Source organism: Pseudomonas sp. EL_65y_Pfl1_R83 (assembly GCF_963970695.1).
GTDB classification, from domain to species: Bacteria; Pseudomonadota; Gammaproteobacteria; order Pseudomonadales; family Pseudomonadaceae; genus Aquipseudomonas; species Aquipseudomonas tritici.
In genome coordinates this window covers 173,015-288,357 of record NZ_CAXAQI010000005.1, presented here as the reverse complement: position 1 = coordinate 288,357, position 115,343 = coordinate 173,015, and the positions used below count along the sequence as shown (strand labels likewise).

Annotated in this window: 98 protein-coding genes, 1 tRNA gene and 5 pseudogenes (1 of these 104 cut by a window edge); 41 read left to right on the top strand and 63 right to left on the bottom strand. The window is 60.3% G+C overall.

Going from position 1 to position 115,343, the window contains the following annotated elements; translation table 11 throughout:
* Positions 1-308, top strand: partial view of a retron system putative HNH endonuclease gene (locus AACY08_RS09700; RefSeq protein ID WP_339469220.1) — the 3' portion only. Its footprint begins 334 nt before the window's first position; only the last 308 of its 642 coding nucleotides appear in the window; its start codon lies beyond the left edge, outside the window; the stop codon is at positions 306-308.
* 47 nt (positions 309-355) lie between these two features.
* Here the strand turns inward: AACY08_RS09700 and hemE are convergent, their stop codons facing one another.
* From hemE to pilM, 10 genes and pseudogenes are all read right to left on the bottom strand, one after another.
* Positions 356-1,423, bottom strand: a complete 1,068-nt coding sequence (hemE, locus tag AACY08_RS09695; protein ID WP_339415560.1) for a uroporphyrinogen decarboxylase — start codon at positions 1,421-1,423, stop codon at positions 356-358.
* 143 nt (positions 1,424-1,566) lie between these two features.
* The gene (locus tag AACY08_RS09690) at positions 1,567-2,985 is read right to left on the bottom strand and encodes an FAD-dependent oxidoreductase (protein WP_339469219.1); all 1,419 of its coding nucleotides are present in this window, start codon (positions 2,983-2,985) and stop codon (positions 1,567-1,569) included.
* A gap of 124 nt (positions 2,986-3,109) precedes the next feature.
* Positions 3,110-7,555: a glutamate synthase large subunit gene (gene gltB, locus AACY08_RS09685; RefSeq protein WP_339469218.1), complete on the bottom strand. Its 4,446-nt coding sequence runs from the start codon at positions 7,553-7,555 to the stop codon at positions 3,110-3,112.
* A 348-nt stretch (positions 7,556-7,903) separates the two neighbouring features.
* Positions 7,904-9,445, bottom strand: coding sequence for an SPOR domain-containing protein (locus AACY08_RS09680; protein ID WP_339469216.1), 1,542 nt, complete (start codon positions 9,443-9,445; stop codon positions 7,904-7,906).
* Between the two features lie 10 nt (positions 9,446-9,455).
* Entirely contained in the window at positions 9,456-10,556 is a 1,101-nt protein-coding gene (gene aroB, locus AACY08_RS09675) for a 3-dehydroquinate synthase (protein ID WP_339469215.1), read from the bottom strand.
* Positions 10,557-10,681: 125 nt separating this feature from the next.
* Positions 10,682-11,200: a shikimate kinase AroK gene (gene aroK / locus AACY08_RS09670; protein ID WP_010213757.1), complete on the bottom strand. Its 519-nt coding sequence runs from the start codon at positions 11,198-11,200 to the stop codon at positions 10,682-10,684.
* A gap of 4 nt (positions 11,201-11,204) precedes the next feature.
* Positions 11,205-12,461 (bottom strand): annotated as a pseudogene (locus AACY08_RS09665) (type IV pilus secretin PilQ); the annotation flags it as partial.
* Positions 12,462-12,599: 138 nt separating this feature from the next.
* Positions 12,600-13,559, bottom strand: coding sequence for a pilus assembly protein PilP (locus AACY08_RS09660; RefSeq protein ID WP_339469214.1), 960 nt, complete (start codon positions 13,557-13,559; stop codon positions 12,600-12,602).
* Positions 13,556-14,110 carry a PilN domain-containing protein gene (locus tag AACY08_RS09655; protein WP_339469213.1) on the bottom strand — a complete coding sequence of 185 codons (555 nt, stop codon included), beginning with the start codon at positions 14,108-14,110 and terminating at the stop codon, positions 13,556-13,558. Before AACY08_RS09655 ends, AACY08_RS09660 begins: the two co-directional genes overlap by 4 nt.
* Positions 14,107-14,760 carry a type IV pilus biogenesis protein PilM gene (gene pilM, locus AACY08_RS09650; protein ID WP_339469211.1) on the bottom strand — a complete coding sequence of 218 codons (654 nt, stop codon included), beginning with the start codon at positions 14,758-14,760 and terminating at the stop codon, positions 14,107-14,109. The genes AACY08_RS09655 and pilM overlap by 4 nt, the downstream gene beginning before the upstream one ends.
* Before the next feature lie 221 nt (positions 14,761-14,981).
* On the opposite strand from pilM, the gene AACY08_RS09645 reads away from it, so the two are divergent.
* Positions 14,982-17,441, top strand: a complete 2,460-nt coding sequence (locus AACY08_RS09645; RefSeq protein ID WP_445261430.1) for a penicillin-binding protein 1A — start codon at positions 14,982-14,984, stop codon at positions 17,439-17,441.
* A 121-nt stretch (positions 17,442-17,562) separates the two neighbouring features.
* Here the strand turns inward: AACY08_RS09645 and AACY08_RS09640 are convergent, their stop codons facing one another.
* The 3 genes from AACY08_RS09640 to rpmE form a co-directional block, all read right to left on the bottom strand.
* Complete coding sequence (locus AACY08_RS09640) at positions 17,563-18,831, bottom strand: malic enzyme-like NAD(P)-binding protein (RefSeq protein ID WP_339415550.1); 1,269 nt, start codon at positions 18,829-18,831, stop codon at positions 17,563-17,565.
* A 181-nt stretch (positions 18,832-19,012) separates the two neighbouring features.
* A complete protein-coding gene (locus AACY08_RS09635; protein WP_339435789.1) occupies positions 19,013-19,819 on the bottom strand; it encodes a thermonuclease family protein in 807 nt (268 codons plus the stop codon).
* A 14-nt stretch (positions 19,820-19,833) separates the two neighbouring features.
* On the bottom strand, positions 19,834-20,064 hold the full coding sequence (gene rpmE / locus AACY08_RS09630; protein ID WP_049710411.1) for a 50S ribosomal protein L31: 231 nt from the start codon (positions 20,062-20,064) through the stop codon (positions 19,834-19,836).
* A 214-nt stretch (positions 20,065-20,278) separates the two neighbouring features.
* Between rpmE and AACY08_RS09625 the strand changes: the two genes are divergently transcribed.
* The 10 genes from AACY08_RS09625 to AACY08_RS09580 all read left to right on the top strand — a co-directional run bounded on the left by AACY08_RS09625 (position 20,279) and on the right by AACY08_RS09580 (position 33,048).
* A complete protein-coding gene (locus AACY08_RS09625; RefSeq protein ID WP_339469209.1) occupies positions 20,279-22,498 on the top strand; it encodes a primosomal protein N' in 2,220 nt (739 codons plus the stop codon).
* A 199-nt stretch (positions 22,499-22,697) separates the two neighbouring features.
* Complete coding sequence (gene argS, locus AACY08_RS09620; RefSeq protein WP_339469207.1) at positions 22,698-24,434, top strand: arginine--tRNA ligase; 1,737 nt, start codon at positions 22,698-22,700, stop codon at positions 24,432-24,434.
* A 1-nt stretch (position 24,435) separates the two neighbouring features.
* Positions 24,436-25,146, top strand: coding sequence for an SPOR domain-containing protein (locus tag AACY08_RS09615; RefSeq protein WP_339415545.1), 711 nt, complete (start codon positions 24,436-24,438; stop codon positions 25,144-25,146).
* Positions 25,147-25,401: 255 nt separating this feature from the next.
* Positions 25,402-25,932, top strand: a complete 531-nt coding sequence (gene hslV / locus AACY08_RS09610; RefSeq protein WP_049710414.1) for an ATP-dependent protease subunit HslV — start codon at positions 25,402-25,404, stop codon at positions 25,930-25,932.
* Positions 25,933-25,969: 37 nt separating this feature from the next.
* Positions 25,970-27,307 carry an ATP-dependent protease ATPase subunit HslU gene (gene hslU, locus AACY08_RS09605; protein ID WP_339415544.1) on the top strand — a complete coding sequence of 446 codons (1,338 nt, stop codon included), beginning with the start codon at positions 25,970-25,972 and terminating at the stop codon, positions 27,305-27,307.
* An 82-nt stretch (positions 27,308-27,389) separates the two neighbouring features.
* Positions 27,390-27,767 carry a DUF971 domain-containing protein gene (locus AACY08_RS09600; protein WP_314561598.1) on the top strand — a complete coding sequence of 126 codons (378 nt, stop codon included), beginning with the start codon at positions 27,390-27,392 and terminating at the stop codon, positions 27,765-27,767.
* A gap of 252 nt (positions 27,768-28,019) precedes the next feature.
* Positions 28,020-29,699, top strand: coding sequence for a class II poly(R)-hydroxyalkanoic acid synthase (gene phaC, locus AACY08_RS09595; protein WP_339469205.1), 1,680 nt, complete (start codon positions 28,020-28,022; stop codon positions 29,697-29,699).
* An 84-nt stretch (positions 29,700-29,783) separates the two neighbouring features.
* Positions 29,784-30,629 (top strand): poly(3-hydroxyalkanoate) depolymerase, encoded by an 846-nt coding sequence (gene phaZ / locus AACY08_RS09590; protein ID WP_339469204.1) that lies wholly within the window; start codon positions 29,784-29,786, stop codon positions 30,627-30,629.
* Positions 30,630-30,717: 88 nt separating this feature from the next.
* Complete coding sequence (gene phaC, locus AACY08_RS09585) at positions 30,718-32,400, top strand: class II poly(R)-hydroxyalkanoic acid synthase (protein ID WP_339469203.1); 1,683 nt, start codon at positions 30,718-30,720, stop codon at positions 32,398-32,400.
* 27 nt (positions 32,401-32,427) lie between these two features.
* Entirely contained in the window at positions 32,428-33,048 is a 621-nt protein-coding gene (locus AACY08_RS09580; protein ID WP_339469202.1) for a TetR/AcrR family transcriptional regulator, read from the top strand.
* A 147-nt stretch (positions 33,049-33,195) separates the two neighbouring features.
* Here the strand turns inward: AACY08_RS09580 and AACY08_RS09575 are convergent, their stop codons facing one another.
* The 3 genes from AACY08_RS09575 to AACY08_RS09565 all read right to left on the bottom strand — a co-directional run bounded on the left by AACY08_RS09575 (position 33,196) and on the right by AACY08_RS09565 (position 34,941).
* Positions 33,196-34,125 (bottom strand): phasin family protein, encoded by a 930-nt coding sequence (locus tag AACY08_RS09575; RefSeq protein WP_339469201.1) that lies wholly within the window; start codon positions 34,123-34,125, stop codon positions 33,196-33,198.
* A gap of 12 nt (positions 34,126-34,137) precedes the next feature.
* Positions 34,138-34,560, bottom strand: a complete 423-nt coding sequence (locus tag AACY08_RS09570; protein ID WP_065875741.1) for a phasin family protein — start codon at positions 34,558-34,560, stop codon at positions 34,138-34,140.
* A 105-nt stretch (positions 34,561-34,665) separates the two neighbouring features.
* Entirely contained in the window at positions 34,666-34,941 is a 276-nt protein-coding gene (locus tag AACY08_RS09565; RefSeq protein ID WP_339415538.1) for a polyhydroxyalkanoic acid system family protein, read from the bottom strand.
* A 145-nt stretch (positions 34,942-35,086) separates the two neighbouring features.
* Between AACY08_RS09565 and ubiE the strand changes: the two genes are divergently transcribed.
* From ubiE to AACY08_RS09510, 12 genes and pseudogenes are all read left to right on the top strand, one after another.
* Entirely contained in the window at positions 35,087-35,857 is a 771-nt protein-coding gene (gene ubiE, locus AACY08_RS09560) for a bifunctional demethylmenaquinone methyltransferase/2-methoxy-6-polyprenyl-1,4-benzoquinol methylase UbiE (protein WP_339415537.1), read from the top strand.
* Entirely contained in the window at positions 35,857-36,480 is a 624-nt protein-coding gene (locus AACY08_RS09555) for a ubiquinone biosynthesis accessory factor UbiJ (RefSeq protein WP_065875742.1), read from the top strand. Before ubiE ends, AACY08_RS09555 begins: the two co-directional genes overlap by 1 nt.
* Entirely contained in the window at positions 36,477-38,081 is a 1,605-nt protein-coding gene (ubiB, locus tag AACY08_RS09550) for a ubiquinone biosynthesis regulatory protein kinase UbiB (protein WP_339469200.1), read from the top strand. Before AACY08_RS09555 ends, ubiB begins: the two co-directional genes overlap by 4 nt.
* A 41-nt stretch (positions 38,082-38,122) precedes the next feature.
* A complete protein-coding gene (hisI, locus tag AACY08_RS09545; protein WP_032893977.1) occupies positions 38,123-38,515 on the top strand; it encodes a phosphoribosyl-AMP cyclohydrolase in 393 nt (130 codons plus the stop codon).
* A 2-nt stretch (positions 38,516-38,517) separates the two neighbouring features.
* A complete protein-coding gene (locus AACY08_RS09540; RefSeq protein ID WP_049710425.1) occupies positions 38,518-38,850 on the top strand; it encodes a phosphoribosyl-ATP diphosphatase in 333 nt (110 codons plus the stop codon).
* Positions 38,851-38,875: 25 nt separating this feature from the next.
* Positions 38,876-39,154: a twin-arginine translocase TatA/TatE family subunit gene (locus AACY08_RS09535; RefSeq protein ID WP_105695034.1), complete on the top strand. Its 279-nt coding sequence runs from the start codon at positions 38,876-38,878 to the stop codon at positions 39,152-39,154.
* Positions 39,155-39,164: 10 nt separating this feature from the next.
* The gene (tatB, locus tag AACY08_RS09530) at positions 39,165-39,569 is read left to right on the top strand and encodes a Sec-independent protein translocase protein TatB (RefSeq protein WP_339469199.1); all 405 of its coding nucleotides are present in this window, start codon (positions 39,165-39,167) and stop codon (positions 39,567-39,569) included.
* Positions 39,566-40,357 (top strand): twin-arginine translocase subunit TatC, encoded by a 792-nt coding sequence (gene tatC / locus AACY08_RS09525; RefSeq protein WP_339415533.1) that lies wholly within the window; start codon positions 39,566-39,568, stop codon positions 40,355-40,357. The genes tatB and tatC overlap by 4 nt, the downstream gene beginning before the upstream one ends.
* A complete protein-coding gene (locus AACY08_RS09520) occupies positions 40,354-41,061 on the top strand; it encodes a 16S rRNA (uracil(1498)-N(3))-methyltransferase (RefSeq protein ID WP_339469198.1) in 708 nt (235 codons plus the stop codon). The genes tatC and AACY08_RS09520 overlap by 4 nt, the downstream gene beginning before the upstream one ends.
* Positions 41,062-41,172: 111 nt before the next feature.
* Positions 41,173-42,231: pseudogene (locus tag AACY08_RS30430) on the top strand (methyl-accepting chemotaxis protein); the annotation flags it as partial.
* The gene (locus tag AACY08_RS30425; protein WP_406958484.1) at positions 42,217-43,089 is read left to right on the top strand and encodes a methyl-accepting chemotaxis protein; all 873 of its coding nucleotides are present in this window, start codon (positions 42,217-42,219) and stop codon (positions 43,087-43,089) included. The pseudogene AACY08_RS30430 and the gene AACY08_RS30425, both read left to right, overlap by 15 nt.
* A gap of 128 nt (positions 43,090-43,217) precedes the next feature.
* The gene (locus AACY08_RS09510) at positions 43,218-45,125 is read left to right on the top strand and encodes a methyl-accepting chemotaxis protein (RefSeq protein ID WP_339469196.1); all 1,908 of its coding nucleotides are present in this window, start codon (positions 43,218-43,220) and stop codon (positions 45,123-45,125) included.
* Between the two features lie 16 nt (positions 45,126-45,141).
* On the opposite strand, the gene AACY08_RS09505 is transcribed toward AACY08_RS09510, so the two are convergent.
* From AACY08_RS09505 to hutC, 22 genes and pseudogenes are all read right to left on the bottom strand, one after another.
* Positions 45,142-45,876 (bottom strand): amino acid ABC transporter ATP-binding protein, encoded by a 735-nt coding sequence (locus AACY08_RS09505; protein ID WP_339469195.1) that lies wholly within the window; start codon positions 45,874-45,876, stop codon positions 45,142-45,144.
* Positions 45,869-46,828 carry an amino acid ABC transporter permease gene (locus tag AACY08_RS09500; RefSeq protein WP_339415528.1) on the bottom strand — a complete coding sequence of 320 codons (960 nt, stop codon included), beginning with the start codon at positions 46,826-46,828 and terminating at the stop codon, positions 45,869-45,871. Before AACY08_RS09500 ends, AACY08_RS09505 begins: the two co-directional genes overlap by 8 nt.
* 145 nt (positions 46,829-46,973) lie before the next feature.
* Entirely contained in the window at positions 46,974-47,771 is a 798-nt protein-coding gene (locus tag AACY08_RS09495) for a transporter substrate-binding domain-containing protein (RefSeq protein ID WP_339415527.1), read from the bottom strand.
* A gap of 219 nt (positions 47,772-47,990) precedes the next feature.
* The gene (locus AACY08_RS09490) at positions 47,991-48,791 is read right to left on the bottom strand and encodes a transporter substrate-binding domain-containing protein (protein WP_339469194.1); all 801 of its coding nucleotides are present in this window, start codon (positions 48,789-48,791) and stop codon (positions 47,991-47,993) included.
* Between the two features lie 186 nt (positions 48,792-48,977).
* A complete protein-coding gene (gene mdoH, locus AACY08_RS09485) occupies positions 48,978-51,548 on the bottom strand; it encodes a glucans biosynthesis glucosyltransferase MdoH (RefSeq protein WP_339469193.1) in 2,571 nt (856 codons plus the stop codon).
* On the bottom strand, positions 51,541-53,277 hold the full coding sequence (locus tag AACY08_RS09480) for a glucan biosynthesis protein G (RefSeq protein WP_339469191.1): 1,737 nt from the start codon (positions 53,275-53,277) through the stop codon (positions 51,541-51,543). The genes mdoH and AACY08_RS09480 overlap by 8 nt, the downstream gene beginning before the upstream one ends.
* A 267-nt stretch (positions 53,278-53,544) precedes the next feature.
* Positions 53,545-53,982: a D-aminoacyl-tRNA deacylase gene (dtd, locus tag AACY08_RS09475; protein ID WP_339469190.1), complete on the bottom strand. Its 438-nt coding sequence runs from the start codon at positions 53,980-53,982 to the stop codon at positions 53,545-53,547.
* On the bottom strand, positions 53,979-54,950 hold the full coding sequence (gene pip / locus AACY08_RS09470) for a prolyl aminopeptidase (protein ID WP_339469189.1): 972 nt from the start codon (positions 54,948-54,950) through the stop codon (positions 53,979-53,981). Before pip ends, dtd begins: the two co-directional genes overlap by 4 nt.
* A 103-nt stretch (positions 54,951-55,053) precedes the next feature.
* Positions 55,054-55,983, bottom strand: coding sequence for an alpha/beta hydrolase (locus AACY08_RS09465; RefSeq protein ID WP_339438075.1), 930 nt, complete (start codon positions 55,981-55,983; stop codon positions 55,054-55,056).
* Between the two features lie 38 nt (positions 55,984-56,021).
* On the bottom strand, positions 56,022-56,957 hold the full coding sequence (choX, locus tag AACY08_RS09460) for a choline ABC transporter substrate-binding protein (RefSeq protein WP_339469188.1): 936 nt from the start codon (positions 56,955-56,957) through the stop codon (positions 56,022-56,024).
* Between the two features lie 209 nt (positions 56,958-57,166).
* Positions 57,167-57,967: an N-formylglutamate deformylase gene (gene hutG, locus AACY08_RS09455; RefSeq protein WP_339469187.1), complete on the bottom strand. Its 801-nt coding sequence runs from the start codon at positions 57,965-57,967 to the stop codon at positions 57,167-57,169.
* Between the two features lie 14 nt (positions 57,968-57,981).
* Entirely contained in the window at positions 57,982-59,187 is a 1,206-nt protein-coding gene (hutI, locus tag AACY08_RS09450; protein ID WP_339438077.1) for an imidazolonepropionase, read from the bottom strand.
* A gap of 15 nt (positions 59,188-59,202) precedes the next feature.
* Positions 59,203-59,357: pseudogene (locus AACY08_RS30420) on the bottom strand (hypothetical protein); the annotation flags it as partial.
* Between the two features lie 81 nt (positions 59,358-59,438).
* The gene (hutH, locus tag AACY08_RS09445) at positions 59,439-60,977 is read right to left on the bottom strand and encodes a histidine ammonia-lyase (protein ID WP_339469186.1); all 1,539 of its coding nucleotides are present in this window, start codon (positions 60,975-60,977) and stop codon (positions 59,439-59,441) included.
* A 33-nt stretch (positions 60,978-61,010) separates the two neighbouring features.
* Positions 61,011-62,519 (bottom strand): HAL/PAL/TAL family ammonia-lyase, encoded by a 1,509-nt coding sequence (locus AACY08_RS09440; protein ID WP_339469185.1) that lies wholly within the window; start codon positions 62,517-62,519, stop codon positions 61,011-61,013.
* Between the two features lie 136 nt (positions 62,520-62,655).
* Positions 62,656-63,480, bottom strand: coding sequence for a quaternary amine ABC transporter ATP-binding protein (locus AACY08_RS09435; RefSeq protein ID WP_339469183.1), 825 nt, complete (start codon positions 63,478-63,480; stop codon positions 62,656-62,658).
* Positions 63,477-64,328 (bottom strand): ABC transporter permease, encoded by an 852-nt coding sequence (locus tag AACY08_RS09430; protein ID WP_049710445.1) that lies wholly within the window; start codon positions 64,326-64,328, stop codon positions 63,477-63,479. The genes AACY08_RS09435 and AACY08_RS09430 overlap by 4 nt, the downstream gene beginning before the upstream one ends.
* Positions 64,329-64,400: 72 nt before the next feature.
* On the bottom strand, positions 64,401-65,366 hold the full coding sequence (locus AACY08_RS09425) for an ABC transporter substrate-binding protein (RefSeq protein ID WP_339469182.1): 966 nt from the start codon (positions 65,364-65,366) through the stop codon (positions 64,401-64,403).
* Between the two features lie 69 nt (positions 65,367-65,435).
* Positions 65,436-66,893 carry a purine-cytosine permease family protein gene (locus tag AACY08_RS09420; RefSeq protein WP_339469181.1) on the bottom strand — a complete coding sequence of 486 codons (1,458 nt, stop codon included), beginning with the start codon at positions 66,891-66,893 and terminating at the stop codon, positions 65,436-65,438.
* 85 nt (positions 66,894-66,978) lie between these two features.
* Positions 66,979-68,649: a urocanate hydratase gene (gene hutU / locus AACY08_RS09415; RefSeq protein ID WP_339427295.1), complete on the bottom strand. Its 1,671-nt coding sequence runs from the start codon at positions 68,647-68,649 to the stop codon at positions 66,979-66,981.
* A gap of 342 nt (positions 68,650-68,991) precedes the next feature.
* Complete coding sequence (locus AACY08_RS09410) at positions 68,992-69,552, bottom strand: HutD/Ves family protein (protein WP_339469179.1); 561 nt, start codon at positions 69,550-69,552, stop codon at positions 68,992-68,994.
* The gene (gene hutC, locus AACY08_RS09405) at positions 69,549-70,259 is read right to left on the bottom strand and encodes a histidine utilization repressor (RefSeq protein WP_173668614.1); all 711 of its coding nucleotides are present in this window, start codon (positions 70,257-70,259) and stop codon (positions 69,549-69,551) included. Before hutC ends, AACY08_RS09410 begins: the two co-directional genes overlap by 4 nt.
* Before the next feature lie 147 nt (positions 70,260-70,406).
* Between hutC and AACY08_RS09400 the strand changes: the two genes are divergently transcribed.
* Positions 70,407-71,771: a formimidoylglutamate deiminase gene (locus AACY08_RS09400; RefSeq protein WP_339469178.1), complete on the top strand. Its 1,365-nt coding sequence runs from the start codon at positions 70,407-70,409 to the stop codon at positions 71,769-71,771.
* A 126-nt stretch (positions 71,772-71,897) separates the two neighbouring features.
* Here AACY08_RS09400 and AACY08_RS09395 read toward each other — a convergent pair whose 3' ends face one another.
* The 6 genes from AACY08_RS09395 to AACY08_RS09370 form a co-directional block, all read right to left on the bottom strand.
* Positions 71,898-72,467 (bottom strand): lipocalin family protein, encoded by a 570-nt coding sequence (locus AACY08_RS09395; RefSeq protein ID WP_314561686.1) that lies wholly within the window; start codon positions 72,465-72,467, stop codon positions 71,898-71,900.
* Between the two features lie 30 nt (positions 72,468-72,497).
* A complete protein-coding gene (locus AACY08_RS09390) occupies positions 72,498-72,752 on the bottom strand; it encodes a lipoprotein (protein WP_049710452.1) in 255 nt (84 codons plus the stop codon).
* Between the two features lie 176 nt (positions 72,753-72,928).
* Positions 72,929-73,939, bottom strand: coding sequence for a class 1 fructose-bisphosphatase (locus tag AACY08_RS09385; RefSeq protein WP_057008551.1), 1,011 nt, complete (start codon positions 73,937-73,939; stop codon positions 72,929-72,931).
* Between the two features lie 109 nt (positions 73,940-74,048).
* Complete coding sequence (locus AACY08_RS09380) at positions 74,049-75,404, bottom strand: DUF3999 domain-containing protein (RefSeq protein WP_339469176.1); 1,356 nt, start codon at positions 75,402-75,404, stop codon at positions 74,049-74,051.
* Entirely contained in the window at positions 75,404-78,922 is a 3,519-nt protein-coding gene (locus tag AACY08_RS09375) for a DUF2339 domain-containing protein (RefSeq protein ID WP_339469175.1), read from the bottom strand. Before AACY08_RS09375 ends, AACY08_RS09380 begins: the two co-directional genes overlap by 1 nt.
* Before the next feature lie 169 nt (positions 78,923-79,091).
* Positions 79,092-81,542, bottom strand: a complete 2,451-nt coding sequence (locus AACY08_RS09370) for a glycogen/starch/alpha-glucan phosphorylase (protein WP_339457309.1) — start codon at positions 81,540-81,542, stop codon at positions 79,092-79,094.
* Between the two features lie 240 nt (positions 81,543-81,782).
* On the opposite strand from AACY08_RS09370, the gene AACY08_RS09365 reads away from it, so the two are divergent.
* On the top strand, positions 81,783-82,217 hold the full coding sequence (locus AACY08_RS09365; RefSeq protein WP_049710458.1) for a YkgJ family cysteine cluster protein: 435 nt from the start codon (positions 81,783-81,785) through the stop codon (positions 82,215-82,217).
* A 200-nt stretch (positions 82,218-82,417) separates the two neighbouring features.
* On the opposite strand, the gene typA is transcribed toward AACY08_RS09365, so the two are convergent.
* Together typA and thiI are read right to left on the bottom strand one after the other, a co-directional pair.
* A complete protein-coding gene (gene typA / locus AACY08_RS09360; protein ID WP_339469174.1) occupies positions 82,418-84,238 on the bottom strand; it encodes a translational GTPase TypA in 1,821 nt (606 codons plus the stop codon).
* Between the two features lie 139 nt (positions 84,239-84,377).
* Positions 84,378-85,832 carry a tRNA uracil 4-sulfurtransferase ThiI gene (thiI, locus tag AACY08_RS09355; RefSeq protein ID WP_339415503.1) on the bottom strand — a complete coding sequence of 485 codons (1,455 nt, stop codon included), beginning with the start codon at positions 85,830-85,832 and terminating at the stop codon, positions 84,378-84,380.
* Between the two features lie 332 nt (positions 85,833-86,164).
* Here thiI and glnA point away from each other — a divergent pair, with 332 nt between their 5' ends.
* The 4 genes from glnA (at position 86,165) to ntrC (ending at position 91,132) form a co-directional block, all read left to right on the top strand.
* A complete protein-coding gene (glnA, locus tag AACY08_RS09350; protein ID WP_339415502.1) occupies positions 86,165-87,571 on the top strand; it encodes a type I glutamate--ammonia ligase in 1,407 nt (468 codons plus the stop codon).
* A 180-nt stretch (positions 87,572-87,751) separates the two neighbouring features.
* Complete coding sequence (locus tag AACY08_RS09345) at positions 87,752-88,288, top strand: chorismate mutase (RefSeq protein ID WP_339415501.1); 537 nt, start codon at positions 87,752-87,754, stop codon at positions 88,286-88,288.
* 325 nt (positions 88,289-88,613) lie between these two features.
* The gene (gene glnL, locus AACY08_RS09340) at positions 88,614-89,699 is read left to right on the top strand and encodes a nitrogen regulation protein NR(II) (protein WP_339469173.1); all 1,086 of its coding nucleotides are present in this window, start codon (positions 88,614-88,616) and stop codon (positions 89,697-89,699) included.
* Positions 89,696-91,132 (top strand): nitrogen regulation protein NR(I), encoded by a 1,437-nt coding sequence (gene ntrC, locus AACY08_RS09335; protein ID WP_339415499.1) that lies wholly within the window; start codon positions 89,696-89,698, stop codon positions 91,130-91,132. The genes glnL and ntrC overlap by 4 nt, the downstream gene beginning before the upstream one ends.
* A 471-nt stretch (positions 91,133-91,603) precedes the next feature.
* Here the strand turns inward: ntrC and AACY08_RS09330 are convergent, their stop codons facing one another.
* The gene (locus AACY08_RS09330) at positions 91,604-92,044 is read right to left on the bottom strand and encodes a hypothetical protein (protein ID WP_339469172.1); all 441 of its coding nucleotides are present in this window, start codon (positions 92,042-92,044) and stop codon (positions 91,604-91,606) included.
* Here AACY08_RS09330 and AACY08_RS09325 point away from each other — a divergent pair.
* Complete coding sequence (locus AACY08_RS09325; RefSeq protein ID WP_065875774.1) at positions 92,043-92,498, top strand: tRNA (cytidine(34)-2'-O)-methyltransferase; 456 nt, start codon at positions 92,043-92,045, stop codon at positions 92,496-92,498. The two genes, AACY08_RS09330 and AACY08_RS09325, sit on opposite strands and share 2 nt — an antisense overlap.
* A gap of 124 nt (positions 92,499-92,622) precedes the next feature.
* Here AACY08_RS09325 and secB read toward each other — a convergent pair whose 3' ends face one another.
* Genes secB through AACY08_RS09310 form a run of 3 tightly spaced genes read right to left on the bottom strand, consistent with a single transcriptional unit; the run spans position 92,623 to position 93,814 of the window.
* Complete coding sequence (gene secB, locus AACY08_RS09320) at positions 92,623-93,102, bottom strand: protein-export chaperone SecB (protein ID WP_024072893.1); 480 nt, start codon at positions 93,100-93,102, stop codon at positions 92,623-92,625.
* 42 nt (positions 93,103-93,144) lie between these two features.
* The gene (gene grxC, locus AACY08_RS09315; protein WP_010213876.1) at positions 93,145-93,399 is read right to left on the bottom strand and encodes a glutaredoxin 3; all 255 of its coding nucleotides are present in this window, start codon (positions 93,397-93,399) and stop codon (positions 93,145-93,147) included.
* 1 nt (position 93,400) lies between these two features.
* The gene (locus AACY08_RS09310) at positions 93,401-93,814 is read right to left on the bottom strand and encodes a rhodanese-like domain-containing protein (protein ID WP_049710466.1); all 414 of its coding nucleotides are present in this window, start codon (positions 93,812-93,814) and stop codon (positions 93,401-93,403) included.
* A gap of 151 nt (positions 93,815-93,965) precedes the next feature.
* On the opposite strand from AACY08_RS09310, the gene gpmI reads away from it, so the two are divergent.
* Positions 93,966-95,492 carry a 2,3-bisphosphoglycerate-independent phosphoglycerate mutase gene (gpmI, locus tag AACY08_RS09305; protein WP_339469171.1) on the top strand — a complete coding sequence of 509 codons (1,527 nt, stop codon included), beginning with the start codon at positions 93,966-93,968 and terminating at the stop codon, positions 95,490-95,492.
* 8 nt (positions 95,493-95,500) lie between these two features.
* On the opposite strand, the gene AACY08_RS09300 is transcribed toward gpmI, so the two are convergent.
* Positions 95,501-95,653, bottom strand: coding sequence for a hypothetical protein (locus AACY08_RS09300; RefSeq protein ID WP_339438081.1), 153 nt, complete (start codon positions 95,651-95,653; stop codon positions 95,501-95,503).
* Between the two features lie 36 nt (positions 95,654-95,689).
* Here AACY08_RS09300 and AACY08_RS09295 point away from each other — a divergent pair, with 36 nt between their 5' ends.
* From AACY08_RS09295 to AACY08_RS09285, 3 genes are read left to right on the top strand one after another with little or no spacing between them, the layout of a single operon-like run.
* Positions 95,690-96,985: a murein hydrolase activator EnvC family protein gene (locus tag AACY08_RS09295; protein WP_339469169.1), complete on the top strand. Its 1,296-nt coding sequence runs from the start codon at positions 95,690-95,692 to the stop codon at positions 96,983-96,985.
* Positions 96,986-97,016: 31 nt separating this feature from the next.
* Positions 97,017-98,333, top strand: a complete 1,317-nt coding sequence (locus AACY08_RS09290; RefSeq protein WP_339469168.1) for a S41 family peptidase — start codon at positions 97,017-97,019, stop codon at positions 98,331-98,333.
* Position 98,334: 1 nt separating this feature from the next.
* Positions 98,335-99,108, top strand: coding sequence for a divergent polysaccharide deacetylase family protein (locus AACY08_RS09285; protein ID WP_339469167.1), 774 nt, complete (start codon positions 98,335-98,337; stop codon positions 99,106-99,108).
* A 176-nt stretch (positions 99,109-99,284) separates the two neighbouring features.
* Here AACY08_RS09285 and AACY08_RS09280 read toward each other — a convergent pair whose 3' ends face one another.
* The 7 genes from AACY08_RS09280 to AACY08_RS09250 all read right to left on the bottom strand — a co-directional run bounded on the left by AACY08_RS09280 (position 99,285) and on the right by AACY08_RS09250 (position 105,134).
* Positions 99,285-100,040, bottom strand: coding sequence for a substrate-binding periplasmic protein (locus tag AACY08_RS09280; RefSeq protein WP_339469166.1), 756 nt, complete (start codon positions 100,038-100,040; stop codon positions 99,285-99,287).
* 66 nt (positions 100,041-100,106) lie between these two features.
* Positions 100,107-100,877 carry an imidazole glycerol phosphate synthase subunit HisF gene (hisF, locus tag AACY08_RS09275; RefSeq protein ID WP_065950077.1) on the bottom strand — a complete coding sequence of 257 codons (771 nt, stop codon included), beginning with the start codon at positions 100,875-100,877 and terminating at the stop codon, positions 100,107-100,109.
* A gap of 79 nt (positions 100,878-100,956) precedes the next feature.
* A complete protein-coding gene (gene hisA / locus AACY08_RS09270) occupies positions 100,957-101,706 on the bottom strand; it encodes a 1-(5-phosphoribosyl)-5-[(5-phosphoribosylamino)methylideneamino]imidazole-4-carboxamide isomerase (protein ID WP_339469165.1) in 750 nt (249 codons plus the stop codon).
* Between the two features lie 90 nt (positions 101,707-101,796).
* Positions 101,797-102,057 carry a DUF2164 domain-containing protein gene (locus AACY08_RS09265; RefSeq protein WP_233893391.1) on the bottom strand — a complete coding sequence of 87 codons (261 nt, stop codon included), beginning with the start codon at positions 102,055-102,057 and terminating at the stop codon, positions 101,797-101,799.
* Positions 102,057-102,695 carry an imidazole glycerol phosphate synthase subunit HisH gene (gene hisH, locus AACY08_RS09260; protein WP_339469164.1) on the bottom strand — a complete coding sequence of 213 codons (639 nt, stop codon included), beginning with the start codon at positions 102,693-102,695 and terminating at the stop codon, positions 102,057-102,059. The genes AACY08_RS09265 and hisH overlap by 1 nt, the downstream gene beginning before the upstream one ends.
* Positions 102,695-103,288 (bottom strand): imidazoleglycerol-phosphate dehydratase HisB, encoded by a 594-nt coding sequence (hisB, locus tag AACY08_RS09255; RefSeq protein ID WP_003218037.1) that lies wholly within the window; start codon positions 103,286-103,288, stop codon positions 102,695-102,697. Before hisB ends, hisH begins: the two co-directional genes overlap by 1 nt.
* A gap of 184 nt (positions 103,289-103,472) precedes the next feature.
* A complete protein-coding gene (locus tag AACY08_RS09250) occupies positions 103,473-105,134 on the bottom strand; it encodes an OFA family MFS transporter (RefSeq protein ID WP_339469162.1) in 1,662 nt (553 codons plus the stop codon).
* 324 nt (positions 105,135-105,458) lie between these two features.
* On the opposite strand from AACY08_RS09250, the gene AACY08_RS09245 reads away from it, so the two are divergent.
* From AACY08_RS09245 to AACY08_RS09230, 4 genes are all read left to right on the top strand, one after another.
* Entirely contained in the window at positions 105,459-107,669 is a 2,211-nt protein-coding gene (locus AACY08_RS09245) for an AsmA family protein (protein WP_339469161.1), read from the top strand.
* Entirely contained in the window at positions 107,666-108,733 is a 1,068-nt protein-coding gene (gene mutY, locus AACY08_RS09240) for an A/G-specific adenine glycosylase (RefSeq protein ID WP_339469160.1), read from the top strand. Before AACY08_RS09245 ends, mutY begins: the two co-directional genes overlap by 4 nt.
* Positions 108,730-109,002 (top strand): oxidative damage protection protein, encoded by a 273-nt coding sequence (locus tag AACY08_RS09235; RefSeq protein WP_339415481.1) that lies wholly within the window; start codon positions 108,730-108,732, stop codon positions 109,000-109,002. Before mutY ends, AACY08_RS09235 begins: the two co-directional genes overlap by 4 nt.
* 103 nt (positions 109,003-109,105) lie before the next feature.
* Positions 109,106-109,181 (top strand) — tRNA-Phe (locus tag AACY08_RS09230).
* A 120-nt stretch (positions 109,182-109,301) separates the two neighbouring features.
* Here the strand turns inward: AACY08_RS09230 and AACY08_RS09225 are convergent.
* The 4 genes and pseudogenes from AACY08_RS09225 to relB form a co-directional block, all read right to left on the bottom strand.
* On the bottom strand, positions 109,302-110,894 hold the full coding sequence (locus AACY08_RS09225) for an ArnT family glycosyltransferase (RefSeq protein WP_339469159.1): 1,593 nt from the start codon (positions 110,892-110,894) through the stop codon (positions 109,302-109,304).
* Between the two features lie 87 nt (positions 110,895-110,981).
* Entirely contained in the window at positions 110,982-111,947 is a 966-nt protein-coding gene (locus tag AACY08_RS09220; protein WP_339469158.1) for an arsenic resistance protein, read from the bottom strand.
* An 80-nt stretch (positions 111,948-112,027) separates the two neighbouring features.
* Positions 112,028-112,297, bottom strand: a pseudogene (locus AACY08_RS09215) (type II toxin-antitoxin system RelE/ParE family toxin).
* Positions 112,287-112,478, bottom strand: coding sequence for a type II toxin-antitoxin system RelB family antitoxin (gene relB / locus AACY08_RS09210; protein ID WP_339415477.1), 192 nt, complete (start codon positions 112,476-112,478; stop codon positions 112,287-112,289). The pseudogene AACY08_RS09215 and the gene relB overlap by 11 nt, the downstream one beginning before the upstream one ends.
* Before the next feature lie 196 nt (positions 112,479-112,674).
* Between relB and AACY08_RS09205 the strand changes: the two are divergent.
* A pseudogene (locus tag AACY08_RS09205) lies at positions 112,675-113,125 on the top strand (hypothetical protein).
* Positions 113,126-113,129: 4 nt separating this feature from the next.
* Positions 113,130-113,543, top strand: a complete 414-nt coding sequence (locus AACY08_RS09200; protein WP_339469156.1) for a hypothetical protein — start codon at positions 113,130-113,132, stop codon at positions 113,541-113,543.
* 71 nt (positions 113,544-113,614) lie between these two features.
* Here AACY08_RS09200 and gabP read toward each other — a convergent pair whose 3' ends face one another.
* On the bottom strand, positions 113,615-115,006 hold the full coding sequence (gene gabP, locus AACY08_RS09195; protein ID WP_339469155.1) for a GABA permease: 1,392 nt from the start codon (positions 115,004-115,006) through the stop codon (positions 113,615-113,617).
* Positions 115,007-115,343 lie beyond the last annotated feature (337 nt).

Below are 115,343 nucleotides of genomic sequence, written 5' to 3'. Positions count from 1 at the left end.
CTCATATATCTCCGCTAGAGGATAACTGCGAAAGCCGTTTCAGATTTACATTACTGGGTGAAATCAAAGGCAGTAATGACGATTTTTCTGCCGAAGCTATGATCGAACTGCTCGCACTTGACATTGAGTTCTTGAATAGCCGCCGCAAGGAAAAGCTGGAAGGCGTTTTCGATAACGACTTTCTAGCTGATTTCACGATTGAGGAGCTGGAGAAAATCATCCAGCGATCTCGTCAGCCCCTCAGCGGTCAACATGAAGCTTTCGATCATGTCGTTGCCCGCTACGCGGAGCAGCTACTCGGACATTAACCAACAAAAACGCCCGGCATAAGCTGGGCGTTTTTATCGGGCAACAATCACTCGTGATACTGCGCCGACAACTCGTGCACCGCACGCAGGAAGGCACCGGCATGTTCCGGGTTCACTTCCGGCGTAATGCCATGACCGAGGTTGAATACATGCCCGGTGCCCTTGCCGTAGCTGGCGAGGATACGGCCGACTTCGGTGCGGATCGCTTCCGGCTTGGCGTACAGCACGGTCGGGTCCATGTTGCCTTGCAGCGCCACGCGGTTGCCCACGCGCTGGCGGGCTTCGCCAATGTCGCACGTCCAGTCCAGGCCGAGTGCGTCTGCACCTGCGTCAGCAATGCTTTCCAGCCATAGGCCACCCCCTTTGGTGAACAGGATGACCGGAACCTTGCGGCCTTCGTGTTCGCGGATCAGGCCGCTGACGATTTTGCGCATGTAGGCCAGGGAGAACTCCTGGTAGGCCGCCGCCGACAGGTTGCCGCCCCAGGTGTCGAAGATCTGCACCGCTTGCGCGCCGGCCATGATCTGGCCGTTGAGGTAGGAAGTAACCGACTGAGCGAGCTTGTCCAGCAGCAGGTGCATGGCTTGCGGGTTGTCGTAGAGCATGGCCTTGGTCTTGCGGAAGTCTTTCGACGAACCGCCTTCGACCATGTAGGTGGCCAGGGTCCATGGGCTGCCGGAGAAGCCGATCAGCGGCACGCGGCCGTTGAGTTCACGGCGAATGGTGCTAACGGCGTCCATCACGTAGCCCAGGTCCTTGTGCGGGTCCGGGATCGGCAGGGCTTCGATGTCGGCCAACGTGCTGACGACTTTCTTGAAACGCGGGCCTTCGCCGGTTTCGAAGTACAGGCCTTGGCCCATGGCGTCAGGGATGGTGAGGATGTCGGAGAAGAGGATGGCCGCGTCCAGTTGCGGATAGCGGTCCAGTGGCTGCATGGTGACTTCGCAGGCGAACTCCGGGTTCATGCACAGGCTCATGAAGTCGCCGGCGTGGGCGCGACTGGCGCGGTATTCCGGCAGGTAGCGACCGGCCTGGCGCATCATCCACACGGGGGTGACGTCCACGGGTTGCTTGAGCAGGGCACGAAGGAAACGGTCGTTCTTCAGGGCAGTCATGTCGGCATCCGCAAAAAAAGTGCGGGCATTTTCTCAGAGCCAGAAGGAGAAAGACAGTGACTAGCGACAAGCTACAAGCGGCAAGTTAAAAGCGCATTTGCTTTCACTTGCCGCTTGCAGCTTGAAACTGGCAGCTAACATCGCTAGACGTTCAGGTAATCCAGAATCCCTTCGGCAGCGTTACGGCCTTCGAAGATCGCGGTCACTACTAGGTCTGAACCGCGCACCATATCGCCACCGGCAAAAATCTTCGGGTTGCTGGTCTGGTGCTTGTACTGGCCTTGTTCCGGGGCTACAACGCGACCCTGGCTGTCGGTCTGAATCTCTAACTGCTCGAACCACGGCGCCGGGCTTGGGCGGAAGCCGAAAGCGATGACAACGGCGTCAGCCGGGATGATCTCTTCAGAACCTGGGATCGGCTCAGGGCTGCGGCGGCCACGGGCGTCCGGTTCGCCGAGACGGGTCTCGACCACCTTCACGCCTTCGACGCGGTCTTCACCGACGATAGCGATCGGCTGGCGGTTGTAGAGGAATTTCACGCCTTCTTCCTTGGCGTTCTTCACCTCTTTGCGCGAGCCGGGCATGTTGGCTTCGTCACGACGGTACGCACAGGTCACCGATTTGGCGCCCTGGCGGATCGACGTGCGGTTGCAGTCCATCGCGGTGTCACCACCGCCGAGCACCACAACCTTCTTGCCTTTCATGTCGACGAAATCTTCCGGCGACTTTTCAAAGCCCAGGTTGCGATTCACGTTGGCGATCAGGAAGTCCAAAGCGTCATGCACACCCGGCAGGTCCTCACCGGCAAAGCCGCCCTTCATGTAGGTGTAGGTGCCCATGCCCATGAACACGGCATCGTATTCGGCGAGCAATTGCTCGATGGTCACGTCTTTGCCGATCTCGGTGTTCAGGCGGAATTCAATGCCCATGCCGGTGAACACTTCGCGACGGTTGCTCAGTACGGTTTTTTCCAGCTTGAACTCGGGGATGCCGAAGGTCAGCAGGCCGCCGATTTCCGGGTTCTTGTCGAACACCACCGGGGTCACGCCACCCCGTACCAGCACGTCGGCGCAGCCCAGGCCAGCAGGCCCGGCACCGATGATCGCGACGCGCTTGCCGGTCGGCTTGACCTTGGACATGTCCGGGCGCCAGCCCATGGCGAACGCGGTGTCGGTGATGTACTTCTCGACCGAACCGATGGTTACCGCACCGAAGCCATCGTTGAGGGTGCACGCACCTTCACACAGACGGTCTTGCGGGCACACCCGGCCGCACACTTCCGGCAGGGTATTGGTCTGGTGCGACAGCTCGGCGGCGGCGAGGATGTTGCCCTCGGCCACCAACTTGAGCCAGTTGGGAATGAAGTTGTGCACCGGGCACTTCCATTCGCAATACGGGTTACCGCAACCCAGGCAGCGGTGGGCCTGGTCGGCCGAGTGCTGAGGTTTGAAGGGTTCGTAGATTTCCACGAACTCTTTCTTGCGTTGACGCAACAGTTTCTTCTTCGGATCTTTGCGCCCGACATCGAGGAATTGGAAGTCGTTGCTGAGACGTTCGGCCATCGTTAAAACCTCGTACACGACAGCTTTAAGCTACAAGCTTCAAGCTGCAAGAAATCAAATAAACCGGCACACCGCGCGCTGCTCTTAGCGTGCGGCTTGAAGCTCGATACTTGCCGCTGCGTCGTCATTGCGGACTCGCAAGTGTGCTGGAGAGCAGAGATTTCAAACTCGCTGCCTTCGGTTTGACTAGCCAGAAACGACGCAGGTAATCATCGAGATTTTCGGCGAGGTTACGACCCCATTCGCTGCCGGTCTCCTCAACGTACTCGTCCAGCACGTGCTGCAAGTGGTTCCGATAGGATTCCATGGCTTCGCCGCTGATCCGCTGGATCTCGACCAACTCGTGGTTGACCTTGTCGACGAAGGTGTTGTCCTGGTCGAGCACGTAGGCGAAACCGCCGGTCATGCCTGAACCGAAGTTGTAACCGGTCTTGCCCAATACGGCGACAAAGCCCCCGGTCATGTACTCGCAGCAGTGATCGCCAGTGCCTTCCACCACGGTGTGAGCACCGGAGTTACGCACGGCGAAACGCTCACCGGCGGTACCGGCGGCGAACAGCTTGCCACCGGTGGCGCCGTACAAGCAGGTGTTGCCGATGATGGCACTGTCCTGGCTCTTGTAGACGCTGCCTTTAGGCGCAACGATCACCAGCTTGCCGCCGGTCATGCCCTTGCCCACGTAATCGTTGGCATCGCCTTCCAGGTACATGTGCAGACCACCGGCGTTCCACACGCCAAAGCTCTGGCCCGCAGTGCCGTTGAAGCGGAAGGTGATTGGCGCCTTCGCCATGCCTTGGTTGCCGTGCTTGCGCGCGATTTCTCCGGAGACGCGTGCGCCGATGGAACGGTCGCAGTTGCAGATATCCAGGGCAAATTCGCCACCGCTGGCGTCGTTGATCGAGGCGCCGGCCATTTCGACCATCTTCTCGGCCAACAGGCCTTTGTCGAAGGGTGGGTTGCGGTCCACTTGGCAAAACTGTGGCTTGTCTGCCGGGATGTGGTCGCTGCCCAACAACGGCGTCAGGTCCAGGTGCTGTTGCTTGGCGGTCTGGCCTTCGAGGATGTCCAGCAGATCGGTGCGCCCGATCAACTCTTCCAACGAACGCACGCCCAGCTTGGCCAGCCACTCACGGGTTTCTTCGGCGACGTAGGTGAAGAAATTCACCACCATGTCGACGGTGCCGATGTAGTGATCCTTGCGCAGCTTCTCGTTCTGCGTCGCTACACCGGTGGCGCAGTTGTTCAGGTGGCAGATGCGCAGGTATTTGCAGCCCAGGGCAATCATTGGCGCAGTGCCGAAGCCGAAGCTTTCAGCGCCGAGGATTGCAGCCTTGATCACGTCGAGGCCGGTTTTCAGGCCGCCGTCGGTCTGCACACGGACTTTGCCGCGCAAGTCGTTGCCACGCAGGGTCTGGTGAGTTTCAGCCAGGCCCAGTTCCCATGGCGCGCCGGCGTACTTGATGGAGGTCAGCGGCGATGCGCCGGTGCCGCCGTCGTAGCCGGAGATGGTGATCAGGTCGGCATAGGCCTTCGCCACACCCGCGGCGATGGTGCCCACACCGGCTTCCGCGACCAGTTTCACCGAGACCAGGGCCTGCGGATTGACTTGTTTCAGGTCGAAGATCAGCTGCGACAAATCTTCAATCGAGTAGATGTCGTGGTGCGGTGGTGGCGAGATCAGCGTCACGCCCGGCACTGCGTAACGCAGCTTGGCGATCAAACCGTTGACCTTGCCGCCGGGCAGTTGGCCGCCTTCGCCAGGCTTGGCGCCTTGGGCGACTTTGATCTGCAGCACTTCGGCGTTGACCAGGTACTCCGGGGTTACACCGAAACGGCCAGTCGCCACCTGTTTGATTTTCGAGCTCTTTAGGGTGCCGTAGCGCGCCGGGTCTTCACCGCCTTCGCCGGAGTTGGAACGCGCACCCAGGCGGTTCATGGCTTCGGCCAGGGCTTCGTGGGCCTCAGGCGACAAAGCACCGAGGGAAATACCCGCGGAGTCGAAGCGCTTGAGGATCGATTCCAGCGGCTCGATTTCGCTGATGGCCAGCGGCGTGTCCAGGGTTTTCACTTTGAACAGGTCACGGATCATCGACACCGGGCGGTTATCCACCAACGCAGTGTATTGCTTGAACTTGGCGTAGTCGCCCTGCTGCACGGCGGCTTGCAGGGTGCTGACCACATCCGGGTTGTAGGCATGGTATTCGCCACCGTGCACGAACTTGAGCAGGCCGCCTTGTTGGATCGGCTTGCGCGCGCTCCAGGCTTCCGCGGCCAGGGCTTTCTGTTCGGCTTCGATGTCGACGAAACGCGCACCCTTGATGCGGCTTGGCACGCCACGGAAGCTCAAATCGCAGACTTCTTCGGACAGGCCGATGGCTTCGAACAACTGCGCGCCACGGTACGAAGTGACAGTGGAGATACCCATCTTCGACAGGATCTTCAACAGGCCCTTGGTGATGCCTTTACGGTAGTTCTTGAACACCTCGTAGAGGTCGCCCAGCACCTCACCGGTACGGATCAAATCACCGAGCACTTCGTACGCGAGGAACGGGTACACCGCCGAAGCGCCAAAGCCGATCAACACCGCAAAGTGGTGCGGGTCGCGGGCCGTGGCAGTTTCGACGAGGATGTTGGAGTCGCAACGCAGGCCTTTTTCGGTCAGGCGATGGTGTACCGCACCGGTCGCCAGGGAGGCGTGGATCGGCAGCTTGCCCGGCGCGATGTGACGGTCGGTCAGCACGATCTGGGTACGACCGGCGCGCACGGCTTCTTCGGCCTGGTCGGCGACGTTGCGCACAGCGGCTTCAAGGCCGAGGCTCTCGTCGTAGTTCAGGTCGATGATCTGGCGGTCGAAGCCTGGGCGTTCCAGGGTCATCAGCGAACGCCACTTGGCCGGGGACACGACCGGCGAGCTGAGGATCACGCGGGAGGCGTGCTCAGGCGATTCCTGGAAGATATTGCGCTCGGCACCGAGGCACACTTCCAGGGACATCACGATGGCTTCGCGCAGCGGGTCGATCGGCGGGTTGGTCACCTGGGCGAACTGCTGGCGGAAATAGTCGTACGGCGTACGCACACGCTGGGACAGCACGGCCATGGGCGTGTCATCGCCCATGGAGCCGACCGCCTCGTAGCCTTGCTCACCGAGCGGACGCAGCACCTGGTCGCGCTCTTCAAACGTGACCTGGTACATCTTCATGTACTGCTTGAGCTGGTCGACGTCGTAGAAAGCCGAACCGTGGTCGTTGTCTTCCATGGTCGCCTGGATGCGCAGGGCGTTCTTGCGCAGCCATTGCTTGTACGGGTGACGGGACTTCAAACGGTTGTCGATGGCGTCAGTGTCGAGGATCTGCCCTGTTTCGGTGTCCACGGCGAGGATCTGGCCAGGGCCTACGCGGCCTTTGGCGATGACGTCTTCCGGCTTGTAGTTCCACACGCCGATTTCCGACGCCAGGGTAATGAAACCGTTGGTGGTGGTGACCCAACGCGCCGGGCGAAGACCGTTACGGTCGAGCAGGCACACCGCGTAGCGGCCGTCGGTCATTACCACACCAGCCGGGCCATCCCACGGTTCCATGTGCATCGAGTTGTACTCATAGAACGCCCGCAGATCGGGGTCCATGGTCTCGACGTTCTGCCACGCAGGCGGAATGATCATGCGCACGCCACGGAACAGGTCGATGCCGCCGGTGACCATCAGCTCGAGCATGTTGTCCATGCTGGAGGAGTCGGAACCCACACGGTTGACCAGCGGGCCGAGCTCTTCCAGGTCCATCAGGTCGTTGGCGAACTTGGTGCGACGGGCCACGGCCCAGTTGCGGTTGCCGGTGATGGTGTTGATCTCGCCGTTGTGGGCGAGGAAGCGGAATGGCTGGGCCAGCGGCCATTTCGGCAGGGTGTTGGTGGAGAAGCGCTGGTGGAACACGCAGATTGCGGTTTGCAGGCGCTCATCGCTCAGGTCTGGATAGAAGGCGGTCAGGTCCGCCGGCATCATCAGGCCTTTATAAATGATGGTCTTGTGCGAAAAGCTGCAGATGTAGTGCTCGGTATCGGCGGCGTTGGACACGGACGAACGACGACGCGAGGTGAACAGCTTGATCGCCATGTCCTGGTCGCTCAGACCATCGCCAGCGATGAACACTTGTTCGATCTGCGGCAGGCGCTCAAGGGCCAGGCGGCCGAGCACGCTGGTGTCGATCGGCACTTTGCGCCAGCCAACGAGTTGCAGGCCCGCAGCGAGGATCTCGTGGTTCATGTTCTCGCGAGCGGCCTCGGCTTTAACCGGGTCCTGGTTGAAAAACACCATGCCCACGGCGTACTGCTTGGGCAGGTCGACCGCGAAATGCTGTTTGGCGATGGCACGCAAGAACTGGTCGGGCTTTTGAATGAGCAAGCCACAACCGTCACCGGTCTTGCCGTCGGCGTTGATCCCACCACGGTGGGTCATGCAGGTCAGGGCCTCAATGGCCGTTTGCAGAAGGGTATGACTGGGCTCGCCCTGCATATGGGCTATCAGGCCGAAACCACAGTTATCCTTGAATTCATCGGGTTGATACAGACCTGCTTTCATAGACACTTTCTCACCAGGCTGCCTCTTATACCGAGGCAAATTTCTTTTCAATTCAACCGGTTACCTTCCACGCCGAACGTACGCCGGCTTAGCGGGGGCAAAAGGGAGGTCATTGTACACACCGACACAGACGCTCACAAATTTAGCGACGAAATGTCGCAAATCTATGTCGCATTTATGAAAGGTTTAAAGCGATATGCTGTGCTAGTCAAAACTTTTTTAATTCTGACCGCTACGACTCAAAAGCTACGTGACGCAGACACCACAAAGCGCGCGGCCTTCAGGGCTGCACGCTGTTGTAGTTTTTTGAGGTGCCGGGAGGGCGGCCTGGGTAAAGCCGCCGGACCTTCAGCGAGTTGTTGCGAGTTCTTGTTGAACGCTGGCAACAGTGCGAGGCCAAGGTTTACCAGCCTGAACCTTCGCTGGCAAGGATTTGATCGCGGAATCTGCGGCAGCGCGGCTGGAAAAGTTGCCGTAGGTGATTACGTAGAGAGGCTTGCCGTTAAGCATTTTCTTGAAATAACGGTACTCGCCGCCCTGCTCTTTCACGAACGCCTGGGCATTGGCTTCGGAGCTGGTGCCAAGGATCTGCACCACGAAGTTGCTGGTTGGCTGGCTGGCGTACCAGCTGCTGCCAGCGGCGCCGGCTTTGGCGACAGTGGCGGCTGGTTTTTCAGCAGGCTTGGCGGCCGGAGCTGGCTTGGCGGCAGGTGCTGGCGCGACCGGCTTGGTCACTGGCGCAGGCTTGGCAGTGGCCACCGTAGGCGCAGGTGCCGGCTGGCCCGCTGGCACGCCCGCAGGTGGTGCGGTGGTGGTCACGGTCGGCGGCGTAGCGCTGGAACCTTCCACCGGTACACCGTCGTCACCTTCGGAAATGCCACCCGCTTCTTCAGCGAGCGGGCCGCGCATGACGGGCTGGCCGACCATCGGCAGGTTGGTCGGTTGGCCGGAGTTGGCAAATTCAACGTTTGGCGTGGGCTTACCCAGTGGCAACTGCGCCTGTTCGGTTGGCGCGCCGGCAGTGGTCGGTGCTTTGCTGCGACCCGGGATCAACCAGGCAGCCGCTACAGCGACCACGACAACGGCGGAAATCGCCAATACGTGCTTCTTAGGCATAGTGAACCCCATCTTTGGACGCTTGACCGCAGTGCGGCTGGCGATCATGGCTTCGATCATGGCATCGCGGGCAACCTGATTGATGTTGCCAGGCCAGCCGTCGGAGCTTTCGTGAATATCAGAGATCTGCGCAGCGGAGAAAAGTTCGATACCCGCCCCGGCGCCCTCCAGGCGTTGAGCCAGGTATTCGCGGGTTTCTTCCTCTTCGTACGGCTGCAGCTCGATGACGTGGAACAGCTCCTGATCACCGCTGATCTGCTCGAGGTCGGCGATCAACGACGACTCACCAAACAGGAACACGTGCGGGCGACCTTCCGGCGTGCCCGCCGCCAACGCCAACAGCGCCTCCAGAGCCGATTCGTCGAGCTGCTCGGCGTCATCCACCAGCAGGTAGACTTCCTGGCCGGTCAGACCGAGCTGCACAACCTGCTTGAGGATCGCGTTCGGCTCGGCTGTGGCCACGTCCAGCGCCTGGGCAACCTGGCGCAACACGCCCGCCGCATCACCGGCACCACGGGCTGACACCACCACACTCTGTACCGATTGCTTGTTGGTGCTTGCCACCAGGGCCTGGCGCAGCAGCGTTTTGCCGCTGCCCAACGGGCCGGTCACGACCAGCAGCAGTTGGCTGTAGCGCGCCAGGTGATGCAACTGACCAAGCACCGGTTTGCGCTGGGCCGGGAAAAATTTGAAACCAGGCACCCGTGGAGCAAAGGGGTCGTGGCTTAACTGGTAGTGGCCGAGGAACGCCTCGTCGGCATGCAAACTAGTCATCGGGATCTGATTAACCTTTCAGCTGAGCCAGGGCACGGTAATCCGCTCCCAGCGTGGCTTGTAAAATCTCTTTTGGATAATCGTCGGTCACTACCGCTTCGCCCATGTGGCGCAGCAGCACCAGTCGCAGTCGACCGTCGATCACTTTCTTGTCTATCGCCATATGCTCGAGGAAGTCCGCCTCAGTCATCTCCTCAGGCGGGATGACCGGCAAACCGGCGCGCTGGAACAGGTGGATACCGCGATCACGCTCCTGGGCGCTGATCCAGCCCAAGCGTTGCGACATCTCCAACGCCATCACCGTGCCAGCAGCCACGGCCTCGCCATGTAGCCACACACCATAGCCCATGTGCGTTTCGATCGCATGGCCGAAGGTGTGGCCCAGATTTAACGTGGCCCGCACACCGGACTCCCGTTCGTCGGCATTCACCACCAGCGCCTTGGCGGCGCAGGAACGGGAAATCGCTTCGGTCAGTGCCACCTGGCCGAGGTTGCGCAATGCGTCTACATGCTCTTCCAGCCAGGTCAGGAATGGCTCGTCGCAGATCAACCCATACTTGATGACTTCCGCCAGGCCAGCCGACAATTCGCGCGGTGGCAGGGTGTTGAGTGTCGCGGTGTCGATCAGCACGGCTTGAGGCTGATAGAACGCGCCCACCATGTTCTTGCCCAGCGGGTGGTTGATACCGGTCTTGCCGCCCACCGACGAATCGACTTGGGACAACAGAGTGGTCGGCACCTGGATAAAGTCCACGCCACGCTGGTAACAGGCGGCTGCGAAGCCGGCCATATCACCGATCACGCCGCCGCCCAAAGCAATCACCGTGGTGCGGCGGTCATGGCGTGCGGTCAGCAAGCCATCAAAGATCAGTTGCAGGGTTTCCCAGTTCTTGTGGGCTTCGCCGTCGGGCAAGATCACAGAAATAACCGAGTACGCCGACAGGCTGCGGCTCAAACGCTCAAGATACAGCGGCGCGACCGTTTCGTTGGAGATGATCGCCACTTGCCGCCCGGCAATGTGCGGTGCGAGCAACTCGGGCTGGTCCAGCAGACCTTCGCCAATATGGATCGGGTAGCTGCGCTCGCCTAGATCGACCTTAAGTGTCTGCATGTGTCCCCGCGTTAGAGATGTATTGACGACCGGCAACGTCAAGATCTGACATCACCTGATGGCTCTACGCCACACCCCGCAGGGTGATAGCGCGCCGCCGAGAATAGCGCATTTCGGGCCCAGCTTTAACGGGGTGGCAGCCGTTGCAGACGCTCGAGAATGTCGAGGACCACCATCCGAGGGGGCCGCTCATCGGTTTCCACCACCAGATCGGCGATCTCCCGGTACAGCGGATCGCGCAGCGTGAGCAGGTCCCGCAGGGTTTTTTCCGGGTTGGCCGTACGCAGCAATGGTCGATTGCGATCGCGGGCGGTGCGGCCCACCTGCTGCTCGACTGACGCATGCAGATAGACCACCCGACCACCGGCATGCAGCGCGCGGCGGTTTTCGTCGCGCATCACCGCGCCACCGCCAGTCGCCAATACCACGCCATCGCAGCCACACAGCTCGGCGATCATCGCCTGCTCGCGGTCACGAAAGCCCAGCTCGCCTTCCTTATCGAAGATCCATGGGATATTGGCACCCGTGCGCAATTCAATTTCCTTGTCGGAATCTTTGAATGGCAGGCGCAGCTCTTTGGCCAGCAAACGGCCGATGGTGCTTTTTCCAGCCCCCATCGGTCCTACAAGAATCAAATTTCGCACAGAATCAACGACTCACAGCAATCGCCTGGTTATTCATAATACGCGGAGTCAGGAATACCAGCAGCTCGGATTTTTTCTCCGCCAGCACATCGCGCCGGAAAAGGCGGCCAAGATACGGCACATCGCCCAAAAATGGCACTTTATCTACCACTTTGCTTTGGGTATTGGAGAAGACCCCGCCGATAACAATGGTCTCGCCATCCCTCACTAACACCTTGGCATTGACCTCGTTTTTCTTGATCGGCGGCACGTCGTTGAGTTTGTTCAAGTAATCGGGCTCATCCTTGGTGACCTTGACCTCCATGATTACGCGGTCGTCGGGGGTGATTTGCGGGGTGACCTCCAGCGACAGCGACGCCTCCTTGAACGACACTGAAGTGGCGCCACTGGAACTGGATTCCTGATAAGGAATCTCGGTGCCCTTGAGGATGCGCGCGGTTTCCTTGTCGGAGGTGACCACTTTGGGTTGCGAAACGATTTCTCCGTTGCCGGTTTTCTCCATGGCGGTGAGTTCCAGGTCCAGCAGCAGGTTATCGGTGATAAAGGCGATGCCCAGGCCCGAGGTGCCGGTCAGCGAACCCAAATCGACAAAGGGTGAGCTGGGTGGGTTCTCAGGTGGTTCCGCACCTTCAGACTGAGGCTTGGGGATACCTCCCGCGCCCCAGTTTCCGCGATTCAGCCGGCCACCCCAGCGCGCGCCCAGGCTTTTGTCGTAATCGACATTGGCCTCGACAATCCGCGCTTCAATCATTACCTGGCGCACCGGAATATCCAGCTGAGCCACGATCCGCCGCAGCTCCTCCAGCCGTTCCCCGGTCTGGTAGGCAATGATGTTGTTGGTGCGATCATCGACCGCCACCGAGCCACGCTCATCGGTGACGCCCTCAAGGCCCGTGACCGATTGGAACAGCTTGGCCAGGTCCGCCGCCTTGGCGTAGTTGACTTGCAACAGCTCACGGCGCAACGGCGCCAGTTCGGCCATTTGCTTGCGCGACTCAAGGGTCAGCAGCTCACGCGCGGCCAACTCCTCGGCAGGCGCCACCAGTAATACGCCGGACTTTACCCGCTTATCCAACCCCTTGGCTTGCAGCACCAGGTCCAGCGCCTGGTCCCAGGGCACATCCTTGAGGCGCAGGGTGATCGAGCCCTGCACATCGTCGCTCGCTACCAGGTTGAGGCCCGCCACATCGGCAATTTGCTGCAACGCGGTACGTAACTCGATGCTCTGGAAGTTAAGGTTCAGCTTGTCGCCTGTGTAGGCGCTTGACATGGCGCTGCCGGGAGGCGGCAACTGGATCAGATCCACGCGACTGGGCACAGCACTAGCCATCGGTGCCGTGAACGCTATCCATAGCGCCACACCGACGGACGAAAAAGTCCTTTTCATTGTTTGATTCCGTTATGAGTTGAGGTTTAACACCAGCGTTCGGGGGCGCTCAATCCAGGCGCCCTGACCATCAGGAAACAGCTCGACCAGTTCTATGTAACGTTCGTGGATGGCAGTGATACGCCCATGGTCCGGCCCCAAGTAGTCACCGACCGCCAGGCGGTGCACGTTGGATGCCGCACGCAGCAGGGCGAAAGCTCGCACCCCACGGGACAGCGTGCCGACCATTTCAAACTGTTCCATAGGGAGACTTTCCAGTACACCACGTGGCCGGGCGAGGTCTGGCGCGCGGGCTGGCCGACCAGACACGTGGTCTACCTGAATGGCAAGCAATTGAAAAGGATCGCGCAGCCCCAATGAGTCGTAGACAAACGGCTGCCCTTGCCCGCCTCGCCCACCGCCCTGGGCATGCCAGTAAGTCTTGGCCAGCAGGTCAAGGCGTAAAAGCTTGTCATCACGCCTAAAGGCCACATCGTGCACCGTGGCGATGCGCGACAGGCCACCCAGGCCACTCACGAACATCGCGAGGTCGTGATAAGCGCCCGCGACACCGATCTGCACAGGTTGTTCGTGATAGAACGGCCGAGACAACTCATCCAACGGGGTGACGCTCTCAACCAGCAAACCATTGGCCAGTGCCAGACGCGCAACGTCTTCCAGCAAGCCGGGCATTTCTGACTCGCTCGGCAATGCCTGCAAAAGCTCATCGACCTTCGCCTGCATCAACTGAAGCTGTTGCGTGCGCGCCTCAAGGCTGGCAGCCAGGACAGTTTTTTGTGCGACTTGCTGCTGCAGGGCCACTTCCCGCGCCTCGACTTGATGTAACCGCGCCCGCGAAGGACTCAGGTACGCAAGGTCGCCCACCACAAACACCAGACCCGTCAGCGCACAGCCCAACAGGGCCTTGCCGGGTAAGGGCCATTTTGCAGCGTTGTGAGTGAGTGCAGAAAGATTGAGCCTCAGCAGGCTCAAGGTTGAGCCTCGGTGGACTCTCCCTGACGGACCATCAGCTGGAACTCATTGTTGCCGCGCGCGCCATCCGTCCGCACATGTTGCAGTCGCGTCGAATGGGCGCCTTGCGCGGCCTCCAGGCGGCGCATCAACCGGGCGATGTCCTGGCTGGATTCAGCGCTGCCGCTGATACTCACCGTATCGCCCTTCGCCAGCACTTCATGCAGGTGCACACCGTCAGGCACCGCACGCGCCAACTGATCCAACAGCTGAGCACCATTGGAGCGTGCATCGTGCAGGTCTTGCACGACCTTCATGCGCTGCGCCAGTTGCTGGCTTTGCTCCTGCAGGTCATCGATGGTCTTGATGCGCGAATCCAGGCCGGTGATTTCCTTGCCCAGATGGTCATTGCGAGTCACCTGACGATCAATGGCTTGGTCGATCACCTGATCCGCCAGCCACACAGTCGCCAGCGCCGCACAAGCGAACACCAGCAAACACGCCAGCAAATTCTTGCGACGCCGCTCTGCCAGCGACTGGCGCCAAGGCAGTAGGTTGATTCGTGTCTTCAAGCGAAACTCCTCAGGGCCAACCCGCAAGCAATTCCCATCCCTTGGGCATCCACGGCCCATTGTGCACTATCCACTCGATCGCTCGGCGTGAAGCTTGCGAAATCCTGACTGCAAGCGCGCGCCAATGCAAACGCGTCGACATCGACCACCTTCGGCACCAGCCCCGCCAGGGCCAAAACTGCCTCGCGGGCTTCCACCTGATCCTTGAGGCATGCAGCGAGCAGTACCTCGACACGGCCTGGGTCAAGTGCAGTCGGCCCGCGCACCTGAAAGTCGATGGCCACGTCATCCAATGGATAAGGAATGTACTGGTCTGCCTCCATCTGGATCATCCAGGTCATCTCATCGTCTGTGAGCCCCGCTTCCATTTCGATCATCCGCGTGATCACCGAAGGCCCGGCCACAGAGGCGGCGGCACCACGGGCCGACGTCGATAACCGCGACAACGCACTGCGCAAGGTGCGCCCTACACCGTCGAGATCGAGGAAGGTGCCGTCGACCACCGTGTGCGCAGGCAACGCCTGTGTAACATAGCCTTGAACGTTGAACCCCGAAACTGAGCGACCCAGCTCGATCAGCCGGATGCTCGTGTCATTGATGTCGACACCTAGCAAGGTGTCGGCTTTTCGCGTGAAAAATCCCTTTCTCATAAAACTCCCTAAAATTTTGTCTGTCATACCGCCTGATTGCCGTTGTGCACCCTGCATTCGGTCGACTTGTTGAACCGGCGCGAATGACGCCCCAAGTCGAAAAATGCTTTAATGCCCAGCGCTTTTTCCCGCTATTTATCTGCAGCTCGGGTCGATCCATCGTTTGCCATGCATGCCCCGACGCCTAACTCATTCTTTTCTCTGGAAATCCAAAAGCCTTGATTCGTCTGCTGAAGTTTTTCGGGTACTCCATTGTCGCCATCGTGTGCGGGCTGCTGCTCGTGCTCAGCGGGGCCTACCTCTACCTTAGTCCGGGTTTACCCTCCGTAGAGGCCCTTAGAAGCATCCAGTTGCAGATTCCTTTGCGGGTCTACAGCAGCGATGAAAAACTGATCGCGGAGTTCGGCGAAATGCGCCGCACACCGATTCGTTTTGCCGATATTCCACCCAATTTCATCAACGCCCTGCTGTCGGCCGAAGACGATAACTTTGCCAACCACTATGGCGTCGACCCAAGCAGCCTGCTGCGTGCGGCGACACAATTGGTAAAAAGCGGACACATTCAGTCCGGCGGCAGCACCATCACCATGCAAGTGGCGAAGAACTTCTTCCTCACCAGCGAGCGCAGCTTTTCGCGCAAGGCCACGGAGATCCTCTTGGCACTGCAGATTGAGCGCCAGTTGACCAAGGACGAGATCCTCGAGCTGTACGTAAACAAAATCTACCTGGGCAACCGTGCCTATGGGATCGAGGCGGCTTCGCAGGTCTACTACGGCAAGTCAATTCGTGATGCCAGCCTGGCGCAGATGGCCATGATTGCGGGCCTGCCAAAGGCCCCATCACGCTTCAACCCCTTGGCCAACCCGGCGCGCAGCAAAGAACGCCGCGACTGGATCCTGGGGCGCATGTACAAGCTGGGCAAGATCGACCAAGCCGCTTACGAAAGCGCCATCGCCGAGCCATTGAACGCCAGCTACCACGTGCAGACGCCGGAAGTGAACGCACCCTATATCGCCGAAATGGCGCGCGCCGAGATGGTCGGCCGCTACGGCAGCGAGGCCTACACCGAAGGTTTCCGTGTGACCACCACTGTGCCGAGCAACCTGCAGGACATCGCCAATGAGTCGGTGCATTCCGGCCTGATCACCTACGACCAGCGCCACGGCTACCGCGGCCCTGAATCGCGCCTGCCGGGCAAGACCCTGAGCGCCTGGACCACCGAGCTGGGCAAGCAACGTGCGATCAGCGGCCTGGAGCCGGCGATCGTCACCCAAGTGAACAAGGATGGCGTGCAGGTGCTGACCCGCACGGGTGAAGCCCATGTGGCATGGGACAGCATGAAATGGGCGCGCCCCTTCCTGAACACCAACAGCATGGGCGCAATGCCCAAGCAGCCGTCTGACGTGGCGCAGGTGGGTGACTTGATCCGCGTGCAACGCCAGAAGGACGACACGCTCAAATTCAGCCAGGTGCCATTGGCCCAGGGCGCTCTGGTGTCTCTGGACCCGCAGAACGGTGCAATCCGCGCGCTGGTGGGTGGTTTCTCGTTCGAGCAGAGCAACTATAACCGTGCGACCCAGGCCAAGCGCCAGCCCGGCTCGAGCTTCAAGCCGTTCATCTACAGCGCCGCACTGGACAACGGCTACACCGCCGCCAGCCTGGTCAACGATGCCCCGATCGTGTTTGTCGACGAGTACCTGGACAAAGTCTGGCGCCCGAAGAACGACAACAACACGTTCCTCGGCCCGATCCGCATCCGCGAGGCGCTGTACAAGTCACGTAACCTGGTGTCGATCCGCCTGCTGCAGGCGATGGGCGTGGGCAAGACCATCGATTACATGACGCGCTTTGGCTTTGCCAAATCCGACATGCCGCCAAACCTGTCCCTGGCGCTGGGCACCGCGACCCTTACGCCGATGGAAATCGCCACCGGCTGGAGTACCTTTGCCAACGGCGGCTACAAGATCGCGCCGTACCTGATCGACAAGATCGAAAGCCGCAACGGCGACACCCTGTTTACCGCCAACCCGCCGCGAGTGCCGGGGGATGTGGTCAACGGCGTAGCCGCGAATGATGGCCTGGCGGCCCCGAGTAATGGCGGCATCACCATTGAGCCAACCCCAGGTGCTGCGCCAACTGCCAACGCCGCTGCAACCGAACCGCAGGCGCCAGCCGTGGCCGAGCGCATCGTCGATGGCCGTACCACTTATATCCTCAACAGCATCCTTGAAGACGTGATCAAGAAGGGCACCGGCCGCCGCGCCCTGGCCCTTGGCCGCGCCGATATCGCGGGCAAGACCGGCACCACCAACGAGTCCAAGGATGCGTGGTTCTCCGGCTACAACGCCGACTACGTCACCACCGTGTGGACCGGCTACGACCAACCGGAAAGCCTTGGACGTCGAGAGTACGGTGGCACCGTCGCGCTACCGATCTGGATGAGCTACATGGGCGCAGCCTTGAAGGACAAGCCACTGCACACCCAGCCGGAGCCGGAAGGCATCCTCAGCCTGCGGATCGACCCGATCAGTGGCCGTGCGGCATCGCCAAGCACGCCGAATGCGTACTTCGAACTGTTCAAGAGCGAAGACACGCCACCGTCAATTAATGAGCTGGGCAATGGCGTCGCGCCGGGCAGCCCGCTGCCAGCAGACGAGGCGGCGCCGATCGATCTCTTTTAGAGAGCTACAAGCGGTAAGAAAGAGCTGTGATGTGCCACCCTTAAACTTGCAGCTTGCAGCTTGAAACTTCCCCATAAAAAAACCCGGCGTTCCGAGCCGGGTTTTTTTATGGGTCTACAGCTTAGCCGTTGAACACATCATCCACGCTTTGCAGCGGGTAGTTCTTCGGATACGCCAGGGTAGCCACACCGGTCTCGATGGCGGCTTTGGCCACGGCATCGGAGATCAGGGTGATCAGGCGCTTATCCATTGGTTTCGGGATGATGTACTCACGACCGAATTCCAGCTTGGCGCCACCGTAGGCATCGCACACGTCTTGAGGCACCGGCAGTTTGGCCAGTTCACGCAGGGCGTTGGCAGCAGCCACTTTCATCTCTTCGTTGATGCGCCTGGCGCGAACGTCGAGGGCGCCACGGAAGATGAACGGGAAGCCCAGAACGTTGTTGACCTGGTTCGGGTAGTCCGAACGGCCAGTGGCCATGATCACGTCGTTGCGAGTGGCATGCGCCAGTTCCGGCGAGATCTCCGGGTCCGGGTTGGAGCAGGCGAACACGATCGGGTTGGCCGCCATGGACTTCAGGCCTTCGGCGCTCAGCAGGTTCGGGCCAGACAGGCCAACGAACACGTCTGCACCGTCGAGCGCGTCAGCCAGGGTGCGCTTGGACGAAGGATGGGCAAACATCGCCTTGTACTGGTTCAGGTCGGTACGCTCGGACTGGATCACGCCCTTGCTGTCGACCATGTAGATGTTTTCCAGCTTGGCGCCCATGCTCACGATCAACTTCATGCACGAGATGGCTGCGGCGCCAGCGCCCAGGCAGACGATCTTGGCATCAGCCAGGGTTTTGCCAGCGATTTCCAGGGCGTTGATCATGCCGGCAGCGGTAACGATCGCGGTGCCGTGCTGGTCATCGTGGAATACCGGAATGTCGCACTGTTCGATCAGGGCCTTTTCGATCTCGAAGCACTCAGGTGCCTTGATGTCTTCCAGGTTGATGCCACCAAAGGTGATGGAAATGCGCTTGACCGTGTCGATGAACGCCTGCGGGCTTTCGGAGTCGACTTCGATGTCGAAAACGTCGATGCCGGCGAAGCGCTTGAACAGCACGCCTTTGCCTTCCATGACTGGCTTGGACGCCAATGGGCCAAGGTTGCCCAGGCCGAGAATCGCGGTGCCATCGGAAATCACTGCAACCAGGTTGCCTTTGCCGGTGTACTTGTACGCCAGTTCAGGGTCGCGGGCGATTTCACGTACGGGCTCGGCAACACCAGGACTGTAGGCCAGCGACAAGTCGCGGGCGGTGGCAGTGGCTTTGGTGAGCTCTACACTCAGCTTCCCTGGACGAGGATGGGCATGGTATTCGAGAGCGGCAGTTTTCAAATCAGACATATCGGCATTCCGCTTTTGCTGTTGGTCGACGGACCGCCGAGGATACGCGTGTCGCAAAGTCCCTACAAGACTGGGCAGTCACAGGTGTCAAGGCCCCAAAGTGCCGTACTTTGGTCTAAGGCCACGGGACACAAGGGCTCAAGTGTTCACAATTACCTAAAAAAATGTCTACAATTTTTTATTAATAAATCGATTTGAGCATACCGGGGTCGGTCACTGGCAGCAGCCAACGTGCCTGGCCGTTTTTCAGGGCGCCCCGCTTGGCGCGATCCTGCACCCAGCCGCGCGCCTCGATTGCCTTGCCTTGCAGACCACTTAGCCATGCGGCGTCGAATTGTTGGATGAGGTCGGGTGCAATGCGTAATACCAGTGAACCTCGTAATTCGATCCAGATTCCACCACGATTGCGTTCGATCTTGCGCACTTTACCGCTGACAAGCACGAAGCCGGATTGCTTGAGCTGCGCCACCTGTTGCACTGGCGACTGGCGCCAAAGACCCAGTCGCGCCTTGCGGGCAGTGTTTTCGGCCGCCTGCTGGCAAGTGACGAGATCGACATTGGGCGCGACGCCCACTTGGAACCCCAGGCCCTCGGCCAGCAACTGCGCTTCCAGATTCTCGCCATTGGCACCGTAGAGGTGAGCCAGCGTGCGTCCGTAGTGGTCTTTGCTCTCGCGCCCAGGCACCAGGCCGAGGCGACTGTCGCTGGCGTCAACCAATGCCTGCAAGCGCTGACGGGCAGCGACGGCGTAGGGCTCGTCGGAACGGCCTCGCCTGCCGGTCTCCGGCGCATTGAGGCCAATCATCCGTACGCTGCGACCATCCTTGAGGCGCACCGTGTCGCCATCCACCACGCGCTGCACCTCCACCCGGGCCAGGCCTGACGGCGCGGGACAGAACACCTGCGCCTGGGCAGCTGACTGCCAAATCCCAGGCACAAAAAAGGCGCCCACAAGGGACGCCTTTTTCAACAGCTGGCAAAAGCCCATAAGGCTTTTGAGCCTTACTCTGCTGGAGTAGCAGGCTTCTTGCCGAAAGCACCAAAGCGATCTGCGAAGCGCTGTACACGGCCGCCGGTGTCCAGAGTTTTCTGCTTACCGGTGTAGAACGGGTGGCACTCGTTGCATACGTCAGTACCCAGTGGCTTGCACAGGTTCGAACGCGTTTCGAACTTGTTGCCGCAGCTGCAGGTTACTTCGATGGTTTCGTACGCTGGATGGATATCGGCTTTCATGGCACTTCCTCGGGCTAGCGTGCCGCCACTCGACACTATTGTCGAATACCGCACGTAATTAGGCCGCGGATTCTACCAGACCTTTTTAATCGCGCAAGCGGCGCATCTGGCTGAATCCGCGCCTTTCATCAGAAAGTGCGGCATACCCAAGCCTGCGCCTGTCTGCTAGGCTCCCGCCCCTGCGCCACCGCCTGCCTTTATATGAGACCCCCGCGTGCCCGACGCCATTTTGCGCCTAGCCCTGCCCTCGCCCCTGCGCCGCCTGTTCGATTACCGGGCTCCGGCTGGCGTGCTGCGGGCGCAGTTACAGCCGGGCATGCGCGTACGTGTACCCTTTGGCCGGCGGGAAATGATCGGCATCCTGGTGGAAGTGGCCGACCATAGCGAAGTGCCTGCGGAAAAGCTCAAGCCCGCGCTGGCGATACTCGACGCCACCCCACCGCTGCCACCTGCGCTGTTCAAGCTGTGCCTGTGGACGGCCCAGTATTACCAGCACAGCCTGGGCGACACCTTAAGCTGGGCATTGCCGGTACTGTTGCGCCAAGGCGAACTGGCCGAAGCACGCCAGGAACGCTTCTGGTCGACGGTGCCCGGCGCGAGCCTCGACGACCCGCGTATCGCCCGCGCCCCGCGCCAACGTGAAGCCTTGGCGACACTGGCACAGCATCCCCACGGCGTGGCCCATCAACTGTTAAGCAAGCTGATGCTGAGCAAGGACAGCCTCAACCTGCTGCTGGCTAAAGGCTTGGTGCAGGTGGAGATCCGCAAGCAAGCCCCCAACGCCCGCCACGAACACTGGCTGGCCCAACCGGAATTGCCGCTGAACCCAGAGCAACGCGCTGCGTATGAAGCCATTCGTGCAGGCTTCGACAGTTTCCATGCCTTCCTGCTGGCCGGGGTCACCGGCAGCGGCAAGACCGAAGTCTATTTGCAGTTGATCCGCGAAACCCTGCAAGCCGGTAAACAGGCACTGGTGTTGATCCCCGAGATCAACCTGGGCCCGCAAACCCTGGCGCGCTTCGAACAACGCTTCAACGCACGTATCGCCCTGGTGCACTCGGCGGTCAACGACCGTGAGCGCCTGGAGTCGTGGCTGGCCGCGCGCGATGGCGAAGCCGACATTATTATCGGCACCCGTTCGGCGCTGTTCACCCCGATGAAGAACCCCGGGCTGATCATCATCGACGAGGAGCACGACGGCTCCTATAAACAGCAGGAAGGCTTGCGCTACCACGCCCGCGACCTGGCGTTGGTGCGCGCACGCCAGGAAGACATCCCGATTGTGCTGGGCTCGGCCACGCCGTCCTTGGAAAGCCTGCACAACGCCTACACCGGCCGTTACGGCCTCCTGCGCCTCAACGAGCGGGCGGGCGGCGCCAAGCAGCCACGTTTCCTACGCCTCGACGTTAAAAGTCGCCCATTGGACAGCGGTATTTCCGGGCCCATGCAACAAGCCATAGGCCAGACCCTCGCCGCCGGCCAACAGGTATTGGTGTTTCTCAATCGTCGGGGCTTTGCGCCGACCCTGCTGTGCCACGACTGTGGCTGGATGTCCGAGTGCGAGCGCTGCGATGCGCGCATGACCGTGCACCAGCGCCACGGCGAGTTGCGCTGCCATCACTGCGGTCATGTGGAGCGGCTGCCCCGCCACTGCCCGCAATGCGGCAAAGTCGACCTGCGACCTGTAGGCGCAGGCACCGAACGCGCGGAAGAGCGCCTGGGCATTCTGTTCCCCGATTACCCGGTGCTGCGCGTCGATCGCGACAGCACCTCGCGCAAAGACGCGATGAACCAACTGTTCGCGACCATCCAGAAGGGCCAGCCGTGCATCTTGATCGGCACGCAGATGCTTGCCAAAGGGCACCATTTTCCAAGGGTGACCCTGGTGTCGATCCTGGACGCGGACGGCGGGCTGTTCTCCGGGGATTTCCGCGCCAGCGAACGCATGGCGCAGTTGATCGTGCAGGTCGCCGGCCGCGCAGGCCGCGCCGAAGAGCCAGGCAGGGTGATTATCCAGACACACCTGGCCGAACATCCGCTGCTGATCCAACTGACTGAACAAGGTTACTTTGCGTTCGCCGAACAGGCGCTGAGCGAACGCCGCGCCGCCGGCCTGCCACCTTTTTCGCATTTAGCGTTATTACGCGCCGAAGCCCACAAACCAGGGCAGGCCGAAAGCTTTCTGGATGAAGCGTGCAGCGCCGCCGAACGTTTGCTCGGCGAGCTGAGCCTGAGCGGCATCGAGCTGCTCGGCCCGGTGCCTGCGCCCATGGAACGCCGCGCCGGGCGTTATCGTGCTCAGCTACTCTTGCAAGCAACCTCCCGTGCGCCCCTGCATCGGCTATTAAGTAGCTGGTTGCTTGCCCTGGAGCAAATGCCCAGCGGCCGACAAGTGCGATGGTCGCTGGATGTGGACCCGGTGGATTTGTACTGATCGTTACATTGCAATCGCATGTCAGCCCCCACATTTTGAAATGTGAACAGCCTTAAATATGGAAGCGAACTTGCCCGCGATGAGGCCCGCAGGTCGCCAACCCGTCTGAATGGTTGGCAAGCCCGCCCTCGCCACGGATAATGCCCAGTTTTTCCACCTGCGCATCGCGCGCCGCCGCTTGCGGTCGAAAGAGAACACCATGAAAGACACCATTCGCCAGCTGCTCCAACAAGCCCTCACCCAACTCGTCAACGAAGGTGTGTTGCCTGAAGGCCTGACGCCGGCGATCCAGGTGGAAAACACCCGCGACAAGACCCACGGCGACTTCGCCAGCAACATTGCGATGATGCTGTCCAAGCCTGCCGGCATGAAACCACGCGACCTGGCTGAAAAAATCATTGCCGCGCTGCCGGCCGATGAAAGCGTCACCAAGGCCGAAATCGCCGGCCCTGGCTTCATCAACTTCTTCCAGAACACCCAGGCCTTGGCCAACCGCCTCGACGCGGCCTTGGTCGATGCCCATGTGGGCGCGCGCAAAGACGGCCCGGCCCAGCGCACCGTGGTCGACCTGTCGGCCCCCAACCTGGCCAAAGAGATGCACGTCGGCCACTTGCGCTCGACCATCATCGGCGACGGCGTAGCACGGGTCCTGGAGTTCCTCGGTGACGAAGTCATCCGTCAGAACCACGTCGGCGACTGGGGCACCCAGTTCGGCATGCTGATGGCCTACCTGCAGGAAAACCCGATCACCAGCGACGAATTGTCAGACCTGGAAAATTTTTATCGCGCGGCCAAGAAGCGCTTTGATGAGTCAGAAGAGTTCGCCGACCGCGCCCGTGGCTTGGTAGTGAAGCTGCAGGCCGGCGATGCCGAATGCCTGGCGTTGTGGACCAAATTCAAGGGTATCTCGCTGTCCCACTGCCAGAAGATCTACGAACTGCTCAACGTCAAGTTGACCATGGCCGATGTAATGGGCGAAAGCGCCTACAACGACGACTTGATCAATGTGGTCAACGACTTGAAGGCTGCTGGCATGCTGGTCGAGAGCAACGGTGCCCAGTGCGTGTTCCTCGACGAATTCAAGAACGCCGACGGCGAGCCGCTGCCGGTGATCATCGTCAAGGCCGATGGCGGCTACCTCTACGCCACCACTGACCTGGCGGCTGTACGCTACCGCAGCGGCACGCTCAAGGCTGACCGCGCGCTGTACTTCGTCGACCAGCGCCAGGCCCTGCACTTCCAGCAAGTGTTCGCCGTAGCGCGCAAAGCCGGTTTCGTCACCCACCCGATGCACATGGAACACATGGGCTTTGGCACCATGAACGGCGCCGATGGCCGCCCGTTCAAGACCCGCGATGGCGGCACGGTAAAGCTGATCGACCTGCTGACCGAAGCCCAGGAACGCGCCTACACCCTGGTGAAGGAAAAGAACCCGGAGCTGGCCGAAGCCGACCTGCGCAACATCGCCCGCGTGGTGGGCATTGGCGCGGTCAAATACGCCGACCTGTCCAAGCACCGCACCAGCGACTACAGCTTCAACTTCGACCTGATGCTCAATTTCGAAGGCAACACGGCGCCTTACCTGCTGTACGCCTACACCCGTGTGGCTGGCGTGTTCCGCAAGCTGGGCAAGGACTTCAGCGAAGTTGACGGCCAGATCGTGCTGGAGGCTCCGCACGAACAAGAACTGGCCGCCAAGCTCGCCCAATTCGGCGAAGTGCTGAACAGCGTCGGCGAGAAAGGCACCCCGCACATTCTGTGCACCTACCTGTACGAAGTCGCGGGCCTGTTCTCCAGCTTCTACGAGAACTGCCCGATCCTGACCGCCGACGACGAAGCCCAAAAGCAAAGCCGTCTGCGCATCGCCGCACTGGCTGGACGGACCCTCAAGCAAGGCCTGGAACTGTTGGGCCTGGAAACTCTGGAGCGTATGTAAGTTGGCTGCCAAGAAAAAACCTGCACCCAAGCGCGGCGCCAGCCGTTACCAGGCCCCGGCAAAGAAGCCTATTCCAGGCTGGCTGTGGATGGCCATCGGCCTCACCGTTGGCGCGTTTATCGTGTTCCTGATGAAACTGGAGCCAGGCCAGGGCGACGACGTCAAACGGGTCAAACAGGAGCAGCAGAAAGCCACCAAAATGGCCGAAGCCAACAAGACCGCGCCAAGCCCAACAGCACCGGTGAAGCCAAAGTACGACTTCTACACGCTGCTGCCGGAATCGGAAGTGATCGTGCCGCCTGACGCCGTACCGGAGAAAACCCTGCCGACGCCGCAAGTGCCGACCACGCCGGTCACGCCGGTCACCCCGGCAGAAGCCGCGAAAATCGACACCGCGCGCGCCCAGGCCGCATTGGCCGGGATCACTCCGCCGCCAGCACCACCGGTCGCCGAGACCAAGGCAGCGCCGGTGACCAAGTTCTTCCTGCAAGCGGGCTCGTTCCCGAAACAGGCGGATGCGGATCGCGTGCGCGCGCAGATCATCCTGCTGGGCCAAGCGGTGACGGTAGAGTCCGGTACGGTGAAGGATGCGACCTGGTACCGCGTGCTGGTGGGGCCGTTCAGCAACCGTGAACAGCTGACCGTCGCGCAGAAACAACTGGCGGGCGCAGGGTTTAGCAACCTGTTGTTACAACAACGCCAGAGCCGCTAACTCCCAGCCAACCCAGTACAAATGTGGGAGCTGGCTTGCCTGCGATGGCGGTGTAACAGTCAATATTTTCAGTAACTGACACACCGCCATCGCAGGCAAGCCAGCTCCCACATTTATTTTCAGCGGTCTCAGGACCGAGTCCGACACATAAACACAACTCGTCCGCCCTCCCGTCCTACAGTTGAAATCCCCCTCGCCACCCCCATATCAGTTTCCATCAGGGCATTTTCGCCCCGCTGCGTGGAGACTCTCCCCTTGACCACCATCGTTTCAGTACGTCGCCACGGCAAAGTCGTCATGGGCGGCGACGGCCAGGTTTCCCTTGGCAATACCGTGATGAAAGGTAACGCCAAGAAAGTGCGTCGCCTTTACCACGGCCAGGTTCTCGCGGGCTTTGCCGGCGCTACCGCCGACGCCTTCACCCTCTTCGAGCGCTTCGAAGGCCAGCTGGAAAAACACCAGGGCCACCTCGTGCGCGCCGCCGTCGAGCTCGCCAAAGAATGGCGCACCGACCGCACGCTCAGCCGCCTGGAAGCCATGTTGGCCGTCGCCAACAAAGATGCCTCCCTGATCATCACCGGTAACGGCGATGTGGTTGAGCCCGAACATGGCCTGATCGCTATGGGTTCCGGCGGTGGCTACGCCCAAGCGGCAGCCAGCGCACTGTTGAAGAAAACCGACCTGTCGGCCCGCGAAATCGTCGAGACGGCCTTGGGCATTGCCGGCGATATCTGCGTGTTCACCAACCACAATCAGACCATTGAGGAGCAGGACCTCGCCGAATAAGCCGTAGGCTTATTCTCGCTTGAGGCCGCCAAACACTATGTCCATGACTCCCCGCGAAATCGTCCATGAACTCAACCGCCATATCATCGGCCAGGACGATGCCAAGCGCGCCGTTGCCATCGCGCTGCGTAACCGCTGGCGCCGCATGCAACTGCCCGAAGAGCTGCGTGTTGAAGTAACGCCGAAAAACATCCTGATGATCGGCCCTACCGGCGTCGGTAAAACCGAAATAGCCCGTCGCTTGGCCAAACTGGCCAATGCACCGTTCATCAAGGTCGAAGCCACCAAGTTCACCGAAGTGGGCTACGTGGGCCGCGACGTCGAGTCGATCATTCGTGACTTGGCCGATGCCGCGCTGAAACTGCTGCGCGAGCAGGAAATGACCAAGGTCAGCCATCGCGCCGAAGACGCCGCGGAAGAACGCATCCTTGATGCCCTGCTGCCACCGGCACGCGCGGGTTTCAACGAAGACGCCGCACCGGCCTCGGATTCCAACACCCGCCAGCTGTTCCGCAAGCGCCTGCGTGAAGGCCAGCTGGACGACAAGGAAATCGAGATCGAAGTCGCCGAAGTCTCCGGTGTCGACATCTCCGCCCCGCCTGGCATGGAAGAAATGACCAGCCAGTTGCAGAACCTGTTCGCCAACATGGGCAAGGGCAAAAAGAAAAGCCGCAAGCTCAAGGTGAAGGAAGCGCTGAAACTGGTGCGCGACGAAGAAGCCGGGCGCCTGGTGAATGAGGAAGAGCTCAAGGCCAAGGCCCTGGAAGCGGTCGAGCAACACGGCATTGTGTTCATCGATGAAATCGACAAGGTCGCCAAGCGCGGTAACTCCGGCGGTGTGGATGTGTCCCGTGAAGGCGTGCAGCGCGACCTGCTGCCGCTGATCGAAGGCTGCACCGTGAACACCAAGCTGGGCATGGTCAAGACCGACCACATCCTGTTTATCGCCTCCGGTGCCTTCCACCTGAGCAAGCCAAGCGACCTGGTGCCGGAGCTGCAAGGCCGCCTGCCGATTCGCGTCGAGCTCAAGGCACTGACCCCGGGCGACTTCGAACGCATCCTCAGCGAACCGCATGCTTCTCTCACCGAGCAATACCGTGAGTTGCTGAAAACCGAAGGCTTGGGTATCGAGTTCCAAGCGGACGGCATCAAGCGTCTGGCGGAGATCGCCTGGCAGGTCAACGAGAAGACCGAGAACATTGGTGCGCGTCGACTGCATACCCTGCTTGAGCGTTTGCTGGAGGAAGTGTCCTTCAGCGCGGGCGACCTGGCCGGTGCGCAGAATGGCGAAGTGATCAAAATTGATGCGGATTACGTCAATAGCCACTTGGGCGAATTGGCGCAGAACGAAGATCTGTCGCGCTACATTCTGTGAGCTCAAGCTGTAAGCTACAAGCTTCAAGTTGAGCCCATTCAACTTGCCGCTTGTAGCTTAAGGCTGGCCGCTGGAGGCTCCCATGTCCAAATTCCCTACAGCTGTAAACCTGCACAAAACCTCCAACACTCTCGGCCTTACCTACGGGCCCGACGAGGTGTACCAACTCCCCGCCGAACTGCTGCGCACCCACTCGCCTTCCGCAGAAGTCCAGGGTCACGGCAAACCCATCCTGCAATTCGGCAAACTCAACGTGCGTTTGGTCAAAATAGAACCGGCCGGTCAGTACGCACTGAAATTGACCTTCGACGACGGTCATGACAGCGGACTGTTCACCTGGGACTACCTCTACCAATTGGCCGTGCGCCAGGACGCGCTGTGGGCCGACTACCTTGCCGAACTCAAAGCGGCCGGCAAAACCCGCGATCCAAGTCAGTCGGTCGTGCGGCTGATGCTCTAGCCCAGGCGTCTTGCTCTTTAGAGGGCATTTTCTAATTTCATCTGCTTGAATGCCCTGTCGCGTGACCAACGATTGGTCCGCTTGCGAAAAAAATCAAACTCGGGTAACCAATGGAGCTGGCAAGTTCCCTGCATTTGACGATGCGGTATCAACGGTCACCCGAGTCGCAGTACCTGGCTTGTGTTGTGTATCGAAACTGGGTGCACAGCGGCAGTAACGGGTACTCGTCTTTCGGACAATGGAGCGTCGTAGATGAGTAACAAGAATAACGATGACTTGAAACGCCAGGCCTCGGAAAACACCCTGGGGCTGAACCCGATCATCGCGTTACGTAAAAAGGATTTACTCGCCTCGGCGAAGATGGTGCTGACCCAAGCCATCAAGCAACCGTTGCACAGCGTCAAACACGTCGCGCATTTTGGCGTGGAATTGAAGAATGTGATGTTCGGCAAATCGCAGCTGGTACCCGAAAGCGACGACCGTCGTTTCCATGACCCTGCCTGGAGCCAGAACCCGCTCTACAAACGTTATTTGCAGACCTACCTGGCGTGGCGCAAGGAACTGCACGACTGGATCGGCGACAGCAACCTGTCGGAACAGGACGTCAGCCGCGGCCACTTCGTGATCAACCTGATGACCGAAGCCATGGCCCCGACCAACAGCGCGGCCAACCCGGCGGCGGTCAAACGCTTTTTTGAAACCGGCGGCAAAAGCCTGCTTGATGGCCTTTCCCACCTGGCCAAGGACATGGTGCACAACGGCGGCATGCCGAGCCAGGTCAACATGGGCGCCTTTGAAGTGGGCAAGAGCCTGGGCACCACCGAAGGTGCCGTAGTGTTTCGCAACGACGTGCTGGAGTTGATCCAGTACAAGCCGATCACCGAACAGGTGCACGAGCGCCCGCTGTTGGTGGTGCCGCCGCAGATCAACAAATTCTATGTGTTCGACTTGAGCCCGGATAAGAGCTTGGCGCGCTTTTGCCTGCGCAATGGCCAGCAGACGTTTATCGTCAGCTGGCGCAACCCGACCAAGGCCCAGCGTGAATGGGGCCTGTCGACCTATATCGAAGCGCTCAAGGAAGCGGTCGACGTGGTCACCGCGATCACGGGCAGCAAAGACATCAACATGCTCGGCGCCTGCTCCGGTGGCATTACCTGCACCGCGCTGCTGGGCCACTACGCGGCGCTGGGCGAGAAGAAGGTCAACGCACTGACCCTGCTGGTGAGCGTGCTGGACACCACGCTGGACACCCAGGTGGCGCTGTTTGTCGACGAACAGACCCTGGAAGCGGCCAAGCGCCATTCCTATCAAGCCGGCGTGCTGGAAGGCCGCGACATGGCCAAGGTGTTCGCCTGGATGCGCCCCAACGACCTGATCTGGAACTACTGGGTCAACAACTACCTGCTCGGCAATGAGCCGCCGGTGTTCGATATCTTGTTCTGGAACAACGACACCACGCGCTTGCCGGCCGCCTTCCACGGCGACCTCATCGAACTGTTCAAAAATAATCCACTGGTCCGCGCCAACGCCCTGGAAGTGTGCGGTACGCCGATTGACCTCAAGCAGGTCACCGCCGATATCTATTCACTGGCCGGCACCAACGACCACATCACGCCGTGGCAGTCTTGCTACAAGTCGGCGCAGCTGTTTGGTGGGAAGGTTGAATTCGTGTTGTCCAGCAGCGGTCACATCCAGAGCATTCTTAATCCACCGGGCAATCCCAAGGCGCGTTACCAGACCAGTGACAGCCTCACGGCGAAACCGCTGGAATGGCAGGAGAATGCAACCAAGCACACCGATTCCTGGTGGCTGCATTGGCAGGTATGGCAGGCGGAGCGGGCGGGGAAGTTGAAGAAAGCACCGACGGCATTAGGTAATAAAACGTACGCCGCAGCCGAAGCGGCGCCGGGAACATATGTGCATGAACGATAGCTGCAAGCTACAAGCCTCAAGCTGATTGAGTTCAGCTTGTAGCTTGAAGCTCGCAACTGCCCCCCTAACCCGAAGGGTTCCCCCATGCCTCAACCGTTCATCTTCCGTACCATCGACCTGGATGGCCAGACCATCCGCACGGCGGTGCGCCCGGGCAAGCCTCACTTGACGCCTTTGCTGATCTTCAATGGCATCGGCGCCAACCTTGAGCTGGTGTTTCCGTTCGTCCAGGCGCTGGACCCGGACCTGGAAGTGATCGCCTTCGATGTGCCCGGCGTGGGCGGTTCGTCGACGCCCAACCGGCCCTACCGTTTTCCCGGCCTGGCCAAACTTACCGCGCGCATGCTCGATTACCTGGACTACGGCCAGGTCAACGCAGTGGGTGTGTCGTGGGGTGGCGCGCTAGCGCAGCAATTCGCCTACGACTACCCGGAGCGTTGTAAAAAGCTGATCCTCGCGGCCACGGCAGCGGGTGCGGTGATGGTGCCGGGCAAGCCCAAAGTGCTGTGGCTGATGGCCAGCCCACGCCGCTACATCCAACCGTCCCACGTGGTGCGCATTGCGCCGATGATTTACGGCGGCTCGTTCCGCCGCGATTCGAAACTGGCCGCCGAACACGCGAGCAAAGTGCGCTCGGCCGGCAAGCTGGGTTACTACTGGCAGCTGTTTGCCGGGCTGGGTTGGACCAGCATCCATTGGCTGCACAAAATCCGCCAACCCACCCTGGTGCTGGCCGGGGACGACGACCCACTGATCCCCCTGATCAACATGCGCATGCTCGCCTGGCGCATTCCCAATGCGCAGTTGCACGTCATCGATGATGGCCACCTATTCCTGATCACCCGGGCCGAAGCCGTGGCGCCGATCATCATGAAATTTCTCGAAGAGGAGCGCATGCGCGCGGTGATTCATCCGCGACCGGCGGTGTAAGGACCACACCGCCGCGCAACTTGCCAGGAACCGACTATGGTTCTGAATTGGCGTGCCTGTTGATGGCTTGACGAAGGAGTGTTGGCTCATGCGAGAAAGACCCGTGACGAACCCGGCGCCCACCCCTGCCGCGTTCATCAATGCGCAAAATGCGATCACCGGCCTGCGAGGCCGGGATTTACTGTCAACCCTGCGCAGCGTCGCCGCCCACGGCTTGCGCAACCCGGTGCATACCGCGCGCCACGCCGTGGCGCTGGGCGGGCAATTGGGCCGTGTATTGCTGGGCGAAACCGTGCATGCGCCCAACCCCAATGACAGCCGCTTCACCGACCCCACCTGGAAACTCAACCCCCTGTACCGGCGCAGCCTGCAAGCCTATTTGAGCTGGCAGAAGCAATCACGCCAGTGGATTGACGACAGCACCCTGAGCGACGATGACCGGGCACGGGCGCATTTTGCGTTCGCCCTGTTCAACGATGCCGTCTCGCCTTCCAACAGCCTGCTCAACCCGCTGGCCATCAAGGAACTGCTCAACTCCGGTGGCAACAGTGTGGTGCGCGGCGTGAGTAACCTGTTCGAGGACCTGCTGCACAACAATGGCCTACCACGCCAGGTGAGCAAGCACGCGTTCGAAGTGGGCAAGACGGTCGCCACTACACCCGGCTCAGTGGTGTTTCGCAATGAGCTGCTGGAGCTGATCCAGTACAAGCCCATGAGCGAAAAACAATATGCCAAGCCCCTGCTGGTGGTGCCGCCGCAAATCAACAAGTACTACATTTTCGACCTGAGCCCGGCCAACAGCTTTGTGCAATACGCCCTGAAAAACGGCCTGCAGACCTTCATGATCAGTTGGCGAAACCCGGACGTGCGGCACCGCGAATGGGGCCTTTCGACCTACGTCGCCGCCGCAGAAGAAGCGCTCAACGTGTGCCGGACGATCACCGGCGCGCGCGAGGTCAACCTGATGGGCGCCTGCGCCGGCGGCCTGACCATCGCCGCGCTGCAAGGCCACCTGCAAGCCAAGCGTCAGTTGCGGCGCGTCTCCAGCGCCAGCTACCTGGTCAGCCTGCTGGACAGCCAGATCGACAGCCCCGCCACACTCTTCGCCGACGAGCAAACCCTGGAAGCCGCCAAGCGCCGCTCTTACCAGCAAGGCGTGCTGGATGGCCGCGACATGGCCAAAGTCTTTGCCTGGATGCGCCCCAATGACCTGATCTGGAACTATTGGATCAACAACTACCTGCTGGGCAAGGAGCCGCCGGCCTTCGACATCCTGTACTGGAACAACGACAACACGCGCCTGCCCGCCGCGCTGCACGGCGACCTGCTGGACTTCTTCAAGCACAACCCACTCAGCCATCCCGGCGGCCTGGAGGTGTGCGGCACGCCTATCGATCTGCAAAAGGTCACGGTGGACAGTTTCAGTGTGGCCGGGATCAACGACCACATCACGCCGTGGGACGCGGTGTACCGCTCGACCCAACTGCTGGGCGGTGAGCGACGCTTCGTGCTCTCCAACAGCGGGCACATCCAGAGCATCCTCAACCCGCCGGGCAACCCAAAGGCCAATTACGTCGAAAACCCTAAGATGAGCAGCGACCCGCGCGCCTGGTACTACGACGCCCACCACATCGAGGGTAGCTGGTGGCCGCAATGGCTGGAGTGGATCCAGCAACGCTCAGGCGTGCAACGCGAAACCCTCACCGCCCTGGGCAACCAGAATTACCCACCGATGGAAGCAGCGCCTGGCACCTATGTTCGGGTGCGTTGAGCTCAACGATCACATTAAGAAGACTGGATGAAGACGCGCGACCGTATCCTTGAATGTGCCCTGCAGTTGTTCAACCAGAAGGGCGAGCCGAACGTGTCGACCATGGAGGTGGCCAATGAAATTGGGATCAGCCCCGGCAACCTTTACTACCACTTCCATGGCAAGGAGCCGCTGGTCCTCGGCCTGTTCGAGCGCTTTCAGAATGAGCTGGCGCCGCTGCTCAACCCACCCGCCGACGCACAGCTGGAAGCCGAGGATTACTGGCTGTTCCTGCACCTGATCGTCGAGCGTATGGCCCATTACCGGTTCCTGTTCCAGGACCTGTCGAACCTGGCCGGGCGCCTGCCAAAGCTGGCCAAAGGTATTCGCAACCTGCTCACGGCGCTCAAGCGCACCCTGGCTTCGTTGCTGGCGAGGCTGAAGGCGGCGGGGCAGTTGGTGAGTGGCACTCAAGCCTTGGGGCAACTGGTGGAGCAGATCACCATGACCTTGTTGTTTTCCCTGGATTACCAGCGGATTCTCGACCGTGAAGGCGAGGTGCGGGTGGTGGTGTACCAAATCATGATGTTGGTGGCGCCGCATCTGTTATTGCCGGCGCGACTCGCAACCGAGACGTTCGCGCTGAAATACCTGGATGACCCCATCTGAAAATGTGAGAGCTGGCTTGCCTGCGAGAGCACTTGACCCGTCAGCTCACGTGGGGCCTGACACCCCGCAATCGCAGGCAAGCCAGCTCCCACCCATAAAAAATACCCGACCTTTGCAGGCCGGGCATTTTTTGTGTCCTGGGGAAAATCAGGACTGACTGGATGGCGTCGGGGTTGCCGGCGTTGCAGTCGGGGTCACAGCAGCAGGCGTCGGTGCGGACACCGAGTTGGCTGTGGAAGCGGTTGGTGCCGGAGCAGCAGGCTTGGGTGCGGCTGGTTTTTTCGCTACTGCTGGCTTCTTCGCGGCGGCTGGTTTTGCAGCAGGTTTGGCTGCAACAGGTTTCGCGACCGGCTTCGCGGCGGCGGGCTTGGATGCTGGTTTGGCAGCAGGCTTTGCAGCTGCGGTTTTAGCCGCAGGCTTGGCGGCTGGTTTTGCTGCTGCCTTGGCTGCGGGCTTAGCAGCAGCTTTAGCGGCTACCGGTTTAGCAGCAGGCTTTGCGGCGGGCTTGGCAGCTGCCGTTTTTGCCGCAGGCTTGGCGGCTGGTTTAGCAGCAACTTTGGCTGGTGCCTTGGTCGCAGCTTTGGCAGCCGGTTTGGCGGCAGCTTTCACGGCAGGTTTGGCAGCAGCGGTTTTAGCAGCCGGCTTGGCAGCGGGTTTAGCGGCGGCAGTTTTCGCCGGAGCTACTTTGGCACCCGTCAGCTTTTCAATTTGCTTGGTCAGGGTATCGACCTTACTGTGCAGCGTCTTCAGTTCTGCTTTGCTAGGCACGCCCAGTCGCGAAATGGCACTGTTAAGGCGCTTGTCGAAAGTTTCTTCCAACTTGCCCCAAGTGTCAGAAATGCTCGATTTGGCGGAACCGGCAGTTGCCTTGGCCGCATCAACTTTTTTACCAACCGTGGTTTTGGTCAACTTCTCGGCCTTCTCGCCGTCCTTGACCAAAGTCTCGAAGTACTTGCCACCGTCACTGCTAACCTTCGAGTACACGCCTAAACCAGCAAGCCAGATCTTACGGGAATATTTTTCAACTTCCCCGACCCACGAGCTGCCTTCTTTCTGAGTAGTCTTTTTAACAGCCATCCCGATGTCTCCTTAGTGTTTACGCGCGACACGTTCTAGCAATGTCGTCAGCTCTTCGAGCTTAGCAGAGAGTGTCTCAACGTCATGTTTAGACGCAATGCCGATTCGATTCAAGGCACTTGCAACACGAGTATCAAAAGCTTTTTCAACTTTATCCAGCTGAACTTCTACCAGGCCTTTGACGGAGGAGACATTACTCTTGACTTGATCAATCTGACTGTTGGCGGCCTCAAGTTGTTCAACTGCAACTTTTTTACCTTTACTTTCAACATGTTGACCAGTTTTAACCAGCTCTTTGAAATACTCGCCGCCCTCACTTCCAACCTTGGCATAGGCACCAAGTCCTGCCAGCCAGATCTTGCGGGCGTAGGATTTAACGTCGCTCAGCGTAGTGGTCTCGACGTCGATTTTTTTCTTCAGGATAACTTTGGCCATGGTGCACCTCACGCAGAATAGGGTGGAGGAACGGCCCGCAGGAGTTGAGGGCTTGGGCACAAAGTAGGGTGAAAAATTAGAATCGGCACCCTAAGAACGAGCGGATCACGCCAGCGCCTTATCCAGCGCCTTTTCAATTTCAGACTTGATGGAGCCGCTCATGGCCGACATCAACAGGCCCAGTTCCACATCAATGCGTAAAGAATCGTCGGCCACTACTACCGTGCCTTTCACCCCTGAACGCTTGAGGTTCAAGGTGTCCCCGGACCACGACGGCTCGAGGCCATATTGCTCCTTGAGTTTTTGCGCCAACTTGTCGGCCTTTGCCCGTGCGCCTTCTTTACCCAGGGAATGTGCACGCTCAACGGTTATACGGGCCATTGCAATGACTCCTCTTTATAGCGACGTTGTAAACCTTCCATGCGGCAAAAGGTCTCTGTGATGACCTATCTTACCTGCAGCCTTGCCAAGACAAAGCAGGCCTTGGGGATTATCATGTGCCGCATTCTCTTTTGGTGACAGCGATATGACTGATCAGCGCAAAGGCAGCGATGCCGAACCCACCACTCACTTCGGCTTCAAGAACGTCCCGGAAAGCCAAAAAGCGGAAAAAGTCGCTGAGGTGTTCCACTCTGTAGCCGCCAAGTACGACCTGATGAACGACGTGCTGTCGGGCGGTATGCACCGCCTGTGGAAGCGCTTCACCATCGAGCTGTCGGGTGTACGCACCGGCAACCGCGTGTTGGATATCGCCGGCGGCACGGGCGACCTGGCAGCGAAGTTCTCCAAGCTCGTTGGCCCGACCGGCCAGGTGGTGTTGGCGGACATCAACGGGTCGATGCTCAAGGTCGGTCGCGACCGCCTGCTCGACAAAGGCGTGGCCGGCAATATCGAATTCGTCCAGGCCGACGCTGAAAAGCTGCCGTTCCCCGACAACCATTTCGACTGCGTGACCATCGCTTTCGGCCTGCGCAACGTGACCCACAAGGAAGACGCGATCCGCTCGATGCTGCGCGTGCTCAAGCCGGGCGGCCGCCTGTTGGTGCTGGAATTCTCCAAGCCGACCAACGCGCTGATGTCCAAGGTCTACGACACCTACTCGTTCGCCTTCATGCCGTTGATGGGCAAGCTGATCACCAATGACGCCGAGAGCTACCGCTACCTGGCCGAATCGATCCGCATGCACCCTGACCAGGAAACCCTCAAGTCGATGATGGTAGAGGCCGGTTTCGACCGCGTGACTTACCACAACATGACCTCGGGCGTCGTCGCGCTGCACCGCGGCATCAAGCCCTGATGTTGTTCGCCGGACTTCTCGCCAGCGTCGAACACGGCCTCAATCGTGTACTGCGCCTGGACAGCACCGCCCTGGCGCGGCTTGCGCACCTCAACGGCAAAGTCATTGCCGTCGATTGCCGCAGCCCCGCCTTGCAGCTGTTTATCCTGCCCAGCGATGAAGGCCTGATGCTTGCGAGCCAGTGGGCCGCCGAGGCCGATTGCACCTTGCGTGCGCCGGCATCGAGCCTGTTGCACCTGGCCCTGAGTCGCAACAAGACCGCCATCCTGCACAGTGCCGAAGTGGAGCTGGAAGGCGACAGCGCGGCGCTGATGGACCTCGCCGCCGTGTTGCAAGACCTGGAACTGGACTGGGAATACGAGCTGTCCCGCTGGATCGGCCCCGTGGCTACCCAGTTGATCAGCGGACACCTGCGCAGCAGGTCGCGTTGGTACCAGCAAGGGTTCGCCAGCCTCAACCAGAACCTTGCCGAATACCTGAGCGAAGAATCGCGCACCCTGGTCGGAGAACGGGAAGCGCAAGCGCGCTTTCGTGAACTAGACAAGGCCAAAATCGACCTGGAACGCCTTGAGGCACGCTTCGAGCGCCTGAGCCGTTCCCTTGATCCAAGCGATAACGCATGAAGCTGCTTGCCGTCCGCCGTTTGTTTCGTATCCAGCGCGTCGTAATCCGCTACCGCCTTGATGACCTGCTGTTCGCCCTGCCCCTGCCGTGGTTCCTGCTTGCCGTGCGCTATGTGCTGCCATGGCGTTGGTTCCCGCGTAAACAGCTGGAGCTGAGCAGGGGCGCACGCCTGCGCCTGGCCTTGCAGGACCTGGGGCCGATCTTTATCAAGTTCGGGCAGATCCTCTCGACCCGTCGCGATTTGTTGCCGGAAGACATCGCCGACGAGCTGATGCTGCTGCAGGACCGCGTGCCACCCTTCGATTCCCAGCAATCGATGAAGCTGATCGAAGAGCAGCTTGGCAAGAAGATCAGCGAAGTCTTCAGCCGCTTCGACGTCGAGCCACTGGCCTCGGCCTCGGTCGCGCAAGTGCACGCAGCGCGGCTCAAGACCGGCGAAGAAGTGGTGGTGAAGGTGATCCGTCCAGGCCTCAAGCCAATCATCGGACAGGACCTGGCGTGGTTGTTCATCCTCGCCCGCGCCGCCGAGCGCTTCAGCGCCGATGCGCGCCTGTTGCACCCAGTGGACGTGGTCGCCGACTACGAAAAAACCATCTACGACGAACTCGACCTGCTGCGCGAAGCGGCCAACGCCAGCCAGCTCAAGCGCAACTTCGAAGGCTCGCCGTTGCTGTACGTGCCGCAAGTGTATTGGGACTGGTGCCGACCCAAAGTGCTGGTGATGGAGCGCATCTACGGCGTGCAGGTCACCGACCTTGCGACCCTGGCCGACCAGCGTACCGACATGAAGATGCTCGCCGAGCGTGGTGTGGAGATTTTCTTCACCCAGGTGTTCCGTGACAGTTTCTTCCACGCCGACATGCACCCGGGCAACATCTTCGTCAGCACCGTCAACCCGTGGAGCCCGCAATACATTGCGATCGACTGCGGTATCGTCGGCAGCCTGACCCCGGAGGACCAGGACTACCTGGCGCGTAACCTGTTTGCCTTCTTCAAGCGTGACTATCGCCGCGTGGCGCAGTTGCACATCGACTCGGGCTGGGTACCGGCAGAAACCAAACTCAACGAATTCGAAGCGGCGATCCGCACCGTGTGCGAGCCGATCTTTGAAAAACCGTTAAAAGATATTTCATTCGGCCAGGTGCTGATGCGCCTGTTCCAGACCGCGCGGCGCTTCAATATGGAAGTGCAGCCGCAGCTGGTGCTGTTGCAAAAGACCCTGCTGAACATCGAAGGCCTGGGCCGTCAGCTGTACCCGGACCTCGACCTGTGGAACACCGCCCAACCGTTCCTGGAGCGCTGGATGCGCGAGCGGATGAGCCCGAAGACCATGCTGGGCAACCTGCACAGTCAGATGGAACAACTGCCGCATCTGGCCAACATGACCCGCGACTTGTTGGAGCGCATGTCCCAGCCCCACGCCAAGGACCCGGCGCCGCTGTGGCAGAAACGCAAGGACGACTGGTTCCTGCGCCTGCTGGGTGCAGCCCATCTGGTCGGCGGCGTAATGCTGGCGATTGGGGGCCCGCTGAACCCTCTGGGGCACTGGCCGGCTGGCATCATGGTCGCCGTGGGTGTTTATCTGATCGTGCGTCGATAGCCAATCCGGTTATACACTGTCGCAAATTGCCGGAGCCGAACATGAAAGACTGGCTGGACGAGATCAAGTGGGACAGTGACGGCCTGGTGCCGGCCATTGCCCAGGACTACAAGACCGGGCGCGTGCTGATGATGGCCTGGATGAACCGCGAGGCCCTGAGCCTCACTGCCGCTGAGCAGCGCGCCATCTACTGGTCACGCTCGCGTGGCAAACTGTGGCGCAAGGGCGAAGAGTCCGGGCACGTGCAAACCTTGCACGAGCTACGCCTGGACTGCGACGCCGACGTGGTGATCCTCAAGGTCGAGCAGATCGGCGGCATCGCTTGCCATACCGGCCGTCACAGCTGCTTCTATCGCGTGTTCGAGAATGGCGAATGGAAGATCGTCGAGCCGGTACTCAAAGACCCGCACGCCATCTACCCGGCAGGACACTAGACATGAGCGATACCCTGAACCGTGTGGCCCAGGTGCTGGAGGACCGCAAAGGTGCGGATGCCGACAGCTCCTATGTCGCCAGCCTGTATCACAAGGGCCTGAACAAGATTCTGGAAAAACTCGGCGAAGAATCCGTCGAGACCATCATCGCGGCCAAAGACGCGCAAATCAGCGGCGACTGCAGCGATGTGATCTACGAAACCGCCGACCTTTGGTTCCACAGCCTGGTCATGCTCGCCCAACTGGGGCAGCATCCGCAGGCTGTACTGGATGAACTGGACCGTCGCTTTGGCTTGTCCGGGCATGCCGAAAAGGCTTCGCGTCCGTCCACTTGAATAACGTTGACTGAGGATTTGCAGCATGGGCATTTTTGACTGGAAACACTGGATCGTCATTCTGGTGGTCGTGGTACTGGTGTTCGGCACCAAGAAACTCAAAAACCTCGGTACCGACGTGGGCGAGTCGATCAAGGGCTTTCGCAAAGCCATGAACGATGATGAAAAACCGGCCGACCCGGTCGCCAATCCGGTACCGCCGGCCCAGCCTGTGCACCCGCAGGCCGCCCAGCCGATCACCGAGCGTCGTACCTTCGACGTGCAGGCTGAGAAAGTCGAAGAGCCGACCCGCAAAGACTCGTGAGCACTGACTAATGTTTGGTATCAGCTTCTCTGAACTGCTGCTCGTCGGCCTCGTGGCCTTGCTGGTATTGGGGCCGGAACGCCTGCCCGGTGCAGCGCGCACGGCCGGCCTGTGGATCGGGCGCCTGAAACGCAGTTTCAACGCCATCAAACAGGAAGTTGAACGGGAAATCGGCGCCGACGAGATTCGTCGGCAACTGCACAACGAGCACATTCTGTCGTTGGAACAGGAAACGCGAAAGATTCTGTCGCCCGTGCAGGAGCCCGCCAAACCGGCGCAGCCTGTGGCCGAACACAGCATCGCGCCCGTCGCTGAAACCGCCCCCGTGGCACCGACCGCGCCAACCGAGCCTGCGCCGACGCCCATTGCGTCGCCCGCGCCCCATGACCCTACATTGCCGCCGCGAGCCCCATGAGCGCTGATAAACCGGAAAACGACCAGCATATGCCGCTGGTCTCGCACCTCACTGAGCTGCGTACCCGCCTGCTGCGTTGCGTAGCGGCCATCTTCATCATTTTTGCCGGGTTGTTCGCCTTTACCCAGCAGATCTACACCTTTGTTTCGACGCCACTGCGCCAGTACCTGCCGGCCGGCGCGACGATGATCGCCACCGATGTTTCGTCGCCGTTCCTCACGCCGTTGAAGCTGACCATGATGGTTTCGCTGTTCCTGGCGATCCCGGTGATCCTGCACCAGATCTGGGGCTTTATCGCGCCGGGCCTGTACAAGCATGAGAAGCGCATCGCGGTGCCGTTGCTGGTGTCGAGCATCCTGCTGTTCTACACCGGCATGGCGTTCGCGTACTTCCTGGTGTTCCCGTTGATCTTCAAGTTCTTCGCCGCAGCCACTCCGGCCGGCGTGGAGATGATGACCGACATCACCAGCTACCTCGACTTCGTGATGACGTTGTTCTTCGCCTTTGGCGTGGCCTTCGAAATCCCGGTGGCCGTGGTGCTGCTGGTGTGGATCGGCGTGGTCAACGTGTCGTACCTGAAAAAGATCCGCCCCTACGTGATCATCGGCTGCTTCGTGGTCGGCATGATCCTCACGCCGCCGGATATCTTCTCCCAGACGCTGCTGGCCGTGCCGATGTGGATGCTGTTCGAAATTGGCATCCTGTTCAGTGCCTTGATCAGCAAGCGCGGCGAACACCGGGATGATCAACCCGCCGACGACGACCAGCCGCCAGCGACCCAGCCGTGAACCTGCTGCTGCTGGAAGAGGCCGATTTTATTACGGCCGAGCGAGTGGTGCTGCGCGATCGGCGCCTGGTGCATATGCAGGAAGTCCACCGCGCCGCCGTCGGCGACAGCCTGCGCGTCGGCCGTATCGGCGGGCTGATGGGCAATGCGCAGTTGCTGCGCCTGGACGCCGGTGAAGCCGAGCTGCAAGTGAGCGTCGACCAGCCGCCACCGGCCAAACTGCCGCTGACCCTGCTGCTGGCCCTGCCGCGCCCGAAAATGCTGCGCCGGGTGCTGCAGGCCGTGGCCGCCATGGGCGTGCCCAAGGTAGTGCTGCTGAACAGCTACCGGGTCGAAAAGAGCTTCTGGCAAACCCCATTCCTGGAGCCCGAGGCGATTCGCGAGCAACTGATCCTAGGCCTGGAGCAGGCGCGGGATACGGTGCTGCCCGAGATCGTTATCGAAAAGCGCTTCAAACCGTTCGTCGAAGACCGCCTGCCGGCCATGACTGAAGGCACCCTGGGCCTGATCGGTCACCCCGGCGATTACCCGGCCTGCCCGCGTGGGCTGGATGAGCCGGTGACCCTGGCGATTGGTCCGGAAGGCGGCTGGATCCCCTACGAAGTGGACTTGCTGGCCAAGGCCGGCATGCAGCCCGTGCAGCTCGGGGCGCGCATCCTGCGCGTCGAAACCGCCGTCACCGCCCTCCTCGCCCGACTTTTCTAACTACTCGGTCCAACAGACGCTCCCACATTGGAGCTGTGTCGCTACAGAATCCTGCGTGCGTGCCGATAGCCTTCGAATAAGTCCAAACCTTGTTCCAGGGGAGTTTGCAGCATGCATCGATGGTTAGCCGAAAAGCTGGGGAATGTCAGTGTCAAAACCAAGCTGGGCGTGGGCTTCGGGCTGGTATTGCTGCTGACGCTGATGATCACGTTCACCGGCTGGACCGGGCTCTCCAGCGTGATCAGTCGCGGCGACAAACTGGGGTATATCGCCAGCCTCAACGACCTGAGCAAGGACTTGCGCTTAGCGCGCCTGGACTTTGAAATGCGCCGTGGCGAGCAGGGTCCGACGACGGTCAATGGTTTTCTCGGCCAACTGGATAGCGGCCTGAAAACCGCACGTGCACTCATTGAGCAGCCCGCTGACATTGCCTTGATCGATGATCAACTCGCGGCGGTCGACCAGTACAAGCGCGCATTCGAGGCCATGGTGCAGGCCGGCGCCAACCGGGAAAACGCCCGCAGCAAACTGGGCGACACGGCCGACAACGCAGTGGCCAACGTGAGTGAGATCGAAAAAGCCCTGCTGCAAGGCGACAACGTGAGCCAGTTCAACAGCGTTGTCGATTTGAGCAAGCTGATCCAGCAAGCCCGCTTCCAGGTGCGTGGCTACACCTATAGCGGCAAGGTCGAGGCCGAGCAACCAGCGCTGGACGCCATCGACAACGCCTTGAAGAAAATCACCGCCCTCGATAGCCAGCTACCCGAGCAATATACAAAAAACCTGCAACAGGCCGGCGTTTCGCTGCAAGCCTACCGTGCAGCGGTGAGCCAATACCGTGACTCTCAAGTCTCCAGCGCCGGGGCCTTGAAAATCATGGTCAGCCAGGGCTCCCTAATGCTGGACCGCAGCAACAAACTGACCGCCTCGCAAACGGTTGTGCGCGATACGGACGCCGCACGCGCCAAACAATTGTTGCTGTTGGCCGCGACACTCGCGCTGATCTTTGGCCTGGCCGCCGCGTGGGCCATCACCCGTCAGATCATCCTCCCGCTGAACGAGACCCTCCAGGTGGCCGAGCGCGTGGCCTTGGGTGACCTGAGCCACAACCTGAACTCCCTGCGCCAGGACGAACTGGGCCAACTGCAACGCGCCATGCAAAGCATGACCGTCGGCCTGCGTGAGCTGATTGGCGGGATCAGCGACGGCGTCACCCAGATCGCCAGCGCCGCCGAGCAACTGTCTGCCGTTACCGAGCAGACCAGCGCCGGGGTCAACAGCCAGAAAATCGAGACCGACCAGGTCGCCACTGCCATGAACGAAATGGCCGCCACCGTGCAGGAAGTCGCACGCAACGCCGAGGAAGCGTCCGAAGCCGCCGTAGCCGCAGACCAGCAAGCCCGTGAGGGCGATAAAGTGGTCGGTGAAGCCATCGCTCAGATCGAACGCCTGGCCACCGAAGTCGGCAACTCCACCGCTGCCATGGGCGACTTGAAGCGCGAAAGCGACAAGATCGGCAGCGTGCTCGACGTGATCAAGTCCGTGGCCCAGCAAACCAACCTGCTGGCCCTCAACGCCGCGATTGAAGCCGCGCGTGCCGGTGAAGCCGGGCGCGGCTTTGCGGTGGTGGCCGATGAAGTGCGCAGCCTGGCCCAACGTACGCAGAAGTCCACCGAAGAGATCGAAGAGCTGATTGTCGGCCTGCAAAACGGCACCCAACAGGTGGCGACCATCATGGATAACAGCCGTGGCCTGACCGACAGCAGCGTTGAACTGACCCGCCGTGCCGGCAGCGCCTTGGCGAACATCACCCGCACGGTCTCGACCATCCAGGCAATGAACTCGCAGATCGCCACCGCCGCCGAGCAACAAAGCGCCGTGGCTGAAGAGATCAATCGCAGCGTACTGAACGTGCGCGATGTGTCGGAACAAACCTCCTCGGCCAGTGAAGAAACCGCCGCGTCCAGTGCTGAACTGGCACGTCTGGGCATCTACTTGCAGACGCTGGTCGGACGTTTCCGTATCTGATCGGTCCTACGCGGCGGCCAGTCGAGGCCGCCGCAACTTGTGAAACTTCCTACGTAGTTATCAGCCCGCCATCACCCCGAATCGATTTAGCGTTGGTCTAGGCGCTTTTTCAGATTTGGAGGTTCACCATGTTTCCTCGGCTGACCCGCTTGCTGGTCAACGCCAGCGTCCGTATCAAACTCGCCCTGGGCTTTGGCCAGGTGCTGGTCCTCAGCCTCGTCATCGCCGTGACCGGCTGGCAGGCCCTGAATGACGTACTTCTACGCTCAAGCAACTTGTCGACACTGTGCCAACTGGCGGCTGTCGCGGAGGCGATGCGCGCCGACCGTATCGTTTACCGCACCCTCACTGACACCGCCAGCCTGGGCAAGATGGCGCAACAGATTGAAACCATCGACCAGCATCTGCGCGACCTTGCAAACCACCTTGAGGACCCGGCGGAACTGCGGCGCATCCAGGAAGCGGAACGCCTGGTGGCCAGTTTCAAAGCCACGCTCGTAGAACTGCCGCCCTTGATCGAACGGCGCGACAATACTCGCCCCCCGCTCCACGCGATAGCGCTGCAGGCCAGCGACACCCTCGCGCAACTGGCCAGCGAACTGCCTGACCAGCAAGACCAGCAAGCACTGGATGCGATTGAAAACCTGCGCCAAGTCATGGAGCAGGCCGAGGATCGCGCCCAGAGTCCCGCCTGGGCGGCCGAAACGTTGCAAGCCTACGCCGACGACGTCAGCAACACCCTCGACGCGCTGGACGTTGCTCAGGCCGCCGTGACTCGCCTGCCTGTCGATTCGGCCCTGCTCAAAACAGACCTGGCGAACTACCGTGCGCAGCTCCTCACGCTCAAGGAAGCCCAGCTCACCACTGAGACCGTACAGAACCGCTTTGAACAACAACTCAACCAGTTACTGGAACACAATGAACTGCTGAGCCAAAGCCAGACCATCCAGCGCGACAGTGAGGCTGACCATACCCGCACCCTGCTCTCGGGTGTCACGGTGGCCGCCTTGTTGCTGGGTTCATTTGCCGCCTGGTGGATCGCCCGGCAGATTGCCGTGCCGCTGCGAGAAATCCTCACTGCCGCCCACCGTGTCGCCGACGGCGACTTGAGCCACGACATCCAGGTGGAACGTCGCGACGAACTGGGCCAGTTGCAGCAAAGCATCGGGCAAATGACCCGCAACCTGCGCAGCCTGATCAGCAGCATTGGCAACAGCGCCCAGCAGATCGCCAGCGCCGCCACGCAGCTCTCAGCCGTCACCGAGCAGACCCGCGCCGGGATCAATGATCAGAAAGACGAAACAGACCAGATGGCCACAGCGATGAATGAAATGCTCGCCACCGCCCAAGAAGTCGCACGACATGCCGAACAAGCATCGGCGGCGGCCAATGAGGCCGATCAACAAGCCAGCACCGGGGACAAGGTCGTCGGGCTGGCGGTGGAGCAGATAGGCCATCTGGCCCATGAAATGGAGCGCTCCAGCCAGGCGATGATTGCATTGCAACGCGAAAGCCAAAAAATCGGAGGTGTGCTGGACGTCATCAAATCAGTGTCTCAACAAACCAACCTGCTGGCCCTGAACGCGGCCATTGAAGCGGCGCGTGCGGGCACGGCAGGCGAAGGGTTTGCCGTGGTCGCCGATGAAGTCCGCAGCCTGGCCTTGCGCACGCAGGCATCCGCTGAAGAAATCGAAGGACTGATCTGCGGCCTGCACACCGGCACCCAACAGGTGGCAGACATTATGGACGGCAGCCGCGCGCTGACCGACAACAGTGTCGACCGGAGCCGCGACGCAGGCGATGCATTGGCAGCCATTATCCGGACAGTCTCGATCATCCAGGAAATGAACCCGCAGATTGCCGCTGCCGCCGAGCAACAAAGTGCCGTGGCCGAGGAAATAAATCGCAGCGTGATGAAAGTGCGTGACGTGTCGGAGCAAACAGCGGCCGCCAGCGAGGAGACGGCGGCGGCCAGTGTTCAGTTGACGCGGCTGAGCCTGGATCTGCAGACACTGGTCGACACGTTCCGGCTCTGACCTGTGGCTCGCGACATCAGAGGACTTGGCGCAGGAATGCCTGGGCCCTAGGGTCTTTGGGCGCAGCGAAGAACTCGGCCGGGGCCGCGTCTTCCAGCAACTTGCCATGGTCGAAAAACAGCACGCGGTCGGCCACTTCACGGGCAAAGCCCATTTCGTGGGTGACGCAGACCATGGTCATGCCTTCCAGGGCCAGGGTCTTCATCACGTCCAGCACCTCGCCGACCATTTCCGGGTCGAGCGCCGAGGTGGGCTCATCAAAGAGCATCACCTTGGGCTCCATCGCCAGGGCTCGGGCAATCGCGACCCGTTGTTGCTGGCCGCCGGACAATCGGGATGGAAACTCATTGGCCTTTTGCGCGATACCGACCTTCTCCAGCAGCGCCAGGGCCTTGGCCTCACGCTCCGCCTTCCCGCGCTTGCGCACGACTTTCTGCGCCAGGCACAGGTTTTCCAGCACAGTCATGTGAGGGAACAGATTGAAGTGCTGGAACACCATGCCAACTTCACGGCGGTAGGCGTTGACGTCGGTTTTCGGATCAGCCAGTTGCAGGCCGTCGATGCTCACCGAGCCGGAGTCGAACGCCTCAAGGCCATTAAGACAACGCAGGAAGGTCGACTTGCCGGAGCCCGACGGGCCGATCACCACCAGCACTTCGCCCTTGGCCACCTGGGTGGTGACGTGGTCCACCGCGCGCACCACTTGGCCACGGGTGTCGAAGACTTTTACCAGATCGCGGACTTCAATCACTTTGCGCGAGCCTCCGCTCAAGCCGACTGGCGATTTTCGACAGCGGCAGGTTGATCAGCAGGTACAGGCCTGCGACGCAGAACAGGATTTCAAACGGCGAGAACGAAGTGGTGATCACCTCGCGGCCGCTCTTGAGCAGTTCGGTAATCGCGATCACCGACACCAGGGAAGTGTCCTTTACCAGGCTGATAAATTGCCCGGCCAACGGCGGCAGCACGCGCTTGAACGCCTGCGGCAATACCACATGGCGCATCGACTGGCTCGCGCTCAGGCCCAGGGAGCGAGCGGCTTCGTTCTGGCCACGGGTGATGGACTGCACGCCAGCGCGCACGATTTCCGCCACATACGCGCCAGTGAACAGCGACAGCGCGGCGATCCCGGCGAATTCCCGGGACAGGTTAAGTACCGTGCCGATAAAGAAATAGAAAATGAAGATTTGCACCAACAGCGGCGTGCCGCGCACCAGCTCGACGTAGATCGTCGACAGATCGCGTAGGGTCGGGTTATTGGACAGTCGGCACAAGCCGGTCGCCAGCCCGATCGCCAGCCCGAGGATGCCGGATACCACCGACAGCCACAGCGTGGTCCACAACCCCCACATCAAAGGGCCCAACGCCCAATGCCGGGTCACGCCCACCACGTCGCCTTCGGCCACATCGTCGCCACGCGCCACTTGCAGGCTGTTGTCGGCAACGGTCAGCCTTTGCTCGGCACCCGCGTCGTTGCGCAGGGTCACTTCAGCCACATCGCCTTTGCGCACCAGTTCGACAACCGTGGAGATGTCGGCGGCACGCTGGGACGTCTCAGCCTGGTAGACGAAGTATTGCGGCACGCGGTTCCAACGCCACTCGTAGGACATCAGCGAGGTGGCGTAGTACAAGGCGCCAGCCAGGCCGACCAGCACGACCACGGTCAGCAGGTGCCAGGGCCATTGGGCTTTTTTCTGTTTCATTTTACTTTCCGGGTTTTGTGTCGCCTGTGAGGCCGCCTTCGCGAGCAAGCCCGCTCCCAAATTTGACCGAGTTCCAACATGAGAATGCGGTCGAATCTGGGAGCGGGCTTGCTCGCGAAGGACGCGACTCGGTATTCAGCCTGGCTTATTCCATATCCTTGAGCCACTCGGAGCGCTTGAACCACTTGTCATGGATACGATCGTAGGTGCCGTCGTTGCGGATCTGGTGCAGGAAGTTGTTGATGAAGTTGATGCTGTCGTAGTCGCCTTTTTTCAGGCCAAACGCCAGGGGTTCGAAGGTGAACGGTTCTTCGAGGAACACCAGCTTGCCGCTACCGACTTTCTTCTGGGCAACCACGTTGTACGGTGCGTCATACACAAAGGCATCGGCCTTGCCGTTGACCACGTCCAGCACGCCTTCCTGCTCGTTATCGTAGCCGTGGTACTTGGCCTTGGAGATCAGCTTCTTGGCGACCATCTCGCCCGTGGTACCCAGCTTGGAGGTCAGGCGGTATTTCTCGTCGTTCAGGTCTTTGTAGGACTTGATGGTGCCTTCCAGCTCCTTGCGAATCAGCAGGGTCTGGCCGACCACGATGAAGGGCTCGCTGAAGTTCAGGCGCAGGTTGCGTTCCTGGGTCAGGGTCATGCCGCTGCCGATCATGTCGAACTTGCCGGTCAGGAAGGCCGGGATGATGCCGTCATAGCCAGTGGATACCAGCTCCAGCTTGACGCCCATGGACTTGGCCATGGCCTTGAGGATGTCGACTTCGAAGCCGATGATTTCACCGCGCTTGTCGGTCATTTCAAACGGCATGTAGGTCGGGTCCATGCCGACTTTCAGCGTGCCGCGCTTGACCGCATCATCGATTGCGCCGGCCTGGGCCGCGTTGGCCGCGACCAGCGCGGTGACGCCAAGCAGCAGCATCGAAAGATACTTCTTCATCATCAAGTCCCCTGAACGATTCTTGTAAGGTCGGCGCGCAAAAGGGCTGCACCATTTCGGGGTGCGATCCTAACCCACTCGCCTCCCGCCACAAAGGTTTCACGGCTATTTGTTATCGGCGTATCTCGGAAAAGCCCAGCAACGCTACGGCAAAGCGCACGCATAGCTACTTGGGCAGAGCGCAGCAGTAACGGACTGATGTGTAAAGAGTTATAACTTTCAGTCGATTTCCGCCATCCAGGCCGTTTCCTTAAACCACTTGTCGTGCAAGCGATCGTAGGTCCCATCCAGGGCAACCTGGTTGAGGAAGTGGTTGATCCAGTTGAGGCTGTCGAAATCGCCTTTCTTCAAGCCAAACGCCAGGGGTTCAAAGGTGAAGGGTTGCTCAAGCGCCAGCAGCGCGCTGTTTTCCGGGCGACTCAAGGCGATGAGGTTGTAGGGGGCGTCATGAATAAAGGCATCGGCCTCGCCTTGCACCACTTGGCGCACGCCCTCTTCCGGCGTTGCAAAACTGCTGAGCCGGGCCGCCCCCAGAAACCGTCGCGCCGCTGACTCGCCGGTGGTGCCTTCGGCGGTAGCGATTCGATAGCTGGCGTCGTCCAGGTCTTCGACACTGGCGACCTTGCCCATGAGACGTGGATGCAACAACACTGACTGACCGACCACGATGAACGAATCGCTGAAGTTCAGCTTAATGTTGCGTTCCTGGGTGACGGTCATACCGCTGCCGATCAGGTCGAAATTTTTCGCCTGCAACCCCTCCACCAACTCGTTGTAAGGCACTGCAACCAATTCAAGATCAACCCCCAAGGCTTGGCTCATGACCTTGAGCAGGTCGATTTCAAAGCCGACGATGCGCCCTTGTTTATCGGTCATTTCAAAGGGCATGTAAGTGGGCGTGGTGCCGACTTTCAGCACACCGCGTCGAACCGCGTCGTCAATCGCGCCTGCCTGTGCCAGGCCTATGTGAATCAATGCGACAGCGCCTATCAACAGCGCCGAACAATAGCCTTTGCTCATGAATACCCCAGTGGCCGAGTCAAATCCGGGGGCGATGCTAACTCAGCCACGGGCACGGCAATACGCCTTGGACGAGGGTCTTTTGTTTCGAAATAACAGGAGGTTAACGAGAGAAGGAAAAGCTTGGAAACGCTGTAGGATCAGCGCTTCGAACGCCCCCGAGGTGAGCCCTCGGGGGCGGCTGAATCAGGCCGGTTGGGCCTGGGACGACAGCGGTTGCAGGGGTAGCAACGGCGCGTGCGGATCGGCCTTGAGCGAGTCCCGCCAGGCGGCGAGCCACTCGGCATGGCCTTCGCTCCACACCTGCTCGTGCAGGCGAGCCAGGGCTACCGGGTCGCTGAGCAATGCCACGCGTTCGCCGTTGTTAAGGCCGGATGGGCCGACTTTCAACGCATGACGCACACGCTCGGTACGCAGGTACTCGATCGGCTCGGACTCGCGGTGACGTGAGGTCGCCAGGGCACACGCCAGGGCGTTTTGCTGTGGATCAACCACCGAGCGCACAAAGCCGTCGTTCAGCGCGTGCCAACGGTTTTCGTGAGTGTACTGTTCGGTCGACAGCAACGCCTGCGGTGGATTGTATTCCTCAGGGATCAGGAACAAGCTCTCGTCGCGGGACTTGAGGCCCAGGTTGACCCGACTGGAAATCACCGACACCGGAATCGACAGCATCAACGAGCCGACGATCGGCACCAGCCACCACAGGAAGCTTGGATTCAACCACACCACCAGCAAGGCCCAGAGGAAGCCGAGCAAGGTTTGCGTACCGTGGCGTTTGAAGGCTTCACCCCAGGTAGTCGAGTCATCATCACGCTTGGGCGAGTTCCATGTCGCGGCCCAGCCGAGGAACGCGGCAAGCACGAAACGCGTGTGAAAAATCATCCGCACCGGCGCCAGCAGCATAGAGAACAGCATCTCCAGCAGCATCGACATCGTCACCTTGAACTTGCCACCGAACTCTTTCGCGCCCTTGGCCCAGATCAAAATGATGCTCAGCAGCTTGGGCAGGAACAGCAGCACGATGGTGGTGGAGAACAGCGCCACCGCCTTGTCCGGATGCCATTGCGGCCACAGCGGGTACAACTGGCGTGGCGCCATGAAGTACTGCGGCTCCATCAGCGTGTTCACCGCCAGCAGCGCCGTGGACAACACCAGGAACAGGAACCACAACGGCGCCGACAGGTAGGACATCACGCCGGTCAGGAACACCGCGCGGTGCACCGGGTGCATGCCTTTAACCAGGAACAGGCGGAAGTTCATCAGGTTACCGTGGCACCAGCGACGGTCACGCTTGAGTTCGTCCAGTAGGTTCGGCGGCAGTTCTTCGTAACTGCCCGGCAGGTCGTAGGCAATCCACACGCCCCAGCCGGCACGGCGCATCAGCGCTGCTTCAACGAAGTCATGGGACAGAATCGAACCGGCGAACGCGCCCTTACCTGGCAATGGCGCCAAGGCGCAGTGTTCGATAAACGGCTTCATGCGGATGATCGCGTTGTGACCCCAATAGTGGGATTCACCCAGCTGCCAGAAGTGCAGGCCGGCGGTGAACAGCGGACCATAAACACGCGTGGCGAACTGCTGCATGCGTGCATACAGGGTGTCCATGCCCGACGCACGTGGCGCGGTCTGGATAATCCCCGCATCCGGCGTGGCTTCCATCAGGCGCACCAGGCTGGTCAGGCATTCGCCGCTCATCACGCTGTCAGCGTCAAGCACGACCATGTATTTGTAGTCACCGCCCCAACGACGGCAGAAGTCGTCGAGGTTGCCGCTCTTGCGCTTTACGCGACGGCGACGACGGCGATAGAAGAGCTTGCCGAAACCACCGGCTTCGCGGCACACGTCGAGCCAGGCTTGCTGTTCGGCGATGCAGATGTCGGCGTCATTGCTGTCGCTGAGCACGAAGAAGTCGAAGCGATCCAGGTCACCGGTGGCGGCGACCGACTCGAACGTAGCGCGCAGGCCGGCAAATACCCGGGGCACATCTTCGTTGCAGATCGGCATCACCAGCGCGGTGCGGGCGTCTTTAGGGATCGGCTCATCACCGGCACTTTTACCGGAGATGCGGTATTTATCGTGGCCAGTGAGCAGTTCCAGGAAGCCCATCAACGCGGTCCAGAAACCGGCCGACACCCAGCAGAACAAGATCCCGAACATGATCAGGATGCTGGTTTGCAGGGCGTAAGGGAGTACCTGGGTAGCGGTTTGCAGCAGGGTCTGGTTGCGGATCTCGTCGAAGTCAACGAGCGACCAGCCCTGGTACGGCATGATGCCTTTCATGTACCAGCCGGCCACGATGGTCTGGCCGAGCATCAACACCAGTAGGATGTAACGGCGGATCGAGCCGACGGTACGCCAGCGGGCGGCTGGCAGTACGCGTTCATCCTTCGGCGGTGCCGGCGGATTGCTGCGGCCGGTGATACGGCGCCAGCCGCGCACCAGGATATTGGTGCGCCACGGCTCCGGAACCACACGGGTACGACGAATCGGCGGCGTGGCCTTGAGGCACACGCGACCGCTGGCGTCGAGCACCAGCATTTCGGCGTCTTGCAGCTCTTCGGCAGTGTTGAGGGTCAACCGGCGGCCAACCGACGCCTGGGCGGCTTCGATGGGCGCGTCGAACGTCGACGATGACAAGCGCTCGTGCAACTCGGTGAAGGATGTGCAGCCCGCCAGTTCGGCGCGCTGCTCAGCGGTCATCGGTAGATGCGCCAGGTACTCGGACAGAGTCTCGGGCATGGCTTGAGAATTACTCATCGGCAGGCAACTGATAGCTCCAGGTTTCGGTCAGGACTTGCTCGGTCTTGATCGGCTCCGGTGTGGCTGGGGCAGCTTCTGGCTGCTTGGCGTCCTTGTTTTTTGCGTCTTTCTTGGCCTGTTTCTCGTGTTGCTTGGCCAGAACCTTGTCGGCCTTGAGCACGTGGCTCGAGTCCTGCTCTGGGGCAGGCGGGGCAACGTCCTGCACCAGTGCCGCACGCATTTCGGTCGGCTTGCCTGCGTCCTTGATCTTCATGCGCAAGGTCAGGCGCCAGCCTTTGGTGTGCTCGTTGTAGCGCACGCTGTTTTCAACCAGTTCGGCGTTGTCGCTGACACTGACCTGGCTGCGAACCGCGGCGTCCGACGGCAGAGCCTTGAGGGACGGGCCCTCGAAGTCGACCAGGTAGGCCACGCTGCCATCCGGCTGGCGGATCAGGTTGGACTGCTTCACGTCACCGGTGGAACGCAGGGTCTGCTTGACCCAGGCGCTGTCGGCCGGGTGCAAGGATTTCTCGTCCATGGTCCAGTGCATGCGGTAGGAAACGTCCAGCGGCTGGCCCACTTCCGGCAGTTTTTCCGGGCTCCAGAAAGCAACGATGTTGTCGTTGGTTTCATCGGCAGTCGGAATCTCTACCAGGTTGACGGTGCCTTTGCCCCAGTCGCCGTCAGGCTCGATCCAGGCGCTCGGGCGCTTGTCGTAGTTATCGTCCAGGTCTTCGTAGTGGCTGAAGTCGCGACCACGTTGCAGCAGGCCGAAACCTTTCGGGTTCTCGACGGTGAAGTTGCTGACCGACAGGTGTTTAGGGTTGTTCAGCGGGCGCCAGATCCACTCGCCGTTGCCGGCATGGATCGACAGGCCGCTGGAATCGTGGAGCTCACGACGGTAGTTGAGCACTTTGGACGGCTGGTTCGCGCCGAACAGGTACATGCTGGTCAACGGGGCAACGCCCAGTTTGGTGACCTTGTCGCGCAGGAACATCTGGGATTTCACATCGACAATGGTGTCGGTGCCCGGACGCAGGATCAGGCGGTAAGCGCCGGTTGCGCGTGGCGAGTCCAGCAAGGCAAAGATGACCAGCTGTTTTTCACCCGGCTTAGGACGCTCGATCCAGAACTCGGTGAAACGCGGGAATTCTTCGCCGGAAGGCAATGCAGTGTCGATCGCCATGCCGCGGGCAGACAGGCCATAGACCTGACCTTTGCCGACCACGCGGAAGTAGCTGGCGCCCAGCATGGTCATGATTTCGTCTTGCTTGTCGTTCTTGTTGATCGGGTAAAGCACACGGAAACCGGCATAACCCAGCTGATCGGTGGCTTTAGGATCAAATTTCACGTCACCGAAATCGAAACGCGTCGGGTCGTACTTGATTTCATTGACGCTGTCGGCGGTGACTTCGTTGATTTTCACCGGTGTATCGAAGTGCATACCCTGGTGATAGAAGGACAGCTTGAACGGGGTGTTCTGATCGGCCCACTCGGCCTTTTCGTTACGGAAACGAATCTTCTGATAGTCGGCGAATTTCATTTCGCGGAATTCGTTCGGCAGATTGCTGCGCGGAGCTTCGTATTTCTGCCCGGCCAGCTCTTTTGCCTTGGCCGACACATCATCCAGACTGAATGCCCACAGTTGACCCGCGCCGAACAGGCAAAACAGGGCGGAGCCCGTCACCAGTGCGTTTCGTAACCGTTTGGCAGACAATTTTGGTGCATTACAGGGACTAACAATCACGAGCAACCCTCGCCGAAAACAGATCAAAAAACCAACGGCCAGCTATCTATATGCCAGGTTGGCGAGCATTGTTCCGACTCCCCTGGGACAAAATGATTCCCCATGGGTTGTCGGACAAGTCTCTACCTAAATCAAAAATGGACCAAACAACGCTGATCCCCGTAGCGCGCGATTATCTAGTAGCCCGCGAGACAACGCATCAGGGACAACGAAGTATTTGTAGCGAAACCCTGCGTTTTTAGGCATTAAAAGTCGTTTTTAATACATTCACGTCTGCAAGAGGAAGGTGACAGGCCCGTCATTGACCAAATGCACCTGCATATCGGCGCCAAAACGCCCCGACGCCACCCTGCCATGCAATTGTTTCGCTTGTAACAGCAAGTGATCAAAAAGCGCCGCTCCCAGTGCCGGTGGGGCCGCTGTGGAGAAGCTCGGTCGCAGCCCGCTCTTGGTATCCGCCGCCAGCGTGAACTGCGACACCAGCAACAACCCACCGCCGATGTCCTTCAACGACAGGTTCATCTTGCCCTCGTCATCGCTGAACACCCGGTAGTTCAACAGCTTGTGCAGCAATTTGTCGGCGCTCTCGGGGGTATCTGAAGGTTCGACGGCGACCAGCACCAGCAAACCCTGATCGATTGCGCCGACGACTTCGCCCGCCACCTCTACGCGGGCGCTACGCACCCGTTGCAACAGGCCCTTCATGCTTCTTCTGGCGGCAGGTCGAGCAAGCGCCGTGCCATTTCGCTGGTCGCACGCACCAACGCATCGGTGATCCCGGGTTCGGACGCCGCATGACCGGCCTCGCGAATCACCTGCAGTTCACTGTTGGGCCAAGACTGGTGCAGCTCCCAGGCGTTATCCAATGGGCAGATCATATCGTAGCGTCCATGAATGATGACGCCAGGCAGATGAGCGATCTTGTGCATATCACGGATCAGCTGATTGGGCTCCAGGAAGGAGTTGTTGGTGAAGTAGTGGCACTCGATCCGCGCGATGGACAGGGCGCGTTGCGGTTCGGAAAACCGCTCCACGTGCTGCGGGCTCGGGCACAGGCCCAGCATGCGCCCTTCCCAGCCGGACCAGGCCTTGGCCGCGTGCATCTGGGCGATCTGGTCGTTGCCGGTGAGGCGCTTGTGGTAAGCGGCGATCATGTCGTGGCGCTCTTCCGGTGGGATCGGCGCGATGTAATCCTGCCAGTAATCCGGGAACAGCCGGCTCGCACCGGCCTGGTAGAACCATTCGATATCCTGCGGACGGGCCAGGAATATGCCACGCACGATCAGACCAAGCACGCGCTCCGGGTAGGTTTGCGCGTAGGCCAGGGCCAGGGTAGAGCCCCAGGAACCGCCGAACAGCACCCATTTGTCGATCCCCAAATGTTCGCGGATACGCTCGAGGTCGGCGACTAGATCCCAGGTGGTGTTGTTTTCCAGACTGGCGCGAGGCGTGGAGCGACCGCAGCCACGCTGGTCGAAGGTCACAATATGGTAAAGGTTCGGATCGAAATAACAGCGGCTCTGGGCGTCGCAACCGGAACCTGGGCCACCATGGATGAAGACGACGGGCAAGCCTTCGGGGGAGCCACTTTCATCGACGTACAGCGTGTGGGTGTCATCGACTGCCAGATCGTGCCGGGCGTAGGGTTTGATCTGCGGGTACCAAGTCTGCATTGCGCGCTCCGTAAGGGGTCGGGTTCATCCCTGGGGGGACGTCTTTTATTCTGCCGTCTGGCACTATAAACCCGAATTGTGCAATGAGCATGTCCTTGCGCGCTTAGACCTGTGTCAGCCCTTCTCTCCCCAGGTACTGCAACAGGCAATCGTAGAGCTGATCCACCTCCGGCGCCTGCCGCCGCGCCCGCAGGCAGCCGTGGACCAGGCCCTTTCCTGGATAAAGTACGCTGACCACGCCCGCCGCTTGCAGGCGTTCGGCGTAGAGCAGGCCGTCGTCACGCAGTGGGTCGAACTGGGCCACAGCAATGAATGCCTTGGGCAAACCGCTGAGATCTTCGGCCAACAGCGGCATGGCGTAGGGCGACGGCTTGCCACTGCCCCGCAGGTACAGCGCCAGATAGCTCTCGGTGTCGGCGCTGCTGAGCAGCGGCGCGTCCATGCAGTCGCGGCGCGACGGCAGGTCGGATGGGCCACCCAGGCCCGGATAGATCAACACTTGGGCGCGCGGCAGCGGTTGCCGATCATCACGCAGCCCCAGGCATAACGCCGCTGCCAGATTGCCGCCCGCGCTGTCACCGATCACCACCAGTTGTTGCAGATTGATAACGTGCGGCCCTTGCCCCGCCTGGATCGCCTGCCACACCGCACGACAATCTTCGTACGCGGCCGGGAACGGATGCTCAGGCGCCAGCCGGTAATCGATGGCGATCACCAGCACCTGCAGAGCGCTGGCGAGTTCGAAACAGATGAAGTCATGGGAATCCAGGCCGCCGACGACCCAGCCGCCACCGTGTATATAGAGAAGACATGACCAACCACCCGCTGGGGCCGGCGTGAAGGGCATGTAACTGCGCACGCCCACGCCGGCCAGGGAAAAGTCCGTGATGGATAAGTTGTCGGGCGCCGGCGGGGTGAATGCCTGGCACATACGGTCGTAGGCCTGGCGCAATCCAGCAAGCGATGAGTCATCGCTGGCGAAGGACTCGGTTTTTGCGACGAACGCGGCAAGCTGTGGAGAAATCGGATACATGCGCCAATATCCCTGACACAGTTGATCGGTGCAGGTTCTCAGAGCTCCAGGCTGGCGTGTACAGCTGCCACTGCGTCCGTGCCATCAAACGCCGTGACCCCGACCAGCCAGCGCTGCAGGTCCTCGGGATGATCGCGCAACCATTGCCGGGCCACGTCCTGGGGCGATTCGCGCGCCATGATCGGCACCATCAACTGGCTTTCCTGGGCGGCAGTGAAGGTGAGGTTTGCCAACAAACGGTTGGCGTTGGGGCAACGTTCGGCAAAGTCTGGCGAAGTAACGGTAGAGACGGTGGCGCGACCTTCGCTGGGGCCGAACACATCTTCACTGCCAGTGAGGTAAGCCATTTTCATGTTGATGTTCATCGGGTGCGGCGTCCAACCGACAAAGACCACGAACTCCTTGCGATTCACCGCGCGCTGCACCGCCGCCAGCATCCCCGCTTCGCCAGAGGCAATCAGCTTGAAGCCGCCCAGGCCGAAGCGGTTGGTGTCGATCATTTTCTGGATATCGGTATTCGCGCCACTGCCGGGCTCGATGCCATAGAGCTTGCCGCCCAGTTTGTCCTTGAAGCGAGCAATGTCGGCAAAGGTTTTCAGGCCGGCATCCGCTACGTATTGCGGCACGGCCAGGGTGGCCTGGGCGTCGGTGAGGCTGGGTTTGTCGAAGACTTTGACCTGCTTGGCCGCCAGGAACGGCGCGATGTTGTTGTCCATCGCCGGCTTCCAGTAGCCGAGGAAGATATCCAGGCGCTTGTCGCGGATGCCGGCAAAGATGATCTGCTGCACGGCGCTGGTTTGTTTGCTGTCGTAGCCCAGACCGTTGAGCAGCACGTCAGCCATGCCGGAAGTGGCGACCACGTCGGTCCAACTGACCACGCCCATGCGGATGTTTTTGCAGGAGGCCGGTTCGGCGGCCATGGCGTTGGCACCAATCAATAGGGCGCTGGTGAGGGTCAACAACAGTCTTTTCATGGATAAGGGCTCACTCGGCTGTTTTTAATGCACAACCCTACCCAGTGAAGCCTTGGTTGACACGACCTGTGGCGACCGGCAATTGCACTGCGGCGACTGTAAGGCCGCCTTCGCGAGCAGGCCCGCAGGTTGACCGAGTTGCAGCATAAAAATGCGGTCAAAATGTGTGTGGGCTTGCTCGCGAAGGCTATTGCTGCAGCACCGAAAATTTACCGGTAATGCGCTTGCCCCCAAGCCAGGAACCCTTCCAGCAATTGCTTCAGTACAACGTGCGTCGGCTCGGCCAGATCCGGGCGATAGCGGAACGGTTCGAACTCCTCCATATAGGTGCTCTGGCACAACTCCAACTGCACCGCATGAATATCCTGCGCCGGATCCCCGTAATGCCGAGTGATATGCCCGCCCTTGAAACGCCCATTGAGTACATGGGTGTATTGCGGATGTTGGGCGCAGATGGCTTCCAACTGGCTAGCCAGCTCGGGATCACAGGCAGCACCGTTGAACGTGCCGAGGTTGAAGTCCGGCAGCTTGCCTTCGAACAGGTGCGGGATGACCGAGCGAATCGAGTGCGCATCAAACAGCAAGGCGTAGCCGAACTTGGCCTTGAGTCGCGCCAGCTCCTTTTGCAGCGTGCGGTGGTACGGGCCCCAGACCTTTTGCAGGTAACTGGCGCGCTCCGCCTCGCTCGGTTCCAACCCTTCGCGGAACAATGGCACGCCATCAAACAGCGTCGCCGGGTACAGGCCGGTGGTGGCGCCCACGTACAACGGCTTGTCGTCGGACGGCCGGTTCAAATCGATGACAAACCGCGAGTACTCCGCCGCCAGGGTGCTGGCGCCCAGCTCTTCGGCAAAGTCATAAAGCGTGGGGATGTGCCAATCGGTATCCGGCAGGCTTTGCGCCTCGGGGATCAATCCGGCCTCCACGGCGGGCGTCAGGCGCAGGCCGGCGTGGGGCATGCTGATCAGCAGCGGCACGCGGCCTTGTTTGAAGTTCAGAACCTTATCCACAGCAGCAGTGCTCCTTATACGGTGACATCGACGCCGTGGCGCACGACGCGTTTATCCAGCTCGCCGCCCAGCCAGTAAGCCAGGTCGGCGGGACGATCAATCTGCCAGGCAACAAAATCCGCGACCTTGCCCGCTTCCAGGGAACCATGGGTGTCGCCCATGCCCAATGCGGTGGCCGCGTGTTGCGTGGCGCCGGCCAACGCTTCTTCAGGGGTCATGCGAAACAGGGTGCAGGCCATATTCAGCATCAAGCGCACCGACAGCGCCGGCGAGGTGCCGGGGTTGAGGTCGCTGGCGATGGCCATTTTCACACCGTGCTTGCGCAGGGCCTCCATGGGCGGCAATTGGGTTTCACGCAGGAAGTAGAACGCGCCTGGCAGCAATACCGCGACGGTGCCGGAGGCGGCCATGGCGATAGCGTCTTCTTCGGTCATGAACTCCAGGTGGTCCGCCGACAACGCGTGGTAACGCGCAGCCAGGCTGGAGCCGTGCAGCGACGAGAGTTGCTCGGCGTGCAGCTTCACCGGCAGGCCAAGTTGCTGGGCGACTTTGAACACGCGCTCCACCTGCTCGGTGGAAAACGCCAGGTATTCGCAGAACGCATCCACCGCATCCACCAGCCCTTCTGCCGCCAAGGCCGGCAGCATCTCGGCGCAGATGTGGTCGATGTAGTCGTCGGCGCGGTCCTTGTACTCCGGCGGCAACGCATGAGCCGCCAGGCACGTGGCACGCACGCTGACCGGCAGCGCTTCGCCAAGGCGACGGGCGACCCGCAGCATTTTGCGCTCGTTGACCAAGTCCAGGCCATAGCCGGACTTGATCTCTACCGTAGTGACGCCGTCGCGCAGCAAACTGCGCAAGCGCTTGTGGGCGCTGGCAAACAGTTCATCCTCGGTCGCGGCACGGGTAGCGCGCACGGTGCTGGCAATGCCACCGCCCTTGGCCGCGATTTCAGCGTAGCTCACGCCTTCGAGGCGCTGCTCGAATTCGCCGCTACGGTTACCGCCAAACACCGTGTGGGTATGGCAGTCGATCAGCCCGGGGGTGACCCACGCGCCTTGCAGGTCATGCACCTGGGCGTAATCCGCCGTGGGTACCTGGCTGCGGGGGCCGATCCACTGGATGAGCGAACCCGCGGTCACCATGGCGGCATCCTCGATGATCGAGTACTTGCCCTGGGCCATGGTTGCGACGTGGCAGTGTTGCCATAGCGTTTTCATCAACGCCTCCCTAAGTTATCGATGAGACAAAGCCGCGTCGTAATGGACCTTGGCCGCTTGCCTGCCGAAGGTTTGACCCACAGCAGGTACGCGACGACCAGCAGCACGGTCATCCACGGCACGCCGTGCTTGGACAATTGTGCAAAGCCCTTGGGCGCCTGCCCTTGCTGGCGGTGTATCAGTCACACATGTATCAACTGACAGATTGCTATCGCAGGCAAGCCAGCGCCCACAAGGGTCCGGTGTCGCGCTTAAAGGCTCGGCAGCAGGTTTGCCGGTACCAACTCATTCAGGCAACGGCTGGCGAGCAGTTCGCTGGCGGCATTGATGTCCGGCGCAAAGAAGCGGTCTTTTTCATAAAACGCCACTTTGTCGCGCAGAATGCCGCGCGCCTTTTCTAACTTCGGCGAGGTTTTCAGGCCTTCGCGCAGGTCCAGCCCCTGGCACGCCGCCAGCCACTCAACCGCCAGAACGCCACGGGTGTTCTCGGCCATTTCCCACAGACGCTTGCCGGCAGCAGGCGCCATTGACACATGGTCTTCCTGGTTGGCAGAAGTCGGCAGGCTGTCGACACTGTGCGGGTGAGCCAGCGCCTTGTTCTCGCTGGCGAGTGCGGCGGCAGTGACTTGAGCGATCATGAAGCCCGAGTTGACCCCACCATTGCCCACCAGGAACGGCGGCAATTGCGACATGTGCTTGTCCATCATCAGCGAGATACGGCGCTCGCTCAGGGAACCGATTTCAGCGATCGCCAGCGCCATGTTGTCAGCGGCCATGGCCACGGGTTCGGCGTGGAAGTTACCGCCGGAAATCACATCGCCTTCAGCGGCAAACACCAGCGGGTTATCCGACACCGCGTTGGCTTCCACCACCAGCACTTCGGCGGCCTGGCGGAACTGGGTCAGGCAGGCGCCCATGACTTGTGGCTGGCAGCGCAGGGAGTACGGGTCCTGCACCTTGTCGCAGTTCTGGTGCGACTGAGAGACCTGGCTGCTTTCACCCAGCAGGTCAAGGTAGGCCGCTGCTGAATCGATCTGCCCACGCTGGCCACGTGCGGCATGAATACGTGCGTCGAACGGCGAGCGCGAACCGAGTACCGCCTCCACGGTGAGGGCGCCGCACGCGAGGGCGCCGGCGAACAGGTCTTCGCCTTCGAACAGACCACGCAAGGCATAGGCGGTGGACACCTGGGTGCCATTGAGCAACGCCAGGCCTTCTTTGGCGGCGAGGGTCAACGGCGTGAGGCCGGCGACTTTCAGCGCGTCGGTGGCTTCCAGCCATTCACCTTTGTAGCGCGCCTTGCCTTCGCCCAGCAGCACCAGGGACATGTGCGCCAATGGCGCCAGGTCACCGGAAGCACCGACCGAACCTTTCAACGGAATATGCGGGTACACCTCGGCGTTGATCAGCGCGATCAGCGCGTCGATCACCTGGCGACGAATGCCAGAGAACCCACGGCTCAGGCTGTTGACCTTGAGCACCATGACCAGCCGCACCAGCGCATCGCTGATCGGCTCACCCACACCGGCGGCGTGGGACAGCACCAGGGAGCGCTGGAGGTTTTCCAAGTCTTCGCTGGCGATGCGGGTCGAGGCGAGCAGGCCGAAGCCGGTGTTGATGCCATAGGCGGTGCGGTTCTCGGCGAGAATCTGCTCCACGCAGGCAACGCTGGCTTCGATCTTGGCCGAGGCGCTGTCATCCAGGCTGAGGGTTACCGGCTGCTGGTAGATGGCCCGCAGTTGGGCAAGGCTCAGTTGGCCTGGAATCAGATTTAGCGCAGTCACATTCATACTCCTTGTGAATTGTTCTTTTGAATAACGTGTTCAGTGCAAATTAGGGAAAGCGGTGTCTTTGATCAGCTGGGCAGCGCTCGCAATATCCGGCGCCAGCCAACGGTCCTGCTCATAAGCAGGTACAACGTCACGCAGCAGTCGCCAGGCGCGGTCAGTGCCTGCACCGAAACGCTGGTCTTTGAGGAACTCAAACGCCTGGGCCGCCAGCAAGTACTCGATGGCGAGGATCTGCGTCACGTTGGCCAACACTTGGTACAGCTTGAGCGCGGCGTTGGTGCCCATGCTCAGGTGGTCTTCCTGCAGGCCCGAGGTGACGAAGTTGTCGAGCACCGCCGGTTGCGCCAGTTGGCGGTTTTGCCCGCACAGCGAGGCGGCGACGTACTGCACGATCATCATCCCGGAGTTGACTCCGGGGTTGCTGACCAGGAACGCCGGCAAGCCACTGACGTGCGGGTTAATAAGGCGGTCCAGGCGGCGTTCGGCCACCGAACCGATTTCGGCCATGGCGATGGCGAGCATGTCTGCCGCCAATGCGACGGATTGGCCGTGGGGATTGGCCTGGGACACCACGCGGTAGTGGTCCGGCGTGCCGAGCAGCAGCGGGTTGTCGGTGGCGCTGTTGAGTTCAGTCTCAATCTGCCGCGTGGCGTGCTCCACCTGGTCGCGCGCCGCGCCGTGGATTTGCGGGATTGAGCGGATGCTCAGTGCGTCCTGGGTGCGAATGCCTTTGCTGCTGGCAATCACTTCACTGCCATCGAGCAAGGCGCGCAGGTTGATACCCACGTGTTGCATGCCAGGGTGCGGCTTGAGCGCGATGATTTCTTCATCGAAGGCATCGATCTGACCGCGCTGGGCTTCGAAGCTCATGGCACCGATCACGTCGGCCCATTGCAGCAAGTGATGCGCGTCGGCCAGGGCCAGGCAGCTCAGCCCGGTCATGCATGGCGTGCCGTTGACCAGGCACAGGCCGTCCTTGGCGCCAAGCACCACCGGCTGCAAACCTTCAGCCGCCAGGGCTTCTTGCGCCGAGACGATCTGGCCGCGATAGCTCACCGTGCCAACACCCAGCAAGGCCACACCGACGTGGGCCATATGGGTCAGGTAACCCACCGAACCCTGGGACGGCACTTGCGGTGTGATGCCGTGGTTGAGCAACGCCAGCAGCGAATGCACCACCTGCGGATGCAGGCCGGACTTGCCGTGGCTGTAGTTTATGAGGGCGGCACAGATGATCGCGCGCGTCTGTTCATCGCTGAGCACCGGGCCGACGCCACAGGCATGGCTGAGCAGGGTATTGCGCGACAGTTGGCTGAGTTGTTCGCCCTTGAGCGACACATTGCACAGTGCGCCCAGGCCGGTGCTCACCCCATAGGCGCGCTCGCCGCTGGTAACGATGCGCTGCACGATGGCCTGGGCATTGTCGATGCGCGCCCAGGCTTGGCCCGACAGTTCAAGCATCGCGCCGTGGCGGGCAACGGCGACTATGTCTTGCCAGCGCAATGGCGTATCGGCGATGGTGATTTGTGTTGCCTGGGACATCTTCATACCTTCTTCATTCTTGTGCAGCTTTGCCGGCCTCTTCGCGGGCAAGCCCGCTCCCACATTTGGAATGCGTTCCCCCTGTGGGAGCGGGCTTGCTCGCGAAGAGGCCTGCCAACTCACCACAAAACCCGGGTCAGACCACCGCCGCCCGCCGCTGAACAAACCGATCCACATACTCATCCGCCGGCGAATGCAAAATCTCGCGTGGCGTGCCGACCTGGATCAGCTTGCCGTCCTTGAGGATCGCAATGCGGTTGCCTATGCGTACGGCTTCGTCGAGGTCGTGGGTGATGAACACGATGGTCTTGTGCAAGGTCTTTTGCAGTTCCAGCAACTGGTCTTGCATCTCGGCGCGGATAAGTGGGTCGAGGGCGCTGAAGGCTTCATCCATCAGGATGATGTCGGTGTCAGCCGCCAATGCACGGGCCAGGCCGACGCGCTGGCGCATGCCGCCGGAAAGCTGGTGCGGGTATTTATTTTCGTAGCCTTTGAGGCCCACGGTTTCGATCCAGTGCAAGGCGCGCTCGGCGTACACCTGCTTGGTTTCGCCACGCACTTTCAGGCCGTAGGCAACGTTGTCGAGCACGCTCTTGTGCGGCAGCAGGCCGAAGCTTTGGAACACCATGCTGATCTTGTGCCGACGGAATTGGCGCAGGGCCTCCATGTCCAGTTTCAGAATGTCTTCGCCGTCCACCAGGATCGCGCCGCTGGTAGGGTCGATCAGGCGGTTGAAGTGGCGCACCAACGTGGATTTGCCGGAACCCGACAGGCCCATGATCACGAAGATCTCGCCAGTGCCGATACTCAGCGACAGGTCATTCACGCCGACCACGCAGCCGGTCTCAGCCAGGACCTGATCCTTGGTCTTGCCCTGGCCAACCATCGCCAAGGCCTCCTTGGATCGGTTGCCGAAGATCTTGAAGACGTTTTTAACTTCGATTTTGCTGACAGTAGTCATTTGCTCGCCTCATGCCGTGGACGACCATAGGCCTGGGTAATGCGGTCGATGACCACTGCGAGAATCACGATCGCCAGCCCGGCTTCAAGGCCACGACCAACGTTGAGGGTCTGGATGCCGACGAGCACGTCTTCACCCAAGCCACGGGCGCCGATCATCGAGGCGATGACCACCATCGACAACGCCATCATCGTGGTCTGGTTGATCCCGGCCATGATGCTGGGCAATGCCAGCGGCAGTTGCACGCCGAACAGTTGCTGCCAGCGGTTGGCACCAAAGGCGTTGATGGCTTCCATGACTTCGCCGTCGACCTGGCGAATGCCTAAGTCGGTCAGGCGGATCAACGGCGGCGCGGCGTAGATCACCGTGGCGAAAATCGCTGGGACCTTGCCCAGGCCGAACAGCATTAGCACCGGGATCAAGTACACGAAACTCGGCATGGTTTGCATGATGTCGAGCAGCGGCATCAGCACCGAACGCAGGCGGTTGCTGCGCGCCGACAGAATGCCCAGCGGAATGCCGATCAACACCGAGATCACGGTGGCGACCATCATCAACGCGAGGGTTTGCATCAGCTTGTCCCACAGGCCAACCGCGCCCACCAGGAACAGCAAACCGACGATCACCGCCGTGGTCACCACCTTGCGCGTGGCGTGCCAGGCCACCGCACCGACGATCGCCAGCATCAACCACCAGGGCGCCGCACGCAGCATCCCTTCCAGGTTGACGATGGCCCACAGCAGGGTATCGGAAATGTGCCGGAACACATCACCGTAGTTGGTGACCAATGAATCCACCCAACCGTTGACCCAGTCGGCGATGGAAAACGTAAAACTCTCAGGAAACATAACGTGCTCTCGATCCAGTGGGTTGTGCCCGGCTGTCCGACCAGCCCCTTAGGGTAGCCGGACAGGCTTGACCTACAAGGCCGCGTCGATTTTCTTGGCTGCGTCTTCGCTCACCCACGCATGCCAGACTTCAGGATGTTCCTTGAGGAATATTTTCGCCAGTTTCGGCGACTCAATTCGCTCCTTGGCCATACGACCCAGGTTCTGATTCAGCAGGTCGATCGGCAGGTTGACCTTTTCCAGCACGGCCACCAGTTCCGGCGCTTGCTCGTGGAAAGCCTTGGACAGGCCGACCTTGATGCTCACGCTCTTATCCACGCCGGGTTTTTCTTCCAGCTTGACCAGGTCGACCTGGCCCATCAGCGGCGTCGGCGACCAGTAGTAAAACAGGATCGGTTCGCCGCGCTTGTAGCTCGACAGCACCGCCGCATCCAGCGCCGGGCCGGTGCCTGGGCGGAAGTTGGTGTAGGTGCTTTCCAGGCCATAGCTCTTGAGCATTTCGCTGTTGTCCAGCTCGCAGGTCCAGCCAGCCGGGCAGTTGTAGAAGCGACCCTTGGACGGTTCTTCCTGGTCCTTGAACACCGAGGCGTACTTGGTCAGGTCGGCGATGGTTTTCAGGCCTGGGGCCTTGGCTTCCAGCTTGCGCTTGGCGTCGCCTTCGATCACATAGCGCGGCACGTACCAGCCTTCGATAGCACCGACAACAGGCGCACCGACACCGACGACTTTGCCGGCCTTCTCGGCCTTGTTCCAGACCTCGCTGCGGCCGACCCACTCTTCGGCAAACACTTGGATATCGTTGCTGCTCAGGGCGCTTTCCATGGTGATGGAGTTGCCTGGCAGGCTGTCGGTTTTGCAGTCGTAGCCTTTTTCCAGCACGGTTTGCAGGATGTCAGTAAGCAACATGCCGCTTTCCCAGTTCAGGCCGGCGAATTTGACCGGTTTGCCGGATTCGCACCAGCCCGCCGCCTGGGCGCCAACGCTCGCCAGCACGCCCGCAGAGAACAGTGTGGCCAACAGGGTCTTATGCATTTTCATTGTTGTGACGCTCCCAATCTTGAAATGGATTACGGCAGTCAGTAGGCGTCCTGCCCTGTCCACGTCCCATCAGGCTTGTGCAGCCAGCCCGTTTGTTGTTGGTATAGCGCCCTGCTCTGCTGGCAGGATCAATTGATCGGGCACCGTGCCGTGCCATTTTTTCGCACACACGTAGTACAAGGCTGCGGGAAGCACCAGCCCGATGATCCAAGAGATATCCACATCACCCAGCGCAGCCACCAGCGGACCGGTGTAGAACTGGGTGGAGATAAATGGCAACTGCACCAGCACGCCGAAGACATACACGCTGATACCGAGCAGGTTCCAACGGCCGTAGCGACCGTTAGGGTCGGCCAGCGCCGGCACGTCATAGCGCTCGCGGGTAATGCAGTAGTAGTCGACCAGGTTGATCGCGCTCCATGGCGTAAAGAACGCCAGCAGGAACAGGATGAAAGACTTGAACGCGCCGAGGAATGAGTGCTGACCGAGCAACGCGATCAGGGTCGCCGTACCGACAATCACCAGCACAAACACCAGACGCTGCAGGCGCGTGACCTCCAGGCGGCCACGCAAGCCGCTGATGATGGTCGCGATGCACATGAAGCTGCCGTAGGAGTTCAGCGTGGAGATGGTGACCTTGCCGAACGCGATGCTGAAATACAGCAGCGCAGCGGTGGCGCCGGTACCGCTCAACCCCACGATGTAGGCCACTTCGTGACCGGCAAATTGCCCATTGGACATGGCCGCGGCAAACACGCCAAGGGTCATCGCCACCTGCGCCCCAATCACCGACCCCGCGCCAGCCGCGAAAAACGTCTTCACCGAAGACGTCTTGCTCGGCAGATAGCGTGAATAGTCAGCCACATAAGGGCCGAAGGCGATCTGCCAGGAGGCCGCGAGCGACACCGCCAGCAGGAAGCTACTCCAGCTGAAGTGGCGGATTTGCAAGAGCGCGCCAACGTCGGTCTGGCCTATCAGACGGCTGAACAGGTAGATAAAGGCAATCACCCCAATGACGCTGGCGACACGCCCAATGAAATGGATCACCCGGTAACCCAGCACCGTCACCAGCACGATGACACTGGCGAAGATCAGGATCCCGACGCTGTCGCTGACACCGAACAACTGGCCCAGCGCCTGACCGGACAGCACGGTGCCGGTGGCGGTAAAACCGAGGTACATCAAACAGACCAGCACAATCGGAATAGCCGCGCCATACACACCGAACTGCACCCGGCTGGAGATCATCTGTGGCAGGCCCAGCTTGGGCCCTTGCGCCGCATGCAGCGCCATCACGCCGCCGCCAATCAGTTGGCCGATCAGCAAACCGATCAACGACCAGAACACATCACCGCCCAGCACCACGGCCAGGGCCCCGGTGACAATGGCGGTGATTTGCAGGTTGGCACCCATCCACAGGGTGAACTGGCTCAATAGACGACCGTGTCTTTCCGCTTCCGGGATGTAGTCGATCGAACGCCTTTCGATCAACGGCGTGGTGCTTGCACGTGCGTCATTTGCAACCATGGATGTTCAACCTCTGATGGATTGTTCATAAAGCCTGTGTAAAACCGCTTTTCTGTGGGAGCTGGCTTGCCCGCTCCCACATGGGTTATTTGATCATCGGGAGATTGAGGCCCTGCTCCTTGGCGCAGTCGATCGCGATCTGGTAACCCGCATCCGCATGACGCATCACCCCGGTGGCCGGGTCGTTATGCAGCACGCGGGCGATCCGCTCAGCCGCTTCGTCGGTACCGTCGCAGACGATGACCATGCCGGAGTGCTGGGAGAAGCCCATGCCCACGCCGCCGCCGTGGTGCAGCGAAACCCAGGTCGCGCCACTGGCAGTGTTGAGCAAGGCGTTGAGCAGCGGCCAGTCGGACACGGCGTCGGAACCGTCCTGCATGGCTTCAGTTTCGCGGTTCGGGCTGGCGACCGAGCCGGAATCGAGGTGGTCACGACCAATCACCACCGGTGCAGACAGCTCGCCGCTGCGTACCATTTCGTTGAACGCCAGGCCGAGCTTGGCGCGCTGGCCCAGCCCAACCCAGCAGATACGCGCCGGCAGGCCCTGGAAGCTGATGCGCTCGCGGGCCATGTCCAGCCAGTTGTGCAGGTGCGCGTCGTCGGGGATCAGTTCTTTGACTTTGGCGTCGGTCTTGTAGATGTCTTGCGGGTCGCCGGACAGTGCAGCCCAACGGAACGGGCCGATGCCACGGCAGAACAGTGGGCGGATGTACGCCGGTACAAAACCTGGGAAATCGAAGGCATTTTCTACACCTTCTTCCTGGGCCATCTGGCGGATGTTGTTGCCGTAGTCGAAGGTAGGGATGCCTTGTTTCTGGAATTCCAGCATGGCTTTGACGTGCACGGCCATCGACTGCTTGGCGGCCTTGATTACGGCAGCCGGTTCGGTCTTGGCGCGGGCGCGGTATTCGTCCCAGGTCCAGCCGGCCGGCAGGTAGCCGTTGAGTGGGTCGTGGGCGCTGGTCTGGTCGGTGACCATGTCCGGGCGCACGCCGCGCTTGACCAGTTCAGGCAGGATCTCTGCGGCGTTACCCAACAGGGCGATGGAGATGGCCTTGCCTTCCTGGGTGTATTTGGCGATGCGCGCCAGGGCGTCGTCGAGGTCCGTGGCTTGCTCGTCGACATAGCGGCTGCTGAGGCGGAAATCGATGCTGACCTGCTGGCACTCGATGTTCAGCGAGCACGCGCCGGCCAGGGTTGCAGCCAGTGGTTGGGCGCCGCCCATGCCGCCGAGGCCGGCGGTGAGGACCCAACGGCCGGTCAGGTCGCTGTTGTAATGCTGGCGACCGGCTTCGACGAAGGTTTCGTAGGTGCCTTGGACGATGCCCTGGCTACCGATGTAGATCCAGCTGCCGGCGGTCATCTGGCCGTACATGGCCAGGCCCTTGGCATCCAACTCGTTGAAGTGCTCCCAACTGGCCCAGTGCGGCACCAGGTTGGAGTTGGCGATCAGTACGCGCGGGGCGTTGCTGTGGGTCTTGAACACGCCAACCGGCTTGCCGGATTGCACCAGCAGGGTTTCGTCATCATTCAGGTTGGTGAGGCTCTCGACGATCTGGTCATAGCACTCCCAGTTACGCGCCGCACGGCCGATACCGCCGTATACCACCAGTTCTTTAGGGTTCTCGGCCACTTGTGGGTCGAGGTTGTTCATCAGCATGCGCAGCGGCGCTTCAGTCAGCCAGCTTTTGGCGGTGAGCTTGTTACCGTGGGCGGCGCGGATTTCTACGTCACGGTACTTGGTTGGCTTAGTCACAAAAAACTCCTCGGCGATTGATGCGCATACTTTGTTGGTGCGAAGTTGACTCTTACGCACACATCTTTACTTGTACATACAAGCATATGCAATCAAGCGGCCAACTTTCTAAGAGAGCTGTCGAGAATTTTTGGTGATGCGTGCGCGAGCCTTTGAAATTAAGCCTTAGAGGCTTGATGAAATTTCTTACGGAAGGCTTTTGCTGCGAGGGAGGTTTGTCACGACAATGTAGTTTTGCGCCACACTGGGGCATTCAGTAACAAACTGGTGCAGAGACTGGAAACAGATTTAATGTTCCCCACAAAACAATTGTGGGAGCTGGCTTGCCAGCCCCCACATTTTTTAACCGCGTGCGGTCAGTTCGATGATGCAGCTACGGCCGGCGACGGAAATATCCAATAGGCCAGTGTTACCGTCGATTTGCAGGCAATCGTGATGCCCCAATTTCTCGTCCAGCACCTTCACCTCATCGGCAACGCTGAACACCAACACCGTCTGCACGGTACTGAAGAAACGCTGCACACCGTCGGTCCATTGCAGCCGCGCGTGGTAACGCTGCGGCGAATAGATCAGGTTGAAATCGCGGATGGGCCCTGTGATCAATCGGCACTCCACCTGGCTGTCACCCTTGAACGCAAAAGGTTGCAGCGGTAACAACCCGCGCTGTTCTTCGCCATCCACGGTCAGCACCATGCCGGCGCCTTTGATCACGGTGATCACCCGATGGTAGCCGGCGAAGATGGAAAAACCGCCCGATTCCGCAATATCCGCAATCGACAGGCGCCAGCCAAAGCCATCCAGGTCTGCGCCGGCATCACGGGCAATTTCTTCGGTACTGCCGCCGCCGTTTTTCCAGGGCATGCGTACATAATCGGCAGCGCGCCAGACTTTTACGGAACTCATTTACTGAAACGTCCTTCCAGGCTGTGACGGGAACCGGGGTGGATCAAACGTGCGGCCGTCACCGGCTGGCGGCCCGACCAGGTGCGTCGACGGATCAACAGGCACGGTTCGCTGGGCTCGATCTGCAGCAGCTTGCATTCGGCGGCGTCAGCGAGGATCGCTTCGACCACGTGCTCGCCTTCGGTCAACGGTGCAACCTGGTTCAAGTAGGCGTAGGGCGTTTGCTGGGTGAAATCCTGTTGCAGGTATTCCGGGGCGACCAGTGCATTGACGAAACGGTCTTCGATTTGCACGGGAATATCATTCTCGAAGTGCACGATCAACGAGTGGAACACCCGCCCGCCTTCGCGCATTTCCAGCGCGACGGCGCGCTCGGAACCGGCAGCTTCTTCGCCCAAGGTGATGACTTGGCAGGTGTGTCGATGACCGCGAGAAGCGATCTCATCGGCAATGTTGTGCACTTCAAACAGCGCGGACTGGCTCTTGGGCTCAGCGACGAAGGTACCGACGCCCTGCATGCGCACCAACAAGCCTTCGGCGGTGAGCTCGCGCAGGGCGCGGTTGATAGTCATGCGGCTGAAACCCAACTGGCTGACCAGTTCGCTCTCCGACGGCACACGGTAGTGAGGCGGCCAGTTGCCGTTGAGGATCTGCTGGCTGATCATTTGTTTGACGCGGGCATACAAGGGCGCCGGACTTTCGTCCATGTGGGCAGCCAGCGAAGACTTGGCAGGCGGAGTCGGCACAGGGAATCCTTGCAGGGGAAAAAGATGCATAGATTGCCGGAGTTTACCGAGCAGGCAAACGTCTGTATATGTATATACAAATAAACACACGACCGGGGTGCCTTGATCATGTCCGCTTTCTTTGCCGAACGCGCGCTGCTGCCTAATGGATGGGCCAACGATGTACGCCTTGAAATCAGCGCAGATGGGGTGGTGACAAGAGTTGAGGCCAATGCCAGCGCAGACGCTGCAGAACGGCTGAGAGGCCCGGTGTTGGCGGGCATGCCGAACCTGCACTCCCACGCTTTCCAGCGCGCAATGGCAGGTTTGGCAGAAGTGGCCGGAAACCCGAATGACAGTTTCTGGACCTGGCGCGATTTGATGTACCGCATGGTCGGCAAGATCAGTCCGGAGCAATTGCACGTCATCGCGCGCCAGCTGTACATCGAGATGCTCAAGGCCGGTTACACCTCGGTGGCCGAATTTCACTATGTGCACCACGATGTCAACGGCCAGCCGTATGCCGACCGCACGGAGCTGTCGCGACAGATCAGCCAGGCAGCGACCAGCAGTGGCATTGGCCTGACATTGGTGCCTGTGCTTTACACCCACTCCGGGTTTGGCGGCCAGGCACCGAATGAAGGCCAGCGGCGGTTTATCAACAGCACTGAAAACTATCTGGACCTGCAGGCGCGGCTGAAACCGATCCTGGCGGCACAGCCGGCGCAGCAGTTGGGGTTGTGTTTCCACTCCCTGCGCGCCGTCACGCCCGAGCAAATCCATGCAGTGCTGGCCGCCAGCGACAAGGCGTGCCCGGTGCACATCCACATTGCCGAACAGCAGAAAGAAGTCGACGACTGCCTGGCCTGGAGCGGAAAGCGCCCGCTGCAATGGCTGTATGACAATGTCGAGGTGGATGAACGTTGGTGCCTGGTGCATGCCACGCATGCAGATCCTGAAGAGGTCACGCGCATGGCCAAGAGCCGCGCAATTGCCGGTTTGTGCCTGACTACCGAGGCTAACCTGGGTGACGGGATTTTCCCGGCCGTGGATTTTCTCGCCCAAGGCGGACGCATGGGCATCGGTTCCGATAGCCATGTGTCACTGAGCGTGGTGGAGGAATTGCGCTGGCTCGAATATGGCCAGCGCCTGCGCGATCAAAGGCGTAACCGCCTGTATCGCAGTGATCAACCGATGGTGGGTCGCACGCTGTTTGACGCGGCGCTGGACGGTGGCGCCCAGGCATTGGGGCAGCCGATTGGCCGATTGGAAGTGGGTAAACGTGCGGATTGGCTGGTACTGGATGGCAATGATCCGTACCTGGCGACGGCAAGCGAAGACGGGATTTTGAATCGCTGGTTGTTTGCCGGTGGGGATCGGCAGGTGCGTGATGTGCTGGTGAACGGGAAGTGGGTGGTGCGGGATGGGCGGCATGCCGGCGAGGAAGAAAGTAGCCGGGCGTTCACCCAAGTCTTGAGAGATTTGCTGAGTTAATAACCCCCTAAAACACATGTGGGAGCTGGCTTGCCTGCGATGCAGACACCGCGGCGTGCCTGTCAAACCAGGTTGATGCTATCGCAGGCGAGCCAGCTCCCACATTTGAAAAACGGTGTTTTCGGGTTACTGCGAAGTCTTCGCCATCTGCTTGTCCGACGTGCGCCAGATCAACCGCGTGGTGTCATACCCCTGCTGCCGCGCCCTGCTCAACAGGTCTTCGCGAGTGTCGGCGCTCACCGTAGGCGTGCGCGACAAAATCCACATGTACCGCCGGCTCGGGCTGCCAACAATCGCGGTCTTGTAGTCATCGCTGACATACAGCACCCAGTAATCGCCCTTGGCAACGCCCGGCAACAGTGCGGTAAACCAGTTATTGAATTCCACCCAAAGCTTGTCAGTCTTGCCCGGCACTTGCGGCGTAGCCGTGCCCTTGGCTTCTTCCCACTTCCACTCGGTCGTCAGGCAGCGGTTGAACACCGACATGTCGCCATCAGGCAGCAATGTGTAGCGGGCTTCGGACTGCGCGCAGTTGCGCTGGAAGTACATCGGCAATCGGGCCAACTCATACCAAGTGCCCTGATAACGCTTGAGGTTGACGTTGTTCGCAGTCTTGGGTTGCAGATCATCGCCAGAATGGCTGGCGCAGCCCGCCAAAAACAGGCTGGCGCAAAGGAACAAAACAAAACGGATCATTCTTCTTCTCCCGCAGGCTCTCGCCCCGGTTTACTTCAGGCCTTGCCCGGAAAACATCAGAACCTTGTCACCGGCATATTGCACGCTGATAAAGCTGTTTTTATCACCCCAGGTGCAGCTGGACATGCCCAGTGCGCCGGAACAGTCAGTCGGCTGACCCAGCAGTGATTCCACTTCAGCCTTAGGCATGCCAGCGGAAAGCTTCGCGTAATTTTCTTGGTTGACCTTGCTGCAAGCGGCCAACAGCACGCAAAAGGTCAGCAAGGCGAGACGACGTAACGACATGGAAAAACTCCTGGAGGGACTAAGCAGAATGGGGGTCTGCCAGAAGCTTAGAAGGGAAAAGGGGTTTCTGGTTCCCGACGAACGAAAACAAAAAAGCCCCGAAAACGCTGAAACGTTTCGGGGCTTCTTTAAGGGTGAACCGGCGCCCAAAAACGCCGATCACTTATCGCCGCAACTTACTGCTTGTGGTAAGCCGTCACACGCTCAACTTCTTCTTTCGAACCCAGGAACACCGCCACACGCTGGTGCAGGCCTTCAGGCTGAATGTCGAGGATACGCTGGTGGCCGTCGGTGGACGCGCCGCCTGCCTGCTCAACCAGGAAGGACATCGGGTTGGCTTCGTACATCAGGCGCAGTTTGCCTGGCTTGGACGGCTCGCGGCTGTCGCGTGGGTACATGAACAAGCCACCACGGGTCAGGATGCGGTGCACGTCGGCCACCATCGCGGCGACCCAACGCATGTTGAAGTTTTTCTTCAACGGGCCTTCTTCGCCGGCCATCAACTCGCCCACGTAGCGGGTCACAGGTTCTTCCCAGTGGCGCTGGTTGGACATGTTGATCGCGAATTCCTGGGTGGACGCAGGAATGGTGATGTCTTCGTGGGTCAGTACGAAACTGCCCATTTCTCGGTCCAGGGTGAAGCCTTTGACGCCGTCGCCCAGGGTCAGTACCAGCATGGTCTGCGGGCCATAGATCGCGTAACCCGCCGCGACCTGTTCGGTGCCTGGCTGCAGGAAGGCCTTTTCGTTCAGGGCCTCGTTCTGGCTCAAGTACTCGTTAGGGCAACGCAGTACCGAGAAGATGGTGCCGACGGGAGCGTTGATGTCGATGTTGGACGAGCCGTCAAGTGGGTCGAACACCAGCAGGTACGCGCCTTTCGGGTATTTGCCCGGGATCTGGTAGGCATTGTCCATTTCTTCGGACGCCATGCCGGCCAGGTGACCGCCCCATTCGTTGGCTTCGAGCAGGATCTCGTTGGAGATGACGTCGAGCTTCTTCTGCACTTCGCCCTGCACGTTTTCAGTGCCCATGCTGCCCAGGACACCACCCAGTGCGCCTTTGGACACGGCGTGGCTGATTTCCTTGCAAGCACGCGCCACCACTTCGATAAGGAAGCGCAGATCGGCAGGCGTGTTGTTGCTGCGGGTCTGCTCGATCAAATAGCGACTCAAGGTAACGCGGGACATGTAAGGCTCCGGAGAATGGGGGGCTTGAAAACCCGCGCAGTTTAGCGCGAGTCGGGGCGTATTTCCTCCTATCAGAGGATTTAAACCCAATAGAGTTCATGGACTTTATTTAACGTGCCACCGGCGGCTTGCGCAGCAAACTGTAGGCCATGGCGCCCAGTGCCGCCACGCCGAGCAGTAACACGGCCCAAAGCCCGAGTTTTCTCCAGTTCGTGCCGGCATCGGCAGCCGCTACGATCGGCGGCGATGTCACGGCGACTTCCCCGGCGACTTTCGCTTGTCCCAATGTCTTGAGACGCTCGGCGCTGTAGTCAGGGATCAGGGTCGAAAGCGCAAGGTTCGCCGCCTTGACCGACGCATTCCCCAGCGCCAGTGTAAACGGCGGCTCGCCCCGGGCCAGGAACACCAACTGCGTGGCGCGCACCGCAAAACGCAGCGCTGGCGCTTCAATGCCCAGGCCGCCGCCGCGTTCATCCACTGCCAACTTGAGTTCGGCGACCGTTTGGCCCGGCAGCTGCAATTCATCCTGCACCACGTCCTGGCCATTCTGGGTCAGGCGATACAGCACGCCATTGCTCAGGGGCTGCCACGCCTGTTTGCTGTCCCTACGCCCCGCCAGCGTAACGGGCGCCAGCGTGTTGGCTTGCTTCAATTCGATGCGCAGCCGCTCGATGCTCAGCCCCACGGGCAACTGCCAGCTGTATTCCCCAGCCTTTAACCGTGTACCCGCCAAGGGTTGCGACCACACCAACGGCATCGGCAGGCTGCTGCTGGTCGCGCTCACCAGCTTTGCCGAGGTCAGCAGCGGCGCCGCCTGGCCTTGCCAGACAAGGCGCAGGTAACGCGCCGATTGCCCAGGCAAGTTCACGTCATGCTGCTCGACCCGCTCGTCGGCGAATGACAAGCGCGCCACCTGCCCATCGCCCCAGGCTTGCCAGTGCTGCAAGTCATCACTGGCCTCAATGCTGAAACGCTGGAAGCCCTCTTGCTCGCGGCTCCAGTCCAGACTCAATTGCTGCAACGGCGCCTTGATCGCACTGGCGTCCAATACCCAGCCGCGCAGCACTTGCTTGCCGGGTTTTGGCGCAGCGGACGGTTTTATTTCCACCAGGGTGCCTGTGGTGGAGGCTTTCATCACCACGTCGGGCAGGGCTTGCTGGGTGTCGGCGGCGTACAGCGGGAACCACTTAACGTCGGTGACGTTGCGGCTTTCGGTGCGCTGCGAAGATTGGCGCGACAACGCATAGGCCTGCGGCTCGCCGGCGGCGTTGAACACCCGCATATCGCTGAGATCAGCCTGGCGCGCGCTCAATTGCACGGCCAGTGGCAGTTCCAGGCGATACCAGGGCCCGCTGCCGCTCACGGCCAGCGGCACATGGGTGGTGAAGTCGGACGGACCTTCCTGTGCAAAGGCTGCCGAACACGCCATCCATACCGCCAAACCACTCAGTTTCAGCTTGCCCATCAAGAAGACGCTCCCTCGGTTTCAGTCACAGGTTCAACGCGTTTTGGCGGCAGCGGCGCAAAGTAGCCCACCACCAGCAACAACCCGCCCACACCGATAAACGACACAATCCGCGCCAGGCCGCCACGGTTGCTCAGTTCGACAAAGAACAGTTTGGCCACCACCACCGCAATCAGCGCCGCGCCGATCAGCCACACTTCGCGACGATGGCGCAGGTGACCGCCGATCATCAGGCCAAGGGCGATCAAGGTCCAGACGATCGATAGGCCGGCCTGCACCAGCATCGACGCCAGCAACGCATCCAATTGAAACGGCACGCCGCCCCAATGATGAGCGGTGCGCATCACCAACGCCGTAAAGAAGGCGAACAGCGAGACACCCGCCACGCCCTGGGCGATCAATTCAATACGCGGCCCACGCTCAGGCGCCGCACTGCGCGACCACAGGTAAATGCCCAGCAGCGCGAACAACAAGCCCAGATCCAACGGGTTGAGCAGCGGAACATAAGGCAACGGCTCGGCCGTGCCGTCGCTGAAGCTGTTCGCCAGCCAGAACCACCCCAACATCAGCACTGCCAGCGGTAGCGCGGCCAGCACACGGTATTCCCTTGGGTACGCCGACACCGGCCATGGCCAACGGCGTGGCGCGGCGGCCAGCACCAGGTACAGGCTTGGCAGAATCGCCCAGCCCAGCCAGCGCCAGGCGTTGTACTCGCTCGACAGCACCAGCAGGCCGTAACGCACCTCCAGCGCCATCACGCCGATCAGCATCCAGCAGCCCACTACGTGCGCCGCGCTCAGTACCTTGGCTGGAACCACCGCCGCCAAACGCCGCAGCGAGATGAAATGCACCACGAACACCGCTAACCAAGCCAGCCAACCGTACTGCGCCGCCGGGTGGTAATAGGTATGCGCAGACACCAGCAACACCGCACCGGCCGCCGGCATCAACAAAGTGCAGAGCATGCCCAACGACGCCCAGCGCAGTCGCTCGGACAGAAACGCCCAGATCGCCACGCTTACCGCTGCGATGCCCAACAAAAACGAGCCCTGCAGTGCTTGCGGGATAAACCGCAACACTTCACCGACCAATGCCAGCGTCCACCAGGCCGCGCCCCACACCAGCAGCACGTCGGACAGGCGCTGCAGTTTCAACACGGCAAACACCGGCGCGTGGGGTTTGCGCTGCAAGCGCCAAGCACCGACCAGTGCCGCCAGGCCCAGCACCATCGGCGTCCAGAAACCGCTGTGGGCCAACGGACGCAGGCCCTCACGGGTCAACGGGCCAAGCAACTCCGGCACCGCCAACAGGAACGAGCCGCCGCCGATCAGTTGCAGCAGCAAGCCGAACACAAAGCTGACGCGCTGTTGCAGGTGCAGGCTCAGCCAGATGATCAACAAACCGCTGGCCGCCCATACGCCGCTCGCGCGCTCCCAAGGCAAGACGAACAGCACCGCGAGATTAATCAGGACAAGACCCGCCAGCAGAACCACCGACAAACCACGTAACAGCCGTACATCGGCGCGCACCCTCTCATCGCGCGCCGCCAGGAGCATGCCGCCAATCAACGCCAGGCCGATCAGCGAGGCCGTGAGCAAGCCACTCCACCCCGCATTAAATACCGCCGCCCCGTCACCGCCCTGCAAGCGCAGCAGGAACAACGCGCCGCCCAGCAACTGCACGGCGAATGCGCTGAACAGGAAGGTCCGCGAACCAATGCGCAGGCCGACGAACAGGGTCACCAGGCCGGCGATTGCCCAACTGACAGCCGTGCCTTGAGTATTCAGCAGCAAGGGTGCGAGCAGGTACAAAAAGCTCAAGCCAAGGCTCGCCAGCACGGGCAGACCTTTGCGCTCCAAATCAGTCGCCTGTTCGGAGGGTGTCTTGCGCAATTGATCAAAGCTGAACAGCAACGCCGCGCCCAGCAACAGCGCACCCAATGGCGCGCCGGCGAGCAAACTATGTTCGCCGAGGTGCAGCTCACGGAGAAAAGCCAGCGCCGAACCCAATTGCAGTAACACGCCAAATGCTCGCGCCAGTGGCCGCTGTTGACGCAAGCCGAGCCAGAAAATCCCAGCGCCCTCCACCGCCCAGGCCGCAGCCGTCCAGCGCGCATCCAGCCCGAGGGGAATCGCCAGGCTGGCGAAGATCACACCCAGGGCCAGGCAGGTCTCCGCCAACAGCAAGGCGCGCCCGCCGCTCAGCAGCCGAGCCAACCCCATGTAGATGACGCCCAAGCCCAGCGCGCTGAAGGCGGCGGCGAACTCCACGTGCTGCACCAGCGCGAACTGCAAGCCAAAACCTACCAGCGGCGGACCGAACAACATGCTGCCGTCGACATAATCACCCTTGGCCGCCGACCAGCGCAGTAGCGCGCCACGGCTGTCATCCTCGGGCGCGTCGCTCATCTCCAGCAATTTGCGCCGGGCGAACAATAGGCCGATGGTCAGGTACATCAGGAAAAACAGAATCAGGAACGGTTCGGTGCTCCACAGCAATTGCGGCGTGTAGGAGCGCAGACCCCAGGCGAAGCCGATACCAAAGGTGCCGACAAAGCCGATCAGGTTGAGCAAACGCCAGGCCTTGAACCAGGCGATGGCGAGGATGCCGGCATTCAGCAGGGCGAAGTAACTGAATAGCGCGACATGGTTACCGGCACCGGTAGACGTGAGGATGGGCGCCGCAAAGCCGCCGAGCGCCGCCGCAGAGGCCAGCCCCAAGGCATCCTGGGTGATTGCCAGGATCGCCGAAAACACCGTGACGGCCACCAGCAAACCCAGCGCCGCACTCGGGTCTATCAACGGATGCAAACGCATCGCAGCAAACACCGTCAGGTACAACACTGCGATCCCGGTGCCTTGCAACATCAAGCCGTAGCTGCTGTTACGCCGCCGCAGCCACCAGCCCAGACCGAGTAGGCCTAACGCCGCAGCGGCAACCCCGGCGTAACGCACCTCGATCGGCACCACCATGCCTTCGGTGGCGTAACGCAGCAGGAAGGCCAGGCCGAGAAACAGCAGCACCACGCCAACCCGCAGCACGGTATTGCCGCCAAACAGCCAATTGCGTGCGCCACTGATGGCGCGTTCGATCAAGTTGGGGCCACGAGGAATGGCAGGTGCTTGAGGGCGCGGAGTTGGGGCAGGCGTCCAGACGTCGGCCGGCAGCGGCTGGCTCGGATTGGCGACCGTGGCGACAGGTGTGATGTCGGCAGGCAGCTCCCAAACAAGCTCTGGGGCTTGGGTAATAGGTGTCGGCTCGGGGATGGGTGTTTCGGCGATGACACTGCTCGTCGGCGCGGGCACTTCCAGTTGCCGCAAGCGTTCGCCCAGCGCTATCAGCGACTTTTGCGTGGTTTCCAACTGACGCGCCCGCTGGTCCGCTTGGGCCGACAGCTTAGCCAGGCGAATTGCCTGGCCAATGCCGAGCCCCAACAGCGCACCGATGCCCGCGTCACTGAACGACTCATCGAGCGTCCAGCCGAGCGCAAGGCCAATCAGCATGAAAATCCATTGCATGGTCGATATCCCTAAGCAAACCGTGGCCTAGTATATCGACGCGGACTCAATGTGGGAGCGGCGGTGCGAAGATTCGACTTGCTCGCGAAAGCGGTGTATCAGCCGACATACTCGTTAACTGATACAGCGTATTCGCGAGCAAGCCCGCACACATTTTGTATTGCAGCGTTTAGTCGAGCGCTTTCCAGATCTCTGTGGCGTACTCGCGGATCGTCCGGTCCGAAGAGAACCACCCCATCCGCGCGGTATTGAGCACCGCCGAACGCCACCACGCCTTGGAATCATGCCAATGCGCTTCGACCCGCGCCTGTGCGTCCCAGTACGAGTCGAAGTCGGCACACACCAGGAAGCGGTCGTAGTCGATCAACCCGTCGATCAGCCCGACATACCGGCCCGGATCATCCGGCGAGAACACCCCGCCGCGAATCGCTTGCAGCACATCGCTGAGGCGATTGGACGCTGCAATGTCCTGCCCGGCGTTGAATTCACCGGCGTGTTTACGCGCTTCCACCTCCTGCGCGCTGAGGCCGAAGATAAACATATGCTCGGCGCCCACGCGCTCGTGCATTTCCACGTTCGCGCCGTCCATGGTGCCGATGGTCAACGCACCGTTGAGACCGAACTTCATGTTGCTGGTGCCCGAGGCTTCAAAGCCGGCGGTGGAAATCTGCTCCGACAAATCCGCTGCCGGGATGATGCTTTCCGCCAGGCTGACGTTGTAGTTGGGCAGGAACACCACCTTGAGCAAACCGCGCACGGTCGGGTCGTTGTTAACGGTTCGCGCGATGTCGTTGGTCAACTTGATGATCAACTTGGCCTGGTGATAACTCGCCGCCGCTTTACCCGCGAAGATCTTCACACGCGGCACCCAGTCGGTGCCCGGTTCGGCACGGATAGCCTGGTAGAGCGCCACCGTGTGCAGCAGGTTCAGCAGTTGGCGCTTGTATTCGTGAATCCGCTTGACCTGCACGTCGAACATCGCCGCCGGGTTGATCGCGATCCCCAGCCGTTCGTGAATGAGGTCCGCCAGTGCGCGCTTACTGTGTAGGCGCTGATCGGCGAAGGCTTTGCGGAAGGTCTGCTTCTCGGCGAAGGTTTCCAGCTCGCCCAGGCGCGTTTCCATGTTGTCGAGAATGTCCGGGCCCAATGCGCCCACGAGCATCGACGTGAGTTTCGGGTTGGCCTGGTACAGCCAGCGGCGGAAGGTGATGCCGTTGGTTTTGTTGTTGATGCGCTCCGGGTACAGCTTGTGCAGCTCGGAGAACACCGTGTTGCGCATCAACTGGGTGTGCAAACCCGACACACCGTTGACGCTGTGGGAGCCGAGGAATGCCAAGTTGCCCATGCGCACGCGGCGGCCGTTGTCTTCTTCAATCAGCGATACGGCGCGCAATACGTCGAAATCGTGGACGCCCTTGGCGCGCAGCGAGTCGATGTGCTGGGCGTTGATCAGGTAGATGATCTGCATGTGCCGGGGCAGCATGCGTTCCATCAAGCCGACAGGCCAGGTTTCCAATGCCTCGGGCAACAGGGTGTGGTTGGTGTAGGAAAGGGTTTCGACGGTGACGTCCCACGCCGCTTCCCACGGAATGTCGTGCAAGTCGACCAATTGGCGCATCAACTCGGCCACGGCGATGGACGGGTGGGTATCGTTGAGCTGGATCGCGGCGTGTTCGCCCAGGCTCAGCACCGAGCCGTGCATGTTCTTGTGACGACGCAGCAGATCCTGCAGCGAGGCCGAGACGAAGAAGTATTCCTGGCGCAGGCGCAGTTCCTGCCCCGCTTCGGTGCTGTCCGCAGGGTAAAGCACCCGGGAGATGCTTTCAGCGCGGGCCACTTCGGCGACGGCGCCCAAGTGGTCACCGGCGTTGAAACGCTCCAGGTGCAGGTCTTCCACTGCGCGAGCACGCCACAGGCGCAAGGTATTGACACTCGCGCCGCGCCAGCCGACCACCGGGGTGTCGTAGGCAACCGCGCGTACGGTTTCGCTCGGCGTCCACACTTGGATCAGCTTGCCGGAAGCATCCGGCAGGGTTTCGACGCTGCCGCCAAAACCGATCGGGTAAATCACTTCGGCCCGTTCGAATTCCCATGGGTTGCCGAAATCCAGCCAGCGTTCGGTTTGCTCCTGTTGCCAGCCATCGACAATCGCCTGGCGGAACAGGCCGTGCTCATAACGAATGCCATAACCGTGACCCGCAATGCCCAACGTCGACATGCTTTCCATAAAGCACGCGGCCAGGCGGCCTAGACCACCGTTGCCAAGCGCCGCATCGGGCTCCAGCAGGCGGATGCGCTCAAGATCGACGCCCAGCTCCGAGAGTGCATCGCGCGCGATCTCCAGCACGCCAAGGTTGCTCAGGCTGTCGTAGAGCAAGCGACCGATGAGAAATTCCAGGGAAAGGTAATAAACGCGCTTTTGACCTTTGCGGTAAATGCGCCGCGTATGGTCCATCCAGTGGTCGACCATCTGGTCGCGTGCGGCCAGGGCAATGGCTTCGAACCAGTCGTGGTCGAAGGCGTGATCCGGGTCCTTGCCCACCGCGTAAGTGAGTTTGGTCAAGACGGCATCGCGAAATGCGGCTACCTCTGCTTCTCGTGCAAGTGGTTCCTGAGACATCAATTGCGACCTCGGGCGAGATAGAAGGAGTTGCTAGAGCCTAGACGGTCTGACAGAAGGTAGACGCTCTGGTTCGTCAGTTTTTTAACGCATTCATCTATACAGGATTTTAATGCAGGGGCCGTGCCTGCTTTTACCCCTACCCACCTTCGAGCAGAAACCCGGAAAATATTGTTCAAAAAATCACCAATCCCGGTATCATCGCGCGCCCGGACACAGCCCCACCTTTTTGGAACCCTGATGAAGCCTCAACTGATCGCCGCCGCGGAACTCGACCGCCTTGAAACGTGGCAGAAATATTCCGCGCACATGTGCGGTGGTTGCGTGTCCAGCTGCTGCACGCTGCCGGTCGAAGTGAAGATCAAAGACCTGATCCGCATCGGCATCGTCGATGAGTTCGAACTGGGCGACCCGGCGAAGAACATCGCCAAGCGCTTGCAGAAGGAAGGCATCGTCGAGCGTTTCAATTCCAAGTCAGAAATTTTTACCCTGCAGCGCATGAGCAACAACGATTGCCTGTACCTGGATCGTAAGACGCGCTTCTGCACTATTTATGACAAACGCCCGGATACTTGCCGCAATCACCCGAAGATCGGGCCGCGGCCTGGGTATTGCGCGTATAAGCCGAAAGAAGTAGTGCGCGAGACTAAGTTCAAGACCCTCGACAAATTCTGATCTGGATTTTGTGGTGTTCTGACGGGCCTCTTCGCGAGCAAGCCCGCACACACTTGACCGCGCTCATCCTGAAACAACGCGGTCGAATGTGTGGGGGCTTGCTCGCGAAAGGGTCGGCACAAACACCACACAAACTGCAGACATAAAAAAACGCCCCCGGCCTTTCGACCGGGGGCGTTTTTCATTCAGCCTGAGTTAACTCAGTTCTTGGCTTTCTTGGCAGCGCGGGTACGCTCGCCTTCGTCCAGGATCTTCTTACGCAGGCGGATCGACTTAGGCGTAACTTCGCACAGCTCGTCGTCCTGGATGAATTCCAGGGCCTGTTCCAGGGTGAAGCGAACAGGTGGAACCAGAGCGATGGTTTCGTCTTTACCCGAAGCACGCATGTTGTCGAGCTTCTTGCCTTTGGTTGGGTTGACGCCCATGTCGTTGTCACGGCTGTTCAGACCAACGATCTGGCCGTTGTAGATCTCTTGACCGTGTTCAACGAACAGCTTGCCACGCGCCTGGAGGGTTTCCAGGGAGTAGGTCAGTGCCTTACCTGTTTCAACCGAGACCAGAACACCGTTCTGACGGCCAGACATATCGCCGGACTTCATGGTGTCGTAGCGATCGAAGATCGAGGTCAGGATGCCAGCACCGTTGGTCAGGGTCAGGAACTGGTTACGGAAACCGATCAGACCACGCGCAGGGATGTTGTATTCCAGACGTACACGGCCTTTGCCATCCGGCACCATGTTGGTCAGGTCGCCCTTACGCAGGCCCATCTCTTCCATCACCTTGCCCTGGGATTCTTCCGGGGTGTCGATGGTGACGTTTTCGAACGGTTCCTGCTTCACGCCGTCAACCTGACGGATGATCACTTCTGGACGACCAACGCCCATTTCGAAGCCTTCGCGACGCATGGTTTCGATCAGTACCGAGAGGTGCAGCTCACCACGGCCGGAAACCTTGAACTTGTCAGCCGAGTCGCCTTCTTCAACGCGCAAAGCAACGTTGTACAGCAGCTCTTTGTCCAGACGTTCCTTGATGTTACGGGAAGTCACGAACTTGCCTTCTTTACCGCAGAAAGGCGAGTCGTTTACCTGGAAGGTCATGGAAACGGTTGGCTCGTCAACGGTCAGAGGCTTCATCGCCTCGACGTTGTCCGGCTGGCACAGGGTGTCGGAGATGAACAGCGAGTCCATACCGCTCACGCAAACGATGTCGCCTGCGAAAGCTTCTTCAACGTCGATACGGTGAAGACCGTGGTGACCCATCAGCTTCAGGATGCGGCCGTTACGCTTCTTGCCGTCGGCGCCGATAGCGACAACCGGGGTGTTCGGCTTGACGCTACCACGAGCGATACGGCCAACGCCGATAACACCCAGGAAGCTGTTGTAGTCCAGTGCCGAGATTTGCATCTGGAACGGACCGTCACGGTCAACCTTCGGTGGTGGAACGTGGTCAACAATCGCCTGGTACAGCGGGGTCATGTCTTCCGCCATGGCGGTGTGTTCCAGACCGGCAATACCGTTCAGGGCCGAGGCGTAGATAACCTGGAAGTCCAGTTGCTCTTCGGTAGCACCCAGGTTGTCGAACAGGTCGAAAATCTGGTCCAGAACCCAGTCCGGACGTGCGCCTGGACGGTCAACCTTGTTGATGCACACGATCGGACGCAGGCCGGCTTCGAAAGCCTTCTTGGTCACGAAACGGGTTTGCGGCATAGGGCCGTCTTGAGCATCAACCAGCAGCAGAACGGAGTCAACCATCGACATTACGCGTTCTACTTCGCCGCCGAAGTCGGCGTGGCCCGGGGTATCCACGATGTTGATGTGGTAGCCGTTCCAGTTGATAGCGGTGTTTTTAGCCAGGATGGTAATACCGCGCTCTTTTTCCTGGTCGTTGGAGTCCATCACGCGCTCGTCGTTGAGCTCGTTGCGCTCCAGGGTGCCGGATTGACGCAAGAGTTTGTCTACCAGGGTGGTTTTACCATGGTCAACGTGAGCAATGATGGCGATGTTACGTAGATTTTCGATCACTTGTGTATCTCGATCAGAGGATTCGGTGTGCTGACAGGTCGTGGCAGCGATTTACAGTAGAGTCAGGCCTTGCCGTTACAGCTTGACGGCAGAGTCGGGGGGCCGGTGACGCAGGCCACAGGCAAACAGCCCCGGGCTCTTAGCTCGGTCGATAAACGCGCACATTGGCATACCCCTCACTGAGCAAATGGTGGGCATGCAGGCGACTCATCACGCCTTTGTCGCAATACAACAGGTACTGACGGCTGTTATCCAGTTCCTTGAAACGCGCGTTCAATGCATAAAACGGCAGCGTTTGTACGTCGATGCCGGCGATTTCCAGCGGCTCATCTTCGGCGGCATCCGGGTGACGGATGTCGACGACGATCTGGCCAGCCAGGGCTTCGCTGACTTCTTCGATCTTCACGTCCTGGCCCAGTTCGTCGATTACGCGATCGATCGGGACCATTTTGGCGTTCTCAAGCGCACGCTCAAGAATCGCCATGTCGAACTGTTGTTCTTCGTACTCCACGCGGTTGCGCTTGGCGTGGGTCTTGGGGTTCACCGAGATGACCCCGCAATATTCCGGCATATGCTTGGCGAAATCAGCGGTACCGATTTCTTCGGCCAGGTCGATGATGTCCTGCTTGTGACTGGCGATCAGCGGGCGTAGCACCAACTTTTCGGTCACGCAGTCGATCAGCGACAGATTCGGCAGCGTCTGGCTGGACACCTGGGAGATCGCCTCACCGGTCACTAGCGCGTCGATCTGCAACTGATCGGCGATCCGTGACGCAGCGCGCAACATCATACGCTTCAAAACTACGCCCATATGACTGTTATCGACTTTACCGAGAATTTCGCCCAACACTTCCTCAAACGGCACGCTTACAAATAGCACGCGTTGGGAGCTGCCGTATTTCTTCCAGATAAAGTGCGCAACTTCCATCACGCCCAATTCGTGTGCACGCCCGCCCAGGTTAAAGAAGCAGAAGTGGCTCATAAGGCCGCGGCGCATGATCTGGTAAGCCGCCACCGTGGAATCGAAACCGCCGGACATCAATACCAGGGTCTGTTCCAGGGCGCCCAGCGGGTAGCCACCGATGCTGTTGTGCTGGCTGTGGATCACAAACAACCGTTGGTCGCGAATTTCCATGCGCACTTCAATTTGCGGCGCTTTGAGGGAAATTCCAGCGGCGCCGCACTCGCGACGCAGCTTGCTGCCAACGTATTTTTCGACGTCCATGGAGCTGAAGGTGTGCTTGCCGGCACGCTTGCAACGCACCGAAAAAATCTTGCCTTCAAGCTCGCTGCCGAAGTGCTGTTTGCACTTCTCGGTGATGTCATCGAAGTCGCCCAGCGGGTACTCATCCACCTGCAGGAAATGCGCGATGCCCGGCATGCAGCTCAGGCGCTCGGTCATGTCTTTCAAGGCTTTGGGCTCGGTAATACGGGTTTCCAGCTCGAGGTTGTCCCACACACCATTCACCACCACAGCCGGGTCCAGATCGCGGAGCACGGCACGGATGTTCTTAGCCAATTGACGGATGAAACGCATCCGTACCGGTCGGCTTTTGATGGTGATTTCGGGGAAGACTTTAACGATTAATTTCATGGAAACAGCGCGCGCCGGGCCTGCTGAAAAAGGGGGGCGCGGATTATAGCGGAAATCGCTCACGGTTTAACCAGTTAATATACAAAGCACAGGCAGCGCACTAAATAGGTGCGCCAACCTTCCGTTGCGCCACATTGCGGTGCGCAAATTTTACGCTTTTGTCGCAATGCACTTTTATAGGGGCGTTTTTAGATCAAAAAACCCATGTTGGCGCACTGGCATGCAATTTGCTCTCTTGTGAGGCAGGTTGCCATGGCGGAGTATCCGCGCCGGCATCACCCAAATTCTAAGGGCTACTCCACTACCCAGCCCGAAGCCACCCGGAGGACACTATGTCGAAGTCGGTTCAACTCATCAAAGATCATGACGTTAAATGGATTGATCTGCGCTTCACGGACACCAAAGGCACTCAGCACCACGTGACCATGCCGGCTCGCGACGCGCTGGATGATGCTTTCTTTGAAGAAGGCAAAATGTTCGACGGTTCCTCCATCGCTGGCTGGAAAGGCATCGAAGCCTCCGACATGATCCTGATGCCGGACGACAGCACTGCCGTGCTGGACCCGTTCACCGAAGAGCCAACCCTGATCCTGGTTTGCGACGTGATCGAGCCTTCGACCATGCAAGGCTACGACCGCGACCCACGTGCGATCGCCAAGCGTGCCGAGGAATACCTGAAGTCCACCGGTATCGGCGACACCGTATTCGTAGGCCCGGAGCCAGAATTCTTCATCTTCGACCAGGTCAAGTTCAAGTCCGACATCTCCGGTTCGATGTTCAAGATCTACTCCGAACAAGGTTCGTGGATGTCCGACCAGGACGTCGAAGGCGGCAACCATGGCCACCGTCCAGGTATCAAAGGTGGCTACTTCCCGGTTCCGCCATTCGACCATGACCACGAAATCCGTACCTCCATGTGCAACGCCATGGAAGACATGGGCCTGGTCATCGAAGTGCACCACCACGAAGTGGCCACTGCCGGTCAGAACGAAATCGGTGTGAAGTTCAACACCCTGGTGGCCAAGGCTGACGAAGTTCAAACCCTGAAGTACTGCGTACACAACACTGCCGTGGCTTACGGCCGTACCGCGACCTTCATGCCTAAGCCTCTGTACGGCGATAACGGTTCGGGCATGCACGTTCACCTGTCCATCGCCAAAGAGGGCAAGAACACTTTCGCTGGCGAAGGTTATGCCGGCCTGTCTGACACCGCCCTGTACTTCATCGGCGGCATCATCAAACACGGTAAGGCCCTGAATGGCTTCACCAACCCGTCGACCAACTCCTACAAGCGTCTGGTCCCAGGTTTCGAAGCCCCGGTAATGCTGGCCTACTCGGCACGTAACCGTTCCGCCTCGATCCGTATTCCTTACGTCTCCAGCCCTCGCGCCCGCCGTATCGAAGCACGCTTCCCGGATCCAGCAGCCAACCCATACCTGGCGTTCGCCGCCCTGGTCATGGCCGGCCTGGACGGTATCCAGAACAAGATCCACCCAGGCGACGCCGCCGACAAAAACTTGTACGACCTGCCGCCTGAAGAGGCCAAAGAGATCCCACAAGTGTGTGGCAGCCTGAAAGAAGCCCTGGAAGAGCTGGACAAGGGCCGCGCGTTCCTGACCAAAGGCGGCGTGTTCAGCGACGACTTCATCGACGCTTACATCGGCCTGAAAAGCGAAGAAGAAATCAAGGTTCGCACCTTCGTACACCCACTGGAATACGAGCTGTACTACAGCTGCTGATCCGGTAGCGCTGCTTAAGGTGGCGTGATGAAAAAGACCTCCTTCGCGGAGGTCTTTTTTTGCCCGCAATAGGTGAAAAATGTGGAAGCGGGCTTGCCCGCGATAGCGTACTGCCCGCCACCTGATGTATGACTGACCCATCGCCATCGCGGGCACGCCCGCTCCCGCAGGAGATCACCTTTGAAATACCGACTTTTGTTCGCTCTGCTATTCGTCAGTGCCGGTGCGAGCGCCGCGCCGCCTACCCTTGATCCGCTGCTCAACAGCATCGCCGAGCGACTGGAGATTGCCGACCAAGTGGCGTTAAGCAAATGGGACAGCAAAAAGCCCGTAGAAGACAAAAAGCGCGAGCAAGAGGTAATCGCCAGCGTGGTCGCCCAGGCACCGAGCTACAAGCTGGACCCTGGCGCCGCCGAGCAGTTTTTCTCGGCGCAGATCGAAGCGAACAAACTGGTGCAGTACACCCACCTGTCCGATTGGCAGTTCCAGGGCAAGGCGCCTGACGATCCGCGCCCGGATTTGGTCAAGCAGATTCGCCCACAGCTGGATGAACTGCAAAAACACCTGCTGCAGCAACTAGCCGATTTCACTCCCCAGCGCACTGACCCGCAGTGCCCGCAATGGCTGGCCCAGGCGGTACACGAGCCGCTGAACGACCCTCTGCGCCAACTGGCAATGATCCGTGCCACCGCCGAGCTGTGCATCTTCAAAGGCTAAAGCCTGCAAACCCAATCAAAAATGTGGGGCGGGCTTGCTCGCCCCCACATTTTTGATTGGGTGCATTCAAGAACTATATCGGGCGCCTCCTGAACAACCTTCACAAGTCCGCACTATATTGGTGCGATACGCTGCACCCTTCCCACCTGTTCAGCCCATTTTGGTTCGAAACTACCCGAGCAAGCTGGCAGAACGCCACAGTTTCGCGCCTTAACCCGCCATTTCAGGGCTTGCACGCTTCTTTTCGGAGCCTTGGTTTGGTTTTTGCATTTTCCTTGTATCAGCGTGTGCCTCAAGCCCGCGCCTTGCTCCAAAAGAGGTCCTGATGACCATCAGTGATGCACTGCACCGTTTGTTACTCGACAACCTGACCACCGCGACCATCCTGCTCAATGGCGACTTGCGTCTTGAGTACATGAACCCGGCGGCGGAAATGCTCCTGGCCATCAGCGGCCAGCGCAGCCATGGGCAGTTCATCAGCGAGCTGTTCACCGAGTCGGCCGAAGCCTTGAGCTCGCTGCGCCAGGCGGTGGAGCAGGCACATCCATTCACCAAGCGTGAAGCGATGCTCACCGCCCTCACCGGCCAGACGCTGACTGTCGACTACGCGGTGACCCCGATCCTGAGCAACGGCGCCACCCTGCTGTTGCTTGAAGTGCATCCTCGCGATCGCCTGCTGCGCATTACCAAGGAAGAAGCGCAGCTGTCCAAACAGGAAACCAGCAAGATGCTGGTGCGCGGCCTGGCCCATGAGATCAAGAACCCCCTCGGCGGCATTCGCGGTGCAGCGCAACTGCTGGCCCGCGAGCTGCCGGAGGAACACCTCAAGGACTACACCAACGTCATCATCGAAGAAGCCGACCGCCTGCGTAACCTGGTGGACCGCATGCTCGGCTCCAACAAGCTGCCGTCCCTTGCGATGACCAACGTGCACGAAGTACTTGAGCGCGTCTGTCATCTGGTCGAGGCCGAAAGCCAGGGCTGCATCACCTTGGTGCGCGATTACGACCCGAGCATTCCCGACGTATTGATCGACCGCGAGCAGATGATCCAGGCGGTGCTCAATATCGTGCGCAACGCCATGCAGGCCATCAGCAGCCATAACGAGCTGCGCCTGGGCCGCATCAGCCTGCGCACCCGCGCCCTGCGCCAGTTCACCATCGGCCATGTGCGCCATCGCCTGGTGACCAAGGTCGAGATCATGGACAACGGGCCGGGCATTCCTGCGGAACTGCAGGAAACCATTTTCTTCCCCATGGTCAGCGGCCGCCCGGACGGTACCGGGTTGGGCCTGGCCATTACCCAGAACATCATCAGCCAGCACCAGGGTCTGATCGAATGTGAGAGCCATCCTGGCCACACCACGTTCTCGATCTTTCTGCCTCTGGAACAAGGAGCCCCATCGACATGAGCCGTAGTGAAACTGTCTGGATCGTCGATGACGACCGTTCTATCCGCTGGGTCCTCGAGAAAGCCTTGCAACAGGAAGGCATGACCACCCAGAGCTTCGACAGCGCCGACGGAGTGATGAGCCGCCTGGCTCGCCAGCAGCCCGACGTGATCATTTCTGACATCCGCATGCCCGGCGCCAGTGGCCTGGACCTGTTGGCGCGGATTCGCGAGCAGCACCCGCGTTTGCCGGTGATCATCATGACCGCGCACTCGGATCTGGACAGCGCTGTGGCGTCCTATCAAGGCGGTGCCTTTGAATACCTGCCCAAGCCGTTCGACGTGGACGAGGCAGTGGCGCTGGTCAAACGCGCCAACCAGCACGCCCAGGAACAGCAGAACCAGGAAGCCCCACCGGCCTTGACCCGCACCCCAGAAATCATCGGCGAAGCGCCGGCGATGCAGGAAGTGTTTCGCGCCATCGGGCGTTTGAGCCACTCCAACATCACCGTGCTGATCAATGGCGAATCGGGGACCGGTAAAGAGCTGGTGGCCCACGCCCTGCACCGTCACAGCCCACGAGCGGCTTCGCCATTTATTGCGTTGAACATGGCGGCTATCCCGAAGGACTTGATGGAGTCCGAGTTGTTCGGCCATGAAAAAGGCGCGTTTACCGGCGCCGCCAACCTGCGTCGCGGACGTTTTGAACAGGCGGACGGCGGCACGCTGTTCCTCGATGAAATCGGTGATATGCCGGCCGACACCCAGACCCGCCTGCTGCGCGTGCTGGCGGACGGCGAGTTCTACCGGGTTGGCGGGCACACGCCGGTCAAGGTCGACGTGCGTATCATCGCGGCGACCCACCAGAACCTGGAAACCCTGGTGCATGCGGGCAAATTCCGTGAGGACTTGTTCCACCGCCTCAATGTGATCCGCATCCACATTCCGCGGATGTCGGACCGTCGCGAAGACATCCCGACGCTCGCCCGCCACTTCCTTGCCCGCGCCGCGCAAGAGCTGGCGGTTGAGCCGAAGCTGCTTAAAAGCGAGACCGAGGAATACCTGAAGAACCTGCCGTGGCCGGGCAACGTGCGCCAGTTGGAGAACACTTGCCGCTGGATCACAGTGATGGCGTCCGGGCGCGAAGTGCATGTCAGCGACCTGCCACCGGAGCTGCTCAGCCTGCCGCAGGACTCTGCGCCGGTGACCAACTGGGAACAGGCGCTGCGCCAATGGGCGGATCAGGCTCTGGCTCGCGGCCAGTCCAGCCTGCTGGACAGCGCCGTACCGGCGTTTGAGCGGATCATGATCGAGACGGCCCTCAAGCACACCGCCGGCCGCCGGCGTGATGCCGCCGTTTTGCTGGGCTGGGGCCGTAATACGCTGACTCGCAAGATCAAGGAGTTGGGGATGAAGGTGGATGGTGGGGATGACGATGAGGGTGATGAGGGCTGACACCCTCTAAAATCCACTGAAGATCCAGTGTGGGAGCAAGCCCGCTCCCATATTTGGATCTGCGCAGGGTGTCGGGAACGTGCACCGCTTCAATGCACCCTGAACCGGCATCGGGCACGAATCCAAAACCTGAACCTGCGGCCTCGCTGAGAAAAATCTGAAAACCAAAAAGCGCAAAGCCCCGTATTCCGGGGCTTTGCGCTTTCTGAAGATTTTTTTGGCACACCTTGGCCACTCTGGCACGCGCCCTGCAATAACCCTTGTACGACCCAGTTTCGGGGACCTTGGTACAGGCAGGCCGAGAATCCCCTCTTTAACACCGAAGCCCTCAAGGCTTCACCCCGTTTTGGGAGCCCTGGTACAGGCAGGCCGGGAACTCCCTTCTTTACACCCGGGGCTTATGTGGCGCAGCGCCCATAGCTCCAGCCCGTTTTGGGGACCTTGGTACAGGCAGGCCGGGGATTCCCTCTTTTATTGCTCTTGGAGATGGATCTCCAGCCGCCAGCGGCCATCGGCCTTCTCCCCTTTCCACTCCCCACGCAAAGGCCGAGCCGCCACCAGGTTCAGCAGCAGGCCGCCGTCGGTCTTGCGCACGCGCCAATTCACGCCCTTTTCATTGATCTTGAGTTGCCCACTGGCAGCCTTGCCTTGCGCGTCGAACAGCAGCGCCACCGTACCGTCGATATGCTCGCCGTGCAGCTTGGGTTCGCGGTTGAACCACACCACCACGCCGTCTTTTGCGGCCTCAACCTGTTGCAGTTCGACCGGGTCCGGGGTGGTCAGTCGGCCAATCATCAAGCCGGTCATCAAGCCGACAATCGCCAAAGAGCCCATGACCCGCGGCATAAGCTTCGGCCTTGGGTCCTCTTCGGGGGTAGAATGCAGCGCATCTTTGCCTTCGGAGCCGTGCATGTTTCACGTCATCCTTTTTCAACCAGAAATTCCGCCGAATACCGGCAACGTTATCAGGCTGTGCGCCAACAGTGGCTGCCACCTGCATTTGATCGAGCCCCTGGGCTTCGACATGGACGACAAGCGCCTGCGCCGCGCCGGGCTGGACTATCACGAGTACGCCACCCTCAAGCGCCATGCCGACCTGGCGAGTTGCCTGGAAAGCCTGGGGCACCCGCGGCTGTTCGCGTTCACCACCAAGGGTTCGCGACCGTTCCACGATGCCAGCTTTGCCGAAGGCGACGCGTTCCTGTTCGGCCCGGAAAGCCGGGGTCTGCCACCGGAGGTGCTGGACGCACTGCCGGACGGCCATCGCCTGCGTTTGCCGATGCGCGAGGGGTGCCGCAGTTTGAATTTATCAAACACCGTAGCCGTTGCCGTCTACGAAGGCTGGCGCCAGCTGGGCTTCAAGTAGCACACATAACAAATGTGGGAGCGGGCTTGCCCGCGATGCAGGCACCTCGGTGTGTCAGTCACACCGCGGTGATGCTATCGCAGGCAAGCCCGCTCCCACATTTAGTTCTGTGTCGGGTTCGAAATTACTGAACCGTCGACGCACCTTCCTGTTGCATGCGCTGCAGCTCTTGCGCGTACAGGGCATCGAAGTTCACCGGTGCCAGCATCAGCGCCGGGAACGAGCCCCGGGTGACCAGGCTGTCCAGGGTCTCACGGGCATACGGGAACAGGATGTTAGGGCAGAACGCACCCAGGGTGTGGCTCATGGACGCTTCGTCCAGGCCCTGGATCAGGAAGATACCGGCCTGTTGCACTTCAGCGATGAAGGCTACTTCTTCGCCGTTCTTGACGGTAACCGACAGAGTCAGCACGACTTCATGGAAGTCGCCTTCCAGTGCTTTTTGACGGGTGTTCAGGTCCAGCGCAACGCTTGGGGTCCATTCCTGGCGGAAGATCGCCGGGCTTTTCGGCGCTTCGAACGACAGGTCACGCACGTAGATCCGCTGCAGCGAGAACTGTGGGCCTTGGGCTTCTGCTGCTTCGGTGTTCTGTTGATCAGTCATCGCAGATCCTTCTCTATCTTGGGGTCTTTAAGGGTTTAGAAGTCAGACGAGCAGCAGCGCATCGAGTTTACCGGCGCGCTCCAGGGCGAACAGGTCATCGCAGCCACCGATGTGCTTGGCGCCGATCCAGATCTGCGGCACGGACGTGCGCCCCGCCTTCTGGGCCATTTCGGCACGCACCTGGGGTTTGCCGTCGACCTTGATCTCTTCGAAGGCAACGCCCTTTTTCTCCAGCAAGGCCTTGGCCCTCATGCAGTAAGGGCACCAATCGCTGGAATACACGACAACCTGGCTCATATCACTTCACCAGCGGCAGGTTATCGGCCTTCCAGCTGCCAATACCACCGGACAGTTTGGCGGCGGTGAAACCGGACTTGAGCATCTCGCGGGCGTGGGTACCGGAGTGCTGGCCTTGGGCGTCGACCAGGATGATGGTCTTGGCCTTGTGTTTTTCCAGCTCGGCCAGGCGCGCGATCAGCTTGTCCTGAGGAATGTTCAGGGCGCCGACGATATGGCCGGCGGCGAAATCCTTGGCCGGGCGGATATCCACGACAACGGCCTCATCCTTGTTGACCAGCGCGGTCAGCTCCGCCGTGCTCAGGCTGCGGCCACCGCGGCTCAATTCGTGAGCGATCAGCAGCGCCAGCAGGATGACGAAGGCACCCACAAGCAGGTAATGGGCAGTGGCAAATGCAATCAGGTGATCAACCATCAAGGAGGTTCCAGAGCGTTAAAATGGCGGTAAGTATACACAGCCGTCAGGGGGGGCCAACCCCCGTAAAGCGGTGACGTGTTCGGAACTTCGCTTTAAACTGCCACTCCCTTTTCAATTGTCTTCCTTTATTAACGCCGCGAGAGGATCTATGACTACTACGCCCAAACCTTTGGTCCTGATAATTCTCGATGGCTTCGGACACAGTGAAAGCCACCACGACAACGCGGTGTACGCGGCCAAGAAGCCGGTACTCGATCGTTTGACCGCCACCGTGCCGAACGGCCTGATCTCCGGCTCGGGCATGGACGTGGGCCTGCCGGACGGCCAGATGGGCAACTCGGAAGTCGGCCATATGAATCTCGGCGCCGGACGAGTGGTCTATCAAGACTTCACACGTGTGACCAAAGCGATCCGCGATGGCGAGTTCTTCGAGAACCCGACCATCTGCGCGGCGGTCGATAAAGCAGTGGCTGCCGGTAAAGCCGTGCATTTCATGGGCTTGTTGTCGGAGGGTGGCGTCCACAGCCACCAGGACCACTTGGTCGCCATGGCCGAACTGGCGTTCAAACGCGGCGCCGACAAGATTTACCTGCACGCCTTCCTCGACGGCCGTGATACCCCGCCGAAAAGCGCGCAATCGTCCATCGAACTGCTCGACACCACTTTCGCGGCCCTGGGCAAAGGCCGTATCGCCAGCCTGGTCGGCCGTTACTTCGCCATGGACCGCGACAACCGCTGGGACCGCGTAGCCCAGGCCTACAACCTGATCGTCGACGGCCAGGCCGAATTCCACGCCGCCACCGCACAGGAAGGCCTCGAAGCCGCCTACGCCCGCGGCGAGAGCGATGAATTCGTCAAAGCCACCACCATCGGTGAGCCGGTGACAGTCGAAGACGGCGACGCCGTGGTGTTCATGAACTTCCGCGCCGACCGCGCCCGCGAACTGAGCCGCGTGTTTGTCGAAGACGGTTTCAAGGAGTTCGAGCGCGCGCGTCATCCAAACGTGCAGTACGTGGGCCTGACCCAATACGCCGCCAGCATCCCGGCTCCCGCCGCTTTTGCAGCAGGCACGTTGGATAACGTGCTGGGCGACTACCTGGCAAAAAACGGCAAGACCCAACTGCGCATCGCCGAAACCGAAAAATACGCCCACGTGACCTTTTTCTTCTCCGGTGGCCGTGAAGAGCCGTTCCCGGGCGAAGAGCGCATCCTGATCCCGTCGCCAAAAGTCGCCACTTACGACCTGCAGCCGGAAATGAGCGCGCCGCAAGTCACCGACAAGATCGTCGACGCCATCGAACACCAGCGTTACGACGTGATCGTGGTCAACTACGCCAACGGCGACATGGTCGGCCACAGCGGCAACCTGGAAGCCGCCACCAAAGCCGTGGAATGCCTGGACCTGTGCGTCGGCCGCATCGTCGATGCCCTGGAAAAAGTCGGCGGCGAAGCGCTGATCACTGCCGACCACGGCAACTGCGAGCAAATGTCCGACGAATCCACCGGCCAGGCCCACACCGCCCACACGACTGAACCGGTACCGTTCATCTATGTCGGCAAGCGCGATTTTAAAGTGCGTGGAGGCGGCGTACTGGCGGATGTAGCACCGACTATGTTGATGTTGATGGGGCTGGAGAAACCGGTGGAGATGACGGGGACTTCGATTCTGGTTTAATTCCAGCCTCACCACAAAACCAGTGTGGGAGCGGGCTTGCCCGCTCCCACACTGGTTTTGTGCTGTTTGGAAGATATCTTTTCGCCATACCAGTGCCACTCGGCACCTATCTTGCCTTCCAGCCCGAATTGGGCGTTTTTTTTGCCGCGCTTGGCGGGCATACTAGGCCGTCCATTTCCCTGGTGTCGCCCGCCTCTATGCTTCGCGCCTTGATTACCTTTGCTCTTATCTGCCTGCTCCAACCGGCGTTTGCCGATGAGCGCGCACAAACCCAACAACAGTTGGACGCTACGCGTCAGGACATTACCGAGCTGAAGAAACTGCTCGGCAAGCTCCAGGAAGAAAAATCCGGGGTGCAGAAAGACCTGCGCGGCACGGAAACCGAGATGGGCAAGCTGGAGAAGCAGGTCCAGGAGCTACAAAAAGAATTAAAGAAGAGCGAGTCGGAACTGGAGCGACTCGACGCTGAGAAAAAAAAACTCCAGAGCGCACGCGTTGAACAGCAACGCCTGATCGCGATCCAGGCCCGCGCCGCCTACCAGAACGGCCGCCAGGAATACCTCAAGCTGCTGCTCAACCAGCAAAACCCTGAGAAGTTCGCGCGCACCCTCACCTACTACGATTACCTGAGCAAGGCCCGCATGGAGCAATTGAAAAGCTTCAACGAGACCCTGCGTCAGTTGGTCAATGTCGAACAGGAAATCGCCAACCAGCAATCGCAGCTGCAGGACCAGAAAAGCGCGCTCGACACCCAGCGCAACGAGCTGGACAAGGTCCGCAAGGAGCGCCAGCTGGCCCTGGCCAAGCTCAATGACGACGTAAAGGCCCGCGACGCCAAGCTGCAGGCCCGCGAGCAGGACCAGGCCGACTTGGCCAAGGTCCTCAAGACTATCGAGGAAACCCTGGCTCGCCAGGCACGTGAGGCAGAAGAAGCGCGGCAGAAAGCGCTGATCGCCCAGCAGGAAGCCGAAAAAAAGCGCCAGCGTGAGGCCGAACTGGCTGCCACCTCGGACGCCCCGGCGCCCCGTAAACCGGCGCATGCAGCCTCTGGCCCGCTGGTTTCCAGCGCCGGCGAGTCGTTCGGCGGCCCTTTTGCTTCAGCTCGCGGCAAACTTCCATGGCCGGTTGATGGTCGATTACTGGCACGCTTCGGTGAAACCCGTGGCGATGACACCCGCGCCAAGTGGGACGGAGTGATGATCAGCGCCTCTGCCGGCAGCCAGGTCCACGCTGTTCACGGTGGGCGCGTGGTATTTGCCGATTGGCTGCGCGGCGCCGGTTTATTGGTGATTCTCGACCACGGTAATGGCTATTTGAGCCTTTACGGCCACAATCAGACTTTACTCAAGTCGGCAGGTGATGTTGTAAAAGCCGGTGAATCCATCTCCACTGTGGGTAACAGTGGCGGCCAGGAAACCCCGGCGCTGTACTTCGCTATTCGTCAGCAGGGTCGCCCGAGCGATCCTGCACAATGGTGCAGAACCCAAGGATAAGGGTCGCATCTACATTAGGAGTTCGTTCGACATGCTGCATTTGTCCCGCCTCACTTCGCTGGCCCTGACGATCGTCCTAGTGATCGGCGCGCCCCTGGCTTTCGCCGACCAGGCCGCCCCGGCTGCGCCTGCCGCCACGGCCGCCACCACCAAGGCGCCGTTGCCGCTGGACGAACTGCGCACCTTTGCCGAGGTCATGGACCGGATCAAGGCAGCCTATGTCGAACCCGTAGACGACAAGACCCTGCTGGAGAATGCCATCAAGGGCATGCTCAGCAACCTCGACCCGCACTCCGCCTACCTGGGCCCGGAAGATTTCGCTGAGCTGCAGGAAAGCACCAGCGGCGAATTCGGCGGCCTGGGCATTGAAGTCGGCGCCGAAGACGGCAACATCAAGGTGGTCTCGCCGATCGATGACACGCCGGCATCCAAGGCGGGTATCCAGGCCGGCGACTTTATCGTCAAGATCAACGGCCAGCCGACCCGTGGCCAGACCATGACCGAAGCCGTCGACAAGATGCGCGGCAAGATCGGCCAGAAAATCACCCTGACCCTGGTGCGCGACGGCGGCAACCCGTTCGATGTAACGCTGACCCGCGCGACCATTGTGGTCAAGAGCGTGAAGAGCCAGCTGCTGGAGTCGGGCTACGGCTACATCCGTATCACCCAGTTCCAGGTTAAGACCGGTGACGAAGTGGCCAAGGCCCTGGCCAAGCTGCGCAAGGACAACGGCAAGAAACTCAGCGGCATCGTGCTCGACCTGCGCAACAACCCAGGCGGCGTGCTGCAATCGGCGGTGGAAGTGGTTGATCACTTCATCACCAAGGGCCTGATCGTCTACACCAAGGGCCGTATTGCCAACTCCGAACTGCGCTTCTCGGCCACCGGCAACGACCTCAGCGAAAACGTGCCCCTGGCCGTGCTGATCAACGGCGGCAGCGCCTCGGCGTCGGAAATCGTCGCCGGCGCCCTGCAAGACCATAAACGCGGCGTACTGATGGGCACCACCAGCTTCGGCAAAGGCTCGGTACAAACCGTGCTGCCGCTGAACAACGAGCGTGCGCTGAAGATCACCACAGCGCTGTACTACACGCCGAACGGTCGCTCGATCCAGGCTCAGGGCATCGTGCCGGACATTGAGGTGCGCAAGGCCAAGATCACCAACGAGATCGACAGCGAGTACTACAAAGAAGCGGACCTGCAAGGTCACTTGGGCAATGGCAACGGCGGCGCTGACCAACCCACCGGCAGCCGCGCCAAAGCCAAGCCGATGCCACAGGACGAAGACTACCAGTTGGCCCAGGCGCTGAGCCTGCTCAAAGGCCTGAGCATCACGCGCAGCCGTTGATATGCGTTTTGCCCTGATCATCGCTGTGCTGTGCAGCCTGGCAGGCGTCGCCCATGCGACGCCTACCGGCGAGCCGCACAAAGCCTACCTGACCCTCATCATCGACGACCTCGGGCAGAACCTGCCCCGGGATCGTCGCGTGCTGGCCCTGCCTGGGCCGGTCACCACGGCGATCATGCCCGACACACCCCACGCCGCCGAATTTGCCCGCGAAGCCCACAAAGCCGGCAAGATCGTGATCCTGCATATGCCCATGGACCCGGCGACCGGCCCCTTCGCCTGGCACCCAGAGCTGCCCATCGAAGAACTCGCCAAGCGCCTGGATGCTGCGTTCAAGGCGGTGCCCTACACCGCAGGTATCAACAACCACATGGGCAGCCGCATGACCGCGCAACCGCTCGCCATGACCTGGTTGATGGCCGAGCTGCAACGGCGCAACAAGTTCTTCGTCGACAGCCGCACCAGCGCGCAGACCGTCGCAGCAGCCGAGGCGCAGAAGATTGGATTGGCCCATGTCTCGCGGGATGTATTCCTCGATGACGAGCGCACTGAAGCGGCGATCACCACACAATTGCAGACCGCAATCAAGCTGGCCCACAAGCAGGGTTCGGCCGTGATGATCGGTCACCCTTACCCGCAAACCCTGGCCGTACTGGAGCGCGAGCTGCCCAAACTCAAGGCCCAGGGCGTCGATTGGATCGACATCAAGTTGATGATCAGCGTGCGCAGTAACCGGGCGATGGCCGGACACGGGAAGGACGGGGTTTATCGCTAGAGAAGACAGCGACGATCCACTGTTGGAGCTGGCTTGCCAGCGATAGCTGGTGCATCAGCAACCTGACGCGTGACTGAAAGACCGCTATTGCTGCACAGGTATCTACACATCTCGAGCGAGCCACGATTACATTTGATGGTGTATCGCTGGCAAGTCAGCTCCAGGCTTCCTATAAATTACAGATACTTAGACATGATCTCGTCGACGGCGCCGTCTTTACGCAACTGATCCAGTGCGGCCTGAAGCCTGGTCACCAGTTCGTCCGGCACGTCCTTGTTCAAAGCAAGATAGAGCTGCGCACTGTTGAACCGCAGCACGGTCTTGAGCCCGCTCACGCCCACCTGGCGCGCCAGGTAGCGGCCCGCGGGATCGCCAGTGGCCCACAGGTCGATCTGGCCATCCAGCAGCTTTTGCGCGTTGTCTTGATCGCGAAGCACCACAATCGGGTTGAGACCCTGCTTTTCCAGGGTCTCGGCGATGGCGTCGCCCTTGTAGGCGCCGATCTTATAGCGGTGCGCCTGCTTGAGGTCGTTGAGCTGGATCTTGCTGTCGGCCTTGGCCAGCAGCACCCAATCATCCGGACCGATAGGGCCGACCCATTTGAACAGTGCCTCTCGATCCGGCAAACGGGCCATCACGAATACGCCATAGCCAGGTTTTTCCAAGGCGAGCTTGTAGATGCGCTCCCAAGGAAAACGCAGGGTGAGGTTGTAGGAAATGCCGGCACGCTTGAAGGTTTCCCGCACGATGTCCACGGCGATGCCTTCGATGTTCTCGTCCTTGGCGAAGTTCTTGCCGTTTTTCGCCATGTTGTAGGGCGGGAAATTTTCCGTCAGCAACACCAGGGAGGCGTCAGACGGTTCTTCGGCGTTGGCCGAACCTGCCAACAGGAGGGAAGTACTGGCGAGGGCGAGCAGCAGGGTCTTGAACATGAAGGCTACCGGAGTCCATGGCAAGCGCAGAGAGTGCCGCGCACTTGCCATGGTGTCCAGCAGCGTTTAGCGAACGACGATACCACGCGCCGCCATGTAGGCCTTGGCCTCGGGAACGGTGTATTCGCCAAAGTGGAAAATACTCGCCGCCAGCACTGCGCTGGCGTGGCCTTCGATCACACCATCGGCTAAATGCTGCAGGTTGCCGACGCCGCCGGAAGCAATCACTGGAATGCCCAGCGCATCACTGATGGCGCGGGTCACGCCCAGGTCGAAGCCGTTTTTCATGCCGTCCTGGTCCATGCTGGTCAGCAGGATTTCACCGGCGCCGAGGGCTTCCATCTTCATTGCCCACTCCACCGCGTCCAGGCCGGTCGGCTTGCGACCGCCGTGGGTGAAGATCTCCCATCGCGGGGTTTCGCCCGGGCCGGAGACTTTTTTGGCGTCGATGGCAACGACGATGCATTGCGAGCCGAAGTGCTGCGCCGCTTCACCGACGAACTCCGGGTTGAACACTGCTGCCGTGTTGATCGAAACCTTGTCCGCACCGGCATTGAGCAAATTACGGATGTCTTGCACGGTGCGCACACCACCGCCCACGGTCAGCGGGATGAATACCTGGCTGGCCATGCGTTCGACGGTATGCAACGTGGTGTCGCGGCCGTCGACGCTGGCGGTGATGTCGAGAAAGGTAATCTCGTCGGCACCTTGCTCATCGTAGCGACGCGCGATTTCAACCGGGTCGCCGGCGTCACGGATGTTCTCGAACTTGACGCCCTTGACCACGCGACCGTTGTCGACGTCCAGGCAAGGGATGATGCGTCTGGCTAAAGCCATAGACTTAATCTCCGATTAAGAAGCTTCAAGCTACTAGCTGCAAGTAGAAGCGGATCTGCTTTTACTTGCAGCTTGCAGCTTATGGCTTGGAGCTGGCCGCGTAGCCATCACAAAAGGCTTGTGCTTCGGCCACATCCAGCGTGCCCTCATAAATCGCGCGGCCGGTGATGGCGCCGATGATGCCGGGGGCCTTGGCGTCCAGCAGCGACTTGATGTCGCCCAGATTGTGGATGCCGCCGGAAGCGATCACCGGAATCTTGGTGGCCGCCGCCAGCGCTGCGGTGAACGGTACGTTGCAGCCCTGCATCATGCCGTCTTTGGCGATGTCGGTATAAACGATGGCGCAGACGCCGTCGGCTTCGAACTGCTTGGCCAGGTCGATCACTTGGATGGTGCTGATTTCAGCCCAGCCGTCGGTGGCGACGAAACCATCCTTGGCATCCAGGCCCACGATCACTTTGCCTGGGAACGCACGGCAGGCTTCGGCAACGAAGGCTGGGTCTTTCACGGCCTTGGTGCCAATGATCACGTAGCTCACGCCAGCCTTGACGTAGTGCTCGATGGTTTCCAAAGAGCGGATACCGCCGCCGATCTGAATCGGCAGGTTCGGGTAGAGCTTGGCGATGGCGGTAACCACTTCGCCATTGACCGGTTGACCTTCGAAGGCGCCGTTCAGGTCCACCAGATGCAGACGACGGCAGCCCCCTTCCACCCATTTGGCAGCCATGCTCACCGGGTCATCGGAGAACACGGTGGAGTCTTCCATGCGGCCTTGGCGCAGACGGACGCAGGCGCCGTCCTTGAGATCGATAGCGGGGATAATTAGCATGCTTTTCCTTCGTCAAAGAGCTGCAAGCTGCAAGCTATTAGCTGCAAGCAAGCACGCGTATCAATTCTTGCAGCTTATGGCTTGAAGCTTTCAGCTGCTCTTTTCAAGCGACCACAGGTCGCTTTCGATGCTTTCGAACCTTTCTTTAAGGAGCGTCTGCGTATCGAAAATCGCCCTGTTGTAATAGTGCGGAGCCACTTCGGTGGTGAACAGCTCAAGAATCTCGGCGACCTCGAACGAGCCCAGCTTGAGCTCGAAGCGGTCTTCCATGAAGCGCTTGATCTTGAGGGTAGCCTCACTCTCCTGCTCGGGGGTGAGGTTCAAGATCGGCTGCTTCGGCTTCCTGGCCATTACCAGCGACCATCCCAGGCGGCGAAGTTCTGCAGCAATTGCAGGCCGTGGGTATGGCTCTTCTCCGGATGGAACTGCACGGCAAAGCGCGAACCTTCGGCCAGCGCTGCGGCGAAGTCGACGCCGTAGTGTCCGCCACCCACCACCTGGCCCGGTTGACCGGCGGCGATGTAGTAGCTGTGCACGAAGTAGAAGCGCGCCATGTCCGGCACTTCGTGCCACAGCGGGTGATCAACGGCCTGGCGGACCTCGTTCCAGCCCATGTGCGGGACTTTCAGGTGTTCGCCGTCTTCATGCAGGCCTTTGCCGAAGAACTTCACCTGGCCTGGGAACAAACCGATGCAGTCGACGCCGTCGTTCTCTTCACTGCTGTCGAGCAAGGCTTGCATGCCCACGCAGATGCCGAGGAACGGACGGTCCTGGCTGACTTCGCGCACCAGGCTGTCAAAGCCCAGGCGGCGGATCTCGGCCATGCAATCGCGAATCGCGCCAACACCTGGGAACACCACGCGATCGGCTTCGCGAATCACGTTGGCATCGCTGGTGATCAGCACCTTGCCGGCACCGACGTGCTCGAGGGCCTTGGCCACCGAGTGCAGGTTACCCATGCCGTAATCGATAACCGCGACCGTCTGCATTACAGGACGCCCTTGGTCGAAGGCATTTGCCCGGCCATGCGGTCATCCAGCTCGACGGCCATGCGCAGCGCGCGGCCGAAAGCCTTGAACACGGTTTCGATCTGGTGGTGGGTGTTGGTGCCGCGCAGGTTGTCGATGTGCAGGCTGACAAGTGCGTGGTTGACGAAACCCTGGAAAAATTCCTGGAACAGGTCGACGTCGAAGCCGCCCACGGTGGCGCGGGTGTAGGGCACGTGCATCTGCAGGCCTGGGCGGCCGGAGAAGTCGATGACTACGCGCGACAGCGCTTCGTCCAGCGGGACATAGGCGTGGCCGTAGCGACGGATGCCTTTTTTGTCGCCGATGGCTTTGGCAAACGCCTGGCCAAGGGTGATGCCAACGTCTTCCACCGTGTGGTGGTCGTCGATATGCAGGTCGCCCTTGCTGACGATATCCAGGTCGATCAGCCCGTGACGGGCGATCTGGTCCAGCATGTGCTCAAGAAAAGGGACACCGATATCAAATCGGGCCTTTCCGGTGCCATCCAGGTTGATCGAGGCTTTGATCTGGGTTTCCAGAGTGTCGCGCTCGACAGACGCCTTACGTTCGGCCATCACCAGCTCCGCAAAATCATTGGGCGAAAAAGGCAGCCATTATAGGGGCGCGGGCGCTAAACAGAAACATCGGAGGGGATAAGACTGACGAGTTGAAGCGAGAGATGTCGGGGATAGACATGTGCATACATGTGAGCGCCAGTCGTGCAGTGAGCGGGCTGCCCCGCTCACTGCACGCTTGGTGTTAGCGGAACAGTACCGCCGTCTTCTGCAGGGTCACCCACACACCCCACGCCAACGGAATACCCACCACCAGCCAGGCAGCAATGGCCAAAGGCACAGTGCCGGACGCCGCTTTCCACTCCAGGGAAGTGGTCGCATCCGCGCCTTTGTCATGGCCCAGCGCCTGTTCGGCGGCCAATTCGGCATCGGTCATGAAATACTTGTCGGCCACCGGACGAACCAGCAGGTTGCAGATGAAACCCAGCACCAGCAGGCCGGCCAGGATGTACAAGGTGATGTCGTAGGCCGCAGCGCGTTCAACGCCAATGCTCAGCTGATACTCACGCAGGTAGTTCACCAACACCGGGCCCAATACGCCCGCAGCGGCCCAGGCGGTCAGCAGGCGACCGTGGATCGCGCCGACCATTTGCGTACCGAACAGGTCAGCCAGGTAGGCCGGAACGGTCGCAAAACCACCGCCGTACATCGACAGGATGATGCAGAACGCCGCCACAAACAGCGCCACGTTACCCAAATGCCCCAGGTTCGGGATCAACGCGTACAGGGCAAAGCCCAGGGCGAAGAACACGAAGTAGGTGTTTTTACGCCCCAGGTAGTCGGAGAACGACGCCCAGAAGAATCGGCCACCGATGTTGAACAGGCTCAACAGCCCCGTGAAACCTGCTGCGATGGCGGCAATGGACGCCAGTTGACCGGCATCCAACTGACCAAACGGTACATCCACACCCAGCAGCTTGCCGCCGAACACTTCCTGCAGCAGTGGCGAAGCCATGCCGAGGATGCCGATACCGGCGGATACGTTCAGGCACAGCACCAGCCAAACCAGGCGGAATTGCGGGGTTTTCCACGCCACGTTCACGTGCACGTGGCGGTGGGTGATCATCGCGTTGCTGGCTTTTTTCGCCGGTGCGGTCCAGCCCTCAGGTTTCCAGCCGGTGGGTGGAACGCGGTAGGACAAGGCGCCGCCGATCATGAACACGAAATAGATCGCGGCCATCACCAGGAAGCACTGCCATACACCCACGCTGTCTGGCGTTGCGAAGTGACCCATCAATGCGGCTGCCAACGGGGCGCCAACCATCGCACCACCGCCGAAGCCCATGATCGCCATACCGGTGGCCATGCCACGCTTGTCCGGGAACCACTTGATCAGGGTCGATACCGGCGAGATATAGCCCAGGCCCAGGCCGATACCGCCGATGACCCCGGAGCCGATCCACATCAGCCAGATCTGGTGGGTATAGATACCCAACGCCGAGATCAGCAGGCCGCCACACCAGCACAACGCCGACACAACACCGGCCTTACGTGGCCCGGCATGTTCCAGCCAGCCGCCCCAGATGGCTGCCGAGCAGCCCAGGAAGATGAAGAACAAGGTGTAGATCCAGCCCAGCATGGAGATGGGCCAGTCGCATTGGGACGAGAAGACTTGGGCGATGAAGCTCATGTCCGGCGCACAAGCAACCGGCTTGGTGATACCCAGCGCCTTGGACAATGGCAACCAGAACACCGAGAAGCCGTAGGCCATGCCGATGCAAAGGTGGATAGCCAGGGCGGCCGGCGGAACCAGCCAGCGGTTGAAGCCGGGCTTGGCGATAATGCGTTCCTTGGACAGGAACGCAGGCTTTGCGGCAGTTGAAGCGGCCGCAGTGCTAATGCTCATTGGTGTTTCCCCCAGTTGTTAGTATGTGTCCGTCAGGCGCTCTCTCCCTCGGCCTTGCACGCAAAGCGTGGCCGTTTTGTTGAGTGAAGCTCCATTTTAGGCGCGACCTTAAGTCGCAGAAGGCGGACGAACGTGCAGAGATTAGCACCTGTCGATGACAGAAAAACCAAACTGATATCACCTTTTTCAAGAAATCTGTTTGTTTGACGCCAAAAACCCGTTCCCTCGCCCCTGGATACAATGTAACGATCGGAGCACTGCCGCAGGCCGTCGGGCGTTATACTCTGCGGCTAAATTTTGAAATCGACATACAAGGACTCGCCCATGAAAGCGTTCGGCAAAATCCTGGGTCTGGTACTTCTCGGGCTGTTGCTGATCATTGTGGCTCTAGGCTTTGCCCTGACCCATCTCTTCGATCCCAACGACTATAAAGACGAGATTCGCCAGATTGCCCGCGACAAGGCCCACATCGAGCTGACGCTCAATGGCGACATCGGCTGGAGCCTGTTCCCCTGGCTTGGCCTGGAACTGCACGAAGCCAGCGTGGCAACCCTGACCGCACCGACCCAGCCCTTCGCCGACCTGCAGATGCTCGGCCTGTCGGTACGCGTGCTGCCGCTGCTGCGCCGCGAAGTGCAGATGAGTGACGTGCGTGTCGAAGGCCTGAACCTGCGCCTCAACCGCAACAAGGAAGGGCACGGCAACTGGGAAGACATCGGCAAGAACGTGACAGAGGCGAGCGTCGGCAGCCCTGGCTCGGTTGAACAACCGGCCGAACCCGAATCGGACAAGCCGGCAAAACCCATCCGCCTGGACATCGACAGCCTGACGGTCAACAACGCCCGCATCGAATATAACGATGAGCAGACCGGCAAGCAGTTCAGCGCCGAAAGCATCCAATTGAGCGCTGGCGCCGTGCATGAAGGCGCCAGCATCCCGGTGAAACTCACCGCCTTCTTCGGCAGCAATCAGCCGGTGATGCGCGTCAAGACCGAACTCAACGGCAACCTGCGCATCCAGCGTGCGCTCAAGCGCTACCAGCTTGAAGACATGAAGATCACCGGCGAAGCCACGGGCGAGCCACTGCAAGGCAAGACCGTGACCTTCTCGACCCAGGGCCAACTGTTGGTGGACCAGGCGGCGAATATCGCCGAATGGACCAACATTAAGCTCTCGGCCAACCAATTGCGCGCCTTGGGCGAGCTGAAGGTCAACGACCTGGACAAGACCCCGCAGCTCAGCGGCGCCCTGTCCATCGCCCAATTCGACTTGGCCAAGTTCCTCGATAGCGTCGGCCACCCGCTGCCGCCAATGGCCGAGGGCAGCCTGAGCAAAGTCGAACTGGTCAGCCGCCTCAAGGGCACGCCAAGCAGCATCGCCCTGGAAGACCTCAACCTGAAACTCGACGGCAGCACCTTCACCGGTCGCGTGGCCGTGGACGATTTTGCCAAGCAGTCCCTGCGCGTGCAGCTCAAGGGCGACACGTTCAATGCCGACAACTATCTGCCGGCCAAGTCCGAATCCGCCAAGGGCGCAGCCGCTGCCCGCCAGGCCGAAGTGCAGAACAGCGAAGCCGGTGCCATGGCTGCCGGCGGCACCACACCGCTGCCCGACGCGCCGACCAAAGGCGCCTGGAGCACCGACAAACTGTTGCCATTGACCCGCCTGCGCACGCTGGATGTGGACGCCGACCTGGCGTTTGGCCAACTGACCCTGAGCAAGTTGCCGATCCAGAATGCCGTGCTAAAAGCGTCCGGCATCAATGGCCAACTCAAGCTCGACACCCTGAGCGGCGGCCTCTACAACGGCACCTTCCAGGCCAACGGCAACCTCGATGTGCGCCAGGATATCCCGGTGCTCGCGCTGCAAAGCCGGATCAAGCAGGTACCGGTCGAACGCATCCTGCAAGCCCAGGGGCAAACTCCGCCGGTGAAGGGCCAGATCACCCTCGACAGCAACCTCACTGGCCGTGGCAATAGCCAGAAAGCGCTGATCGACAGCCTCAACGGCACCGCCAGTTTCGTGATCAACAACGGCGTGCTGCTCAACGCCAACCTTGAACAGCAACTGTGCACCGGCATCGCCTTGCTCAACCGCAAAACCTTGAGCAGCACACCGCAAGGCAAAGACACGCCGTTCCAGGAACTGAAGGGTAACCTGACCTTCCGTAACGGTGTCGCCAGCAACCCGGACCTGAAAGTGCGCATCCCGGGCCTGACGGTCAACGGTAATGGCGATGTCGACCTGCGCGTCCTGGGCATGGACTACCGCATCGGCATCATTGTCGAAGGTGACCAGCGTGAAACGCCGGACCCAGCCTGCCAGGTGGGCTCCAACTTCCAGGGCATCGAAGTGCCGCTGCGCTGCCGTGGCCCGCTGGAACTGGGCGCCAAGGCGTGCCGCCTGGATAAGGATGGCCTTGGCCAAGTCGCGATCAAGGCGGCGGGCAACCGCCTCAACGAAAAGCTTGAAGAGAAGCTCGACAAGGTCAACCCGAAGCTCAAAGACGCACTGAAAGGCCTGTTCAATCGATGAGAAACGAGCAATTTTCAGAGGCGGTGCTCAACTGGTACGACCGTCACGGTCGCCACGACCTGCCCTGGCAACAGGGCATCACGCCTTATCGGGTGTGGGTCTCGGAGATCATGCTGCAGCAGACCCAGGTGAGCACCGTGCTCAATTACTTCGATCGCTTCATGGCGTCGCTGCCAACGGTCGAGGCCCTGGCGGCAGCCCCGGAAGATGAAGTGCTGCACTTGTGGACCGGGCTGGGGTACTACACGCGGGCCCGCAACCTGCAAAAGACGGCGAAGATTGTCGTGGCCGAATACGGCGGCGAGTTTCCCAAGGATGTCGAGAAGCTCACCGAGTTGCCCGGCATAGGCGTGTCCACCGCCGGTGCGATCGCCAGCCTGAGCATGGGCCTGCGTGCGCCGATCCTCGACGGCAACGTCAAGCGCGTACTGGCACGCTTCACGGCGCAGGAGGGCTATCCCGGCGAACCCAAGGTGGCAAAGCAGCTGTGGGCCACCGCAGAACGCTTCACGCCGCATGATCGCGTCAACGCCTACACCCAGGCGATGATGGACATGGGCGCCACCCTCTGCACCCGCAGCAAACCCAGCTGCCTATTGTGCCCACTGGAAAAAGCCTGCGAAGCCCACATGCTCGGCCTGGAGACGCGCTACCCGATCCCCAAGCCGCGCAAGACCATCCCGCAAAAACGCACGCTGATGCCACTGCTGGCGAATGCCGAGGGCGCGATCCTGCTTTACCGTCGCCCCTCGACGGGCCTGTGGGGCGGCCTGTGGAGCTTGCCGGAGCTGGATGACCTGCAAGACCTGGAACACTTGGCCAACCAGCACGCGCTGGCACTGGGCAAGCAACAGGAACTGCCGAGCCTGATTCACACCTTCAGCCACTTTCAGTTGGCTATCGAACCCTGGCTAGTCCAGGTCGAGGAATCCGCCAACCACGTGGCCGAGGCCGACTGGCTCTGGTATAACCTCGCCACCCCGCCGCGCCTGGGCCTTGCCGCCCCGGTGAAAAAACTGCTGAAGCGCGCGGCCGACGTATTGAATGCAGGAGTTTCGTCATGACCCGCACCATCATGTGCCGCAAGTACAAAGAAGAATTGCCAGGCCTCGAACGCCCTCCGTACCCAGGTGCCAAGGGCCAGGACATTTTCGAGCACGTCTGCGCCAAAGCCTGGGGCGACTGGCTGAAACACCAGACTCTGCTGATCAACGAAAAACGCCTGAACATGATGAACGCCGAAGACCGTAAATACCTGGCAGGCGAGATGGACAAGTTCTTTTCCGGCGAGGATTACGCCAAGGCCGACGGCTACGTGCCACCTGCTCAATAATTGATCAAAAACCGGGGTCGGCACGTAAGCGACGGTAATAATTAAATATTTTTTGAAAACTTGCTTGACGACCCCCTGAAAAACCCGTTTAATGCGCCCCGTTGCCCAGATAGCTCAGTCGGTAGAGCAGGGGATTGAAAATCCCCGTGTCGGCGGTTCGATTCCGTCTCTGGGCACCACCTTTCGTTTTCAGGTGATGCCAAGCACACCTGAAAGCACACAAGAAACCCGCCTAGTGCGGGTTTTTTGTTGCCTGGGATTTGACTTAACCCAGTGGCGATTTTGATCTCGCGCTTCGCTCACTTCAGCAAAAACACCATCAGCGGATTATCGTTCAACCGCCCTTCAAAGCTTGGAGCGACGTCCGCCAGGGATGTCCGTTGCAGCAACGCCACTTCCTTGCGCGCCACAATCACCCACGCCGGCCGTGGCAACGCACCTAATCGGTCAAGCTCATGAGCCCCCACAAACACCGGCCGCTCATCGTGATCCAGGTTCATCATGTAGCGCACTGCCCAGGTATCCCGGCCGAGGTTGATAAACACCAACGGCCCCGGCTGCGTGACGCGCAGCGCTTCCACCTGGCCGACAAACTGCCGGGTGTCAAACTGCAGGTCCTTGGCCGGCTCTACCACCATCACCAACAACAACCATTGCGCCGACAATGCAATCAGGCTGAGCCAAACCAACCGCCCCACCCGCCGCCAGGCAATCAACGCCGCCACTTGGAACACCATCAGCACACCGATCAGCAGCGGCAACGAAACATCTGGCCAGTAACCATGCTTCTGCCACCCATGCCGACAGACAAACACTGCAACGACGCACAACGCCGGTAGCGCCACGACAAGCCCTTCGTAGCAGCGGCGCACGCCAGCGAGCCAACCTTGCGCATGGAGCAGCCCATAGGCCGCGACAGCCGCAAACATCGGCACCATGGGCAGGATGTAGTAAGCGCGCTTGAAGTGCGGCACCGACAGCCCGAGCAAGATCATCAAGCCGCAGGCACCGAGCCGCACCACCAATTGCATATCGCCCTCAAACCGCTCGGCCCAGCGATGACGCAGCGCAATCATGGTGGCCAGCGCCAACGGCACCACCGGGAAGTAGCGATACAAGCTCAATTGGAAGTAAAAATAGAACGGCTCACCGGCTTCATCGAGGCGTCCGCCCACCTGCATCTTGAACACTTCATCGGCAAATGCGTCACCACCGCTGAGGCGCGCCAGTTTCACCAGCAGCCACCAACAGGCTGCCAACAACACCAGGCCGACGAGGCCATGAATGAGCACCTGCTTCACGCGCTCGCCAGGCTTGCCCAGCGCCCAATACACGCACACCACACCACAGACTTCGATCAACCCCAGCGGCCCGCGTATGGCAAACCCCAGGATGAACAACGCAAACACCGCCAGCCGCCTCCAGCGCCCACCACTGTGCAGCAGGTAAAAACTGCCTATACAGAGCAACGCTACCATCTGGTCCAGGCAGACTGAGCGGGATTTTTCGAGCAGTTGGGTGGTGAGCAACGTCAGCAGCACGGCGAGCAGCGCCCACTGGCGATTCGCCGGGACGAGCAAGCGATAGATCAAGGCAACCACCCCAGCGGACGCCAAGGCGGTGGGCAGCACATTCGCCAGATGGTTGGGCGCACCAAACAGTCGCGCGAACACAACGCTGAAAAAGGTCGCGGTGCCGGGGTAATCCGCGTAGGGCTGGCCATAGGTAGTCGGGAAAAGGCTCGCGCCATGGCGAAACATTTCTTGTAGGAACAGCGCCCAGCGCCCGTCAAACCCTTGGGGTTGTTGATCCCAGATACCCAGGGTGAACAGCAACAGGGCAAACAGGAAAATGCCCAGGGATTCCAGGCGAAAACGGTTGCGGTGATCCATCGGTTGACCTGTCAGGTAAGGGGCGCCGACGTATGGTGCCGACTGCCCTGCTGAATAACGCCTGAACAGACCTGAACATTCCCGCGATTACCGACCTGCAGGCCACACCCACTTAGGGATCAACCGAACGTAAATCAACTCGCCCACCAGTTCGATCAGGGTTTGCAGGATCACCACCGTCGCCGCCACCCCACGCACATCCTCGGGCAAGGCCAGCGCCAGAGGCAATACCACCAGCGAGTTGCGCGTCGACGCGCTGAATGTCACCGCCCTGGCCGCCGTCGCCGGGAGTGCAAACAACCGAGAGGCCAACACGCCCATCAGCGGCGCCAGCACCAGAAAACCGACATACACCGGGATCACCGGCAGCAACAGGTTGATATCCCGTACCACCGATGTGATTTGCGAGCCGATCACCACAAACAACACCACCGCCATCGCCGGCACCGGCAACCACGCCCAGCCACTGTTCCAAACACTGACGACCGACGATCGCCGTGCCAGGGAAGTCGTCACCACCGCCAGAATCATCGGCACCACGATCAACAAGAGGAACGCCTCGATAAACGGCCCTGCCTCCACCGCTACCTCGGATTGGGCGCCGAGCATCACACTCAGATAGATCGGTAAAAGCGCCAATTGCAGCAGCAACAGCACCGGTGTAGCCGCCAGCATCAACCGCGAATCGCCCTTGCCGATATGGGTAAACACCACCACGTAGTCGATGCACGGGGTCAGCAACACCAGCAACGCCCCGACCAGCAATGCCGGACGCCCAACCAGGCTCTGGGTCAATGCCCACACCAGCAGGGGCACCAGGATGAAGTTGGCGAGCAGTAGTGCCGACAGGAAACGCTTGTTACTCAAGCTCTGGCGCAGATCAAAAAAAGGAATTTGGAGGAACATTGCGTACATCAGCACCGCAATGGTGGGCGTGACCAGCGCGCTGAGGCCGCGGGCAAATGAGGGTGCGAACAGGCCACAAGCGGCCGCCAGAAGAACGGCTACGAAGTAGACCGGGATCTGGTTGTGTTCGAGGGTGTCGCGGGTCATGAGGCGGCTCTATCGGATCGCAAGAGCGCAAGGTTATGCATATACCGACTTAAGGTCGAGCGATACAACCAGTTTGGTTATCAGGGGTACTCCTGACGTGCATGTAGCACTGTCAGTATCTCGATCCAATCCTCTATTCGATACACCACCAGATAGTTCGGGTGCACGACAACTTCTCGAGTACCAGGGATTCGACCCATGCGCTAGAGATACGGATGATCTGGAAGAGCCGTTGTCGCTAGCTCGATGGACTCGTTCAAATCACTGGCTGCCGCAGCATTGCGCTCAAGAATGTATTCTAAAATTGCTCTCAGCTCGGCGCGTGCTTCCGGCCGCCACTCAACCCTCATCTTGCGCTTTTCGCTTCGATTCAATCAGAGCGCGCATCTCTGCCATAACCTGATCATGCGGAATGTTTGGACGGGGATCATCAATTGAAGCCTGCACCTTGGCACGAAACCAACGGTCATAGCTGGCGGCCTGCTCTTCAGTTTCAAACGCTGAAACGATGGGAGAAAGTGGGATGCTCATAGAGACCTCCTTAAAGGATGCCTGCCGTTCTAATCGGTCCATGATGTGCTGTCGGAGCTTAGTGAGCCTGCCATGCCATAGGGAACACAAGTAATGGCAAACTGAACAACTGTTACTAAAAAAATAAGAAACTGACAGAGGCCGTGAAACGATGAATTTGACCGACGTCTGCTCGCAAATACCTGCGGCCTCACGTATGCACGATCACCGTATTCCTTTCAAGGAGCTTGCCATCGACGGCTACGTCTTGGGCGGCTTCACCTGGCGCCACCTGCGCACCGACCTCGAACGCCCCCTCGTCATCACCTACGGCTACCGTGGCATCGGCGACTCCCGCAGCGGCTCACTTCGTGGCTTCAAAGCCTCGTGGTCGGGTTGGGGCGTGCTGGATTTCGAGGCGATGCTGCAGCGAGCGACTACTGGGTTACTTCGACGGCAGTGAACGCACTCATCTGCGGATCGCGCCTGCTGATATTGGCGAAAAGGCAGTCGGACATTTCGCATTTTTTCGCAGCGAGCATCAGCAGAGGCTGTGGCCGATTGCATTGGTATGGCTGCAAAACGGCCAATTAGCTGCGGATACCCTTGGGATTTCCCCCAACCTGCGCTTCAATACTCCCCCCAGATCCAGCCCCCTAGGACGCTAAGCCCATGGCCTCGCCAGACAAGCAGCAAAAACGTGCCCAACGGGCAAAGGCCAAGGCCAAGCAAAACCGTACCCAGCGCGCCGTCGCGGCCAAGCCGGATGCGTTCGCCGGTGATGACAGCCGCATTGACCTTGAGTCAGTGGATTTGACCGAGCTGTTCGTAGAAATGCGCACGGCAGGCGAAACCAGCCAGCAAGCCCTCTGCGCCGTGTTCCTGGCCCACCCGTTGCTGGCGCTGGTGCTTGAGCAGGAAGGCGAAGAAGAAGCCACCGACTTTATCCTGGCGGCGCTGATCGAGTATCGGCAGTGGGCCACGGACACTGATGACGAGGCAGCGGCACTGGCGTGGATCGAGTCGCCGGAATTCCAGGCGGATTACGTGGCGGCGTCCCAGGCGCTGGTCAGCTCGCAAGAATGACGCACAACTAAATGTGGGAGCGGCGGTGCGACGATTCGCACCGCCGCTCCCACATTATTTACCGCATTCCGTCAGTTCAGTACGGCAGCACCCGCGCTCTGCGCCTTGCGCCGGCTGGATACAAACAGCCCTGCCGCCACGACCAGCAAGCTCAGCACCCCAGTCGCGATAATCTCGACCCGATGCGCTTCCTGGAACAGCATGATGGTCAGCGTGCCCACGATGAACACCATCACCGCGTAGGTCAGGCCCGGGAACAGCCACATCTTGAAGACGATCTTCTCGCCCGCCGCCGCGCGTTTCTGGCGCATGCGCAGTTGCGACACCGCGATCACCAGATAGACCAGCAATGCAATAGCGCCCGAGCTGGCGAGCAGGAATTCGAACACTGCCGCCGGGGCCACGTAGTTGGCGAACACTGCCAGGAACGCTGCGCCAGTAGACAGCAGCACAGCCCAGTAAGGCGTGCCACTCTTGTTAGTGCGCTTGGCCACGGCCGGTGCATCACCCCGACGGCCCAGGGAGAACAGCATGCGTGAGGCGGTGTAAAGCGCCGAGTTCAGGCAGCTGGTCACAGCTACCAGTACCACCAGGTCGACAATCAGCTTGGCATTCGGGATGCCCATACGCTCCAGTACGGTCTGATACGAACCCACCGCTGCCAGGGTCGGATCGTTCCAAGGCACCAGGGACACCACGATGAAGATCGACAGCAGGTAGAACAAACCAATCCGCCAGATCACCGAGTTGGTGGCCTTGGTGATTTGCTGGCCTGGGTTCTTCGATTCAGCCGCCGCGATGGTGACGATCTCGGTGCCCATGAAGGAGAACATGGTGGTCAGGATCGCCGCCATTACCGCGCCCATGCCGTTCGGCATGAAGCCTTGGGTGTCGAACAAGTGCGAAACGCCGCTGACCTGGCTGGTCGGCAGGAAGCCGAAAATCGCCGCCAGGCCGAGGATCACGAAGCCCACAATCGCCACGACCTTGATCAGCGCAAACCAGAACTCGAACTCGCCGTAGTTCTTCACGCTGAACAGGTTGGTCACGGTCAGCAGCAAGGTGATGATCAGCGTAAAGGCCCAGATGGCCACATCCGGGAACCAGGCATGCAGGATGGTCGCGGCGGCGTTGGCCTCCAGCGGAATCACCAGCACCCAGAACCACCAGTAGAGCCAGCCGATGGTAAAACCGGCCCAGTGGCCGATCGCCCGGTCGGCATAGGTGGAGAACGAACCCGTGTCTGGCGAGGCGACGGCCATTTCGGCCAGCATGCGCATCACCAACACCACCAGCGTACCCGCAGCGGCGTAAGCCAACAGTACGGCCGGGCCGGCGGCAGCAATCGCGTGGCCGGAGCCAACAAACAAACCGGCACCGATAACGCCGGCAATCGACAGCATGGTGACGTGACGCGGTTTGAGCCCCTGTTCGAGGTCATTGGAGCTTTGCGTACTACTCATTGACACACCTTTACGAGGAATTGCGAAAACGGTCCGCCCGGCCTGTGATCTTTATCGTGAAAAGAAACCAACAGGGCGTTCTTTATTTTTTACGCAAGATTTGCGCCAAAATGTTACAGCGTCGCGATTGACGCGGGTTGTAGGAGGATTGAGCAGTCCTCGCAAGTCATTGAGAACAATGGCATTCCGCTATAGCGTTACCGTGCGACTCACTTTCAATACGAATAAACGCACCATAAACACACACAAAAAGTACGTGACGCCCCACAAAAGGGCTGATACGCACCGTTTGCCCGGTTAACCCTTCCAACCCCCGGCCAAAGCTGGCACCATCGCG

Excerpts from the sequence above, each read along its gene's own strand:
- AACY08_RS09425 (WP_339469182.1), bottom strand. The coding sequence starts at position 65,366 with ATGAAAATGCATAAGACCCTGTTGGCCACACTGTTCTCTGCGGGCGTG.
- AACY08_RS09565 (WP_339415538.1), bottom strand. The coding sequence starts at position 34,941 with ATGGCCCGTATAACCGTTGAGCGTGCACATTCCCTGGGTAAAGAAGGC.
- aroB (WP_339469215.1), bottom strand. The coding sequence starts at position 10,556 with ATGCAGACACTTAAGGTCGATCTAGGCGAGCGCAGCTACCCGATCCAT.
- thiI (WP_339415503.1), bottom strand. The coding sequence starts at position 85,832 with ATGAAATTAATCGTTAAAGTCTTCCCCGAAATCACCATCAAAAGCCGA.
- tatC (WP_339415533.1), top strand. The coding sequence starts at position 39,566 with ATGAGCGCTGATAAACCGGAAAACGACCAGCATATGCCGCTGGTCTCG.
- phaC (WP_339469205.1), top strand. The coding sequence starts at position 28,020 with ATGAGTAACAAGAATAACGATGACTTGAAACGCCAGGCCTCGGAAAAC.
- choX (WP_339469188.1), bottom strand. The coding sequence starts at position 56,957 with ATGAAAAGACTGTTGTTGACCCTCACCAGCGCCCTATTGATTGGTGCC.
- grxC (WP_010213876.1), bottom strand. The coding sequence starts at position 93,399 with ATGAGCCAGGTTGTCGTGTATTCCAGCGATTGGTGCCCTTACTGCATG.
- AACY08_RS09555 (WP_065875742.1), top strand. The coding sequence starts at position 35,857 with ATGTTGTTCGCCGGACTTCTCGCCAGCGTCGAACACGGCCTCAATCGT.
- hemE (WP_339415560.1), bottom strand. The coding sequence starts at position 1,423 with ATGACTGCCCTGAAGAACGACCGTTTCCTTCGTGCCCTGCTCAAGCAA.
- hisF (WP_065950077.1), bottom strand. The coding sequence starts at position 100,877 with ATGGCTTTAGCCAGACGCATCATCCCTTGCCTGGACGTCGACAACGGT.
- AACY08_RS09200 (WP_339469156.1), top strand. The coding sequence starts at position 113,130 with ATGGCCTCGCCAGACAAGCAGCAAAAACGTGCCCAACGGGCAAAGGCC.
- glnA (WP_339415502.1), top strand. The coding sequence starts at position 86,165 with ATGTCGAAGTCGGTTCAACTCATCAAAGATCATGACGTTAAATGGATT.
- AACY08_RS09575 (WP_339469201.1), bottom strand. The coding sequence starts at position 34,125 with ATGGCTGTTAAAAAGACTACTCAGAAAGAAGGCAGCTCGTGGGTCGGG.
- AACY08_RS09220 (WP_339469158.1), bottom strand. The coding sequence starts at position 111,947 with ATGACCCGCGACACCCTCGAACACAACCAGATCCCGGTCTACTTCGTA.
- hisA (WP_339469165.1), bottom strand. The coding sequence starts at position 101,706 with ATGCTAATTATCCCCGCTATCGATCTCAAGGACGGCGCCTGCGTCCGT.
- AACY08_RS09235 (WP_339415481.1), top strand. The coding sequence starts at position 108,730 with ATGACCCGCACCATCATGTGCCGCAAGTACAAAGAAGAATTGCCAGGC.
- AACY08_RS09580 (WP_339469202.1), top strand. The coding sequence starts at position 32,428 with ATGAAGACGCGCGACCGTATCCTTGAATGTGCCCTGCAGTTGTTCAAC.
- relB (WP_339415477.1), bottom strand. The coding sequence starts at position 112,478 with ATGAGCATCCCACTTTCTCCCATCGTTTCAGCGTTTGAAACTGAAGAG.
- pip (WP_339469189.1), bottom strand. The coding sequence starts at position 54,950 with ATGCAGACTTGGTACCCGCAGATCAAACCCTACGCCCGGCACGATCTG.
- AACY08_RS09285 (WP_339469167.1), top strand. The coding sequence starts at position 98,335 with ATGCGTTTTGCCCTGATCATCGCTGTGCTGTGCAGCCTGGCAGGCGTC.
- AACY08_RS09290 (WP_339469168.1), top strand. The coding sequence starts at position 97,017 with ATGCTGCATTTGTCCCGCCTCACTTCGCTGGCCCTGACGATCGTCCTA.
- secB (WP_024072893.1), bottom strand. The coding sequence starts at position 93,102 with ATGACTGATCAACAGAACACCGAAGCAGCAGAAGCCCAAGGCCCACAG.
- glnL (WP_339469173.1), top strand. The coding sequence starts at position 88,614 with ATGACCATCAGTGATGCACTGCACCGTTTGTTACTCGACAACCTGACC.
- AACY08_RS09510 (WP_339469196.1), top strand. The coding sequence starts at position 43,218 with ATGTTTCCTCGGCTGACCCGCTTGCTGGTCAACGCCAGCGTCCGTATC.
- AACY08_RS09570 (WP_065875741.1), bottom strand. The coding sequence starts at position 34,560 with ATGGCCAAAGTTATCCTGAAGAAAAAAATCGACGTCGAGACCACTACG.
- hutC (WP_173668614.1), bottom strand. The coding sequence starts at position 70,259 with ATGGACGAAAGTCCGGCGCCCTTGTATGCCCGCGTCAAACAAATGATC.
- AACY08_RS09535 (WP_105695034.1), top strand. The coding sequence starts at position 38,876 with ATGGGCATTTTTGACTGGAAACACTGGATCGTCATTCTGGTGGTCGTG.
- gltB (WP_339469218.1), bottom strand. The coding sequence starts at position 7,555 with ATGAAAGCAGGTCTGTATCAACCCGATGAATTCAAGGATAACTGTGGT.
- hslU (WP_339415544.1), top strand. The coding sequence starts at position 25,970 with ATGTCCATGACTCCCCGCGAAATCGTCCATGAACTCAACCGCCATATC.
- argS (WP_339469207.1), top strand. The coding sequence starts at position 22,698 with ATGAAAGACACCATTCGCCAGCTGCTCCAACAAGCCCTCACCCAACTC.
- AACY08_RS09375 (WP_339469175.1), bottom strand. The coding sequence starts at position 78,922 with ATGCAATGGATTTTCATGCTGATTGGCCTTGCGCTCGGCTGGACGCTC.
- AACY08_RS09310 (WP_049710466.1), bottom strand. The coding sequence starts at position 93,814 with ATGGTTGATCACCTGATTGCATTTGCCACTGCCCATTACCTGCTTGTG.
- AACY08_RS09250 (WP_339469162.1), bottom strand. The coding sequence starts at position 105,134 with ATGAGCATTAGCACTGCGGCCGCTTCAACTGCCGCAAAGCCTGCGTTC.
- AACY08_RS09420 (WP_339469181.1), bottom strand. The coding sequence starts at position 66,893 with ATGGTTGCAAATGACGCACGTGCAAGCACCACGCCGTTGATCGAAAGG.
- AACY08_RS09600 (WP_314561598.1), top strand. The coding sequence starts at position 27,390 with ATGTCCAAATTCCCTACAGCTGTAAACCTGCACAAAACCTCCAACACT.
- tatB (WP_339469199.1), top strand. The coding sequence starts at position 39,165 with ATGTTTGGTATCAGCTTCTCTGAACTGCTGCTCGTCGGCCTCGTGGCC.
- dtd (WP_339469190.1), bottom strand. The coding sequence starts at position 53,982 with ATGAAGGGCCTGTTGCAACGGGTGCGTAGCGCCCGCGTAGAGGTGGCG.
- gpmI (WP_339469171.1), top strand. The coding sequence starts at position 93,966 with ATGACTACTACGCCCAAACCTTTGGTCCTGATAATTCTCGATGGCTTC.
- AACY08_RS09540 (WP_049710425.1), top strand. The coding sequence starts at position 38,518 with ATGAGCGATACCCTGAACCGTGTGGCCCAGGTGCTGGAGGACCGCAAA.
- AACY08_RS09440 (WP_339469185.1), bottom strand. The coding sequence starts at position 62,519 with ATGTCCCAGGCAACACAAATCACCATCGCCGATACGCCATTGCGCTGG.
- AACY08_RS09390 (WP_049710452.1), bottom strand. The coding sequence starts at position 72,752 with ATGTCGTTACGTCGTCTCGCCTTGCTGACCTTTTGCGTGCTGTTGGCC.
- AACY08_RS09435 (WP_339469183.1), bottom strand. The coding sequence starts at position 63,480 with ATGACTACTGTCAGCAAAATCGAAGTTAAAAACGTCTTCAAGATCTTC.
- AACY08_RS09465 (WP_339438075.1), bottom strand. The coding sequence starts at position 55,983 with ATGTATCCGATTTCTCCACAGCTTGCCGCGTTCGTCGCAAAAACCGAG.
- AACY08_RS09370 (WP_339457309.1), bottom strand. The coding sequence starts at position 81,542 with ATGTCTCAGGAACCACTTGCACGAGAAGCAGAGGTAGCCGCATTTCGC.
- AACY08_RS09385 (WP_057008551.1), bottom strand. The coding sequence starts at position 73,939 with ATGTCCCGCGTTACCTTGAGTCGCTATTTGATCGAGCAGACCCGCAGC.
- hutH (WP_339469186.1), bottom strand. The coding sequence starts at position 60,977 with ATGAATGTGACTGCGCTAAATCTGATTCCAGGCCAACTGAGCCTTGCC.
- mdoH (WP_339469193.1), bottom strand. The coding sequence starts at position 51,548 with ATGAGTAATTCTCAAGCCATGCCCGAGACTCTGTCCGAGTACCTGGCG.
- AACY08_RS09295 (WP_339469169.1), top strand. The coding sequence starts at position 95,690 with ATGCTTCGCGCCTTGATTACCTTTGCTCTTATCTGCCTGCTCCAACCG.
- ubiB (WP_339469200.1), top strand. The coding sequence starts at position 36,477 with ATGAAGCTGCTTGCCGTCCGCCGTTTGTTTCGTATCCAGCGCGTCGTA.
- hisH (WP_339469164.1), bottom strand. The coding sequence starts at position 102,695 with ATGCAGACGGTCGCGGTTATCGATTACGGCATGGGTAACCTGCACTCG.
- gabP (WP_339469155.1), bottom strand. The coding sequence starts at position 115,006 with ATGAGTAGTACGCAAAGCTCCAATGACCTCGAACAGGGGCTCAAACCG.
- AACY08_RS09365 (WP_049710458.1), top strand. The coding sequence starts at position 81,783 with ATGAAGCCTCAACTGATCGCCGCCGCGGAACTCGACCGCCTTGAAACG.
- pilM (WP_339469211.1), bottom strand. The coding sequence starts at position 14,760 with ATGAGAAAGGGATTTTTCACGCGAAAAGCCGACACCTTGCTAGGTGTC.
- AACY08_RS09495 (WP_339415527.1), bottom strand. The coding sequence starts at position 47,771 with ATGAAGAAGTATCTTTCGATGCTGCTGCTTGGCGTCACCGCGCTGGTC.
- ubiE (WP_339415537.1), top strand. The coding sequence starts at position 35,087 with ATGACTGATCAGCGCAAAGGCAGCGATGCCGAACCCACCACTCACTTC.
- AACY08_RS09635 (WP_339435789.1), bottom strand. The coding sequence starts at position 19,819 with ATGGGCTTTTGCCAGCTGTTGAAAAAGGCGTCCCTTGTGGGCGCCTTT.
- hisI (WP_032893977.1), top strand. The coding sequence starts at position 38,123 with ATGAAAGACTGGCTGGACGAGATCAAGTGGGACAGTGACGGCCTGGTG.
- AACY08_RS09690 (WP_339469219.1), bottom strand. The coding sequence starts at position 2,985 with ATGGCCGAACGTCTCAGCAACGACTTCCAATTCCTCGATGTCGGGCGC.
- phaC (WP_339469203.1), top strand. The coding sequence starts at position 30,718 with ATGCGAGAAAGACCCGTGACGAACCCGGCGCCCACCCCTGCCGCGTTC.
- AACY08_RS09410 (WP_339469179.1), bottom strand. The coding sequence starts at position 69,552 with ATGAGTTCCGTAAAAGTCTGGCGCGCTGCCGATTATGTACGCATGCCC.
- AACY08_RS09380 (WP_339469176.1), bottom strand. The coding sequence starts at position 75,404 with ATGGGCAAGCTGAAACTGAGTGGTTTGGCGGTATGGATGGCGTGTTCG.
- AACY08_RS09680 (WP_339469216.1), bottom strand. The coding sequence starts at position 9,445 with ATGACTAGTTTGCATGCCGACGAGGCGTTCCTCGGCCACTACCAGTTA.
- hutI (WP_339438077.1), bottom strand. The coding sequence starts at position 59,187 with ATGAAAACGCTATGGCAACACTGCCACGTCGCAACCATGGCCCAGGGC.
- phaZ (WP_339469204.1), top strand. The coding sequence starts at position 29,784 with ATGCCTCAACCGTTCATCTTCCGTACCATCGACCTGGATGGCCAGACC.
- AACY08_RS09300 (WP_339438081.1), bottom strand. The coding sequence starts at position 95,653 with ATGCCCGCCAAGCGCGGCAAAAAAAACGCCCAATTCGGGCTGGAAGGC.
- ntrC (WP_339415499.1), top strand. The coding sequence starts at position 89,696 with ATGAGCCGTAGTGAAACTGTCTGGATCGTCGATGACGACCGTTCTATC.
- AACY08_RS09265 (WP_233893391.1), bottom strand. The coding sequence starts at position 102,057 with ATGGCCAGGAAGCCGAAGCAGCCGATCTTGAACCTCACCCCCGAGCAG.
- AACY08_RS30425 (WP_406958484.1), top strand. The coding sequence starts at position 42,217 with ATGCAAAGCATGACCGTCGGCCTGCGTGAGCTGATTGGCGGGATCAGC.
- AACY08_RS09400 (WP_339469178.1), top strand. The coding sequence starts at position 70,407 with ATGTCCGCTTTCTTTGCCGAACGCGCGCTGCTGCCTAATGGATGGGCC.
- hisB (WP_003218037.1), bottom strand. The coding sequence starts at position 103,288 with ATGGCCGAACGTAAGGCGTCTGTCGAGCGCGACACTCTGGAAACCCAG.
- AACY08_RS09330 (WP_339469172.1), bottom strand. The coding sequence starts at position 92,044 with ATGCACGGCTCCGAAGGCAAAGATGCGCTGCATTCTACCCCCGAAGAG.
- AACY08_RS09640 (WP_339415550.1), bottom strand. The coding sequence starts at position 18,831 with ATGTCTGATTTGAAAACTGCCGCTCTCGAATACCATGCCCATCCTCGT.
- AACY08_RS09325 (WP_065875774.1), top strand. The coding sequence starts at position 92,043 with ATGTTTCACGTCATCCTTTTTCAACCAGAAATTCCGCCGAATACCGGC.
- AACY08_RS09490 (WP_339469194.1), bottom strand. The coding sequence starts at position 48,791 with ATGAGCAAAGGCTATTGTTCGGCGCTGTTGATAGGCGCTGTCGCATTG.
- AACY08_RS09245 (WP_339469161.1), top strand. The coding sequence starts at position 105,459 with ATGAAAGCGTTCGGCAAAATCCTGGGTCTGGTACTTCTCGGGCTGTTG.
- AACY08_RS09395 (WP_314561686.1), bottom strand. The coding sequence starts at position 72,467 with ATGATCCGTTTTGTTTTGTTCCTTTGCGCCAGCCTGTTTTTGGCGGGC.
- AACY08_RS09500 (WP_339415528.1), bottom strand. The coding sequence starts at position 46,828 with ATGAAACAGAAAAAAGCCCAATGGCCCTGGCACCTGCTGACCGTGGTC.
- AACY08_RS09430 (WP_049710445.1), bottom strand. The coding sequence starts at position 64,328 with ATGTTTCCTGAGAGTTTTACGTTTTCCATCGCCGACTGGGTCAACGGT.
- AACY08_RS09280 (WP_339469166.1), bottom strand. The coding sequence starts at position 100,040 with ATGTTCAAGACCCTGCTGCTCGCCCTCGCCAGTACTTCCCTCCTGTTG.
- rpmE (WP_049710411.1), bottom strand. The coding sequence starts at position 20,064 with ATGAAAGCCGATATCCATCCAGCGTACGAAACCATCGAAGTAACCTGC.
- mutY (WP_339469160.1), top strand. The coding sequence starts at position 107,666 with ATGAGAAACGAGCAATTTTCAGAGGCGGTGCTCAACTGGTACGACCGT.
- AACY08_RS09225 (WP_339469159.1), bottom strand. The coding sequence starts at position 110,894 with ATGGATCACCGCAACCGTTTTCGCCTGGAATCCCTGGGCATTTTCCTG.